101 protein-coding genes and 1 tRNA gene (2 of these 102 only partly in view) are annotated in these 113,171 nt (G+C 66.6%); 50 read left to right on the forward strand and 52 right to left on the reverse strand.

Going from position 1 to position 113,171, the window contains the following annotated elements; all coding sequences use genetic code 11:
- From AC1Q7Q_RS07300 to AC1Q7Q_RS07345, 10 genes are all read left to right on the forward strand, one after another.
- Window positions 1-140, forward strand: partial view of a UDP-N-acetylmuramate--alanine ligase gene (locus AC1Q7Q_RS07300; RefSeq protein WP_492387141.1) — the 3' end only. The gene continues 574 nt to the left of window position 1, outside the view; the window shows 140 of its 714 coding nt (coding positions 575-714); its start codon lies beyond the left edge, outside the window; it ends in the stop codon at window positions 138-140.
- 113 nt (window positions 141-253) lie between these two features.
- The gene (locus tag AC1Q7Q_RS07305) at window positions 254-802 is read left to right on the forward strand and encodes a TlpA family protein disulfide reductase (protein WP_441634026.1); all 549 of its coding nucleotides are present in this window, start codon (window positions 254-256) and stop codon (window positions 800-802) included.
- A 206-nt stretch (window positions 803-1,008) separates the two neighbouring features.
- Complete coding sequence (gene aroQ / locus AC1Q7Q_RS07310; RefSeq protein WP_458762140.1) at window positions 1,009-1,503, forward strand: type II 3-dehydroquinate dehydratase; 495 nt, start codon at window positions 1,009-1,011, stop codon at window positions 1,501-1,503.
- A gap of 158 nt (window positions 1,504-1,661) precedes the next feature.
- A complete protein-coding gene (gene accB, locus AC1Q7Q_RS07315) occupies window positions 1,662-2,120 on the forward strand; it encodes an acetyl-CoA carboxylase biotin carboxyl carrier protein (protein ID WP_492376604.1) in 459 nt (152 codons plus the stop codon).
- A 183-nt stretch (window positions 2,121-2,303) separates the two neighbouring features.
- Window positions 2,304-3,671 (forward strand): acetyl-CoA carboxylase biotin carboxylase subunit, encoded by a 1,368-nt coding sequence (gene accC / locus AC1Q7Q_RS07320; protein WP_043349611.1) that lies wholly within the window; start codon window positions 2,304-2,306, stop codon window positions 3,669-3,671.
- A 43-nt stretch (window positions 3,672-3,714) separates the two neighbouring features.
- On the forward strand, window positions 3,715-4,629 hold the full coding sequence (gene prmA / locus AC1Q7Q_RS07325) for a 50S ribosomal protein L11 methyltransferase (RefSeq protein ID WP_492376605.1): 915 nt from the start codon (window positions 3,715-3,717) through the stop codon (window positions 4,627-4,629).
- 9 nt (window positions 4,630-4,638) lie between these two features.
- The gene (locus AC1Q7Q_RS07330) at window positions 4,639-6,195 is read left to right on the forward strand and encodes a DUF3426 domain-containing protein (RefSeq protein WP_492376606.1); all 1,557 of its coding nucleotides are present in this window, start codon (window positions 4,639-4,641) and stop codon (window positions 6,193-6,195) included.
- A 71-nt stretch (window positions 6,196-6,266) separates the two neighbouring features.
- On the forward strand, window positions 6,267-6,767 hold the full coding sequence (tpx, locus tag AC1Q7Q_RS07335) for a thiol peroxidase (RefSeq protein ID WP_492376607.1): 501 nt from the start codon (window positions 6,267-6,269) through the stop codon (window positions 6,765-6,767).
- 121 nt (window positions 6,768-6,888) lie between these two features.
- Window positions 6,889-7,836: a carbohydrate kinase family protein gene (locus AC1Q7Q_RS07340; protein WP_492376608.1), complete on the forward strand. Its 948-nt coding sequence runs from the start codon at window positions 6,889-6,891 to the stop codon at window positions 7,834-7,836.
- A gap of 22 nt (window positions 7,837-7,858) precedes the next feature.
- The gene (locus AC1Q7Q_RS07345; protein ID WP_492376609.1) at window positions 7,859-8,326 is read left to right on the forward strand and encodes an outer membrane lipoprotein; all 468 of its coding nucleotides are present in this window, start codon (window positions 7,859-7,861) and stop codon (window positions 8,324-8,326) included.
- Window positions 8,327-8,718: 392 nt separating this feature from the next.
- On the opposite strand, the gene AC1Q7Q_RS07350 is transcribed toward AC1Q7Q_RS07345, so the two are convergent.
- Window positions 8,719-9,318: a histone H1-like DNA-binding protein gene (locus tag AC1Q7Q_RS07350; protein WP_183032596.1), complete on the reverse strand. Its 600-nt coding sequence runs from the start codon at window positions 9,316-9,318 to the stop codon at window positions 8,719-8,721.
- A 1,718-nt stretch (window positions 9,319-11,036) separates the two neighbouring features.
- Between AC1Q7Q_RS07350 and AC1Q7Q_RS07355 the strand changes: the two genes are divergently transcribed.
- From AC1Q7Q_RS07355 to AC1Q7Q_RS07385, 7 genes are all read left to right on the forward strand, one after another.
- Window positions 11,037-11,519: a DUF2147 domain-containing protein gene (locus AC1Q7Q_RS07355; RefSeq protein ID WP_492376610.1), complete on the forward strand. Its 483-nt coding sequence runs from the start codon at window positions 11,037-11,039 to the stop codon at window positions 11,517-11,519.
- 338 nt (window positions 11,520-11,857) lie between these two features.
- Window positions 11,858-13,192 carry an MFS transporter gene (locus AC1Q7Q_RS07360; protein WP_492374653.1) on the forward strand — a complete coding sequence of 445 codons (1,335 nt, stop codon included), beginning with the start codon at window positions 11,858-11,860 and terminating at the stop codon, window positions 13,190-13,192.
- 14 nt (window positions 13,193-13,206) lie between these two features.
- Window positions 13,207-14,439 (forward strand): metal-dependent hydrolase family protein, encoded by a 1,233-nt coding sequence (locus tag AC1Q7Q_RS07365; RefSeq protein WP_492374654.1) that lies wholly within the window; start codon window positions 13,207-13,209, stop codon window positions 14,437-14,439.
- A gap of 82 nt (window positions 14,440-14,521) precedes the next feature.
- On the forward strand, window positions 14,522-15,424 hold the full coding sequence (locus tag AC1Q7Q_RS07370) for a LysR substrate-binding domain-containing protein (protein ID WP_492374655.1): 903 nt from the start codon (window positions 14,522-14,524) through the stop codon (window positions 15,422-15,424).
- A gap of 132 nt (window positions 15,425-15,556) precedes the next feature.
- The gene (locus AC1Q7Q_RS07375) at window positions 15,557-16,540 is read left to right on the forward strand and encodes a Bug family tripartite tricarboxylate transporter substrate binding protein (RefSeq protein WP_492374656.1); all 984 of its coding nucleotides are present in this window, start codon (window positions 15,557-15,559) and stop codon (window positions 16,538-16,540) included.
- A 352-nt stretch (window positions 16,541-16,892) separates the two neighbouring features.
- Entirely contained in the window at window positions 16,893-19,130 is a 2,238-nt protein-coding gene (locus tag AC1Q7Q_RS07380; RefSeq protein WP_492374657.1) for a TonB-dependent receptor, read from the forward strand.
- Between the two features lie 90 nt (window positions 19,131-19,220).
- Window positions 19,221-19,907: a Fe2+-dependent dioxygenase gene (locus AC1Q7Q_RS07385; protein ID WP_150986891.1), complete on the forward strand. Its 687-nt coding sequence runs from the start codon at window positions 19,221-19,223 to the stop codon at window positions 19,905-19,907.
- A 27-nt stretch (window positions 19,908-19,934) separates the two neighbouring features.
- On the opposite strand, the gene AC1Q7Q_RS07390 is transcribed toward AC1Q7Q_RS07385, so the two are convergent.
- Window positions 19,935-20,825 (reverse strand): LysR family transcriptional regulator, encoded by an 891-nt coding sequence (locus AC1Q7Q_RS07390; protein WP_492387142.1) that lies wholly within the window; start codon window positions 20,823-20,825, stop codon window positions 19,935-19,937.
- Window positions 20,826-20,977: 152 nt separating this feature from the next.
- Between AC1Q7Q_RS07390 and AC1Q7Q_RS07395 the strand changes: the two genes are divergently transcribed.
- The 5 genes from AC1Q7Q_RS07395 (at window position 20,978) to AC1Q7Q_RS07415 (ending at window position 26,964) form a co-directional block, all read left to right on the forward strand.
- Window positions 20,978-21,370, forward strand: coding sequence for a tautomerase family protein (locus tag AC1Q7Q_RS07395; protein WP_492374659.1), 393 nt, complete (start codon window positions 20,978-20,980; stop codon window positions 21,368-21,370).
- A gap of 146 nt (window positions 21,371-21,516) precedes the next feature.
- Window positions 21,517-22,908, forward strand: a complete 1,392-nt coding sequence (locus AC1Q7Q_RS07400; RefSeq protein WP_492374660.1) for a GntP family permease — start codon at window positions 21,517-21,519, stop codon at window positions 22,906-22,908.
- 132 nt (window positions 22,909-23,040) lie between these two features.
- Entirely contained in the window at window positions 23,041-23,874 is an 834-nt protein-coding gene (locus tag AC1Q7Q_RS07405) for an aldo/keto reductase (RefSeq protein WP_492374661.1), read from the forward strand.
- Between the two features lie 23 nt (window positions 23,875-23,897).
- Complete coding sequence (locus tag AC1Q7Q_RS07410) at window positions 23,898-25,310, forward strand: FAD-containing oxidoreductase (RefSeq protein ID WP_492374662.1); 1,413 nt, start codon at window positions 23,898-23,900, stop codon at window positions 25,308-25,310.
- 25 nt (window positions 25,311-25,335) lie between these two features.
- Window positions 25,336-26,964 carry an MFS transporter gene (locus AC1Q7Q_RS07415; RefSeq protein WP_492374663.1) on the forward strand — a complete coding sequence of 543 codons (1,629 nt, stop codon included), beginning with the start codon at window positions 25,336-25,338 and terminating at the stop codon, window positions 26,962-26,964.
- A 5-nt stretch (window positions 26,965-26,969) separates the two neighbouring features.
- On the opposite strand, the gene AC1Q7Q_RS07420 is transcribed toward AC1Q7Q_RS07415, so the two are convergent.
- Both AC1Q7Q_RS07420 and AC1Q7Q_RS07425 read right to left on the reverse strand, forming a co-directional pair.
- On the reverse strand, window positions 26,970-27,218 hold the full coding sequence (locus tag AC1Q7Q_RS07420) for a DUF6388 family protein (protein ID WP_144409844.1): 249 nt from the start codon (window positions 27,216-27,218) through the stop codon (window positions 26,970-26,972).
- A gap of 169 nt (window positions 27,219-27,387) precedes the next feature.
- The gene (locus tag AC1Q7Q_RS07425; protein ID WP_492374664.1) at window positions 27,388-27,786 is read right to left on the reverse strand and encodes a hypothetical protein; all 399 of its coding nucleotides are present in this window, start codon (window positions 27,784-27,786) and stop codon (window positions 27,388-27,390) included.
- Window positions 27,787-28,096: 310 nt separating this feature from the next.
- Between AC1Q7Q_RS07425 and AC1Q7Q_RS07430 the strand changes: the two genes are divergently transcribed.
- Together AC1Q7Q_RS07430 and AC1Q7Q_RS07435 are read left to right on the forward strand one after the other, a co-directional pair.
- Window positions 28,097-28,675, forward strand: coding sequence for a BPSL1445 family SYLF domain-containing lipoprotein (locus AC1Q7Q_RS07430; RefSeq protein WP_441633879.1), 579 nt, complete (start codon window positions 28,097-28,099; stop codon window positions 28,673-28,675).
- A 185-nt stretch (window positions 28,676-28,860) separates the two neighbouring features.
- Complete coding sequence (locus AC1Q7Q_RS07435; RefSeq protein ID WP_043349676.1) at window positions 28,861-29,760, forward strand: recombination-associated protein RdgC; 900 nt, start codon at window positions 28,861-28,863, stop codon at window positions 29,758-29,760.
- Window positions 29,761-29,802: 42 nt separating this feature from the next.
- Here the strand turns inward: AC1Q7Q_RS07435 and AC1Q7Q_RS07440 are convergent, their stop codons facing one another.
- The gene (locus AC1Q7Q_RS07440) at window positions 29,803-30,558 is read right to left on the reverse strand and encodes an IclR family transcriptional regulator (RefSeq protein ID WP_492374686.1); all 756 of its coding nucleotides are present in this window, start codon (window positions 30,556-30,558) and stop codon (window positions 29,803-29,805) included.
- A 298-nt stretch (window positions 30,559-30,856) separates the two neighbouring features.
- Here AC1Q7Q_RS07440 and AC1Q7Q_RS07445 point away from each other — a divergent pair, with 298 nt between their 5' ends.
- Window positions 30,857-31,840, forward strand: coding sequence for a Bug family tripartite tricarboxylate transporter substrate binding protein (locus AC1Q7Q_RS07445; protein ID WP_174423017.1), 984 nt, complete (start codon window positions 30,857-30,859; stop codon window positions 31,838-31,840).
- A gap of 51 nt (window positions 31,841-31,891) precedes the next feature.
- A complete protein-coding gene (locus AC1Q7Q_RS07450) occupies window positions 31,892-34,240 on the forward strand; it encodes a cytochrome P450/oxidoreductase (protein ID WP_492374665.1) in 2,349 nt (782 codons plus the stop codon).
- Between the two features lie 13 nt (window positions 34,241-34,253).
- Here the strand turns inward: AC1Q7Q_RS07450 and AC1Q7Q_RS07455 are convergent, their stop codons facing one another.
- Together AC1Q7Q_RS07455 and AC1Q7Q_RS07460 are read right to left on the reverse strand one after the other, a co-directional pair.
- A complete protein-coding gene (locus AC1Q7Q_RS07455; RefSeq protein ID WP_492374666.1) occupies window positions 34,254-34,880 on the reverse strand; it encodes a glutathione S-transferase family protein in 627 nt (208 codons plus the stop codon).
- Window positions 34,881-34,948: 68 nt separating this feature from the next.
- A complete protein-coding gene (locus AC1Q7Q_RS07460; protein ID WP_492374667.1) occupies window positions 34,949-35,305 on the reverse strand; it encodes a GFA family protein in 357 nt (118 codons plus the stop codon).
- 79 nt (window positions 35,306-35,384) lie between these two features.
- On the opposite strand from AC1Q7Q_RS07460, the gene AC1Q7Q_RS07465 reads away from it, so the two are divergent.
- Window positions 35,385-36,230: a DUF6597 domain-containing transcriptional factor gene (locus tag AC1Q7Q_RS07465; RefSeq protein ID WP_492374668.1), complete on the forward strand. Its 846-nt coding sequence runs from the start codon at window positions 35,385-35,387 to the stop codon at window positions 36,228-36,230.
- An 8-nt stretch (window positions 36,231-36,238) separates the two neighbouring features.
- Here the strand turns inward: AC1Q7Q_RS07465 and AC1Q7Q_RS07470 are convergent, their stop codons facing one another.
- A complete protein-coding gene (locus AC1Q7Q_RS07470) occupies window positions 36,239-37,159 on the reverse strand; it encodes a LysR family transcriptional regulator (RefSeq protein ID WP_492374669.1) in 921 nt (306 codons plus the stop codon).
- 124 nt (window positions 37,160-37,283) lie between these two features.
- Between AC1Q7Q_RS07470 and AC1Q7Q_RS07475 the strand changes: the two genes are divergently transcribed.
- Window positions 37,284-38,207, forward strand: coding sequence for a DMT family transporter (locus tag AC1Q7Q_RS07475; RefSeq protein ID WP_492374670.1), 924 nt, complete (start codon window positions 37,284-37,286; stop codon window positions 38,205-38,207).
- Window positions 38,208-38,279: 72 nt separating this feature from the next.
- On the forward strand, window positions 38,280-38,606 hold the full coding sequence (locus AC1Q7Q_RS07480) for a thioredoxin family protein (protein WP_492374671.1): 327 nt from the start codon (window positions 38,280-38,282) through the stop codon (window positions 38,604-38,606).
- A gap of 115 nt (window positions 38,607-38,721) precedes the next feature.
- Here the strand turns inward: AC1Q7Q_RS07480 and AC1Q7Q_RS07485 are convergent, their stop codons facing one another.
- From AC1Q7Q_RS07485 to AC1Q7Q_RS07515, 7 genes are all read right to left on the reverse strand, one after another.
- A complete protein-coding gene (locus tag AC1Q7Q_RS07485) occupies window positions 38,722-39,924 on the reverse strand; it encodes a ribonucleotide-diphosphate reductase subunit beta (RefSeq protein ID WP_150986839.1) in 1,203 nt (400 codons plus the stop codon).
- Between the two features lie 98 nt (window positions 39,925-40,022).
- Complete coding sequence (locus AC1Q7Q_RS07490) at window positions 40,023-42,965, reverse strand: ribonucleoside-diphosphate reductase subunit alpha (RefSeq protein WP_492374672.1); 2,943 nt, start codon at window positions 42,963-42,965, stop codon at window positions 40,023-40,025.
- A gap of 502 nt (window positions 42,966-43,467) precedes the next feature.
- Window positions 43,468-44,088 (reverse strand): 1,6-anhydro-N-acetylmuramyl-L-alanine amidase AmpD, encoded by a 621-nt coding sequence (ampD, locus tag AC1Q7Q_RS07495; protein ID WP_492374673.1) that lies wholly within the window; start codon window positions 44,086-44,088, stop codon window positions 43,468-43,470.
- The gene (locus AC1Q7Q_RS07500) at window positions 44,081-45,763 is read right to left on the reverse strand and encodes a sigma-54-dependent transcriptional regulator (RefSeq protein WP_492374674.1); all 1,683 of its coding nucleotides are present in this window, start codon (window positions 45,761-45,763) and stop codon (window positions 44,081-44,083) included. The genes ampD and AC1Q7Q_RS07500 overlap by 8 nt, the downstream gene beginning before the upstream one ends.
- A gap of 84 nt (window positions 45,764-45,847) precedes the next feature.
- Window positions 45,848-47,941, reverse strand: a complete 2,094-nt coding sequence (locus AC1Q7Q_RS07505; RefSeq protein WP_492374675.1) for a sensor histidine kinase — start codon at window positions 47,939-47,941, stop codon at window positions 45,848-45,850.
- Window positions 47,938-48,219, reverse strand: coding sequence for a PP0621 family protein (locus tag AC1Q7Q_RS07510; RefSeq protein ID WP_492374676.1), 282 nt, complete (start codon window positions 48,217-48,219; stop codon window positions 47,938-47,940). Before AC1Q7Q_RS07510 ends, AC1Q7Q_RS07505 begins: the two co-directional genes overlap by 4 nt.
- A 7-nt stretch (window positions 48,220-48,226) precedes the next feature.
- Window positions 48,227-49,159 carry a cytochrome C assembly family protein gene (locus AC1Q7Q_RS07515; RefSeq protein WP_416049726.1) on the reverse strand — a complete coding sequence of 311 codons (933 nt, stop codon included), beginning with the start codon at window positions 49,157-49,159 and terminating at the stop codon, window positions 48,227-48,229.
- Window positions 49,160-49,262: 103 nt separating this feature from the next.
- Here AC1Q7Q_RS07515 and ffh point away from each other — a divergent pair, with 103 nt between their 5' ends.
- Entirely contained in the window at window positions 49,263-50,657 is a 1,395-nt protein-coding gene (ffh, locus tag AC1Q7Q_RS07520) for a signal recognition particle protein (RefSeq protein WP_492374677.1), read from the forward strand.
- A gap of 78 nt (window positions 50,658-50,735) precedes the next feature.
- A complete protein-coding gene (locus AC1Q7Q_RS07525) occupies window positions 50,736-51,278 on the forward strand; it encodes a hypoxanthine-guanine phosphoribosyltransferase (RefSeq protein ID WP_017224402.1) in 543 nt (180 codons plus the stop codon).
- A 48-nt stretch (window positions 51,279-51,326) separates the two neighbouring features.
- Here AC1Q7Q_RS07525 and AC1Q7Q_RS07530 read toward each other — a convergent pair whose 3' ends face one another.
- The 6 genes from AC1Q7Q_RS07530 to AC1Q7Q_RS07555 form a co-directional block, all read right to left on the reverse strand.
- Complete coding sequence (locus AC1Q7Q_RS07530) at window positions 51,327-51,947, reverse strand: LysE family translocator (protein WP_492374678.1); 621 nt, start codon at window positions 51,945-51,947, stop codon at window positions 51,327-51,329.
- A 125-nt stretch (window positions 51,948-52,072) separates the two neighbouring features.
- Window positions 52,073-52,750, reverse strand: a complete 678-nt coding sequence (locus AC1Q7Q_RS07535; protein WP_492374679.1) for a LysE family translocator — start codon at window positions 52,748-52,750, stop codon at window positions 52,073-52,075.
- A gap of 83 nt (window positions 52,751-52,833) precedes the next feature.
- On the reverse strand, window positions 52,834-53,673 hold the full coding sequence (locus AC1Q7Q_RS07540) for a helix-turn-helix domain-containing protein (protein WP_492374680.1): 840 nt from the start codon (window positions 53,671-53,673) through the stop codon (window positions 52,834-52,836).
- A complete protein-coding gene (locus AC1Q7Q_RS07545; RefSeq protein WP_492387143.1) occupies window positions 53,673-54,644 on the reverse strand; it encodes a 2OG-Fe(II) oxygenase in 972 nt (323 codons plus the stop codon). Before AC1Q7Q_RS07545 ends, AC1Q7Q_RS07540 begins: the two co-directional genes overlap by 1 nt.
- Window positions 54,641-55,405, reverse strand: a complete 765-nt coding sequence (locus tag AC1Q7Q_RS07550; protein WP_492374682.1) for a lytic transglycosylase domain-containing protein — start codon at window positions 55,403-55,405, stop codon at window positions 54,641-54,643. The genes AC1Q7Q_RS07545 and AC1Q7Q_RS07550 overlap by 4 nt, the downstream gene beginning before the upstream one ends.
- Before the next feature lie 5 nt (window positions 55,406-55,410).
- Window positions 55,411-57,132: a proline--tRNA ligase gene (locus tag AC1Q7Q_RS07555; RefSeq protein WP_492374683.1), complete on the reverse strand. Its 1,722-nt coding sequence runs from the start codon at window positions 57,130-57,132 to the stop codon at window positions 55,411-55,413.
- A 184-nt stretch (window positions 57,133-57,316) separates the two neighbouring features.
- Here AC1Q7Q_RS07555 and AC1Q7Q_RS07560 point away from each other — a divergent pair, with 184 nt between their 5' ends.
- Window positions 57,317-57,979: an RNA pyrophosphohydrolase gene (locus tag AC1Q7Q_RS07560; RefSeq protein WP_043349734.1), complete on the forward strand. Its 663-nt coding sequence runs from the start codon at window positions 57,317-57,319 to the stop codon at window positions 57,977-57,979.
- Window positions 57,972-58,601, forward strand: coding sequence for a CNP1-like family protein (locus AC1Q7Q_RS07565; protein ID WP_492374684.1), 630 nt, complete (start codon window positions 57,972-57,974; stop codon window positions 58,599-58,601). The genes AC1Q7Q_RS07560 and AC1Q7Q_RS07565 overlap by 8 nt, the downstream gene beginning before the upstream one ends.
- A gap of 98 nt (window positions 58,602-58,699) precedes the next feature.
- Here the strand turns inward: AC1Q7Q_RS07565 and proB are convergent, their stop codons facing one another.
- Complete coding sequence (gene proB, locus AC1Q7Q_RS07570; RefSeq protein ID WP_309403639.1) at window positions 58,700-59,818, reverse strand: glutamate 5-kinase; 1,119 nt, start codon at window positions 59,816-59,818, stop codon at window positions 58,700-58,702.
- A gap of 39 nt (window positions 59,819-59,857) precedes the next feature.
- Window positions 59,858-60,958, reverse strand: coding sequence for a GTPase ObgE (gene obgE, locus AC1Q7Q_RS07575; RefSeq protein WP_441633931.1), 1,101 nt, complete (start codon window positions 60,956-60,958; stop codon window positions 59,858-59,860).
- On the opposite strand from obgE, the gene AC1Q7Q_RS07580 reads away from it, so the two are divergent.
- Complete coding sequence (locus AC1Q7Q_RS07580; protein WP_492374685.1) at window positions 60,948-61,130, forward strand: hypothetical protein; 183 nt, start codon at window positions 60,948-60,950, stop codon at window positions 61,128-61,130. The two genes, obgE and AC1Q7Q_RS07580, sit on opposite strands and share 11 nt — an antisense overlap.
- Here AC1Q7Q_RS07580 and rpmA read toward each other — a convergent pair.
- Together rpmA and rplU are read right to left on the reverse strand one after the other, a co-directional pair.
- Window positions 61,108-61,368, reverse strand: coding sequence for a 50S ribosomal protein L27 (rpmA, locus tag AC1Q7Q_RS07585; RefSeq protein WP_006162509.1), 261 nt, complete (start codon window positions 61,366-61,368; stop codon window positions 61,108-61,110). The two genes, AC1Q7Q_RS07580 and rpmA, sit on opposite strands and share 23 nt — an antisense overlap.
- A gap of 70 nt (window positions 61,369-61,438) precedes the next feature.
- Window positions 61,439-61,750 (reverse strand): 50S ribosomal protein L21, encoded by a 312-nt coding sequence (gene rplU, locus AC1Q7Q_RS07590; protein ID WP_006162510.1) that lies wholly within the window; start codon window positions 61,748-61,750, stop codon window positions 61,439-61,441.
- A gap of 572 nt (window positions 61,751-62,322) precedes the next feature.
- On the opposite strand from rplU, the gene ispB reads away from it, so the two are divergent.
- The 8 genes from ispB (at window position 62,323) to AC1Q7Q_RS07630 (ending at window position 69,557) form a co-directional block, all read left to right on the forward strand.
- A complete protein-coding gene (gene ispB, locus AC1Q7Q_RS07595) occupies window positions 62,323-63,252 on the forward strand; it encodes an octaprenyl diphosphate synthase (protein ID WP_492374687.1) in 930 nt (309 codons plus the stop codon).
- A gap of 111 nt (window positions 63,253-63,363) precedes the next feature.
- Window positions 63,364-63,440: transfer RNA gene (locus AC1Q7Q_RS07600), tRNA-Pro, on the forward strand.
- Window positions 63,441-63,683: 243 nt separating this feature from the next.
- Window positions 63,684-65,438: a type IV-A pilus assembly ATPase PilB gene (gene pilB / locus AC1Q7Q_RS07605; RefSeq protein WP_492376806.1), complete on the forward strand. Its 1,755-nt coding sequence runs from the start codon at window positions 63,684-63,686 to the stop codon at window positions 65,436-65,438.
- Between the two features lie 30 nt (window positions 65,439-65,468).
- Window positions 65,469-66,734, forward strand: coding sequence for a type II secretion system F family protein (locus tag AC1Q7Q_RS07610; protein WP_492376805.1), 1,266 nt, complete (start codon window positions 65,469-65,471; stop codon window positions 66,732-66,734).
- 3 nt (window positions 66,735-66,737) lie between these two features.
- On the forward strand, window positions 66,738-67,655 hold the full coding sequence (locus AC1Q7Q_RS07615) for a prepilin peptidase (protein ID WP_492376804.1): 918 nt from the start codon (window positions 66,738-66,740) through the stop codon (window positions 67,653-67,655).
- Window positions 67,656-67,722: 67 nt separating this feature from the next.
- Window positions 67,723-68,349 carry a dephospho-CoA kinase gene (gene coaE, locus AC1Q7Q_RS07620; protein ID WP_492376803.1) on the forward strand — a complete coding sequence of 209 codons (627 nt, stop codon included), beginning with the start codon at window positions 67,723-67,725 and terminating at the stop codon, window positions 68,347-68,349.
- 259 nt (window positions 68,350-68,608) lie between these two features.
- A complete protein-coding gene (zapD, locus tag AC1Q7Q_RS07625) occupies window positions 68,609-69,367 on the forward strand; it encodes a cell division protein ZapD (protein WP_492374434.1) in 759 nt (252 codons plus the stop codon).
- Window positions 69,368-69,371: 4 nt separating this feature from the next.
- Window positions 69,372-69,557: a DNA gyrase inhibitor YacG gene (locus tag AC1Q7Q_RS07630; protein WP_043349767.1), complete on the forward strand. Its 186-nt coding sequence runs from the start codon at window positions 69,372-69,374 to the stop codon at window positions 69,555-69,557.
- Window positions 69,558-69,608: 51 nt separating this feature from the next.
- Here AC1Q7Q_RS07630 and AC1Q7Q_RS07635 read toward each other — a convergent pair whose 3' ends face one another.
- The 5 genes from AC1Q7Q_RS07635 to AC1Q7Q_RS07655 all read right to left on the reverse strand — a co-directional run bounded on the left by AC1Q7Q_RS07635 (window position 69,609) and on the right by AC1Q7Q_RS07655 (window position 76,404).
- Window positions 69,609-70,049: an NUDIX domain-containing protein gene (locus AC1Q7Q_RS07635; protein ID WP_492374435.1), complete on the reverse strand. Its 441-nt coding sequence runs from the start codon at window positions 70,047-70,049 to the stop codon at window positions 69,609-69,611.
- Complete coding sequence (locus AC1Q7Q_RS07640; protein WP_492374436.1) at window positions 70,046-70,948, reverse strand: ATP-binding protein; 903 nt, start codon at window positions 70,946-70,948, stop codon at window positions 70,046-70,048. Before AC1Q7Q_RS07640 ends, AC1Q7Q_RS07635 begins: the two co-directional genes overlap by 4 nt.
- 105 nt (window positions 70,949-71,053) lie before the next feature.
- Entirely contained in the window at window positions 71,054-72,283 is a 1,230-nt protein-coding gene (argJ, locus tag AC1Q7Q_RS07645) for a bifunctional glutamate N-acetyltransferase/amino-acid acetyltransferase ArgJ (protein WP_492374437.1), read from the reverse strand.
- Window positions 72,284-72,414: 131 nt separating this feature from the next.
- A complete protein-coding gene (secA, locus tag AC1Q7Q_RS07650) occupies window positions 72,415-75,198 on the reverse strand; it encodes a preprotein translocase subunit SecA (RefSeq protein WP_492374438.1) in 2,784 nt (927 codons plus the stop codon).
- 270 nt (window positions 75,199-75,468) lie between these two features.
- Window positions 75,469-76,404 (reverse strand): M23 family metallopeptidase, encoded by a 936-nt coding sequence (locus tag AC1Q7Q_RS07655; protein WP_492374439.1) that lies wholly within the window; start codon window positions 76,402-76,404, stop codon window positions 75,469-75,471.
- Between the two features lie 94 nt (window positions 76,405-76,498).
- Here AC1Q7Q_RS07655 and AC1Q7Q_RS07660 point away from each other — a divergent pair, with 94 nt between their 5' ends.
- The gene (locus AC1Q7Q_RS07660; protein WP_492374440.1) at window positions 76,499-77,011 is read left to right on the forward strand and encodes a hypothetical protein; all 513 of its coding nucleotides are present in this window, start codon (window positions 76,499-76,501) and stop codon (window positions 77,009-77,011) included.
- A gap of 128 nt (window positions 77,012-77,139) precedes the next feature.
- Here AC1Q7Q_RS07660 and lpxC read toward each other — a convergent pair whose 3' ends face one another.
- From lpxC to coq7, 18 genes are all read right to left on the reverse strand, one after another.
- A complete protein-coding gene (lpxC, locus tag AC1Q7Q_RS07665) occupies window positions 77,140-78,057 on the reverse strand; it encodes a UDP-3-O-acyl-N-acetylglucosamine deacetylase (RefSeq protein ID WP_150986813.1) in 918 nt (305 codons plus the stop codon).
- A gap of 173 nt (window positions 78,058-78,230) precedes the next feature.
- Entirely contained in the window at window positions 78,231-78,737 is a 507-nt protein-coding gene (locus AC1Q7Q_RS07670) for a peroxiredoxin (protein ID WP_492374441.1), read from the reverse strand.
- Between the two features lie 492 nt (window positions 78,738-79,229).
- Window positions 79,230-80,429: a cell division protein FtsZ gene (gene ftsZ / locus AC1Q7Q_RS07675; protein ID WP_006162527.1), complete on the reverse strand. Its 1,200-nt coding sequence runs from the start codon at window positions 80,427-80,429 to the stop codon at window positions 79,230-79,232.
- Between the two features lie 164 nt (window positions 80,430-80,593).
- A complete protein-coding gene (ftsA, locus tag AC1Q7Q_RS07680; RefSeq protein WP_035875601.1) occupies window positions 80,594-81,826 on the reverse strand; it encodes a cell division protein FtsA in 1,233 nt (410 codons plus the stop codon).
- A complete protein-coding gene (locus AC1Q7Q_RS07685) occupies window positions 81,823-82,725 on the reverse strand; it encodes a cell division protein FtsQ/DivIB (RefSeq protein ID WP_492374442.1) in 903 nt (300 codons plus the stop codon). Before AC1Q7Q_RS07685 ends, ftsA begins: the two co-directional genes overlap by 4 nt.
- A gap of 57 nt (window positions 82,726-82,782) precedes the next feature.
- Window positions 82,783-83,766 (reverse strand): D-alanine--D-alanine ligase, encoded by a 984-nt coding sequence (locus AC1Q7Q_RS07690; protein ID WP_492374443.1) that lies wholly within the window; start codon window positions 83,764-83,766, stop codon window positions 82,783-82,785.
- A complete protein-coding gene (gene murC, locus AC1Q7Q_RS07695) occupies window positions 83,763-85,202 on the reverse strand; it encodes a UDP-N-acetylmuramate--L-alanine ligase (protein ID WP_416049745.1) in 1,440 nt (479 codons plus the stop codon). Before murC ends, AC1Q7Q_RS07690 begins: the two co-directional genes overlap by 4 nt.
- A 12-nt stretch (window positions 85,203-85,214) precedes the next feature.
- Window positions 85,215-86,285, reverse strand: coding sequence for an undecaprenyldiphospho-muramoylpentapeptide beta-N-acetylglucosaminyltransferase (gene murG / locus AC1Q7Q_RS07700; protein ID WP_441633969.1), 1,071 nt, complete (start codon window positions 86,283-86,285; stop codon window positions 85,215-85,217).
- A gap of 109 nt (window positions 86,286-86,394) precedes the next feature.
- Window positions 86,395-87,636, reverse strand: a complete 1,242-nt coding sequence (gene ftsW, locus AC1Q7Q_RS07705) for a putative lipid II flippase FtsW (protein WP_006162532.1) — start codon at window positions 87,634-87,636, stop codon at window positions 86,395-86,397.
- Window positions 87,633-89,159: a UDP-N-acetylmuramoyl-L-alanine--D-glutamate ligase gene (gene murD / locus AC1Q7Q_RS07710; protein WP_492374444.1), complete on the reverse strand. Its 1,527-nt coding sequence runs from the start codon at window positions 89,157-89,159 to the stop codon at window positions 87,633-87,635. The genes ftsW and murD overlap by 4 nt, the downstream gene beginning before the upstream one ends.
- A 56-nt stretch (window positions 89,160-89,215) precedes the next feature.
- Complete coding sequence (gene mraY, locus AC1Q7Q_RS07715) at window positions 89,216-90,385, reverse strand: phospho-N-acetylmuramoyl-pentapeptide-transferase (protein ID WP_017227540.1); 1,170 nt, start codon at window positions 90,383-90,385, stop codon at window positions 89,216-89,218.
- Between the two features lie 80 nt (window positions 90,386-90,465).
- Window positions 90,466-91,881: a UDP-N-acetylmuramoyl-tripeptide--D-alanyl-D-alanine ligase gene (locus AC1Q7Q_RS07720; RefSeq protein ID WP_492374445.1), complete on the reverse strand. Its 1,416-nt coding sequence runs from the start codon at window positions 91,879-91,881 to the stop codon at window positions 90,466-90,468.
- The gene (locus tag AC1Q7Q_RS07725; protein ID WP_492374446.1) at window positions 91,878-93,425 is read right to left on the reverse strand and encodes a UDP-N-acetylmuramoyl-L-alanyl-D-glutamate--2,6-diaminopimelate ligase; all 1,548 of its coding nucleotides are present in this window, start codon (window positions 93,423-93,425) and stop codon (window positions 91,878-91,880) included. Before AC1Q7Q_RS07725 ends, AC1Q7Q_RS07720 begins: the two co-directional genes overlap by 4 nt.
- Complete coding sequence (locus AC1Q7Q_RS07730; protein WP_492374447.1) at window positions 93,422-95,221, reverse strand: peptidoglycan D,D-transpeptidase FtsI family protein; 1,800 nt, start codon at window positions 95,219-95,221, stop codon at window positions 93,422-93,424. Before AC1Q7Q_RS07730 ends, AC1Q7Q_RS07725 begins: the two co-directional genes overlap by 4 nt.
- On the reverse strand, window positions 95,218-95,541 hold the full coding sequence (gene ftsL, locus AC1Q7Q_RS07735) for a cell division protein FtsL (RefSeq protein ID WP_043349840.1): 324 nt from the start codon (window positions 95,539-95,541) through the stop codon (window positions 95,218-95,220). The genes AC1Q7Q_RS07730 and ftsL overlap by 4 nt, the downstream gene beginning before the upstream one ends.
- On the reverse strand, window positions 95,538-96,551 hold the full coding sequence (gene rsmH, locus AC1Q7Q_RS07740) for a 16S rRNA (cytosine(1402)-N(4))-methyltransferase RsmH (protein WP_492374448.1): 1,014 nt from the start codon (window positions 96,549-96,551) through the stop codon (window positions 95,538-95,540). The genes ftsL and rsmH overlap by 4 nt, the downstream gene beginning before the upstream one ends.
- Before the next feature lie 7 nt (window positions 96,552-96,558).
- On the reverse strand, window positions 96,559-96,987 hold the full coding sequence (gene mraZ / locus AC1Q7Q_RS07745; protein WP_150986800.1) for a division/cell wall cluster transcriptional repressor MraZ: 429 nt from the start codon (window positions 96,985-96,987) through the stop codon (window positions 96,559-96,561).
- 450 nt (window positions 96,988-97,437) lie between these two features.
- Window positions 97,438-98,061, reverse strand: a complete 624-nt coding sequence (gene coq7 / locus AC1Q7Q_RS07750; RefSeq protein WP_174423057.1) for a 2-polyprenyl-3-methyl-6-methoxy-1,4-benzoquinone monooxygenase — start codon at window positions 98,059-98,061, stop codon at window positions 97,438-97,440.
- A gap of 329 nt (window positions 98,062-98,390) precedes the next feature.
- Between coq7 and AC1Q7Q_RS07755 the strand changes: the two genes are divergently transcribed.
- The 4 genes from AC1Q7Q_RS07755 to AC1Q7Q_RS07770 all read left to right on the forward strand — a co-directional run bounded on the left by AC1Q7Q_RS07755 (window position 98,391) and on the right by AC1Q7Q_RS07770 (window position 101,760).
- A complete protein-coding gene (locus tag AC1Q7Q_RS07755) occupies window positions 98,391-99,503 on the forward strand; it encodes a porin (RefSeq protein WP_492374450.1) in 1,113 nt (370 codons plus the stop codon).
- 198 nt (window positions 99,504-99,701) lie between these two features.
- The gene (locus AC1Q7Q_RS07760; RefSeq protein WP_492374451.1) at window positions 99,702-100,718 is read left to right on the forward strand and encodes a Bug family tripartite tricarboxylate transporter substrate binding protein; all 1,017 of its coding nucleotides are present in this window, start codon (window positions 99,702-99,704) and stop codon (window positions 100,716-100,718) included.
- Window positions 100,719-100,786: 68 nt separating this feature from the next.
- Window positions 100,787-101,305 (forward strand): MarR family winged helix-turn-helix transcriptional regulator, encoded by a 519-nt coding sequence (locus tag AC1Q7Q_RS07765; RefSeq protein WP_492374452.1) that lies wholly within the window; start codon window positions 100,787-100,789, stop codon window positions 101,303-101,305.
- Window positions 101,302-101,760, forward strand: coding sequence for a hypothetical protein (locus AC1Q7Q_RS07770; RefSeq protein WP_492374453.1), 459 nt, complete (start codon window positions 101,302-101,304; stop codon window positions 101,758-101,760). The genes AC1Q7Q_RS07765 and AC1Q7Q_RS07770 overlap by 4 nt, the downstream gene beginning before the upstream one ends.
- 82 nt (window positions 101,761-101,842) lie before the next feature.
- On the opposite strand, the gene AC1Q7Q_RS07775 is transcribed toward AC1Q7Q_RS07770, so the two are convergent.
- Together AC1Q7Q_RS07775 and AC1Q7Q_RS07780 are read right to left on the reverse strand one after the other, a co-directional pair.
- Window positions 101,843-103,525 carry a long-chain fatty acid--CoA ligase gene (locus AC1Q7Q_RS07775; protein WP_492374454.1) on the reverse strand — a complete coding sequence of 561 codons (1,683 nt, stop codon included), beginning with the start codon at window positions 103,523-103,525 and terminating at the stop codon, window positions 101,843-101,845.
- A 198-nt stretch (window positions 103,526-103,723) separates the two neighbouring features.
- Window positions 103,724-104,389, reverse strand: coding sequence for a TetR/AcrR family transcriptional regulator (locus AC1Q7Q_RS07780; protein WP_492374455.1), 666 nt, complete (start codon window positions 104,387-104,389; stop codon window positions 103,724-103,726).
- 217 nt (window positions 104,390-104,606) lie between these two features.
- On the opposite strand from AC1Q7Q_RS07780, the gene AC1Q7Q_RS07785 reads away from it, so the two are divergent.
- Genes AC1Q7Q_RS07785 through AC1Q7Q_RS07795 form a run of 3 tightly spaced genes read left to right on the forward strand, consistent with a single transcriptional unit; the run spans window position 104,607 to window position 111,088 of the window.
- A complete protein-coding gene (locus tag AC1Q7Q_RS07785) occupies window positions 104,607-106,337 on the forward strand; it encodes an AMP-binding protein (protein WP_492374456.1) in 1,731 nt (576 codons plus the stop codon).
- Window positions 106,338-106,388: 51 nt separating this feature from the next.
- Complete coding sequence (locus tag AC1Q7Q_RS07790; protein ID WP_492374457.1) at window positions 106,389-109,727, forward strand: acetyl-CoA carboxylase family protein; 3,339 nt, start codon at window positions 106,389-106,391, stop codon at window positions 109,725-109,727.
- 20 nt (window positions 109,728-109,747) lie between these two features.
- Window positions 109,748-111,088, forward strand: coding sequence for a branched-chain amino acid ABC transporter substrate-binding protein (locus AC1Q7Q_RS07795; RefSeq protein ID WP_492374458.1), 1,341 nt, complete (start codon window positions 109,748-109,750; stop codon window positions 111,086-111,088).
- 8 nt (window positions 111,089-111,096) lie between these two features.
- Here AC1Q7Q_RS07795 and AC1Q7Q_RS07800 read toward each other — a convergent pair whose 3' ends face one another.
- Window positions 111,097-112,290, reverse strand: coding sequence for an aminopeptidase (locus AC1Q7Q_RS07800; protein ID WP_492374459.1), 1,194 nt, complete (start codon window positions 112,288-112,290; stop codon window positions 111,097-111,099).
- A 5-nt stretch (window positions 112,291-112,295) separates the two neighbouring features.
- On the reverse strand, window positions 112,296-113,171 hold the 3' portion of the coding sequence (locus AC1Q7Q_RS07805) for a molybdopterin-containing oxidoreductase family protein (RefSeq protein WP_492374460.1). It continues 1,245 nt past the right edge of the window; 876 of the gene's 2,121 nt are visible here — the last part of the coding sequence; its start codon lies beyond the right edge, outside the window — the gene reads right to left on this strand; the stop codon is at window positions 112,296-112,298.

Consider the following 113,171-nt stretch of genomic DNA (forward strand, 5'->3'; position numbering starts at 1 on the left):
ATGCGGATGACGAACGCGGCGCAGTCCGGGCCGCGGCTGGCGGCCGGGTTGCCCGTGCCGATGTGGATGCGGTACTGGCGCTGCTGGCGGCCGCCGAAGCGGCGGCACCCCAGGTGCCCGACGCGCCCGCAGCGGCCTGAGCGCCAGCCTTGACCCGGAGCGTGAGCGAGGCCAGCCACAGGCCATGTGCACCTTCCCTATCGAGCCATCCGGGTTCTTACCTCTTCCATCAGCCGCTATCTTTCTTGCTGCCATGACCTCTTCCACCAGCACTCCTGTCCGCCGCAGCCGCCTCTGGGCCTGGCTTGCCGTTGCCGTCGTGGCCGCCGCCGCGGGCGCGCTGGCCGGGCACTATGTGTTTTCGCCCAAGCCGGCATCCGACGAGGCAGTCGAGACGTTCCTGCGCACGCAACTGCCAGATCCGGACGGCGCCCAGATCAACTTCGCGCAACTTCGTGGAAAAACGGTGGTTGTGAACTTTTGGGCACCCTGGTGCGGCCCCTGCGTGGAAGAAATGCCCGACCTGAATGCGTTGCATAAGGAATACACGGGACGAAAAGTGGAATTTGTCGGCATCGGCATCGATTCCGCCAACAATATCCAGCAGTTCATCAAGAAGATCCCCGTCTCCTACCCGCTGGCCGTGGCCGGCTTTGCCGGCACGGAGCTCTCGCGCAACTTTGGCAACGCGGCCGGCGGCCTGCCCTATACAGTGATCATTGCGCCAGATGGCACGGTCAGCTACCGCAAAATGGGCAGGGTTTCCCCTGACGAGCTGCGCGCCGCGCTGCCTCGCAGCTAGCCATAAGATTCTTGATTTGGGGCGATTTTCTCCTAATCTTGTTCGATCATCACGCAATTTGATCGAAACGCGATTTCGCGACTCCAAAGTGCGGAATCGAGCCTGAAAACTCGCCTGCTTCGAAGCTGCCTATGTCTACGCTGCTAGACAAATCACTCTAAGCTACGGTAATCTCCGCGCAATTTCGTTGAAATGGTCGAGCCGCCGTGATCGATACACCTCCCGAACGCCGCTCTCCCCGCTACCGCAAGGTGCTGGTCCTGCACGGACCGAACCTGAATTTGCTGGGCACGCGGGAGCCGGAAACTTATGGGTACACGAAACTAGCCGATATCGACCTGGCCCTCGCGCAGCGAGCCCGCCAGACCGGCATCGCCCTGGCTACGTTTCAGTCCAACCATGAGGGCGCGCTGGTGGATCGTATCCATGCCGCGCGCGACGAGGGCGTGGATTTCATCATCATCAACCCGGCCGCCTATACGCATACCAGCGTAGCGCTGCGCGATGCGCTGGCCGGGGTGGCGATTCCGTTTGTGGAAGTCCACTTGTCGAACGTGCATCGGCGCGAGAACTTCCGTCATCACTCTTACTTCTCCGATGTGGCGATCGGAGTGATCTGCGGACTTGGCTGGCAGGGGTATCTGCTGGCGCTGGACTATGCCCTCGGGCAGGAGCTGGAACAGGCGCTGCCCGAGGCCTGATCCGCCCATTGATTTCTTAAACCGTTACCGCGCCCCCGGCGCCTGCCCCACCGCCATGTTCGCGGCGGACCAAGGCAGCCCGCCGGAGGCGTCAGTTTTTCCCGGACGCAGCCACCAGAGCGGTGGCCGCCGGACAACCCGATTCAGGAGGATAGAAGATGGACCTGCGCAAGCTGAAGACGCTGATCGACCTGGTGGCCGAGTCCGGCATCTCCGAGCTGGAAGTCACCGAAGGCGAAGGCAAGGTACGGATCGTCAAGGCGCCGCCGCAGGTCATCGCCGCGCCGATGGCCATGCAGCCGATGCAGGCACTGCCTCCGGCCGCCGCGCCGGCCGCGATGCCCGCCGTCGGCACCGAGCCGGCCGCGCCGCAACTGCCGGTGGGCCATGTCGTGACCTCGCCGATGGTCGGTACCTTCTATCGCGCACCGTCGCCGGGCGCGGCGTCGTTCGTCAATGTGGGCGATACCGTCAAGGAAGGCCAGACGGTCTGCATCATCGAAGCGATGAAGCTGCTCAACGAGATCGAGTCGGACAAGGCTGGCGTCATCAAGGAAATCCTGGTCGAGAATGGCCAGGCGGTGGAATACGGCCAGCCGCTGTTCATCATCGGCTGAAACTGACCGGCATGCCGCGCCGCCCGCAGCCTGCGCCGGAATTCTCCGGCCAGCCACGGCGGCGACGGCCACCGGGCGTTCCTCGTCCCGGTGCCAGCACCCCCGCCCGCACTCCGGCTGCCCTCGCCGGGGGCGCCACGATCCGCCGCGGTGGGACCGCCTTTCTCCTCGCAGAGAGTGACTATGTTTGAAAAAATTCTGATCGCGAATCGCGGTGAAATCGCCCTTCGCATCCAGCGCGCCTGCCGCGAGCTCGGCATCAAGACTGTGGTGGTGTATTCGGAAGCCGACAAGGAAGCCAAGTACGTCAAGCTGGCCGACGAAGCCGTCTGTATCGGCCCGGCACCCTCGCCGCTGTCGTACCTCAACATGCCGGCCATCATCTCGGCCGCCGAGGTGACCGACGCGCAAGCCATCCACCCGGGCTACGGCTTCTTGTCGGAAAACGCCGACTTCGCCGAGCGCGTGGAAAAGTCCGGTTTCGTCTTCATCGGCCCGACCTCCGAGAGCATTCGCCTGATGGGCGACAAGGTCTCGGCCAAGCAGGCCATGATCAAGTCCGGCGTGCCGTGCGTGCCGGGCTCCGAAGGCGCCCTGCCCGACGACCCCAAGGAAATCCTGGCCACGGCGCGTGCCGTGGGCTATCCGGTCATCATCAAGGCGGCTGGCGGCGGCGGTGGCCGCGGCATGCGCGTGGTGCACACCGAGGCAGCCCTGGTCAATGCGGTCAACATGACGCGCGAGGAAGCCGGCCGTGCCTTTGGCAACCCGGAGGTCTACATGGAGAAATTCCTGGAGAACCCCCGGCACGTCGAGATCCAGATCCTGGCCGACCAGCATCGCCAGGCCATCTGGCTGGGCGAGCGCGACTGCTCGATGCAGCGCCGCCACCAGAAGGTCATCGAAGAAGCACCTGCGCCGCACATCCCGCGCCGCCTGATCGAGCGCATCGGCGACCGCTGCGCCGAGGCCTGCAAGAAGATCGGCTACCGTGGCGCCGGCACCTTCGAATTCCTGTACGAGAACAACGAGTTCTACTTCATCGAGATGAACACGCGCGTGCAGGTTGAGCATCCGGTCACCGAGATGATCACCGGCATCGACATCGTGCAGGAGCAGATCCGCATCGCCTTTGGCGAGAAGCTGCGCTGGCGCCAGAAGGACGTGCAGCTGCGCGGCCACTCGATCGAATGCCGCATCAACGCCGAGGACCCGTTCAAGTTCACGCCGTCGCCCGGGCGCATCACCGCGTGGCACATGCCCGGCGGTCCCGGCGTGCGGGTCGACTCGCACGCGTATGATGGCTACTTCGTGCCGCCCAACTACGATTCGATGATCGGCAAGATCATCACCTATGGCGCCACCCGCGAGCAGGCCATCGCCCGCATGCGGATCGCGCTGTCGGAAATGGTGGTGGACGGCATCCAGACCAACGTACCGCTGCACCGTGAGCTGATGCTCGATGCCAACTTCGTCGAAGGCGGCACCAGCATTCACTATCTCGAGCACCGCCTGGCCCAGAAGAACGTGGCCAAGGGCGGCAAGATCTGAAGCCCCGGCGCGGCCAGTCATAACTGATCGACAAGGATCGCCTGTGGCATTTCAGGAATGTGTGATCGAAATCGCACAAGACCAGGCCGAAGCCTGGTCTGACGCGCTGTTCGACCTCGGCGCGCTGTCGGTCTCGGTGGAAGACGCCGATGCCGATACGCCCGACGAGCAGCCGCTGTTTGGCGAGCCCGGCATGGAGCCGACCCGCCTGGCATGGAACCGCTCACGCGTGGTGGCGCTGTTTGACGACAGCGCCGACCCCGTGCTGGTGGTGGCCGCTGCCGCCAATGCGCTGGGCATCGACCCGGTGCCGGCTTACCAGCTGCGCCCCGTCGAAGACCAGGACTGGGTGCGCCTGACGCAATCCCAGTTCGCGCCGATCCGCATCGGCGAGCGCATCTGGGTGGTGCCGTCGTGGCACGATGCGCCGGAGCCCGACGCGGTGGTGCTGGAGCTGGACCCGGGCCTAGCCTTCGGTACCGGCAGCCATCCCACCACGCGGCTGTGCATGCAGTGGCTGGAACAGAACATCAAGGCCGGCGAAACGGTGCTCGACTACGGCTGTGGCTCGGGCATCCTCGCCATCGTGGCGCGCAAGCTGGGCTCGGGCGACACGCTCGGCATCGATATCGACCCCAACGCGGTGGAAGCCTCGCGCTATAACGCCGAGCGCAATCGCGTGGAGGCCACCTTCGCGCTGCCCGAAACCGTCTCCGAGGCCAGCTACGACCTCGTCGTCGCCAATATCCTGTCCAACCCGCTGAAGCTGATGGCGGCCATGCTGAGCGCGCGGGTTCGCCCCGGCGGCCGGCTGGTGCTGTCGGGCGTGCTGGAGCGGCAGGCTGACGAAGTCGCCGCGGCCTACGCGCCCTGGCTGCCCATGTCGGTCTGGCGCAGCGAGGAAGGCTGGGTCTGCCTGCATGGCACCCGCGGTGAAGGCCCCGGCACCCAGAGCTGAGCCCAGCCCATGGCCGCAGCCAAGCTCGTCACGCGTTGCCCGGCCTGTCGCACTGCCTTTCGGCTGGTGGCGGACCAGCTGCGGCTGCGCCAGGGGTTGGTCCGCTGCGGCCAGTGCGACACCGTCTTCGATGCACGCGAGCACCTGATCGAGTTGCCGGCGCCCGAGCCGGCAGCCGGCCCTGAGACCGTCGCGCAGGCAGGAGAAGGCATTGCCGCCCCTGCCCCCGCCACGCCCCCGGCACAGGAGGCGCCCGCCGAGCACGCGCACGAAGAAACACATGAAGAAGTACACAAGGCTGCCCGCGCACCGCGCAAGCGGGCGCATGCCGTGGCGCACCCGGACACGGAAGCGCACCCAGCCGAAGCCACCGCCGTGCCGCACGAAGCAGCGCACGTCGACACGCCCCTCCAACACGACGCCGACGACAGCCGCCCCGCCGCGGCGCCCTTCGACCCCGGTTACGACCCTGGCTATGACGTGCCGGCGCTCGACGCGCCCACCGTCATGCTGTACCAGACGCAGGCGGAAGCAGACGAGGCAGTGCAGGCCGGCAACCATCGGACGGAGCCAGAAGCTGGCAACGCTGACGAGGACGAGGACGAGGACGAGCCTTCCGCGGTGTTCGTGCCCGGCATCGTCGAGAGCGAGGAAGCTAGCCTTACCGCCGCCGCCGAGGCAGAGGCACCGCAGGCAAGCGAAGCACCCGCCTCCGCGGCGGAAGCAGCACCCTGGCCGCAACTCGACCCCAGCACGCTAGGCGACGACGATGCCACGCACACCGCGGACATCGCCGATACGGAAAAGGAAAGTGCTGCCGACATGGCGAAAGCGGCGAACGCAGCATCCGCCGACAGCCATGCCGCCACGAGCGCCGCCGCCAGCACCGAGGCCGACGCAGCGGCCATCCCGAGCGCAAGCGGCTACCTGCGCGCCGAAGCGCAGGACGATCTCCCCGAGATTCCCGAAGCGATCTCACGCGAGCAGGCGGAGCGGCCGTGGATGCGCAGCGACACGCCCGCCACCCCGTCCTTCGCGCCCGACTTCCTGCGCCACGCGCGTGAGCGCGATCCTGGCCCGGCCAGGCGCAAGCGCATGCTGCAAAAGGTGGCGACCGGGTTCCTGGTGATCGCGGGACTGCTGCAAGGCACCTACCTGGCGCGCAGCCAGCTGTCCGGCCGCTTCCCCGTATTGCGGCCCGCCTTCGAGGCGGCCTGCGCGCCGCTGGGCTGCGAGGTGGCGCCGTGGCGCGACATCGACGCCTTGCGCATCGAGAGCTCGCTGCTGCAAAAGCAGGATGACGAATCCGACGCCTACCTGCTTGCCGTGACGCTGCGCAACCAGGGCCGCGCCACCGTGGCGCTGCCGGCTATCGAGCTGGTCATGACGGACCTCCAGGACCAGCTCCTGCTGCGCAAGGTGCTCCAACCCGCCGACTACCTCGAAACCGAGCAGCAGGCCTTTGCCACGCATGGCCTGCGGGCAGGCACGGAGCTGCCGGTTCGGGTACGATTCCGATCGCAGCAAGCGGCGGCAAACTACCGCGTGCTGATCTTCTATCCCTGAATTCCATCTGGGCTCGCCGCCAATCCCGAGCGCCCCCGATTTGCGAGCCCACATTTCACACAGGAGCACATATGAGCAACGTCACCCTCGGCGGCAACGCCATCGAAGTCGGCGGCAAGTTTCCGCAAGCCGGCGACAAGGCCCCCGCATTCACGCTGGTCGGCAAGGACCTGAAGGATGTCACGCTTGCCGACTTCGCCGGCAAGCGCAAGGTGCTCAATATCGTCCCCAGCCTGGACACCCCGGTGTGCCAGGCTTCGGCCCGCAAGTTCAACGAAGCCGCCAGCGGCCTGGCCAACACCGTTGTGCTGACCGTCTCGGCCGACCTGCCGTTCGCCATGGGCCGCTTCTGCACCGCTGAAGGCCTGGCCAACGTGGTGCCGCTGTCGCTGATGCGCGGCGCCGACTTCAAGGGCAATTACGGCGTGGACATCAAGACCGGCCCGCTGGCCGGCGTGACCGCGCGCGCCGTGGTGGTGCTCGATGAGAACGACACCGTGAAGTACAGCGAACTGGTCTCGGAAATCAAGAACGAGCCGAACTACGACGCCGCACTGGCCGCGCTGAAGTAAGCGCGCCACCTGCCAGGCGCGGCCACCCGGCAAAACGGGTGGCCGTTTTTGCATTCAGGGGCACCGGCATGACCCGGTGGCCCCGTCAGCCCGCATTACGAGTACGAGAATTGGAGAGAGCATGTCCAGCCTGATCTGTGGCTCCGTTGCCTACGACACCATCATGACGTTCGAGGGACATTTCCGCGAACATATCCTGCCCGACCAGATCCACATGCTGAACGTGTCCTTCCTGGTCCCGTCCATGCGCCGCGAGTTCGGCGGCTGCGCCGGCAATATCGCCTACACGCTGAAGCTGCTTGGCGGCGACCCGGTGATCATGGCCACCGTCGGCGTCGACGCCGAGCCCTACCTGCAACACCTGCGCGCGCTCGATATCAGCACCGAGCACATCCGCACCCTGCCTGACACATTCACGGCGCAAGCGATGATCACGACCGACCTGGAGAACAACCAGATCACGGCGTTCCACCCCGGCGCGATGAACCAGTCGCAGCTCTCGCAGGTGCAGGACGCGCTCGGCGGCAGCAACGCGCCCGGCCTGGGCATCGTCGCCCCCGACAGCCGCGAAGGCATGCTGCACCACGCGCGCCAGTTCGCCGACGCCGGCGTGCCGTTCATCTTCGACCTGGGCCAGGCCATGCCGCTGTTCAACGGCGACGATCTGCGCCAGTTCGTTGAACTCGCCAGCTACGTGACGGTCAATGACTACGAAGCCCAGGTTCTGCTGTCGCGTACCGGCTGGACCAGCGATGAAGTCGCCGCGCAGGTCAAGGCGTTCATCGTGACCCACGGCGAAAAGGGCGCCACCGTCTTCGCCGACAAGCAGAAGTACAATATCGCCTCCGTGAAAGCGGATCGCGTCGTCGATCCGACCGGCTGCGGCGATGCCTTCCGCGGCGGCCTGCTTTACGGCATCGAACGGGGCTTCGACTGGGAAACAACGGGCCGGCTTGCCAGCCTGATGGGCTCCATCAAGATCGCGCACCAGGGTCCGCAGAACCACAAACCGTCGCGCGACGAAATCGGTGAACGCTTCCAGTCCGCTTTTGGCTACCGCTACGAGTAACACCTTTTCCGGGATTGATCCTATGCACACCCTGATTCGCACCAGCGCCATCGCGCTCGCCGCCGCAGCCACCTTGGTGGCTGGCTGCGCCGCGCAGTCGAATTCCGCCAGCATCTATACGCCGGGCCAGGCGCAGCGCGAGCAGACCTTGCGCTACGGCGTGGTCGAGACGGTTCGCGAGGTGCTGATCCAGGGCGACCAGACCGGCGCCGGCACGATCGCCGGTGGCGCCATCGGCGGCATCGCCGCCGGCAGCACCATCGGCAACGGCGGCGGCTCGGTGGCGGCCGGCGTGCTGGGCGCCGTGCTCGGCGGCATCGCCGGCAGCATGGCGGAGAACAAGATCAGCCAGCGCCGCGGCCTGGAAATCACCGTGCGCCTGGACAACGGCGATATGCGCGCCATCGTCCAGGACGCCGACGAAGCCTTCCGTCCGGGCGAGCGCGTGCGCTTGCTGTCGTCGGGCGGCACGACCCGCGTCACGCACTAAGCGCGGTACGCGGGACGGCATAGGGCGGCCCTGGGTGGCCGCGCAGCGGGGGTGGCAGCCTAGGTTGCCCCCCCCGCTGCTTGATAGCTCCTGGCACGTCTGGATCGGTCTCCGGGGCCGCGCTCCACACACCGCAATACGATCCTGGCAAAGCGCTGCCTCCTTCACCGGAGCGGCGCTTTTTCTTTGCAGCGTTCCCGGCCCGGGTTCCCGTGTCCCGCGTTCCGTGCTCCGCTTGCCGTTCTTCGATCGCCCATGAAAAAACCCGCCGGGCTTGCACCATCGGCGGGTTGGCAAGACTAGCGTCTTGCGGACCGGATACGCAGTATCCGGTCAGTGCGGCACGCCCTGCGTGCCTTGGCAATTCCCAGCGGTAGCCGTTGCCGGCACGCTTACGGACGGGTGCCCGTGGGGAAAGGCCATGCCGCAGCCGGGTTCAGCGCGGTCTTGGCAGCTGCAGCGGGTGCAACAGCAGGTGCAGCGGCAGGCTTGGCAGGCGCGGCCTTCTTGGCAGCAGCCTTCTTGGCCGGTGCCTTCTTGGCAGCAGGCGCCTTCTTGGCCGGAGCAGCCTTCTTGGCAGCAGCCGCCTTCTTGGCGGGCGCGGCCTTCTTGGCTGCCGGTGCAGCCTTCTTGGCCGGTGCGGCCTTCTTGGCGGCGACCTTCTTGGCCGGTGCGGCCTTCTTCGCTACGACCTTCTTGGCGGCAGCTTTCTTGGCCGGTGCGGCCTTCTTGGCTACAACCTTCTTGGCGGCGGCCTTCTTTGCCGGTGCAGCTGCTTTCTTGGCCGGCGCTGCCTTCTTCGCTACGACCTTCTTGGCGGCGACCTTCTTCACTGCAGCCTTCTTGGCCGGTGCAGCTTTCTTGGCCGGTGCTGCCTTCTTGGCGGCGACCTTCTTCACAGCGGCTTTCTTGGCCGGGGCGGCTGCCTTCTTGGCGGCCGGCTTGGCGGCGACCTTCTTAGCCGCCGGTTTCTTCTTTGCAGTCGTTGCCATGGATAACTCCTTCACTAGAGAGTGAATATCGAATGACCTAAGTTGGCGACCCGACCGACCCGAGGCGCGATACTGCGGTGCGACCCCAATCGAGCGAGCGATTCATCGGCGCACGGCGCGCGTTGTGGCCGCACGCTAATGAATTCGGTGGCAGGGGCACCGCGGCGCGCGGTGCGAATGTGGCCAAGCGGAGCCCACAGCCGGGCTTCTGACGCTTGCCGCGCCCTGGAATATTCGATCTGCCCGCGCCATCCGCCGGATCGGCGCGCGACATGAAAAGAGAGATATCGGCCGGCATTTCCGTGATGCGGGCCAGGCCACGCACACCACGTACGGCATTTTTTCGGGGGTAGTTCGCCCATCCCGTTACTGGGCCAAAGGAGACTGCACGCGTTTTAGAAAACCAGTACGGCTTGGTCTGCGTCAAAGTTCTAGTGCTCCTGAGCTACCTGTTTCATTGCATCGAAGTGGGTGGCGCTCATCGTTGCGCATCACGTCCAACCTCATCGTTGCATCTTGCTGTCTTGCCTGCCACGCAGGCCATGCAATGAAGTGAGACTCTTGTCAAGGCGAATCATAATTCGTTTGTTGGGCGATGTTAAGAAAAAAGTGCAAAAAAACTTGCGCGCGAGCATGACAACTTCATCGTCTTCGTCGTTGCGCTGCGCTGACCTTGTCTTTGCTTGCGCGCGCCGCGCTCTCATCGCGTCTCTCGCACCCTCGCGACGCTGCTCGCGACCATGCTCGATGCAGCTTCGACACAGCATCGCGCGAGCGTGAAGACGTCGCTGGCATGCTCCGGATTTCCGGCGTGCGCATCGCAGCCGGCGCGTCTTCCATGCCCTTCAGCAATGCCGATTTCCGCTCATTGTGTAAAGCCGGAAACCCGCATGCACAAAGGCTTTTGGGGAAGCAGAAAAATTCTGCGCGACAACCGTCGGCACGCGTTGCGCGAGCGCCGGGACGCGTGATGCCCGGATGCGATCGAGCGCTGCGAGGACATCGGCAACGCTACCGCGAAGACGCGCATCCGCAACGCGGCGCGCAGCGCGGACAGTGCGCGTCGCCTCAACCCGGCACGCACGCTCACGCGCAGCGCGCGCAGTGATGCGCCGACGCAACGGTTTGAGAATCGTCACCGCGACACGCGCTCTCCAACGATGCTCGAACGATGTCGACCACCATCTCGCACTCGCATCGCGCAGGCGTCATCGACACGTGAGATGCCCTTCCGAATCTCGCTTCGCTGGTGGTCTCGCCGGTGGTCTCACGGCAGTGTCGGCATGCGTCCGACAGCGGATGACTTCGCGCGTCGACCAGGGCGGCAGATCGCGTGGCGAGGCATCGGCTCGCGCACCATCCGAATGGTCTACTGCCAAAGGAGCAGGTCGCCGGTGCACGCAAGGAACGAGAGCGTGGATGGCCGCACGCGCCGGCGCCCCTGAGGCAGCAAGCACGCCGTGGCGCCCCCACTTGAAACGCATCGCTAGAGGATTGCTTCGAGTGCCGGGCAGCGGACAATTTGCTGCATGACAGAATCCGCCTGCTTCCAGACGCCAGGCCGGTCTGCGGCAGTTGCCGGGGGGGCTTTGGTGCGTACGCAAAGGCGGGCTGGCGATTGCAGCGAGAGCGCATCGCCAGTAGATTGGCGTACGCGCGCCGCCGGGCTGGCCCTGTGCTGGCATCATGGCGCGCACCAACTCGAAGAGGAGATCACGATGCACTTTACTGCCCCCCGCTGCGTCGCACGCGCCGCCGCCATCGCGGCACGCACCGCCGTGCTCGCCGGCGCGCTGCTGGGTAGCGCCGCTGCGCTGGCCCAGGCCACCCCCGCCGGCTCATGGAAGACCATCGACGACGCCACCGGCAAGCCGCGCGGCCTGGTGGAAATCAGCGAACAGAACGGCGTCTACAGCGGCAAGCTGGTCAAGAGCTTCACCGAGAACGACGGCAAGGCCAAGGTGTGCGACAAGTGCACCGACGCGCGCCGCGACCAGCCCATCATGGGGATGACCATCATCACCGGCCTGCGCAAGACCGGCGACAACGAGTGGAGCGGCGGCGAGATCCTCGACCCCGAAAGCGGCAAGCTCTACAAGACCAAGATGTCGCTGGCGGATGATGGCAAGAAGCTCAACGTGCGCGGCTTCATCGGCATCAGCCTGCTGGGCCGCACCCAGACCTGGGAGCGCGAACGCTAGCCTGCCACGACCGGCAATGCCGGTGCCACCGACGGCACCGGCATCATCGCCAGCTTGCCTGCGCGCATCGCCGCCGCGCCACCTCCGCCACACCCTCCCCCGCCCGCCCCACCACCCATGCCGCCCGCGCTCCCTTGCGCGGCATGCGGCCCGTTGCCTGCCATGCGCTGCCCGCATGACGACATGCGCAGAATTCGTTTTCGGCCCGGCGGCGCTGCTCCTACCATCGGACTACCTGCCGTGCGCCGATTGATCCCCGACCGCACCGGGCGGCGCTGCCACGCCGACCCGGCATCGACGCGGTGCGCGCAACGGGCCCGCCAACCCAGGAGGATGTCATGCACGCAAGCGCCCACCCAGAAGCGCCATCGAAGCCACCAAGCGTCAGCGGCGCGCAACGCCGCCGCGCCATCGTCGCCACCGTGATCGGCAACGGTCTCGAGTGGTTCGACTTCACCGTCTACAGTTTCTTCGCCGTCATCATCGCGAAGCTCTTCTTTCCCACCGGCAATGACCTGTCTTCACTGCTGCTCGCGGTTGCCACGTTTGGCGTGGGATTCTTCATGCGGCCGGTCGGCGGCATCATCCTCGGGGTATACGCCGACCGCGTGGGCCGCAAAGCCGCGCTGTCGCTGACCATCCTGCTGATGGCGCTGGGCACCACCATGATCGGCCTGGCGCCCACCTATGATCAGATCGGTGTCTTCGCACCGCTGCTGATCGTGGTGGCACGGCTGCTGCAGGGCTTCTCCGCCGGCGGCGAGATGGGCGGCGCCACCGCCTTCCTGACCGAGTACGCCCCGGTGGAGCGCCGCGCCTACTACTCCAGCTGGATCCAGGCGAGCATCGGCGTGGCCGTGCTGCTGGGCGCTGCGGTCGGCACCTTCGTCACCTCCGCGCTGAGCACCGAGGCGCTCAATAGCTGGGGCTGGCGCCTGCCATTCCTGCTCGGCATCGTGATCGGGCCGGTTGGCTACTACATCCGCCATCACCTCGACGAGACGCCGACCTTCCGCGATGCCACCGACAAGTCGGACTCGCCGCTGACCGAAGTGCTGCGCGACTACCCGCGCCAGACCGCGGCCAGCTTCTCGATGGTGATCTTGTGGACGGTCTGCACCTATGTGCTGCTGTTCTATATGCCGACGTACTCGGTCAAAGTGCTCCATGTGCCGCAGTCGACTGGCTTCATCGCCGGCATGGTGGGCGGCCTGGCGATCATGGTGTGTTCGCCGCTGGTCGGGCTGCTGGCCGATCGCATCGGGCGCCGCGTGCTGCTATCGGGTTCCGCGCTGCTGATCCTGGTGCTGGCTTACCCGATGTTCGCCTACATCAACCAGGCCCCGGGGCTGGCTTCGCTGGTGGTCTTCCAGCTGGTGTTCGGTATCTTGATCGCCACCTACACCGGCCCGATCCTGGCGGCGTTCTCCGAGCTCTTCCCGGCCAAGGTGCTGTCGACCGGATTGTCGGTGGCCTACAACCTGGCGGTCACCATCTTCGGCGGCTTCGCGTCGTTCATCATCACCTGGCTGATCGCCAGCACGGGCAGCACCATGGCGCCTGCGTTCTACGTGATGTTCGCCGCCGCCATCAGCCTGGCCGGCACGCGCCTGGTGCGCGAGCCCGCCTACCTGTGCCCGGCGCAGGCTACCCGAGCCGCTCAACCCGTCTAATGACTGTCCCGCGCATGAAACAGATCCTACTCAAGGGCGGCAACGTCCTCGACCCTGCCCATGGCAGCCTCCTGCAACGCCACGATGTGCTGATCGAAGGCGAGCGCATCGCCGACGTTTCGGCCGCGCCGATCCACGCGCCCGGCGCGCAGGTGATCGACCTCTGCGGCAAGACCGTGATGCCCGGGCTGATCGACTGTCACGTGCACGTGCTGGCGTCGCTGGCCAACCTCGGCCTGAATGCGGTGCAGCCTAATGTACTGGTGGCGTTGCGCGCCGTGCCAATCATGAAAGCCATGCTCGAGCGCGGCTTCACCACCGTACGCGATGCGGGCGGCGCCGACTGGGGCCTGTCGCAGGCCATCGAGACCGGCCTGGTACCGGGCCCGCGCATCTTCCCGTCCGGCAAGGCACTGTCGCAAACCGGCGGGCACGGCGACTTCCGCCCGCGCGCCGATGTGCTGGAGCCATGCTCGTGCGCCTTCCGTGCCGGCGCCATCGCACGTGTGGCCGATGGCGTGGATGCGGTGCGTCTGGCGGTGCGCGAAGAGATCCAGAAGGGCGCCACGCAGATCAAGATCATGGCATCCGGCGGCGTGGCGTCGCCCACCGACCCGATCGGCAACACGCAATACAGTGAAGACGAGATCCGCGCCATCGTGGCCGAGGCCGAGGCGTCCCAGACGTATGTGATGGCGCACGCCTATACCGGCCGCGCCATCGCGCGCGCGGTGCGCTGCGGCGTGCGCACCATCGAGCACGGCAACCTGGTCGACCGCGCAGCCGCGCGCGTGATGCGCGAGCATGGCGCGTTCGTGGTGCCTACCCTGGTCACCTACGAAGCGCTCGCGCGCGACGGCGCGCGCCTGGGCTTGCCGGCGGAATCGGTGGCCAAGATCGAAACCGTGCGCCAGGCCGGCCGCGACTCCCTCGCCATCTACGCGGAAGCCGGCGTGCCGATGGGCTTTGGCTCCGACCTGCTGGGCGAGATGCACCAGGACCAGTCGGATGAGTTCCGCATCCGCGCGGAGCTGCTCGGCAACCTGGAGGCGATCCGCAGCGCCACCTCGATCGCCGCCGCGATCCTGCAGCGCGAAGGCGAGCTCGGCACCGTGCGCGCCGGCGCGCTGGCCGACCTGATCGCGGTCGATGGCAACCCGCTGGCGGACATCGGTGTGCTGTGCGGCCAGGGCGAGCACCTGGCGCTGGTGATGCAGGCAGGACGGCTGCATCGCCAGCCGGGCTGAAATCAAACGCGATAGATGCGGCAAACGCGGGCGGACAGTGCCCGCGGACTATCATGGCGGCTAAACCGTTCCACTCGCCACCATGCGTATCTCCCCCCTTCCGCCGCTGCCCTGCCTGGTCGCCTTCGAGTCGGCCATGCGGCATGGCAGCTTCACCCGCGCCGCCAGCGAACTGCACCTGACGCAGAGCGCCATCAGCCGCCAGGTGGCGCAGCTCGAACACTTCCTTGGCAAGAAACTCTTCATCCGCGAGCCGCGCGCACTGCGCCTGACCGTGAGCGGCCAGGCTTATGCCGAAGAGGTGCAGCGCCTGCTGTCGGCCTGCGCCGAAGCGACCGAGGATGTGATGAAGCGCAAGGGCCATGCCGAGCTGACGGTGGCCTGCTCCTGCGGCGTCGCGGTGCTCTGGCTCACGCCCAGGCTGGCAGCCTTTCGCACCGCGCACCCCGACATCCACCTGCGCCTGCTGGTCAACGACAGCCTGGCCTCGCTCTCGCCCGCCGAGTTCGACGTGGGCATGTATTACCTGCGCGAGGGGCCGCCCGCGGGACTGGCATCGCGCCGGCTTTACGACGAAGACGTGTTTCCCGTCTGCGCGCCGCACTACCTGGCCGGCCGCCGGCTGGAGCCTGCGGACCTCCCCGGCGAGACCTTGCTGATGCTCGAAGACGGACAGCGCCAATGGATGTCGTGGCAGACCTGGCTGGCGCACAACGGCCTTGCGGACGCGCGGCCACCGCACAAGCTGGTGGCCAACCAGTATCCGATCCTGCTGCAGCTCGCCATAGAAGGCCAGGGCATCGCCCTGGGGTGGCGCCACATGATCGACCGCTGCGTCCAGGAAGGGCTGCTGGTGCGCGCCTGCGAGGCGAGCGCGAGCCTGGGCGGTGGCTACTACGCGGTGTGGCCGCAAGACCGCGCGGAGGCCGCGGCAGCACGGACGTTCCGCAACTGGCTGGCACAGCAGAGCGCGGAAAGCCAGTAACGGGGGCGCATGCGGATTCAGCGAATTGACAGGTTCGCTGGTTATGATCCGTCGCAGCAGCACCTGAGGACCTAGCACTTAGCACCTAGCACCCGTGCAGCCGTGCACCCAAAACAGCCAATGGAGACAACCATGCGTATTCCCGCCACCAGCCGCGCGCTGGCCCTCGCCGTTCCCGCCCTGTTCGCCGCCGCCGGCTTCGCCACGCCCGCGCAGGCCACCGATGCCTGGCCGACTCACGTGATCAAGTTCGTCGTGCCGTTTACCGCCGGTGGCGCCAATGACCTGGTGGCGCGCGCTGCCGCCGACGCGGTTGGCAAGCGCCTGGGCCAGACCGTGATGATCGAGAACCGCCCGGGCGCTGGCGGCGTGGTGGGTGCGGACTACGTGGCCAAGGCCAAGCCGGATGGCTACACCTTCCTGATCGGCGCCGTAGGCACGGTCACCAACAGCCTGATCCGCACCAAGATGCCCTACGCGGCCGACGACCTGGTGCCGGTCTCGCTGGTCGCGGTGAGCCCATCCGTGATCGTGGTTTCGCCGTCCCTGCCGGTGAACAACCTGAAGGAACTGGTCGAGTATTCCAAGAAGCAGGCTTCGGGCGCCAACTTCGCCACCGCCGGCAGCGGCAGCACGCCGCACTTTGTCGAAGAGATGCTCAAGGAGAAAGGCGCGGTGCTGACCGTGGTGCCTTACAAGAGCGGCTCGGAGAGCATTACCGCAGTGATCGGCAACCAGGTCACGGCTACCTCCGAGGCCAGCGTGGTGGTGCTGCCCAACATCAAGGCCGGCAAGCTCAAGGCGCTGGGCGCGACCTGGGACAAGCGCATGAGCGCGGCGCCGAACATCGCAACCACCGCCGAGCAAGGCATGCCGGACGTGCGTATTGGCCACTGGGCCGGCGTGTTCGCGCCCAAGGGCACCGACCCCGCCATCCTCAAGAAGATGAACGCCGAAATGAGCGCCGCCATGCAAACGCAGGAAACGCGCGACCGACTGATTCCCAACGGCATCGAACCCGCCGGCGGCACGCAGGAGAGCTTCATTGCCTTCATCAAGTCGGAGCGCGAGCGCCTTGGCCGTCTCGCAAAAAACGCCAACATGACGGCGGAATAAGAAATATTTTCAGCCGCCCCGACGACAAGGGCGGTGAATGTCTGTATCGGGCTCGTTACGTACGGGCCCGTTTCATTTGATAAATGTGCTTGATACAAATCTTTAAACAGCCAACGCACGTAGCATGATCCACAAATGCCAATTAATGTTTCTACATTAGAACATTAGAAGTGCCATCACATTGTCTGTGATAAAAAGACAACGCGAATTGCAACGCAAATCATTCGCATTTATATTCCGGCTCGCCCAACCATGATTGCCTTCCGCCGTTGGCCGAACCGATCCAGGCGCGCACCTTCTTGCCGCTGCCGGCCGGCTCGTGCCCGCGGCCGCACCGGAACCGAGAAACGACATGAATCGCCGCACGCCGATCGCGACTGCCCTGCTCGCGCTGTTCGCCACGCCCGTTGCCACCCTGGCCCAGACGGCCGCCACGGCCCCCGCGACACAGCCCACGACGACGCTGCATGAGGTGGTGGTGCAAGGCAGCAGCGCCAATGACGACTACAGCGCGGTGAAGAGTTCAATCAGCAAGCTGCCCGCGGAACTGCGCGACATTCCGCAATCGGTCACGGTGGTCAACAAAGCGCTGATCGACGCGCAGGGCGGCACCTCGCTGGCCGATGCGCTGCGCAATGTCCCGGGCATCACCATCGGCGGCGCGGAGGGTGGCCAGATCGGCAACAACATCAACCTCAACGGTTTCTCCGCGCGCACCGACATCTACCTGGATGGCTTCCGAGACCGCGGCCAGTACTATCGCGACGTCTTCGCGCTGGATTCGGTGGAAGTGCTGATGGGTCCCTCGTCGATGCTGTTCGGGCGTGGATCAACCGGGGGCGTGATCAACCAGGTCACCAAGAAACCGTCGCTGAAGGCTGCCACCGAAGTCACCGGCTCGGTCACCACCAACGGCCTGGTGCGCGCCACCGCGGACTACAACACGCCCACGGGCGAGACCTCGGCCTTTCGCATCGCGGCGATGGCCCAGGACGGCTCGGCTAGCACGCGCGACCAGACCAAGGTGAAGGACTTCGGCCTGGCGCCGTCGTGGCGCCTGGGCATTGGCACCCCCACCGAGATCACGCTGTCGGCGCTGCTGCAGCATAACGAGGACCAGCCCGACTACGGCCTGCCGGCCATCAACGGGCACCCGGTCAACGTCGACCGAAAGACGGCCTATGGCTTCAACGACGACCGCACCATCCAGGACGTGGCCTCGCTGGGCGCCACCGTGGATCACAAGTTCTCGCCCAACCTGCGCCTGCGCAACCAGACCCAGTTCAACTACGTCAACACCAACGCGCGCGAAACCGCGCCGAACGCCGTCGGCACGGTCAGCGCCAAGGGCTTCACCCCGCTGACCACCACCACGCTGCCGCTGGATGCGCTGTTCGTGCGCCAGCAAAGCCATGACCGCCATATCCGCGATTACTCGATCTTCAACCAGACCGAGCTGACCGCCAAGTTCGACACCGGCCCGGTCAAGCACACCGTGCTGGTGGGTGCCGAGATCGGCCACGATGGCTATGACAACCAGAACTACTACCGCAACGGCACCTGCAACGGCGTGGCGCTGAACCCCGCCGCCACCGCCACCGCTGCGGCCGGCACCAGCGGCTACGCGGCGTGCGAGCCGGTCGTCAACCCGACCTACAGCAACTCGCCGGCCACCGCGCCGAGCGCGACCGGCAATCGCCAGGGCGCGGCGGCCAACACGCTGGCGGCCTACATCAACGACTCGGTGGAGTTCAGCAAGCAATGGAAGCTGGTGGGCGGCCTGCGCTACGACAAGTACATTGCCAGCATCACCAATTCAATCAACTCGTCCAACACGCTGGGCAGCACCGTGTTGCCCAGCGCCAGCCAGACCGTCAACTTCACCAGCGTGCGCGTGGGCGGCATCTGGCAGCCGACCGAGGCGCAGTCCTACTACCTGTCGTACGGCACGTCGTTCAACCCGTCGCTGGAGCAACTGGTGGGCACCGTGGGCCAGCAGAACCTGGACCCGGAAAAGAACAAGTCCTATGAAGTCGGCGGCAAGTGGGATCTGCTGGGCGGCGACCTGTCGCTGAATTCGGCGCTGTTCCAGATCACCAAGGACAACGCCCGCAGCCAGATCGACGCCACCACGTACTCGCTGGCCGGCAAGATCCGCGTGCGCGGCTTCCGCGCCGGCGCCACCGGCCGCATCACCAGCAAGTGGCAGGTCTTCGCGGGATACACCTATCTGGACGGCGAGATCGTCAACGGCATCGCCGCCGGCACCCAAGGCATGGTCCCGACCAATACGCCCAAGCACACCGCGACGGCGTGGACCAGCTACCGCGTGCTGCAGGACTGGGAAGTGGGCGGCGGCGCCTTCTATATGTCGCAGCGCTACGCCAACAACACCAACACCGTGCAGGTGGGTGGCTATGTGCGCTGGGACGGCATGATTGCCTACCATCAGCCGAAGTACGACGTGCGCCTGAACCTGTTCAACGTGTTCGACAAGAAGTACTACGATGCGCTGATCCAGTCGGACGGCGGACGCTCGGTGCCCGGCACCGGCCGCACCGCGATGCTGTCCTTCATCTACCGTATGTAAGCTGAGGTAAAGTGGCGCGATGCCATGTCACGCCACGCGGCAGGGCCGGAAACCTCCCGCGCGCTGCCGCCGAACCCTGTCGAGATCGTCATGCTTGTCTGCATTCCCAAGGTCCTCAACGCGGAGCAGCTTGCCGTGCTGCGCCAGCATCTCGACCAGGCCGGCACGGCCTGGGTGGATGGCCGCGTATCGGCCGGCTACTCCGGCGCGCCGGTCAAGTTCAACCAGCAGATCGACGAGCGCGCCGAAGTGGCGCAGCAGTGCCAGCACCTGATCCTTGGCATGCTCGAGCGCAATCCGCTGTTCATCAGCGCGGCGCTGCCCAATATCGTCTACCCGCCGATGTTCAACCGCTACAGCGAGGGCATGACCTTCGGCGCCCATGTGGACGGCGGCGTGCGCATTCATCCGCACAATGGCCGCAAGCTGCGCACCGATATCTCGGCCACGCTGTTCCTCAGCGACCCCGCCAGCTATGACGGCGGCGAGCTGCAGGTGGAAGACACCTACGGCACCCACAGCGTCAAGCTGGAAGCCGGCGACATGGTGATCTATCCCGCCACCAGCCTGCACCAGGTCACGCCGATCACGCGCGGCACGCGCGTGGCGAGCTTTTTCTGGATCCAGAGCCTGGTGCGCGACGACGCGCAGCGCGCGCTGCTGTTCGACCTCGACAACGCGATCCAGAAACTCAACCAGACGGGCGCCGACGATGGTGCGCGGCGCTCGCTGGTGGGTTGTTACCACAACCTGCTGCGGCAGTGGACCGAGACCTGAAAAGGGACGAGTCAATCCACTGCGCGGCTATGCAAACTGCTCCGCCAGCGCCGCCCTGACCTTCCCGACCAGCTCTGCCTCCCCGGCCCGTGCCGGCAGCAGGAAAAACTCCGCCGTGGGCAAGGCCGGCAGCTTGAGCCTGGCCAGCGTAGCCGCATCGATCCGCGCCACGCCCGGCCCGATCGCCGACTCGTTCAGGCACGAGACACCAAGCCCGGCAGCCAGCGCCAGATGCAGGCCAGCCACGCCCGAGGCGGAATGGGCAATCGCGTGGTCCAGGCGCCGTCGCCGCAGCGTCTGCACCACGTACTGATGCAGCGAGCAGGTATCGGGCAGCAGCACCAGCGGCAGCGGGCCGCTCACGCGCTCCGCCTCGCCTTGCGCCGCGACCCAGGCCAGCGCCTCGCGGCGCAGCACGGTGCCGCGCGCGCCCTTGGCGCCAGCCTGCTGGCCTCCCCCCTTGCCCGGCAACCGCATCGACAAGCCGATATCGAAATCATCGGTGTGCATTCCCGCATCGATGACGCTGCTTTTCGTCACCTGTACATGCAGCCGCAGGTAGGGATAGCGCTCGCGCAGCCCGCGCAGCATGCCGGCGATCTCGCCTGGCCGGAAGTAGTCCGTCACCGCGAGCCGCAACTCGCCATCCAGCGTGTGGCCGCGCAGGTCTTGCAGCGCCAGCTCGGACAGCGCGAGGATGCGCCGCGCATGCTCGAGCAAACGCGTGCCGGCGGGTGTCGGCGCCGCGCCCTGCTTGCCGCGCGTGAGCAGCGGCACGCCGGCGCGCTCCTCCAGCTTACGCAGTTGCTCGCTGACCGAGGACTGCGACAGGAACAGCCGAGGCGCCGCGGCGGACAGGCTGCCGGCGTCCGCCACGGTCACGAACGTGCGTAGCTGGTCGAGTTCAAGTGCGCGCATGGCGGGCCCCCAATCTTATTTCGGTATTGACGATGGATAGTATCGTAAATTCCCGTTTTTCCGATGGAAGGCAAACACCTAAACTGGCATCACTTACCCGCTGAGCCAAACCCAGCCAACCCAGTGAAACCGCAAGAACAAAGGAGTCCGTCATGCCCCACATCAACCTGCAGATCTCCGGCAAACCCAACGCATCGCTGACCCGCCGCAGCGCCGCCGCCGTGACCGAGCTGACCCAGCGCGTGCTCGGCAAGAAGCCGGAGGTCACCGTCGTTTCCGTGCAGTACATCGACCACGACGCCTGGATCATTGGCGGCGACCCGCTCTCGGAGCTTGGCCGCAACGCCTTTCACCTCGACATCAGCGTAACGGACGAAACCAACACCAAAGCGGAGAAAGCGCAGTACCTGAAGGCCGCGTTCGAGGCCCTCTCGGAGCTGATCGGCAACGTGCATCCGGTGTCATACATCCACGTAGTGGATGCGCGCGCCGCCACCTACGGCTACGGCGGCCTGTCGCAGGAATACCGCTACCACCACGGCTGAAGCCCTGGCCACGGACGAGGGCAAAGAGGCGAGCCTTTGAGGCAGGACATTGTCGCAGTGCAGCAAGCTGTGGCAAAGTCGGCACCTGATCTGCCGCGCACGGCGCCACGAGCGCCGCGCGCGCGGAAGAACCACAAGGAGAACCGATGTCCTTCCTGATAGTCCTGGCCGCCCTGGCCTTCCTGATGTTTGCGGCCTACCGTGGCTACAGCGTCATCCTGTTCGCCCCGGTGGCCGCGCTCGGCGCCGTCCTGCTGACCGAGCCTGCCGCCGTGGCGCCGGTCTTCTCCGGCATCTTCATGGAGAAAATGGTCGGCTTCGTCAAACTGTATTTCCCGGTCTTCCTGCTGGGCGCCGTGTTCGGCAAGGTGATCGAGCTGTCGGGCTTCTCGGAGTCCATCGTGGCCGCCGCCATCCGCTACATAGGCCGCTCGCGTGCCAATGCGGTGATCGTCGCCGTTTGCGCGCTGCTGACCTATGGCGGCGTCTCGCTGTTCGTGGTGGTGTTCGCCGTCTATCCGTTCGCGGCGGAGCTTTACCGGCAGAGCAATATCCCCAAGCGGCTGATGCCGGGCGCCATTGCGCTGGGCGCGTTCTCGTTCACCATGGATTCGCTGCCGGGCACGCCGCAGATCCAGAACATCATCCCCACCACCTTCTTCAAGACCACGACCTGGGCAGCGCCGGTGCTAGGCCTGCTCGGCTCGCTGTTCATCATCGGGGTGGGCCTGGGCTACCTGGAGTGGCGCCGCCGCGCGGCCATGGCACGCGGCGAGGGCTATGGGACAGCGTTGCGCAATGAGCCGGAGCGCAGCCAGACCGGCCACCTGCCGCATCCGGCACTGGCGCTGCTGCCGCTGGTGGTGGTGGGCGTGGCCAACTTCGTCTTCACGCGCATGATTCCGCAGTGGTACGGCAGCAGCTACAGCGTGTCGCTGCCCGGGCTGGCCAAGCCCGTGGAGACGCAGATCGCCACCGTGACCGCGATCTGGGCGGTGGAGGCGGCGCTGCTGCTGGGCATCGTGGTGGTGGTGGCGACGGCGTTCGGCGCGGTGCGCGAGCGCTTTGCCGAGGGCAGCAAGAGCGCCATCGGCGGCGCGCTGCTGGCCGCCATGAATACGGCCTCGGAGTATGGCTTCGGCGGCGTGATCGCCGCGCTGCCCGGCTTCCTGGTCGTCAGCGATGCGCTCAAGAGCATCCCCAACCCGCTGGTCAATGCCGCCGTGTCTGTCAGCACGCTGGCGGGCATCACCGGCTCGGCCTCGGGCGGCATGAGCATCGCGCTGGCCGCCATGTCGGACACCTTCATCCACGGCGCGCAGGCCGCTGGCATTCCGCTCGAGGTGCTGCACCGCGTGGTGTCCATGGCCAGCGGCGGCATGGATACGCTGCCGCACAACGGCGCCGTGATCACCCTGCTGGCGGTGACGGGCCTGACGCACCGGGAGTCCTACCGCGACATTTTCGCGGTGACCGTCATCAAGACGCTGGCCGTGTTCTTCGTGATCACGGTCTACTACGTGACCGGCCTGGCCTGAACGCGGCGGCGCGCGCCGCGCCTTGTGGATCGCGCCATCCTTACCTAGTGTGAGTGGGTAGCCGGCCGTGCGCGCGTGCTTTTCACGCCACATGTCGGCGGCTCCACCCTGCACTTCCCACCGGAACACCGCATGAAAACCGTGAGTCTGCCCGGCGGCGAAAGCGTTGCCGCGCTCGGCATGGGCACCTGGAACATGGGCGATCAGCCGGCTGCGCGCGCGGAAGAGCTTGCCACGCTGCGTCTCGGGCTGGACCTGGGCCTGACCCTGATCGACACCGCCGAGATGTACGGCGATGGCCGCTCCGAGGAACTGGTCGGCGAAGCCATCGCCGGCCGGCGCGACGAGGTCTTCCTGGTCAGCAAGGTGTACCCGCACAACGCCGGGCGCACCGGCGCGGTGGCCGCCTGCGAGCGCAGCCTGCGCCGCCTGGGCACCGACCGCCTCGACCTGTACCTGCTGCACTGGCGTGGCGGCGTGCCGCTGGCGGAGACCATGGAGGCCTTCATGGCGCTGCGCAAGGCGGGCAAGATCCGTCACTTCGGCGTCAGCAACCTCGACCTGGACGACATGCGCGCGCTGTGGCGCGTGCCCGGCGGCAAGGAGGTCGCGGCCAACCAGTTGCTCTACAACCTCACGCGGCGCGGCATCGAGTGGGACTTGCTGCCCTGGCTGCGCGAGCATGGCGTTGCCCTGATGGCTTACTCGCCGATCGAGCAAGCCACGCTGCTGCGCAACCCGCGGCTTGCGCGCTTTGCCCAGAAGCATGGCATCAGCCCGGTGCAGGCGGCGCTGGGCTGGCTGCTGGCGCAGCAGGGCGTCATCGCGATTCCCAAGACCAGCCATCGCGAGCGCCTGCGCGAGAACCATGGCGCGCTCGCGCTGACACTCTCCACGCAGCAACTGGCCGAGCTGGACGCGGCCTTCCAGCCACCGGACGGCCCTCACCCGCTGGCGATGCTGTGATGTGATGCCCAGGAGCCCCCGCCATGACACTCGACTACGACGCCATCATCATCGGCACCGGCCAGGCCGGCCCCCCGCTGGCGGCGCGCCTGAGCGCAGCCGGCCAGAGGGTGGCCGTGATCGAGCGCCAGTCGTTCGGCGGGACCTGCGTCAACACCGGCTGCATCCCCACCAAGACCATGGTGGCGAGCGCCTACGCGGCTAACCTGGCACGGCGCGGCGCCGAGTACGGCGTGGTGCCCACCGGGCCTGTGACGGTGGATATGGCTCGCGTCAAGGCGCGCAAGGACGGCGTCGTCGGCAAGTCCACGCACGGCGTGGAAACGTGGGTGCGCACGCTGGAGCACGGCACCGTCCATCTCGGCCACGCGCGCTTCGAGGGCCCGGACACCGTGCGCGTAAACGACACCCTGCTGCGGGCCGGCAAGATCTTCATCAACGTCGGTGGGCGCGCCGCCGCGCCGCCGATGCCTGGGCTGGAGCAGGTGGACTACCTGACCAACGCCGGAATGATGCGCGTGGACACCTTGCCGCGGCACCTGCTGGTGGTGGGCGGCAGCTACATCGGTCTGGAGTTCGGCCAGATGTTTCGCCGCTTCGGCAGCGAGGTCACCATCGTGCAGCGCGGCCCGCGCCTGATCGAGCGGGAGGATCCCGACGTATCCGACGCCGTGCGCGGCATCCTCGCCACCGAGGGCATCGGGCTGCGTCTCGACGCCGAGTGCATCGCGCTGGAGCAGCGCGGCGCCGAGGTCGTGGTGAAGATGGATTGCGCGCACGGCGCGCCCGAGATCGTCGGCTCGCACGTGCTGCTGGCGGTGGGGCGGCGGCCCAATACCGACGACCTTGGCCTGGACCGCGCCGGCGTTGCCGTGGATGCGCGCGGCTACATCCAGGTGGACGAACAGTTGCGCACCAATGTGCCCGGGATCTGGGCCATGGGCGACTGCAACGGGCGCGGCGCCTTTACCCATACCGCCTACAACGACTTCGAGATCGTCGCCGCCAACCTGCTGGACGCGGCATCCGGCGAGCCGCCCCGCACGCTCGGCGACCGCATCCCCGCCTATGCGCTCTACACCGACCCACCGCTGGGGCGCGTCGGCATGAACGAGGCCGAGGCGCGCCAGTCCGGGCGCAAGGTGCTGGTTGGCATGCGGCCGATGACGCGGGTTGGCCGCGCGGTGGAAAAAGGCGAAACGCAAGGCTTCATGAAGATCCTGGTGGATGCCGACAGCCGCGAGATCCTTGGCGCGGCGGTGCTGGGCGTGGGCGGCGACGAGGTGATCCATTGCATCCTCGACGCGATGTATGCGTGCGCGCCGTACACGGTGGTCCAGCGCGCCATGCATATCCACCCCACGGTGTCCGAGCTGATCCCGACCATGCTGGGCGAGCTGCATCCGCTGGAGCCGGCCGGCCCGGCGGCAGCATGACAGGCCCACACAGCAAGCGCTGAACATGCCCACCACGCCGCTGGCCCAGAGCCCGTGCGACGACGCAACGCTGCGGACCGCCCCTGGCGGGCCACCCTGCGCCAGGGCCGACGAACCTTGGGTGCTGGCCGCCACCATCCTGGCGTCCAGCATGGCCTTTATCGATGGCACCGTGGTCAACGTGGCCCTGCCCGCGTTGCAAAAGGATTTCGATGCGAGCCTGAGCGGCATGCAGTGGGCGGTGGAGGCCTATGCGTTGCTGCTGGCAGCCTTGCTGCTGGTGGGCGGCGCCTGCGGTGACCGCTTCGGGCGCCGTCGCGTGTTTGCGCTGGGCGTGGCGATCTTTGCAGCCAGCTCGGCCTGGTGCGGCCTGGCCGGCAACATTGGCCACCTGGTCGCCGCGCGGGCCGCGCAGGGCTTGGGCGCGGCGCTGCTGGTGCCGGGCAGCCTGGCGTTGCTGTCGGCCTCGTTCGACGCGAGCCGGCGCGGCAAGGCCATCGGCACCTGGTCCGGCGCCACCGCGATGACCACCGCGCTCGGGCCCGTGGTGGGCGGCTGGCTGATCGAGCATCTGTCGTGGCGCGCGGCCTTCCTGGTCAACCTGCCGCTGGCGGCGGCGGTGCTGGCCATCGTGTTCTGGCGCGTGCCGGAAAGCCGCGCACCGCAGCATCCCGGTGGACTCGACTGGCCCGGCAGCCTGCTTGCAGCGTTTGGGCTGGGGGGCGTGGTCTACGGCCTGATCGAGTCGCCGGCGCAGGGCTGGGGCCACCCAGCCGTGTGGATGCCGTTTGCGGCCGGCCTCGTTGCGCTCGGGCTGTTCGTGCTGGCGGAGACCCGCGTGGCCAACCCGGTGATGCCACCCGCGCTGTTCCGCTCGCGCGCTTTCCTGGGTGCCAACCTGCTCACCTTGCTGCTTTACGCGGCGCTGGGCGGCGGCCTGTTCTTCTTCCCGCTCAACCTGATCCAGGTACAGGGCTATTCGTCGACGCAGGCCGGTGCCGCCTTGCTGCCGTTCATCCTGCTGATGTTCCTGCTGTCCGGCTGGGCCGGCGGGCTGGTGGACCGGCATGGCGCGCGCAAGCCGCTGATCGTCGGCCCGCTGGTAGCGGCCGCGGGCTTCGCGCTGTTTGCATTGCCCGATGCCGCCGCCAGCGGCGGCAGCTACTGGCTGGCCTACTTTCCCGCGGTGCTGGTGCTCGGCGCGGGCATGACGATCAGCGTGGCGCCGCTGACCACCACCGTCATGAACGCGGTGCCGCTGGGCTCGGCCGGCACGGCGTCTGGCATCAACAATGCGGCGGCACGCGTGGCCACGCTGCTGGCGATTGCCATGCTGGGGATCGTGATGGTGCGCGTGTTCGACTACCGGCTGGACCGCTCGCTTGGCCAGTCGGTGGCCAGCGGCGCGGTGTCGGCGCAGGTGGCTCGGTCCGTGCAGGCGCAACGCGCGAAGCTCGCCGCCATCACGCTGCCGGCGGCCACGGCCCCGCAGGTAAAGGCGGCCGTTCGGCGTGCGGTGGACGGCGCCTTCGTGGCCGGCTTTCGCTGGGTCATGCTGCTGTCGGCGCTGCTGGCTGCCGGAGGGGCAGCATGCGCCTGGGCGTTCCTGAGCCCGGCGCGCGGCAAGACCGGCACCGGGAAGGCCGGCGGCTAGCGCATCTAACGCCGCGGCGCCGGCGCCGCGCGCTCGCCCAGGTACACCAGCAGCAGCTCCTCGACGGTGAGGCGCCGGAGCCTGGCTTCGCGGCCGATGGCGCGCTCCAGCTCCGAGAGCTGGAAGGCCTCCACGCTCATGCCGACAGCGCGCGCGTGGCGCGGGGTGATGACCTTGAGCAGCGCCACCACTTCGGGGTTGTCGGCGAGAAAACGCTCATGGGCAAGTTGCAAGCGTTCGGGGGAAAGAGTCATCGGGAAGGGACCGCAATAAGGTGGGTGCAAGGTGGGTGGGGCGCGACGGCCTGGCGCCTGGCGAGCAGGTACGAGGCAGGAATGCACGCCGGCGCCCGCGCATTACACCACAGCCGTGCCGGAGCCCCCAACCGCAGTGCAATCGGAACGCAAGCGCAGGCCTCGTGCGTTATTGCGCCTTGGCGGTATAGCGCTCCCGCTCGACGTAGCGGACCAGGTAGTTGCGGGTCTTGGCTTCGGTATCCTGGCTCACCCGCTCAGCGGCCTGGCGCGCGCCATCGCGCCCATGCGAGGACACCATCTGCGCATCCAGGTAATCGCGAAACGCCGTGTGCATGGCGTCGAGCCGAGGCCGGCAGGCCTTGAGCGCAGCACTGGCGAGATCCTGCGCGGAGGCGCCGCCGGCCATGCCGGCATCGGCCTGGCCCTTGGCGCACGTGGTGTAAGCGGCACGCAGCGATTGCCATTGCTCGTTGGCTTCGGATGAGGCTTGCGGATTGGCGGGCACTTGCGAAGCGCAAGCCGCTGCCAGCAAGGTGACGGGGATGAGGGCGAGAACGGATTTCATGTGTCATGGACTTATCCAGCCCGGCCGGGTTCCTGTCCAGATGAAACAGGTTGTTGCGAGGCGCCCGTGCTTGTAGGACGCCGCGCGCCAAAATGCAGCCTCCGTCCTACAGCCATTCGCAAGAATGCTTGGTATATTTCTACAGAAACGGTGAGAGTACGCCGGCTTTTCGTAAAAACCCGAGAATCAAGTTTGCGGCGAGATTTCAAGTTTCTACAAGTGCTGATTACGCCTATCCTTTATGTGGGGTGCGCAAAGTGGCTCCGGGGTATCCGGTGCCGTGAGAGGTAAAACAATCAGGAGAGTGAGCATGGAACGCAGATCGTTTCTGACGGTAGGGGCTGGACTAGTGGTGGCAAGTTCGGGCCTGCTGGGCGCGTGTACGACCACGCCCGATGCACCCACCGACAAGGCCGCCAAGCGCCGCGAGATCGATGGCGGCGTGGATGGTACGCTCAACAAGCTGTATGAGACGGCGAAAGGTTCACGCGAACTCGCCAACCGCGCGCGCGGCATCCTGGTCTTCCCCAATGTCCTCTCGGCCGGCTTCGTCGTGGGTGGCGAATATGGCGATGGCGCGCTGCGCGCGGGCGGCGCCAACCGTGGCTATTACCGCATCATCTCGGGCTCGGTCGGCTGGCAGATCGGTGCGCAATCCAAGGCCATCATCCTGATGTTCATGACCCAGGAAGCGCTCGACAAGTTCGTCGCCAGCAGCGGCTGGACTGCCGGCGTGGACGCTACCGTGGCGCTGGCCAAGATTGGCGCCAATGGCACCCTGGACACCAATACCGCCCAGCAGCCCGTCGTTGGCTTCGTGGTCACCAATGCGGGCCTGATGGCCGGCGTGAGCCTGGAAGGCTCGAAGATCAGCAAGCTCGACATCTGAGGCCACGCAGCGTGCCGGCCTGGCGCCGGCCTGTATGCGGGGGGCCGGGTTGCGAAGGCGACCCGGCCCCTGACTTTTTCCGGCCCTGCTGCCACGGCACCGCCACACCAGCCAGACTCCCTCACGCATTGTTACCGCATGCGCCACGCTAACCGGCTAGAATCCGTCCCTTTGGCCGAATTCACATGTGGTTCAAGAATCTCCAGCTGCACCGTCTGTCCGCACCGTGGTCCCTCGCCGCCGAAGAGGTCGAGGAATGCCTGGCGCGCCACGCATTTTTCCCTGGCACCAGCCTGGAGATGCAAACCCAGGGCTGGGCCTCGCCGCGTGACAACGGCGCGCTCGTCCACCAGGTCGGCAAGCAGTTGCTGCTGACCATGCGCACCGAAAAGAAGCTGCTGCCGTCCACCGTGGTCAACCAGGTCACCAAGGCCCGCGCTGTGGAGCTGGAAGAACAGCAAGGCTTCAAGCCGGGCCGCAAGCAGATGCGCGAGCTCAAGGAGCAGGTCACCGAAGAACTGCTGCCGCGCGCGTTCAGCATCCGGCGCGACACCCGCGTGTGGATCGACCCGGTCAACGGCTGGCTCGCCATCGACGCGGCCGCCCCGGCCAAGGCCGATGAAGTGCGCGGCCTGCTGTTCAAGGCCATCGACCCGCTGCCGCTGGACAACCTGCATGTGAACCAGTCGCCGGTCACCGCCATGACCGACTGGCTGGCCACCGACACGGCCCCGGCCGGCTTCACCCTCGACCAGGAAATGGAGCTGCAATCCAGCGCCGAGAGCAAGGCCACGGTGCGCTATGTGCGCCATCCGCTGGATGCCGAGGACCTGCGCCGCCACATTGCCGCCGGCAAGCGCTGCACGCGCCTGGCGATGACCTGGAATGACCGCGTGTCCTTCGTGCTCACCGAGTCGCTGACCATCAAGCGCGTGGCCCCGCTGGACGTGATCAAGGAGCAGGCAGACCCGAGCGCCCGCGACGACGAAGAACGCTTCGACGGCGACTTCACCATGATGGCCGGCGAACTGGCCAACCTGCTGTCGGACCTGACCGCCGCGCTCGGCGGCGAACGCAAGCTGTAAGCCAGCGCGTCAGCGGGCCGGCCAGGCCGGTTCAAGCTGGATTCAGGCGCCGCCGCCCGGCGGCGCCGCGCCGTAGCCCAGCAACCCGCTGGCGACCCGCGCCTCATGGCGCACGGCCACGGCGATGGGTCCGTCCATCGACGCATCGAAGCCGCCGGTGGCACCCAGCGCGGTGAGCACCGCGCAAATGCGGCCCGTGTAGTCGTACAGCGGCGCCGCCACGGCGCTGATGCCCTTCAGGTTGGTATCGCGCACTACCGCGCACCCGGCGGCCAGCACTTCGCGCCGCAGCACGCCGATGGGATCATCGCGATCCAGCTGCGCGCGCAGGTCCGCCGGCGCCGCCGCGAGCTCTTCTTCCGCCATCGCCCGCACACGCGGCTCGTCCAGCAAGCCCAGCAGCGCGCGGCCCGTGGCCGACCACAGCATCGGCATCACCGAGCCCACCCGCACATTGACCGTCACCGGCAGCCCCGGCTCCTCGAAGCGCACGATGGTCGGGCCCTTGTTGCCCATCACCGCCACAAAGCAGGTCACGTCCAGGCTCTCGCGCAGGCGGACCAGCGACGGCTCGGCGATCCGGATCGGATCAACCTGCCGCATCGCTGCCAGGCCGATCAGCATGGCCTCCACGCCCAGGAAATACTGCTGCGATGCCGACGCCTGCGCCACCAGCCCCTCGTCGATCAGGCTGGCCAGGTAGCGGTGCACCTTGGCCGGACTCTCGCCAATATGCGCGGCCAGCGCGGTCAGGCTGGCGCGCCCGCCGAGGTTGGCCAGGCCCTTGAGCACCGTCATGCCGGTCTGCGCCGATTGCACGCGCTGGCGGCGCTCGCGCGCCGGCGGCTCAGCGGGCATGGCGGCTTCGACCGGGTCAGCGGGATCGCCTGAGGTGCTCGATGCGCGTGAGGTGCGTGCGGCGCTTGGGTCGTTTCTTGTCTTCATGGGCGGAGATTCTAGTGCCGTGCATTGCGCTGCGGCATCAAACCCACGTTAACCCGCATCGCCATATTACGCAATGCGTATATCATTTACGCATAACAACGCCGGACCGCGCTACGCCTCAACCGGCACCCAAACGGGAACAGGAGACAAGATGATCACCATCCGCAAATGCATCGCCGCAGGCCTTGGCCTGGCCGCCATCCCCATGCTGGCGGCCACCGCTGCCGCCGAGCCGGCCTACCCCGCCAAGCCGGTGCGCTGGATCGTGCCGTACGCCGCCGGCGGCGGCTCGGACTTCCTGGCGCGCTCCATCGGCCAGGCCCTCTCGACCCGGCTTGGCCAGCCCGTGCTGGTGGACAACAAGCCGGGTGGCAATACCGCGATCGGCGCGGCGGAAACCGCGCGCGCGCCGGCGGACGGCTACACGGTGCTCTCGGCGGACAACGGCACGCTGGTGTTCAACCCGGCGCTGTACAAAACGCTTTCCTACAACCCGGTCAAGGACCTGGCGCCAGTCACCTTGCTGGGCCGCTTCCCGATGATCCTGGTGGTGGGCCCGGGCATGAACGTCAACACGGTGCAGGAGTTCGTCGCCCGCGCCAAATCCAAGCCGGGCGGCATCGACTACGCCTCTGCCGGCGCCGGCAGCCCGCACCATCTCGCCATGGAACTGCTCAAGGTGGAGGCCGGGCTGAACATGGTCCACGCGCCCTATCGCGGCGCCGCGCCCGCGCTGGCCGACGTGGCCGGCGGCCAGGTCCCGGCCATGATGGTCGACCTGGCCGCGGGCGCGGGGTTCATCAAGGGCGGCAAGGTCAAGGCGCTGGCCGTGGCCAACCCGACCCGCCTGCCCCAGTTGCCGGACGTGCCGACCTTTGCCGAGGCAGGTTACAAGAACGTGGAGGCCGCCGCTCTGGTGGGCATGGTGGTTCCCGCCGCCACGCCGCCGGAGATCGTCGCCACGCTGAACAAGCAGGTGGTGGCCGCGATCAAGGACCCGGCCGTCAACAAGCGACTGGTGGACTTCGGCGTGGAACCCGTCGGCAACACGCCGGCGCAGTACGCCGAACTGCTGCGCAGCGAGACCACGCGCTGGCACAAGCTGATCCGCGACCTGAAGATCACGCTGGAGTAACCGCGGCGCACCGCAGCCGCCCCCCGCAAACGAGAACACGGAGCAACAAGCATGGCCAACGCTACCCCCAATCCACACGCCTCGGGATGTCCCGTTGACCATCGCTTGCTGACAGCGCAGCGCTCGCCCACCGGCTGCCCGGTCAGCCCAGGCGCGGCCAGCTTCGATCCCTTCGAGGATGGCTACCAGCAGGACCCGCCCGAGTACGTGCGCTGGGCGCGCGAGCAGGAGCCGGTCTTCTACAGCCCCAAGCTGGGCTACTGGGTGGTGACGCGCTACGACGACATCAAGGCGATCTTCCGCGACAACCTCACCTTCAGCCCCTCCATTGCGCTGGAGAAGATCACGCCGACGGGGCCGCAAGCCAACGCCGTGCTGGCGTCCTACGGCTACGCCATGAACCGCACGCTGGTCAACGAAGACGAGCCAGCGCACATGCCGCGCCGCCGGGTGCTGATGGCGCCGTTTACGCCAGAGGAACTCAAGCATCACGAGCCCATGGTGCGCAAGCTCGCGCGCGAGTATGTCGACCGCTTTGTCAACGACGGCCGCGCCGACCTGGTCGACCAGATGCTGTGGGAAGTGCCGCTGACGGTGGCGCTGCATTTTCTCGGCGTGCCCGAGGAAGACATGGACCTGCTGCGCAAATACTCCATCGCGCATACCGTCAATACCTGGGGCCGGCCCAGGCCGGAGGAACAGGTCGAAGTCGCGCATGCCGTGGGCAACTTCTGGCAGCTGGCAGGCAAGATCCTCGACAAGATGCGGCAGGACCCGTCCGGCCCGGGCTGGATGCGCTATGGCATCCGCAAGCAGGTGGAGTATCCGGAGATCGTCACCGACTCCTACCTGCACTCGATGATGATGGCCGGCATTGTCGCCGCGCATGAAACCACCGCCAACGCCACGGCCAATGCCATGAAGCTGCTGCTGCAGCATCCGCGCGCCTGGCAGGAGATCTGCGAAGACCCGGGCCTGATCCCGAACGCGGTAGAGGAATGCCTGCGGCACAACGGCTCGGTGGCGGCCTGGCGGCGCCTGGCCACGCGCGACGTGCAGGTAGGCGGCGTCGACATTCCCGCCGGCGCCAAGCTGCTGATCGTGACGTCCTCGGCCAACCACGACGAGCGGCACTTCGCCGATGCGGATCTCTTCGACATCCGCCGCGAGAACGCCAGCGACCAGCTCACCTTCGGCTACGGCTCGCACCAGTGCATGGGCAAGAACCTGGCGCGCATGGAGATGCAGGTCTTCCTGGAGGAACTCACGCGGCGCCTGCCCCATATGCGCCTGGCAGAGCAGCGATTCAGCTACGTGCCGAACACCTCGTTCCGCGGGCCCGAGCACGTGTGGGTGGAATGGGACCCGACGCAAAACCCCGAGCGCGCCAACCCCGCGTTGCTGCAGGTACAAGTGCCGGTGCGCATTGGCGAGCCGTTGGGGCATGCAATCAGCCGGCCGGTGGTGGTGGCCAGCGCGACCCGGGCGGCCGAGGGCATTGTGCGGCTGCGGCTGGTATCGCCCGATGGCAAGCCGATGCCGCGCTGGGCGCCGGGCTCGCACATCGACGTGGAATGCGGCGGCACCGGTCTGTCGCGGCAATACTCTCTATGCGGCGACCCGGACGACAGCGGTGCGCTGGAGATCGCCGTGCTGCGCGAAGCGCAAGGCCGTGGCGGATCCGCTTGGGTGCATGACAGCGTCAAGGCCGGCGACCGGCTGAAGATCCGCGGCCCGCGCAACCACTTCCGGCTGGATGAGGCCGCGGACAAGCTGATCCTGATCGCCGGGGGCATCGGCATCACGCCCGTCAGCGCCATGGCGCGGCGCGCGAAGGCGCTCGGCATGGACTACGCTTTGCACTACAGCGGGCGCTCGCGTGCGTCCATGGCGCTGCTCGACGAGCTCATCGCGCTGCACGGCGATCGCCTGCATGTCTACGCCAAGGATGAAGGCCAGCGCAACGATCTCACCAGCCTGCTCGGGCAGCCCCAGGCGGATACGCAGATCTACGCCTGCGGCCCCGCGCGCATGCTTGCAGCGTTGCAGGAACAGTGCGCCGGCTGGCCCGGCGATGCGCTGCGCATCGAGCATTTCGAGTCGGCGCTCGCCACGCTGGATCCCGGCCAGGAGCAAGCGTTCGAAGCCGAGCTGAAGGACTCCGGCATCGTCGTCGCGGTCGCCCCGGGCCAGACGCTGCTGGCCGCGCTGCGCGCCGCCAACATCGACATGCAGAGCGATTGCGAGGAAGGCCTGTGCGGCTCCTGCGAGGTGCGCGTGCTGGCCGGCGAAATCGACCACCGCGACGTGGTGCTCACGCGCGCGGAGCGCGAAGCCAACACCAAGATGATGGCCTGCTGCTCGCGCGCGAAATGCCAGCGCATCGTGCTGGAGCTATAAGCGCGGCGCTCGCTCAGCCGCCCTGCTCTGTTGCCAGCTTCGCATCGATGCCACGCGCCCGCGCCACCGCCGGGCGCGCGTTGATGCGGTCGATATAGGCCTGCACCACCGGCGTCGCTTCGACCAGCTTGAACATCGTGGTCCAGGTCAGCGCGGTGCCCCACAGCACGTCGGCCGCGGTGAAGGTGTCGCCCAGCAGGTAGGGGCCCTTTTCCAGCTGGCCCAGCAGCGTGCTGATGGTGGTGTCGTAATCCCCGTAGGGGCACATCGCGCGCGGCGTCTCGCGCTGTTGCGAGCGGTCCACCAGCGCCGGCTCGAAGCAGGAACCGTAGAACGCCATCCAGCGCAGGTAAGGCCCGCGCAGCGGATCGGTCAGCGCGGGCGCCAGCCTGGCCTGCGGGAACAGGTCGGCCAGGAAGATGAACACGGCCACCTGCTCCGTCACCAGCGCATCGCCATAGCGGATGGCCGGCACCTTGCCCATCGGATTGATGGCCAGGTAAGCCGGCTCGCGCTGCTCGCCGGCCTTCATATTGAGCGGGTGGAGACGATACGGCACGCCGAGTTCCTCAAGCAGGGTCAGCGCGCCGGTGGAACGTGTGTTGGGCGAATGGAACAGGGTCAGTTCGGGCTGGAACATGGCATTGGCTCCGGGGGAAAAATCATGCAACTCGGGGCGAGGGGCGCTGTGAAGCGCGCCATCGCGGATCAAGCGCTGGCGCCGTCGACCTTCTTAGGTTGGAGCTGCGCCAGGTCGACGCCATCGAGGCACCGCACATTGATCGCCGCCACGGCCGAGCCATCCGGCATGCTGCCCAGCGCGTAGGCCTCCACGCCGCAGGTTTCGCAAAAGCGATGGTCGATCACATGCTTGTTGAACTTGTAGGTGCGCGTGGCCTGCGCACCTTCGGTCAGCGTGAATCTGTCTGCCGGTGTGAACGACCAGATGAAGCCGCGCTTGCTGCACAGCGAGCAATTGCACTCGATGGCGCCGACCAGGTCGACATCCACTGCGTAGCGCACGGCGCCGCAATGGCAGCCGCCGGTGTAATGGGTTACGGTCATGGTGGTCTCCGATAGAATTTCGTTCATCTTGCGCATCTTGCGTGCCTGCCGCAGCCCGTAGTTTTACACCGCTATCCCCATGCCCCGATTGGAAAAACGCGACACGCACGCGCCCGTCACCGCTGCGCCCAAAGGCATTGTCGACCCGCTCGGCACGCAACAGCGCATCCGCCTCGGCCGTTATCTGCCGTCGGCGGCGCTGGCACCCTTTGTCGAACATTACTGGATCGTCGAATGGGACCTGGCGGGACACCCACCGCAGGTGCAGCGCGTGCTGCCCTATCCGAACGCCAACCTGGTATTCGACCGCGGCCAGACAGCGCTCTTCGGCGTGGTGCGCGGCGTGTTCGACCGCACGCTGGAAGGCGCCGGCCACGTGCTCGGCGTGCGCTTTCGCGTAGGTGGCCTGCGCCCCTTGCTGGACGAGCCCGTCTGCGCGCTGACCGACACCACGCGTGCGGCGCGCGCGCTGCTGTCATGCGACGCACACCGGGCCGAAATGCTGGTGCTGGATGCCGGCGGCGACGAAGCCATGGTGCGCGCCGCCGAAGCGCTGTTGGGCGGCGCCCTGCCGCCGCCTGACCCCGTCGTGGATCAACTGCAGGCCATCGTCGCGCATGCCGCCAGCGCCGAAGGCCCCGCCAGCGTGGAGTCGCTGGCGCAGCATGCCGGCATGGGCGTGCGCGCTTTGCAACGGCTGTTCCAGGACTACGTGGGCGTATCGCCCAAGTGGGTGCTGCGCCGCTACCGCCTGCAAGAGGCCGCATGGCGGCTCGCGCGCGGCGAGCCGGTCGGGCTGGCGCAGCTCGCCGCCGAGCTCGGCTACTTCGACCAGGCCCACCTGACGCGAGATTTCACCAGGCTGGTGGGCGTATCCCCGGGCGACTACCAGCGCTCGCAGCAGGGGCCGGCCGGCGCACGCTGAGCGGCAAGTCAGCCCGCGCTGCCGATGTGCGCGGCCAGGTAATCGATCAACGCCCGCACCTTGGGCGGCAGGAAGCGGTTGGGCGGATAGAGCAGCCACACCGTCCCCACGTAGGCGCGTGCCTGCAATTCCCAGTCTGGCAACACCCGCACCAGTTCGCCGGCCTGCAAGGCAAGGGCCGCGGTGAACTCGGGCAGGCTGGCGATGCCAAGATCCTGCTGCGCCGCCTCCAGCCGCGCGCCGGCGTGGTTGGCGACATAGCGCCCGCTCACCGTCACGGTCTGCGTCTCGCTGTCGCGACGCAAGCGCCAGCGGTTGTCGTCGGCGGTTTCCCCCAGGTACAGGCAATCGTGCTGCGCGAGATCACGCGGCTGCGCCGGCGTGCCGCGCGCGCGCAGATAGGCGGGCGAGGCGCACAGCACCCAGCGCACCGCGCCCAGGCGGCGCCCGGCCAGGCCGGGCGGCGGGTGCTCGGTCAGCCGGATCACCAGGTCGAGGTCGTCGGCAAGGGGATCGGCCTCGTGGTCGGTAAACAGCAACTGCAGGTCCACTTCCGGATAAGCCTGCAGGAAAGCCGGTACCAGCGGATGGATCACCGTCTTGGCAAATGCGGTCGGCGCGCTGACGCTGACCCTGCCCTGCGGCCGGCCCACCACATGGCCGGCGGCGTCCATCGCCCCCGCCGCGGCGCTCACCACGTCGCGGCAATAGCGGTACACCTCGGCGCCCGATTCCGTCATGCGCACCTTGCGGGTCGAGCGCTCCAGCAAGCGCGTGGCCAATGCCTCCTCCAGACGCTTGATCTGGCGGCTGACAGTGGACGGTGTGCTGCCAAGCTGGCGCGCGGCAACAGAAAAATTGCCCGCGTCGACCACGCGCGCGAACACCGCCATGTCGGGCAGCAAGGCAAAGAGATCAGCTTGGTTCATGAGGCGGCTCGCGGCGGGCAGAGGCGGATTAATGCATATGCGGCATAAAGGCTTTGCATTCCGACCCGATTATCGCCGTGGATGCAAAGCGGCACAATGCAGGACCGAATGCACAAGGTCCACCATGCCCGCGCCAAAAAAACTGTTACTGCTGTCCGACCTGATGCTGCTCGCGGTCGCCGTGGTCTGGGGCAGCAGCTACGGCATCGTCAAGAGCGCACTGGTCTTCTACCCGGTACTCGGCCTGCTGACGCTACGCTTTGGCATCACCTTCGTGGTGCTCTCTCCCACGCTGGCCGGGTTGCGCCGCACCGACGCCGCCACCCTGCGCGGGGTGCTGGGCACCGGTGTGCTGCTGCTCGGCATCTTCCTGTGCGAAACCTTCGGCGTGCTGCTAACGCGCGCCTCCAACGCCGCCTTCCTGATCAGCCTGTGCGTGGTGCTGACGCCGCTGGCGGAGTGGCTGCTGCTCAAGCGCCGTCCAAGCCGCATCGAATGGGTGGCGGTGGCGCTCTCCCTGCTAGGCGCGTGGCTGCTGGCGGGCCACGGCGAACTGGGGTTCAACCTTGGCGACGGGCTGATCCTGGCCGCCGCCGTACTGCGCGCGCTGATGGTCTGCGCGACCAAGCGGCTGGTGCGGGGCCAGTCCATGCCGGCGCTGACGATGACGGCGGTGCAATCCGGCGTGGTCGCCGTCGGCAGCGCGGCCGTGGCACTGGCGCTGGTGCCCGCGCAGTGGCAGCCCCTGCCGTCGTTCTCTGGCCACGCTGCGTTCTGGGGCTGCGTGCTGTGGCTGGTGGCCGCCTGCACGCTGTTCGCCTTCTTCGCCCAGAACTACGCCATCCGGCGCAGCAGCCCCACGCGGGTGGCGCTGCTGATGGGCAGCGAGCCCGCCTTCGGCGCGTTGTTCGCCAGCCTGTGGCTGGCAGAGAGCATCTCCACCACGGCGTGGATCGGCGGCGGGCTGATCGTGGCGGCATCGCTGTTGGCCACAGTGCGCTGGGGCAAGCCTGCAGCCCCCGAGATAGCGCAGGGCTCGCAGGCCTGAAACAGGATCCGTTGCAGCCAGCCGCGGTCATACAATCCGTGCATGCCCATTTGGACAGGCGAGAGGATTCCCATGACGATGACCGATGTGTATGGCCTGCGCGAGCCGGCCCGGGCCGAAATCGACGCCATCAAAGGCCCGGCCGTGATCGAGTTCGGCGCGCCCTGGTGCGGCTACTGCATGCGGGCGCAGCCCCACCTGGCCGGCGCCATGGCCAGCCATCCGGAGGTTGCCCACATCAAGGTCGAGGACGGCAGCGGCAAGCCGCTCGGCCGCTCGTTCCGGGTCAAGCTATGGCCCACGCTGGTGTTCATGCGCGACGGCGTGGAGGTGGCGCGGTTGGTGCGGCCGAGCGAGACACGGGCGATCGAGGAAGCGTTAAGACGGATTGCGGGCTGATGCTGGCCCGCACTGCTGATCGCTGATCGCTGATCGCTTATGCAAGTGCAAAGAAAAAAGCTCCCGAGGGAGCTTTTTTCTTTCTGCGTGGCGGCATTCACCGCTCGGCGGAAACTCAATCCCAGGACAACGCCCCACCGGTCTGATACTCGATGACGCGCGTCTCGAAGAAGTTGCGTTCCTTCTTCAGGTCGATCATCTCGCTCATCCACGGGAACGGGTTTTCCTCGTTCGGGAACAGCTGCTCCAGGCCGATCTGCTGGCAGCGGCGGTTGCAGATAAAGCGCAGGTAGCCCTTGAACATTGGTGCGTTCAGGCCCAGCACGCCGCGCGGCATGGTGTCCTCGGCATAGCGGTATTCGAGGTCCACGGCCTTCTTGAACAGAGCGGTGATCTCTTCCTTGAACTCGGCGGTCCACAGGTGCGGATTCTCGAGCTTGATCTGGTTGATCAGGTCGATGCCGAAATTGCAGTGCAGGGACTCGTCGCGCAGGATGTACTGGTACTGCTCGGCGGCGCCGGTCATCTTGTTCTGGCGGCCCATGGCCAGGATCTGCGTGAAGCCCACGTAGAAGAACAGGCCTTCCATGATGCAGGCGAACACGATCAGCGACTTGAGCAGCTTCTGGTCGTTCTCCGGCGTGCCGGTCTTGAAGGCCGGGTCGGTCAGCGTGTCGATGAACGGGATCAGGAACTCATCCTTGTCGCGGATCGACTGCACTTCGTGGTACGCATTGAAGATCTCGGCTTCATTGAGGCCGAGCGACTCCACGATGTACTGGTAGGCGTGCGTGTGGATCGCTTCTTCGAAAGCCTGGCGCAGCAGGTACTGGCGGCATTCCGGCGCGGTGATCTGGCGGTAGGTGCCCAGCACGATGTTGTTGGCGGCCAGCGAGTCGGCGGTCACGAAGAAGCCGAGGTTGCGCTTGATCACGCGGCGCTCGTCTTCGGTCAGGCCGTTCGGGTCCTTCCACAGCGCGATGTCGCGCGACATGTTGATTTCCTGCGGCATCCAGTGGTTGGCGCAGCCGGCCAGGTATTTTTCCCAGGCCCACTTGTACTTGAACGGCACCAGCTGGTTGACGTCGGTCGAGCCATTGATGACGCGCTTGTCGGCGGCGTTCACGCGGCGGTCCGTCGGCGCGTCGGACGCCGGCAGGTTGCCGAGGATACCCGTGCCTGCCGGCTGCGTGGCGGCCGGCGGCAGCACGCCGTGCTGGTCGACAGAGCGTGCGGCAGCAGGCGTGGCGGTGGGATTCGGCGCGGGCTGCGGGGCAGCCTGCGGGGTGGCTTGAACGTCGTCGTCCCAGCTCAGCATGGTGTGGTTCTCCGTGGAATGCTTTGGTTTGCCGCCGTCCTCGCCGCGCAAGCGGCGCGGCGAGGATCAGGGCAGGTAATGACTTACTGGCAGGCGACTTACTGGCAGGCTTCGCACTCGTCGAAACCGGCGTCGCCCGGGCGCATCGTGCAGACCGCGCCTTCGGCTTCCGGCATGGCCGGCGCGGAGGCGGCGGCCTGGTCGATGCCGGCGGCGCTGATGCCGCCGTCGCTACCCGACGACACGGCGTTGAGCGAGCCGCGCGACACGGTGGACTTCTCCACGTGGGTGGCTGCCATCGTGCGCAGGTAGTACGTGGTCTTCAGGCCGCGCAGCCAGGCCAGCTTGTAGGTGTCGTCCAGCTTCTTGCCCGAGGCGCCGGCCATGTAGATGTTGAGCGACTGGGCCTGGTCGATCCACTTCTGGCGGCGGCTGGCGGCTTCCACCAGCCAGCTCGGCTCGACTTCGAAGGCCGTCGCGTAGATGTCGCGCAGGTCTTGCGGAATGCGGTCGATGCGCGCCAGCTTGCCGTCGAAGTACTTCAGGTCGGCGACCATCACTTCATCCCACAGGCCGCGTGCCTTCAGGTCGCGCACCAGGTAGTCGTTGACCACCGTGAATTCGCCCGACAGGTTGGACTTGACGTACAGGTTCTGGAAGGTCGGTTCGATGCAGGCCGACACGCCGATGATGTTCGAGATCGTTGCCGTCGGCGCGATCGCGATGCAGTTCGAGTTGCGCATGCCGTGCTGCTTGATGCGCGCGCGCAGGCTGTCCCAGTCCATGGTCGAGGAGTGATCCACTTCCAGGTAGCCGCCGCGTTCTTCGGCCAGCAGCTTGAGCGAGTCCTGCGGCAGGATGCCACGATCCCACAGCGAGCCTTCATAGGTGCTGTAGCGCCCGCGTTCTTCCGCCAGCTCGCTCGAGGCGCGGTAGGCGTAGTAGCACACCGCTTCCATCGAGGTATCGGCGAACTGCACCGCGGCGTCGCTGGCGTACGGCAGGCGCAGCATGTGCAGGCAGTCCTGGAAGCCCATGATGCCCATGCCGACCGGGCGATGGCGCAGGTTGGAGTTGCGTGCCTTCTCGACCGCGTAGTAGTTGATGTCGATCACGTTGTCGAGCATGCGCATCGCGGTGCGGATGGTCTTCTCGAGCTTGGCGTGATCGAGCACCTGGGTGCCGTCGGCCTGTTGCTTCAGGTGGGCGACCAGGTTCACCGAACCCAGGTTGCAAACGGCGATCTCGCTGTCGTTGGTGTTGAGCGTGATTTCCGTGCACAGGTTGGAGCTGTGCACCACGCCCACGTGCTGCTGCGGGCTGCGGATGTTGCACGGATCCTTGAAGGTGATCCAGGGATGGCCGGTCTCGAACAGCATGCCCAGCATCTTGCGCCACAGCTGCATGGCGGGGATCTTCTTGAACAGCTTGAGCTCGCCGCGGGCGGCCTTGGCTTCGTAGCCCAGGTAGGCTTCTTCGAATGCCTTGCCGACCAGGTCATGCAGGTCCGGGCAGGTGGCGGGCGAGAACAGGGTCCATTCGCCGGCTTCCATCACGCGCTTCATGAACAGGTCGGGAATCCAGTTCGCCGTGTTCATGTCGTGGGTGCGGCGGCGATCGTCGCCGGTATTCTTGCGCAGCTCGAGGAATTCCTCGATGTCCAGGTGCCAGGTTTCCAGGTAGGCGCAGACCGCGCCCTTGCGCTTGCCGCCCTGGTTGACCGCCACGGCGGTGTCGTTCACCACCTTCAGGAACGGCACCACGCCTTGCGACTTGCCGTTGGTGCCCTTGATGTGCGAGCCGAGGGCGCGCACATTGGTCCAGTCGTTGCCGAGACCGCCGGCGAACTTCGACAGCAGCGCGTTTTCCTTCAGCGCCTCGTAGATGCCTTCCAGGTCGTCCGACACGGTGGTCAGGTAGCACGACGACAGCTGCGAGCGGCGGGTGCCCGAGTTGAACAGGGTCGGCGTGGACGACATGAAGTCGAACGACGACAGCAGCTGGTAGAACTCGATGGCACGGGCTTCGCGGTCCTTCTCGCCCAGCGCCAGGCCCATCGCCACGCGCATGAAGAATGCCTGCGGCATTTCGATGCGGGTCTCGTCGATGTGCAGGAAGTAGCGGTCGTACAGGGTCTGCAGGCCCAGGTAGTTGAACTGGAAGTCGCGCTGGGCGTCCAGCGCCGCGCCCAGGCGGGCCAGGTCATAGGTGGCCAGCTTCTCGTCCAGCAGCTCGGCTTCGATGCCGCGCGCGATGAACTTGGGGAAGTAGTCGGCGTAGCGCGACACCATCTCGGTCTGGGTCACTTCGGCGCCCAGGATTTCCTTGCGGATGGTGTGCAGCAGGATACGTGCGGTGACCTGGCTGTAGGCCGGGTCCTTCTCGATCAGGGTACGCGCGGCCAGGATGGCGGAGTCGTAGACCTGGGTCATCGGCACGCCGTCGTACAGGTTCTTCAGCGTTTCCTTGAGGATCGGCTCGGCGCTGACGGCATCGCCAAGGCCCGAGCAGGCGTTGTCGATCAGGCCATGCAGCGCGCCCAGGTCCAGCACGCGGGCCACGCCCGCATCGGTCACGTTGAACGTGGCGCCGCCTTCCTGCACGCGGGCCACCGCCTGGGCGTTTGCCTGGGCGCGTTCCTGGGTGCGCTTTTCGCGGTACAGCACGTAGGCGCGGGCCACTTCATGCTCGCCCGAGCGCATCAGCGCAAGCTCGACGTGATCCTGCACGTCTTCGATATGGAAGGTGCCGCCGTTAGGGCGGCTGCGCAGCAGCGCGCGGACCACGTTCTGGGTCACTTGCTCGACCACTTCGCGCACGCGCGCCGAAGCGGCGCCCTGCCCGCCGTTGACGGCGAGAAAGGCCTTGGTCACCGCTACCGAGATCTTGCTCGGCTCGAACGCCACGACGGCGCCGTTACGTCGGATGATCTTGTAGTCCTGGTAGCTGCCAGCGGCGGCAGTAGCGGGGCTCGACTGCGCGTTCGCTGCTGCACCGGCGGCGGCGGCGCCGGTGGAAAGTTCGTTCTGGGCTGTCTGCATGAGGAACTCCTGTTCTGACCCGTGTTTTATGAGTGACAAAGAGTCCCGGGCAAAATGCGCAAAAAGGCTCTGACACGCCGGCCGGTCTTACCCGGGAGGGCGCGCTGCTATTGCTGGATTCTGCTGGAACTCTTGTGATGCGCCGGCCCTTCGGTGGACCGCAGTCATTGCTGCGGCGGTAACTGCACACCTAGGCCGGCTCCCCGAAAGCACCACTAGATCTAGTGGTCGATGCGAAAAACTGGACTAAGTATAGTGAAACGGGGCGGATTCACCAGTCTTGACAAGCGCCTTTTTGGCGCGAATTCCAGTGCCGGCATGGCATGCGGCGCTGCGCCATACCCGCTAGCCCAAGAGACGCAAGGGAATCCGCCCGACGGTTCGTTACCGCACCGTGACGCGAAATTTTTTTGATTGACCTGACCTCTTCGATAGGCGCGGACTTTATCAGGGTTTTCCCCAGATTGCGGCTATCCCCTAGACCTCGCTTGCAGCCCTTGCCTCAGGGCTGTTCTTTGCGGTAAGGCAGTTGTGCGGGCGCCACGCCGGCTGCGGCGGCAAAACCCGCCCAGTCGAAATGTGGTCCCGGATCCGTCTTGCGCCCTGGCGCGATATCGCTATGCCCCGCCACGGCCCGCACCGGATAAGCGCCTAGCAGGGCACGCACCAGCGCTGCGGTGGTGTGGTATTGGGCCAACGTGAACGGCTGGTCGTCGCTGCCTTCGACCTCGATGCCGATGGAGAAGTCGTTGCAACGGGGCCGGCCGAAGAATTCGGACTGGCCTGCGTGCCAGGCGCGGTCCAGGCAAGACACGAACTGGACCAACTCGCCCCCTCGCGTCACCAAAAAATGCGCCGACACCCGCACTTGATGGATCGTCTCGAAAAACGGATGGCGGGACGGGTCGAGACGGTTCAGGAAAAAGGCTTCGATATCGCCGCTGCCGAACTGCCCGGGCGGCAGGCTGATGTTGTGGATCACCACCAGGTCCACCGGCGTGTGCGCGGGCCGGGCGTCGAAATTGGGGGACGGCACGTGGCGCGCGGCGGGCACCCAGCCCGCCGGGTCGGGGACGAATGGCGAGTTGGGCGCGAACTTGGCGGCCGGGTCGTGGTCAGGCATCGCGATCTCCATCCGCCGCCAACAGCCCGTCGCGCAGCGCTTCTCTGGTTTCGGCGGCACCGTCGGCCGGGTCGTCGCGGCCCTCGCGGATGCCAAGCTGCTGGATGCGGTAGCGCAGCTGGCGAAAGCTCAGGCCCAGCAGCGGCGCGGCGGCTGTCCGGTTGAAGCCGGTCTGCTGCAGCGCCTGTAGGATCAGGTCGCGCTCGAGCGCTTCGAGCCGGCCGGGCAGGTCGATCGGGAAGGTGGCACGGCAAGCGTCTGCGGCCGCCTCCGCGGCGCGAGACGCCGCAGGTTGCGCAAACAGATCGGGCTGCGCGCCGCCCCGGGAGTCGGCCCGCGCATCGTACGCAAGCTCCTGCATGGTGTCGGGCCGCAAGCCGGACGCCGCCGGCGCGCCAGCCGGCGCAGCCGCCGAAGCCAGGTAGGCGTGCGGCGCGGGCGGGCGTGGCATGGCCGTATGGCCCATGCCCGCGTCCAACTGGCCCAGGTCGTCCACCTCGATGGTATTGCCCTCGGCGAAGGCATAGGCGCGCTCGAGCAGGTTCTCCAGCTCGCGCACATTGCCCGGGAACGCATAGTCGGACAGCCGCTGCAGCGCGGCCACCGCCAGCCGCTTGGGATGGGGATCGCCATAGCGCACCGCCAGGTGTTCCAGGATGGCGCTGGCCAGCACCGGGATATCCTCGCGCCGCTCGCGCAGCGTGGGCATGCGCAGCGCCAGCACGTTGAGGCGGTAGAACAGGTCCTGGCGGAACTGGCCGGAGGCGACCATCGCGGAAAGATCCTTGTGGCTGGCACACAGCACCCGCACGTCCACGCTCTCCTCGCGGCTCGCGCCGATCTTGCGCACGCGCCGTTCCTGCAGCACGCGTAGCAGCTTGACCTGCATCGCCAGCGGCAGGTCCGCCACCTCGTCGAGCAGCAGCGTGCCGCCATTGGCAGCCTGGAAAAAGCCGCCGCGCTCGGCGTCGGCCCCGGTGAAGGCGCCTTTCACATGGCCAAAGAACTCCGACTCCATCAGGGTCTCGGGGATGGCGCCGCAATTGACCGCGATAAAGGGATGCGCCGCGCGCGCGCTGACTGCGTGGATGGCACGCGCCGCGCGCTCCTTGCCACTGCCGGACTCGCCGCTGATGACGATCGGCGCCATGCTGCGCGCCAGCCGCGAGAGCGAGCGCCGCACCTCATGCATGGCCGGAGAATGGCCGGGCAGCAGGTTGACGGCGCGGTCCACGGTTTCGTGCGCCCCGCTGCCGCCGTCACCGCCCTCCACACCCTCGGCGCCATCACGCTGCTGGCGCCCCAGCGCATTCAGGATCAAGCTGCGCAGCTGGTCCAGCGAGACCGGCTTGGCGATGTAGTCGAAGGCGCCCGCCTTGAGCGCCTCCACGGCGTTATCCGCGCTGCCGTAGGCGGTGATCACGGCCACCGGCACCCGCTCCGGCGCGCTCGATAGCTGGCGCACGATATCGATGCCCAGCCCGTCGCCCAGCCGCATGTCGGTCAGCACCAGGCTATAGCGGCGCGCGGCGAGCTGCTGGCGCGCCTCGGCCAGCGAGCCGGCCAGCACGACATCGTGGCCCATGCGGCGGATCGAGATATCGAGCAGTTCTCGCAGGTCGGCCTCGTCGTCGATGACGAGAATCGGGTCGGGGCCTGGCGTCTTGATTGGCATGGGTCTGCGTCTGGCGATCTGGCGAAGTGAAATCGGGGCGGCTAAACGAGAGACTGGCCGCGTGGCCGGTCAAACCAGCGCGACTCAGCCACCCGCGCTGTCCGGCGCTTCGATGCGCAAGGTCAGGACAAAAGCCTTGGCCGGCAGTGTATCGCGTGCGGCGGGCGCCAGCATGCCGGTCTGCGCCAGCAGCGCATCGATCGAAATCGTGCCATAGCGCACCTGGGCGTCGTTGGCGCCGCAAAGCTCGCGTGCCATGAACAATCCGAGGCCGGTGCCCTGGGCGTTGCTGGTAAAGAAGGGCTCGAACAAGGTGCGCTGGTGCTCGCGCGACACCTCGACGCCATCGTTCCAGACGATCAGCTCGGCATGGTGCTGGTCCAGCGCATGGGCCAGCAGGCGGATCGCCCCGGGCAGGCGGCTGCAATAGCGCCAGGCATTGTCGAGCAGGTTGCCAAGCACCTGTTGCAACTGGGAGGCATCGAAGATGACCGGGCGCGCCACGTCCACCGTGAGCCGGATGGCATTGGCGTTGATCTCGGCCGGACGCGGCACGCGCCGCGCGCCGACCGGGTCGTGGTCGGCGGAGCGGGCGCGCATCTCCAGCCGCCAGCGGCCGACGATCTCCGGCAGCGCCTGGTTCAGGTCCACCGTGGTGCGCTCGGTGCGCGGGCGGCGCGACATCTGCAGCACGTCCGACACCACCTGGTCGAGCCGGCGCACATTATCGTGAATGATGCGCAGCAGCCGCGCATCCACGTCGCCCTCCGCGCGGCCCGCCTCGCCCGGGCGCGCGGCCCGGCGACTGGTTTCGGCCAGCAGCTCGCTGGCCTGGCTGATGGCCGCCAGCGGATTGCGGATCTGGTGTGCCACGCTGGCCACCAGGCGCCCCATGGCTGCCAGCTTCTCCTGTTGTACCTGCTCGGCGATGCGCTCCCAGCTTTCGATATGGACCAGCACCGTGTCGCGCATCTCGCTGCGCAGCAACGCCTCGTCCTCCGGGCGCCACGCCATGGCCTCGCTCTGGGCGATGGCCAGGCGCAGCCGCGCCGCAGCCTCGGGCGACAGCTCGTTCCAGGTGCCGGTGTTCATGGCGTTCTGCGCACTGAGCGAGACCGACATCGAGGACGCGAAGGTGGAGCGCAGGCTGGCCAGCCCCGGCAGCAAGAAACGCAGCCGCAGCCGCGTATGCAGGATGGGGCCGCGCCCCGAGGATGGCCGCGACGGCAGCGGCAGCAATTGCAGGATGCGGGGCGCATCGTCCTTGCTGCGCACCCAGTCGCGCAGCATTTCCATCAACGGCTGCAGGCGGGGGATCTGGCGCAGGTCGAACAGCGCATCGCGCCCATTGGCGGGCGTGTCCGTGGGCTTGCCCCGTTCGGCAGGCTGCACGCCCAGCAGCACCACCGCGGCCGGGTTGGCCGCCACCACCGCGCCGTTGGCGCGCAGCAGCATCACGCCGTCCTGCATGTCGTTGACCATCAGGCGGTTGACCAGTTGCTGCAGGCGCAGCTCCTGCTCGCGCGCCAGCGCCAGCCGCTCCTGTGCAAGCTGGCGGTTGGCCAGCAGGTACATCAGCGAGGCCGCGATCATGAAGACCAGCCCGTACAGCCCCGAGCCCAGCAAACCCGTGTCGGCCTGGCGCAACAGCAAGGTCTGCGCGAAGGGGGTACTCATCACCAGCAGCGCCGAAGCTGCCGCGGTGAACAGCGCGAACAGCAGGCTGGTAAGCGCGCCGGCCTGCAGCGCGGGCAACAGGAAGATCATGGCGAGCCCCTCGCCGCGATGGCCCTGCGCGTGAAAGATCAGGCCCAGCAGGGCGAGGTCGGCCAGCACCTGGAAGCGCACCCGCAGGTGAAAGCCGCGGCGCCACCAGAGCGTGGCGACCACCATCCCCAGCGCCACCACGGCATAGGGCACGGCCAGCGGCAGCGCGGCCAGGCCGCTGCCGAACCCGCCGCCCAGTCCGCTGCCCAGCGCCTGCGCGGCCCGCTCGGCCTCGGCGCGCTGGGCCGGCAGCCAGGCGTAGCCCAGCAGCAGCGCGGCTACGGCAAGCCGGGTCCAGCAGAAATAGCGCAGCAAGCGCCAGTGGAATTCAGGAGGTTCGGGCTGGCGCCACATCGCCGCGAGGGCGCGCCAGGCATTCAGGCGGGACCAGAACGAGGCCGGCCCGTTCATGCGGCAGGGCTGTCCGGATCGCTATCGGCCGGCAGGTGGGCGCGCCGGCAGTAGTGCAAGCCACGGTAGACGATAGCTTCGCCCTGCGGCAGATGCACCCCGCAGCGCGCGCATTGCACCATGGCTTCCTGCGGGGGGGCAGGCTGGTTGCGCACCGGCGAGCCTTGCGCGGGACCGTGCCGGGTGGCGCGGTCCTCCCGAAAGCGCGCCTGGGCGCGCTGGCGAAGCCACCAGAAACAACCCAGCACGACAGCCAGGACAAGGAAGATGCGTGCCATGCCGGCCTCAGATTCGGTGCAGTATGACTTCGATGACGAAGCGGCTGCCGACATAAGCCAGCAGCAGGATGCCGAAGGACGCAATCACCCAGCGCAGCGCGGTGCGCCCGCGCCAGCCGTAGAAGGTGCGCCCGGCCAGGATGCCCGCGAACATCGCCCACGACAGCAGCGCGAACACGGTCTTGTGGTCGAGCCGGAAGGCCCGGCCGAACAGTTGCTCGGAGAACAGCAGGCCCGACAGGATCGTCAGCGTCAGCAGCACGAAGCCGGCGCCGATCAGGCGGAACAGCAGCTTCTCCAGTGTCAGCAGCGGCGGCAGCAGGTCGAGCCAGCGGCCCACCCACTGGGCCGGCTCGCTCGCCTTGCCCACCTGGGGCGAACGGTTGAAGCCATGCAGGCGGCGCTCGGCCAGCAGCATCAGAAAGGCATGGAAGGCTGCTAGCGTGAACAGGCCATAGGCCACGTTGGCAATGATGAAGTGCAGCTTGAACAACGGCCGCGCCGCGTAGCCCAGGATCTGCGCGCCGGGAAACGCCAGCGGCATCAGGCTCGCGAGCATCGCCACCGGGACCACGATCAGCCCAAGGCCGGCCAGCGAGAAGAAGAAGCTCTCGATCCAGTAGATGCCCACGCCCAGCCAAAGCATGGCCGACAGCGCAAAGGCAAAGCCGAACACCATGCGGTCGGCCGGGAAGATGGTCTCGTGCAGCAGCAGGCCGTGGCTGGCCACCGCTGCCAGCATCAGCGCGTGCCACCAGGCCGGGCGGCCCTCGCCGCGCCCGCCGGCCCCGCCGCCGCCGTGCAGCAGCGCGGTCGCCGCCGCGCCCCCAATGGCACCGCCGTTGCCGGCAGCCGATAGCTGCGGGTTGCGCGTCGCCCAGCCGTGATAGGCCAGGCCGCAATAGAGAAGTGCCGTCAAGGCATACAGTACAATGGCCATTTGCACAGTTTACCTTAGCGCCCCGTCCCGGTGGCGCCCCGCTTGAGCCGGGCCAAGAGCCAGCCTCAAGCCTCGATCAAGCTCTATCCCCCGGACTTCTGCCATGCTGGACAATCTCACTCAACGCCTGGCGCGGGTCGTCAAGACCATGCGCGGCGAGGCTCGCCTGACCGAAGCCAATACCGCCGAAATGCTGCGCGAAGTGCGCCTGGCCATGCTGGAGGCCGATGTCGCCTTGCCGGTGGTGCGGGAATTCATCGCCCGCGTGAAGGAAAAGGCACTGGGCGAGGACGTGGTGTCCAGCCTGACGCCGGGCCAGGCGCTGGTGGGCGTGGTGCAGCGCGAGCTGACCGCCGTCATCGGCGGCGAGGAAAGCCTGTCCGCCGACAACAAGAGCGGCGAGCTGAACCTGGCGGTGCAGCCGCCCGCGATCATCCTGATGGCCGGCCTGCAGGGCGCCGGCAAGACCACCACCGTCGGCAAGCTGGCCAAGTGGCTGAAAGAAAACAAGAAGAAGAAGGTGCTGACGGTCTCGTGCGACGTCTACCGCCCCGCCGCGATCGCCCAGCTCAGGACCGTATCCGAGCAGGTCGGCGCCGATTTCTTCCCCTCCGAGCCCAACCAGAAGCCGGTGGACATCGCGCGCGCGGCAGTGGACTGGGCCCGCAAGCACTATCACGACGTGCTGATCGTCGATACGGCAGGCCGCCTGGGTATCGACGAAGCCATGATGCAGGAAATCAAAGCGCTGCACGCCGAGATCAAGCCGGTCGAAACCCTGTTCGTAGTCGACGCCATGCTGGGCCAGGACGCGGTCAACACCGCGCGCGCCTTCAATGACGCCCTGCCCCTGACCGGCGTGGTGCTGACCAAGCTGGACGGCGATGCGCGCGGCGGTGCCGCGCTGTCGGTGCGCCACATCACCGGCCGCCCGATCAAGTTCGTCGGCGTTGGCGAAAAGCTGGACGGCCTTGAGCCCTTCTACCCCGATCGCATGGCCCAGCGGATCCTGGGCATGGGCGACATCCTCGCGCTGGTCGAGGAAGCCCAGCGCGGCGTGGACATGGAAGCGGCCGAGAAGCTGGCCAAGAAGATCAAGAAGACGGGCGACTTCGACCTGGAAGACTTCAAGGCGCAGATCGGCCAGATGAAGAAGATGGGCGGCCTGGGCAGCCTGGTCGACAAGCTGCCGGCGCAGTTCGCCCAGCAGGCGCAGGGCGCCAATATGGACGTGGCCGAGAAGCAGGTGCGCCGCATGGAGGGCATCATCAACAGCATGACGGCCGCCGAGCGCGCCAAGCCCGACCTGATCAAGGCCAGCCGCAAGCGCCGCATCGCCACCGGCGCCGGCGTGCCGGTGCAGGAAGTCAACCGCCTGCTCAACCAGTTCGACCAGATGCAGAGCATGATGAAGAAGCTCAAGGGCGGCGGCATGATGAAGATGATGCGCTCGATGGGCGCGATGAAGGGCGGCATGAAGGGACTCTTCAACCGCTAAGCCGTCTGGCACGGCGGCGCCCGCTCCCCGGGCGCCGCGTCACCCGCAAAAGACAAAGACTGAGACAGGATCCACATCATGATGACCGCCGAACAGGCCCGCGAACTGTGGGCCAACTCCGAGGAAATCGTCAGCGCCGAGGCCGTCCAGGCTTCGCTGGACCGCATGGCTGGCGAGATCACGGAAAAGATGGGCGATACCTTCCCGCTGGTGCTGTCGGTGATGGGCGGCGCAGTCGTCTTCACCGGCATGCTGCTGCCCAAGCTGGCGTTCCCGCTGGAGTTCGACTACATCCACCTCTCGCGCTACAACAACAAGACGGTGGGCGGCGAGATGCAATGGCGCGTGGCGCCGCGCGAATCGGTCAAGGGCCGCACGGTGCTGGTGCTGGACGACATCCTGGACGAAGGCGAGACCATGGCGGCCATCCGCCAGCGCATCATGGACATGGGCGCGACCAATGTCTACGCCGCCGTGCTGTGCGAAAAAGTGCTGCAAAAGGCAAAGCCCATGCACCCGGACTTCTGTGGCTTCACCGTGCCTGAGCGCTATGTCTTCGGCTGCGGCATGGACGCCCACGGCTACTGGCGCAACCTGCCCGCCATCCGGGCCTTGCGCTGAGGCCTTGCGCTGAGTCCTTGCGCCCAGGCCTCGCGCTCAGTCTGCGCGTTACGGCCTGGCGCTGACGATCGGCCACAGCGAGACCAGCAGCAACAGCGCCATCGCCACGTTGAACAGGCGCAGCGCCCGGGGCTGCGCCAGCCAGCGCCGCATGGCCGAGCCGAACACGGCCCACATTGCCACGCTGGGCAGGTTGATCACGGCGAACAGGCCGGACAGCAGCAACACATTGAGCCAGACATTGCCGTGCAGCACGTAGGTACTGCACGCGCCCACCGCCATCACCCAAGCCTTGGGATTGACCCACTGGAACGCGGCCGCCGCAAGGAAGCCCATGGGCTTGCCCACCTCCTGGTCCTGGACGCCGCCCGCGGTCGCCAGCTTCCACGCCAGCCAGGTGAGATAGACCACCGCCACCACGCGCAGCACCTGCCAGGTCCACGGAAACGCGGCGAACAGCGATCCGAGCCCGAGGCCGACCACCGCCACCATCAGGCCGAAGCCGATACTGATACCCAGCACATGGGGCACTGTGCGGGCAAAGCCGAAATTCACGCCCGAAGCCAGCACCATGGTGTTGTTGGGGCCCGGGGTAATCGACGACACGAGGGCAAACGCGCAGAACGCGGCGAACACGCCGGATCCGGCAACAAGCTGGGGCACTGCCATGACTGGCTCCATCGAATACGAAAAGGAATGGAGCTAGTCTAGCCATGCAAAACTGTACAGTACCGGTACAGTTAACCAGAAAACTGGCGATACGGCTTGGCGCGTAGCCACCGCATCATGCCGCGTCATGTCGCGTTGAGCGCGTTCGCCGCCACCACCAGCGCAATCCCCCACAGCACCACGCCGGTCGCCCGCTCCACGCCCCGAACCGAGCGGGCAAAACGCGTGCGCACCAGCGGATGGCGCACGCCCCAGGCCACCAGCATGTCCCAGGCGAAGACCATGGCGAACATCCAGGCGCCGTAGCCCAGCTGTGCTGCCAGCGGCGTGCGGGTGCCGGCCAGCACCGAGAACAGGCTGGCGTAGAACAACGCATTCTTGGGATTGAGCACGGCGGACAGGAAGCCCGTCACGAGTTGCGCCGCGTACGCCGCGGGGCCAGTGCCCTGCGCTTGCTGGCTATCTTTGCCATTTTCGCCATCTGCGCCGGGCAGCGTCGTCTCGCCGCTGGCACGCAGCAGCCGCCAGCCCAGCCAGGCCAGGTACAGGCAACCCGCCCACTGCAGCAGCATGAACACGCCTTGGCTGGCGCGGGTAGCGGCCAGCCCGGTGATGGCCAGCCCGATAAACACGCCGTTTCCCAGCGCGATGCCCAGGCAGACGGCGCTGGCGCGGCCCACGCCATGCACCAGCGCGCTGCGCACTACCAGGAAAAAGTCGGGGCCCGGGCTGAGCAGTGCAAGAAAATGCGCGCCCGCCACCATGGCAAATTGGCCGAGGCCGGAATCAACAGGGAAATCCACGCCAGTCCTTTCGTGTCTTCGAATGAGCACGAAGTCTGGGCCGCGAGGGGCGGCAAGTATTGGAGAAAATTGCGCGCGGCGGCTCAGCCGCTGCGGCGCTGATAGCTGCGCGGCGTCAGCGCCACGCGCTGCTTGAAGGCGCGCTGGAAGTGGCTTTGGTCGGAAAAGCCCAGCGCCTGGGCGATCTCCGCCGGCGCCCCACCCGCGCGCAGCAGCTGGCGCGCGTGGTTGATGCGCAGATCCAGCTGGTAGGCATGCGGGGTCATGCCGAGGTCGGCCCGGAAGGCGCGGATCAACTGATAGCGGCTCATGCCGGCGCCGCGCGCCAGTTCCGCCAGCGGCAGCGGCTCCGCGTGATGCGCATGCAGGAGCGCGACCAGGCCGGCTAGCCGGGCCTCTGGCGTGACTGGCTGGCGCGGCGCGCGCACCGCCTGGCGCTGGTCGGCACCGCCGAGCAGTGCGGCCACGAAGCCGCCTAGCGCCGCTTCCTTGGTGGCCTGCGGGGCTGCGGAGAACAGCACATCGTTAAGCCGGCACAGGCCGGCATAGGTATCTGGCGCGCTGGTGACACGCACCCGCGCCAGCGCCGCGGGCAACACCGCCACGCCGCGCGCCTCCAGCACCGTGCCCACCCATGCCGGGTCCAGGTGCAGCATCTGGTAGCTCCAGCGCGCGTCGGGCTCCGGATTACAGGAATGCACCTGCCCGGCCGGGATCACGACCACGTCGCCGGGCGCCAGCCGTACCGACTCGGTCCCGGTGCCAAACAGGCTATGGCCGCCATCGACGGCGCCAATCGACAAGGTGGGATGGGTATGCGGCAGGTATGCCGCGCCGCTGTCGCTGGCGCAGCGGCTCTCGACGTACGGCATGGCGGGATCGAACCAGTAGCGCGCCTGCCCTGCGGTGCTGCCGGCGCGCATCAGTCGGTCCGGTACGGGCGTTCGCGCAGCCACTTGGTGGCGATCCATTTCTCGCCCGCTTCAACGGGCAAGCCGGCATGCAGGGTACGCTCGTCCAGCGCGCCGTCGGACTTGCGATAGCTGAAATAGACCGCATTGCCCTTGACCGGCGCCACCTCCAGGCCAAGCTTGGGGAAGGCCGTGGCGCCACCCGCCGGCGGGCTGTTCAGGTAGATCACCAGGGTGGCGACGCGTTGCCCGCCGACCTTGAGCTGGCGCGCCTCGCCGGGGCGCTGCGGGTTAAAGAAATCGTAGTGCGGCTGGTACTCGCCGCCGGGCTTGTAGTTGAGGATCTGCAAGCCTTCGCCGCGGTCCGCGGCAATCCCGGTCACGGCGGCGATGCAGTCCTCGATGCGCTCGATCAGCGCATGCTCGCCGACCTGGAACATCGCGCCCAGGCTGGTGCGCGCCTCGATCAGGTTCTCGTCGCCGGTGTCGGGGTTGATCACGGGTGAGCGCGTCAGGCGGCCGCGCGCCAGCGCCACCAGGGCGTCGCATTCGGCATCGGTCAGGAGTTGCTGGTACAGGGTCACGCGCGGTGCCGCGAGCGTGAACAAGATGGGAATCTCGCGGCCGGCGAAATGCGCCGCGTTGCGGCTGCCTTGCGCGCCAGTTTGGTCACGGCCACCACCCTGGCCCCCTGCGCGCTCGGCCGGCTTGCCGATGCCCAGCTCCGCGGCCATCTCCGCGGCGTTGTCCGGCGGCGTCCCCCGCACCTCTGCCCGTGCCGCGGCGGACAGCGCCGCGGCCACCGTGGCTTGCGCGAAGGCCTGCTCGTAGCCGGACTGGCACATCGACTGCACCAGCGCTTCGGCGCCAAAGCCCTGCCCGATATGGCGCCGCAGCCAGCGCTGCAGGTCCGCCGAGGAACTGGTGTAGCCCGCCTTGCCGGCGGTGTCGCCAGTGGCACCGGTGGCGCGAGTGTTGCTCATGAGGGATTGGCCAGCCGCTGCGGCGAAAACGGGTTGCGCGCCGGCGCTTCGGGCGGCACCACGCGGCTGCGGGTGCCCGTGCCGGTTTCGGGGTCGCCGGCGACGGTGACCGTGGCTTCGGAATACTGCCAGCGCTTCCACGCTGCCAGCACCGCATTGGGATAGTCGGGGCGGCCGCGGCTGCCGTTGTACCGGCCCAGCGCCAGGAACAGGTCGCCCTGCTCGCGGTCCAGGTAGTAGCGCAGGATGGTGCAGCCGTAGCGCAGGTTGCTCTGCAGGTGGAACAGCTTGCGGCTGTCGCTGTCGCCGATGCTGCGCACCCAGAAGGGCATCACCTGCATCAGCCCGCGGGCACCGGCCGAGCTGATCGCGTATTTGCGGAAATTGCTCTCGACCTGCACCAGCCCTAGCACCAGCGCCGGTTCCAGCCCGGCGCGCTTGGCCTCGTAGTAAGCGGTCTCGATCAGTTCGATGCGCACCTGCGGCTCGGGGATGCGCCCCGCGAGCCGGTGCGACATTTCTTCCAGCCACTTTAGGTAGGCCAGTTGCTCACCGCCGGTGGCAAAGGCCGGGCGCAGCGGGCGGCTGTCGGCAATGGCCGCGGCCAGCGCGCCGCGCACCGAGTCGGCCAGGTCCTCTTCCTTCTGGGCCCCGGCGTGGGCGGCGGCGCTGAGCACCAGCAGCAAGCCGGCACTGACCCGTGCCACGCCCAGGCGGCCCGGGATCAGGCCCGGCAGACGCAGCGGGTCCAGGAGGCGCATGGGGCTCAGGCGGACAACAGCCCGCGCACGTGAGCAACCACGTCCGCGACCGGCAACTGGGTGGCCTCGGCGTCGCGCCGCCCCTGGTACTCCACGCGGCCTTCCTTCAGGCCACGGTCGCCCACCACTACGCGGTGCGGCACGCCAATCAGTTCCCAGTCGGCAAACATGGCGCCGGGGCGCTCGCCGCGGTTGTCCAGGATCACATCGACGCCGGCTGCCAGCAGCTCAGCATGGATACGGTCGGCCTCGGCCTTGACGGCCTCGGAACGATCGTAGCCAACCGGGCAGACCACCACCGCGAACGGGGCGATCGAAGCGGGCCAGATGATGCCGCGCTCGTCGAAGTTCTGCTCGATGGCGGCCCCCAGGATACGGGTCACGCCAATGCCGTAGCAGCCCATCTGCATGGGCTGGGTTTTGCCGTTCTCGTCCAGGAAGGTGGCGCCCATCGATTCCGAATAGCGCGTGCCGAGCATGAACACGTGGCCGACTTCGATGCCGCGGCAGATGGCGAGCGTGCCCTTGCCGTCCGGCGAAACGTCGCCTTCCACCACATTGCGCAGGTCAGCCACCACAGGCTCGGGCAGGTCGCGGCCCCAGTTCACGCCGGTCAGGTGGTAGTCGCGCTCGTTGGCCCCGCAGACGAAGTCGCTCATATTGGCGACCGTGCGGTCCGCCACCACGTTGACAGGCTTCTTGGCGCCGATGGGGCCCAGGTAGCCCGGGGGCGTGCCGAACGTCTCGACGATCTCGGACTCGGTCGCGAAGCGGAACTCGGCCAGGCCGGCCACCTTGGACGCCTTGATCTCGTTGAGCTCATGGTCGCCACGCAGCAGCAGCAGCCAGATCTGCACGCCGGCCTCGCCCTCGGTGGCCAGCACGATCGACTTGACCGTGCGCGCCAGCGGGATGCCAAGCAGCTCAGCCACGTGCTCGCACTTGGCCTTGCCCGGGGTGGGCGTGTTGACCATGGCTTGCGCCGGCGCGGCGCGCTGGGCCAGCAGCGGCAGGGCCTCGGCCGCTTCCATGTTGGCGGCGTAGTCCGAGTCGGGGCAGTAGACGATGGCGTCTTCGCCGGTCTCGGCGATCACGTGGAACTCGTGCGAGCCGGAGCCGCCGATGGCGCCGTTGTCGGCCGCGACGGCACGGAATTCCAGGCCGAAACGCTGGAAGATGCGCACGTAGGCGTCGAACATCTTGTCGTAGGACACCTTCAGGCCTGCGGCGTCACGATCGAAGGAGTAAGCGTCCTTCATGGTGAACTCGCGCCCGCGCATGATGCCAAAGCGCGGCCGGCGCTCGTCGCGGAACTTGGTCTGGATCTGGTAGAAATTGATCGGCAGTTGCTTGTAGCTGCGGATTTCGCTGCGGGCGATGTCCGTCACCACCTCTTCGGAGGTGGGCTGCACGGCAAAGTCGCGCTCGTGGCGGTCCTTCAGGCGCAGCAGCTCGGGACCCATCTTGTCCCAGCGGCCGGTTTCCTGCCACAGCTCGGCAGGCTGAATCACCGGCATCGACAGCTCGACCGCGCCGGCGCGGTTCATTTCCTCGCGCACGATGGCTTCCACCTTGCGGATCACCCGCAGGCCGACCGGCATGTAGTTATAGATGCCGGCGCCAAGCTTCTTGATCATGCCGGCTCGCATCATCAACTTGTGCGACACGATTTCCGCGTCGGAAGGGGCTTCCTTTTGGGTGGAAATGAAGAATTGCGAGGCTTTCATCCGTTGCTTTCTCGTGAGGCCATGCACGCCCTGGCAGGTGCCGGGGGCGAGATGGCGCGAATCCGTGGCGCGCGTGCATTATGCGGCGCTTTTTGCTCGGGGAAAACCAGCACCCCGTTGCACAAAGCCCCATTACGCGCTTCCTTTATAATCAACCTAATTCTAAAGGATTCGAGGTGCAGTCATGCTCGATCGTGAAGGCTTTCGCCCGAACGTCGGCATCATCCTCATCAACGCACGGAACGAGGTGTTCTGGGGCAAGCGCATCGGCGAACATTCGTGGCAGTTTCCTCAAGGCGGCATCAAATACGGCGAGACGCCGGAACAGGCGATGTACCGCGAGCTACATGAAGAAGTCGGTCTGCTGCCCGAGCATGTCAGGATTGTCGGTCGCACGCGCGACTGGCTGCGTTATGAGGTGCCGGACAAGTTCATCCGCCGCGAAATCCGCGGCCATTACAGGGGACAGAAGCAGATTTGGTTCCTGTTGCGCATGGCGGGCCGCGATTGCGACATCCGCCTGCGCGCCACCGACCATCCGGAGTTCGATGCCTGGCGCTGGAGCCATTACTGGGTCCCGCTAGACGCTGTCATCGAGTTCAAGCGCGATGTCTACCAACTCGCGCTGACCGAGTTGTCTCGCTTCCTGCAGCGCAATACCCGCGCGCCGCTGAGCCCCTACGGCACCCATGGCCGGCACGGTTCGGTGCGCGCAGGTTATGCTCGCGCGGGGCTGGACGAGCATCCCGACAGCGTTCCGGACCTGGTGCATCAGGACCTGGCCCACGATCCGGGCCCAATTTCGCCGGCCCAGCCGGCGTCCACAGAACGGAGTACCGATGATTGATTTTGCCGGCCGCGGCTTGCGCCCGAGCCTGCCCGCCGCCTGCTTGCTGGCTGCAACCCTTTGCCTTGGCCTGGCCGGCTGCGGCAGCACGTCCAAGCCGCAGCATGTGCCCATGCCGGACGAGTCCGAGGATTACACGCCGAAGAAGGAGTTCAGCATCCTCGACCCGTTCGCCGCGAAGGAATTCAGGGAAGTGGAGACGGCGCTGCCTGCGCCGCCGCAGGATGCGGACCTGATCCCGTTCGAAGTCAGCCCCGCCGGCAACTTTACCTTCGCCGTCGATGGCAAGTCCGTGGTCGTGGGCGCGGATGGCGCCGTGCGTTATACGGTGGTCATCACCGGTGCCAGCGGCATGCGCAATGTGAGCTTCGAGGCCGTGCGCTGCGACACCTTCGAGCGCAAGATGTACGCCACCTTGCCCAGGGGCGCGACCGAGTGGGTCCGCAACCGCTCCGACGACCGCGATGGCTGGGTCCAGCTGGCAGGCATCGCGCGCAATAACTATGGTGCGGCGCTGGCCAAGGATTTCCTGTGCGAGGGCCGCTCAGCGGCAGGCAGGGCGCAGGACATCGTCAAGGAATTGCGTGGCGAAGCGCCGCGCAAGAGCGCGATCACACGTTGATGGCGGCAACGGCGCGGTAGTACGGCGCCTGACGATGCAAAAAAGCCCGCGATCGCTCGCGGGCTTTTTTGCATCGTACCTCGGAACAATCTGTCCGTTCAGACCAGTACCAGGTTGTCCCGGTGGATCAGCTCGTGCTCGTTCTGGTGGCCAAGCACCCGCTCGATCTCGGACGAGGGCTTGCGTGCGATCAGCTTGGCTTCCGAGCTGGCGTAGTTGGTGATGCCGCGCGCCACCTCATGGCCCGCCGCGTCGATGCAGGCAATGACCTCGCCACGCGCGAACTCACCCTGCACTTCCACCACGCCGATCGGCAGCAGCGACTTGCCGCCGCTGGTGAGCTTGTCCACCGCGCCGGCATCGATCATCACCCGCCCGCGCAGCTGCAGGTGGTCGGCCATCCATTGCTTGCGCGCCGTCAGGCGCCCAGTGGGGGCCAGCAGTTGCGTGCCGATGCCTTCGCCCCCGGCCAGCCGCTCCAGCACATTGGCTTCGCGCCCGGAAGCGATCACGGTATGCGCGCCCGACTTGGCGGCGCGCTTGGCGGCCAGGATCTTGGTCAGCATGCCGCCGCGGCCAATCGACGTGCCGGCGCCGCCGGCCATGGCTTCGAGCTCCACTGCACCAGCCAGCGCCTCGTCGACGAACTCGGCCTGCGGGTTGCTGCGGGGGTCGGCGGTATAGAGGCCCCGCTGGTCGGTCAGGATCACCAGCGCGTCGCCTTCAATCAGGTTGGTGACAAGCGCACCCAGGGTATCGTTGTCGCCGAACTTGATTTCGTCGGTGACCACGGTGTCGTTCTCGTTGATGATGGGCACGACACCCAGCGACAGCAGCGTCAGCAGGGTCGAGCGCGCATTGAGGTAGCGCTCGCGGTCAGCCAGGTCGGCGTGGGTCAGCAACACCTGGGCGGTGCGGATGCCGTAGCGGCCGAACTGGCTTTCGTAGACCTGGGCCAGGCCCATCTGGCCCACTGCCGCGGCGGCCTGCAGTTCGTGGATTTCCTTTGGGCGGCGCACCCAGCCGAGGCGCTGCATGCCTTCGGCGATGGCGCCGGAGCTGACCAGCACGACTTCCTTGCCGGCCATGCGCAGCTTGGCGATCTGTGCTGCCCAACGGGCGATTGCCTCGTGATCGAGGCCCTTGCCGTCGTTGGTCACCAGGCTGGACCCAACCTTCACGACGATACGTTTTGCCTGGGCGATGACCGATTGCATGGCGGGAATCCTGTCTGCTGGGTGCTGCTGTTTTTGTCGTTAGTTCTGCTCGCCGCCGGACTGGTCGACGTTGTGCAGGCGGTCATCCAGGCGGATGTCCGGCTCTGCCAGCGCGGCGACTTCCTCGGCCTTGATCGCGGCCAGGTGATCCTTGATCGCGTAGATCAGTTCACGGCAGCCTTCGCCGGTCAGGGCGGAGATGCGGAACACCGGGCCCTTCCACTTGTAGCGCTTGACGAAGTCCTTGACGCGCGCATCGCGCTCTTCCTCGGGCACCACGTCCAACTTGTTCAGTACCAGCCAGCGCGGCTTTTCGTACAGGCTTTCGTCGTACTTCTTCAGCTCGTTGACGATGGCGCGGGCTTCGGCCACCGGGTCCACGGCTTCATCGAACGGCGCCAGGTCGACGATATGCAGCAACAGCCCTGTGCGCTGCAAGTGGCGCAGGAACTGATGGCCCAGCCCGGCGCCTTCCGCAGCGCCTTCAATCAGGCCGGGGATGTCGGCCACCACGAAGGACTGCTCGTGATCGACCCGCACCACGCCCAGGTTGGGATGCAGGGTGGTGAAGGGGTAATCGGCCACCTTCGGGCGCGCATTGGAAATGTGCGAGATAAAGGTCGACTTGCCGGCATTCGGCATGCCCAGCAGGCCCACGTCGGCCAGCACCTTGAGCTCCAGCTTGATCATGCGGCGCTCGCCCGGCTTGCCGTCCACCTGCTGGCGGGGCGCGCGGTTGGTACTGGACTTGAAGTGCAGGTTACCCCAGCCGCCCAGGCCACCCTCGGCCAGGCAAACGGTCTGGCCATGCTCGGTCAGGTCGGCGATCAGCTCGCCGGAATCCATGTCGAGGATCTGCGTGCCGACCGGCATGCGCAGGTTCACATCTTCGCCGCCCGCGCCATAGCAATCGGCGCCCCGGCCATTCTCGCCGTTGCGCGCCACGTGCTTCTTGGCGTAGCGGAAGTCGATGAGCGTGTTGATGTTGCGGTCGGCCACCGCGTAGACGCTGCCGCCGCTGCCGCCGTCGCCACCGTCGGGGCCACCGAAGGGCACAAATTTCTCGCGCCGCATCGATGCGCTGCCATTGCCGCCGTTGCCGGCGATGACTTCAATTCTGGCTTCGTCGATGAACTTCATGATGACCTTCCGTGGTGTAGCGACCGCAAAGCGCGCGCCCGGCCGGGATGGCAAGGCCGCGGGCGCGGCGAATGGCAACAATGACATTGTCGCCAGAAAAGAAAAAGCCCCGCAAGTACTGCGGGGCCTTCATGCTGCAAAGGCTGTGATCAGACTGCCGGAACGACGCTGACCTGCTGCTTCTTGGCAGCGCCCTTGACGGCGAACTGCACGTGGCCGTCGACGAGAGCAAAGAGGGTGTGATCCTTGCCAATGCCAACGTTATCGCCCGGGTGCACGCGGGTACCGCGCTGACGCACGATGATGCTGCCGGCGTTGATGGCCTGACCACCAAACACCTTGACGCCCAGACGCTTCGATTCGGAATCGCGGCCGTTCCGTGTGGAACCGCCGCCCTTTTTCTGTGCCATGACTAACTCCTGTCGCTTTACTTTACCTAGTTACGCTTGAATTCGATTTCGATAAGGACTGAGCGCTGGCTCAGCCAATGATCTCTTCGATGCGCAGCTCGGTGTAATTTTGACGATGGCCTTGACGCTTTTGATAGTGCTTGCGACGGCGCATCTTGAAGATCTTCACCTTATCGTGACGACCTTGGGAGATAACGGTAGCCTTGACGGAAGCCCCGCTAACCAGCGGCGTACCAAACTTGAGTTGGTCGCCTGCGCCCACTGCGAGCACCTGGTCGAGCGTGATTTCTGCGCCAATGTCTGCCGGTATCTGTTCTACTTTAAGTTTTTCGCCAGCAGCAACCTTATATTGCTTGCCGCCGGTTTTTACGACCGCGTACATTGTCGAACCTCTCGATGTGAAATAAAACGCCGAAAGCCAACGCCGGCGCGCCCTTGCGTCCGTTTCATCCCGATCCAAGCAACTACCAGGACAGGGAAAACAGACAAGCCGGACGGCCCAATTGGCCCGGTTATCTCCCACCAGCGCATCTGCAGACAACACAAAGCGGCCGGAGGAAACCCACGATTCTATACCAAAGCCGGGAAAAGTACAAAAAAAACAGACACATAGCCTGCCCGGCGCCGCGTGGCGCCGCCTGAAGCACTTCTCCGCCCACCCAGGTCAGATCAGATCCGCGAGCAGGAAACCCGCCAGGGCGGCGAAAGCTGCCCACAGTGCGGTGCGCCGGAGCTGGCGGCGCGAGGAGGAAGGTGGCTGGGTCATGGCGGCATTATAGGTGCACGGGACTGCCACGCCCGCTTTGCGCGCGCAGCGCCCGCGCGCCTTGTCGCACCCCCCGTTCAGGGGACATACATACACCCGCATCGCTTATAATCGGCGGGTTTTGCGTAACGGTGAACATCTTGTCCCAGTCTTCCGCCACTGCCTTGCTTGCCCCGGTCGCTGCCGACATGCGCGCCGTTGATTCGGTTATCCGCCAGCGCCTCGCTTCGGAAGTGCCCCTGATCGAACAGATCGGCGAGTACATCATCAGTGCGGGCGGCAAGCGCCTGCGCCCGGTGATCCTGCTGCTGTCCGCACGGGCCTTCGGTTACGACGGCAACCGGCACCACGAACTGGCCGCGGTGGTCGAGTTCATCCATACCGCCACGCTGCTGCACGACGACGTCGTCGACGAGTCGGAGCTGCGCCGCGGCCGCCAGACCGCCAACGCGGTCTTCGGCAACGCCGCGAGCGTGCTGGTAGGCGACTTCCTCTATTCCCGCGCCTTCCAGATGATGGTGGACGCCGGCAGCATGCGCATTATGGAGATCCTCTCCAATGCCACCAATGTGATCGCCGAAGGCGAAGTGCTGCAGTTGCTGAACATGCACGATCCCGAGGTCACGGTGGAGCGCTACCTGCAAGTGATCCGCTACAAGACCGCCAAGCTGTTCGAAGCCTCGGCCCAGCTCGGCGCTGTGCTGGCCGGTGCGGACGCGGCCACCGAAGAAGCTGCCGCGGAATACGGACGGCGCATCGGCACCGCGTTCCAGTTGATCGACGACATGCTGGACTACACCGCCAGCGCCGAGCAGATGGGCAAGAATGCCGGCGACGACCTGCGTGAAGGCAAGCCCACCCTGCCGCTGCTGCACCTGCTCGAGCACGGCACCGCGGAGCAACGCACGCTGGCTCGCGAAGCCATCGTGCAAGGCGGCACCGAGCATTTCGATGCGGTGTTCACCGCGATCCACGCCAGCGGCGCGCTCGATGTCACCTTCCAGGCAGCCCAGCGCGAAGCCGAAGCTGCGGAGAAGGCCGCCCAGCAGTTCCCCGACTCGCCACTGAAGCAAACGCTGATCGACCTGTGCGCATTCTCGCTGCAACGGCAGTCCTGATGCCAAGGCGCCCCGCGCCGGCGCCCTCTTCCATTCCGGAAAAAAGGCTGCTACACTTGTGTGCTTTCGCGCTGCAGCAGTAATTAGGCAGGCAACGCAGAGAAAAACAAACGGGGTGTAGCTTAGCCTGGTAGAGCGCTACGTTCGGGACGTAGAGGCCGGAGGTTCGAATCCTCTCACCCCGACCAGTTTCACGGTCCCCGAGACCGTACAAGAAAGGCCGCACAGCAATGTGCGGCCTTTTTTCATTGGTGCGCCCGGCTCGCCAATCCTGATTCCCGTCCCTTCCCCACCCCCCCGCGCAAGTAGGGTTGCGCCCGTGTCGTGCAAACGGCAACACCCTGTCCGGTGCGCCTTTACAAAAAGTGACCCCGGCGGCAAACTGCCCCGATTCGGGGTCCTAGGCCGCTTGCGGCCAATCGTTTTTTGCCATGACACTTGGTCTAGCTCTTGCACAGAGCCGGCGTATCGCGCCGGCCCTGCTCGCCCAGCTTGAACAGTCGGCACGAGAAAAAAAGTCGCAGCTGATCGACGAGATCATCGCCAGCGGCACCATGACTGCACATGATGTGGCGATCTTCGCGGCTGATAAGTATCAGCTGCCGCTGATCGATCTGAATCAGTACAACCTCAACAAGGTGCCGCCGGCGCTGGCGGGCAATCGCGAGTTCCACGCGCACCGCCTGCTGCCACTGGGCCGGCGCGAGAACCGCCTGGTGCTGGCGTTGTCCGACCCGGGCAACCAGGCCGGGCTGGACGCCATCAAGCAGAAATACAACCTGCCGGTGGAACCCGTCGTGGTCGAGCACGACAAGCTGATGCAATACGTGCGCTCGGCTGCCGACGACAGCGGCGGCACGATCAAGTCGATCGGCCCGGGCCATGTCGAGCGCAAGATGATCGACTATGACCCGGTGGCGTCCGCTGGAGCGCTGCGCAACAAGACCGCGGCCGACATCGACGACGCGCCCGTGGTTCGCTTCCTGCACAAGCTGCTGACCGAAGCCTTCCATCGCGGCGCCTCCGATCTTCACTTCGAGCCGTTCGAGACCTTCTATCGCATCCGCTTCCGGGTGGATGGCGTGCTGCAGGAAGTGGCACGGCCGCCGGTGGACATCCGCGACAAGATCTCCACCCGGATCAAGGTGCTGTCGCGCCTGGACATCTCGGAAAAGCGCGTGCCGCAAGACGGCCGCATGAAGCTGCTGATCGCGCTGCCCAAGGAAAAGGGCGGCGACAAGGACGGCAAGGACAGCAAGGAGCCCAAGGAAACCGTGGAGAAGGCGATCGACTTTCGCGTCTCCACGCTGCCGACGCTGTTCGGCGAGAAGATCGTGATCCGGATCCTGGAGTCGTCGTCCGACAAGCTCGACATCGACCAGCTCGGCTACGAGCCGGCGCAAAAGGCGCTGTTGCTGGACGTGATCAAGCGCCCCTACGGCATGGTGCTGGTGACCGGCCCCACCGGCAGCGGCAAGACGGTGTCGCTGTACACCTTCCTGAACCGGCTGAACCAGGGCGACATCAATATTTCGACCGCCGAGGATCCGGCGGAAATCCAATTGCCGGGCATCAACCAGGTCAACGTCAACGAAAAAGCCGGTCTGACCTTCTCCGCCGCGCTGCGCTCCTTCCTGCGCCAGGATCCCGACATCATCATGGTCGGCGAAATCCGCGACCTGGAAACCGCCGACATCTCGATCAAGGCGGCACAGACTGGCCACCTGGTGTTCTCGACGCTGCATACCAACGACGCGCCGACCACGCTCACGCGCCTGATGAACATGGGTGTCGCGCCCTTCAATATCGCGTCGAGCGTGCTGATGATCACCGCGCAGCGGCTTGCGCGGCGGCTGTGCACCTGCAAGCGCCCCGGAGAGCTGGCGCGCGAGGTGCTGGCCGACGCCGGCTTCCAGGACGAGGACCTCGACGGCAGCTGGCAGCCTTACCACCCGGTCGGGTGCGAGCGCTGCAACGGCAGCGGCTACAAGGGCCGCTGCGGCATCTACCAGGTGATGCCGATCACCGAGCCGATGCAGCAGATCATCCTCGCGCATGGCACGGCACTGGAGATCGCCGAACAAGCGCGTAAAGATGGCGTGCTATCGTTGCGCGAAGCTGGCCTGGCCAAGGTGAAGCAGGGTCTCACCTCGCTCGAAGAAGTGCTGGCCACAACAAATATGTAAAACAACAAAAGATGTCATTAGGGGTCAATCATGGCGACACGCGCACCAGCCGCAGCCGCTCGCAAGGCGGCCGCGCCCAAGGGGAAACCAGGGCGTAAAGCGCCCACGCAGTACCTGTTCGAGTGGGAAGGCAAGGACCGCAAGGGCAAGGCGTTCTCGGGAGAGCTGCGCGCGCAGAGCCAGGCCGAGGTCAATGCCACGCTGCGAAAGCAGGGGCTGACGGTCGTCAAGCTGAAAAAGCGGCGGGCCGCGCGCGGGAAGAAGATTACCCAGAAGGACATCGCATACTTCACGCGCCAGCTCTCCACCATGCTCAAGGCGGGCATCCCGCTGCTGCAATCGATCGACATCATTGCGCGCGGGCATGCCAACCCCAACTTCACCCAGTTGCTGTCCGAGATCCGCTTTGACATCGAATCCGGCAGCAGCATGGCGCAGGCCTTCCGCCGCCATCCGCGCTACTTCGACACGCTCTACTGCAACCTGATCGATGCCGGCGAGCAGGGCGGTATCCTGGATGCCCTGCTGGAGCGCTTGTCGCTCTATATGGAAAAGACCATCGCGCTGAAGAGCCAGATCAAGTCGGCCATGATCTACCCGATCGCCGTGCTGACCGTGGCCTTCGCGGTGACGGTCATCCTGATGATCTTCGTGATCCCGGCGTTCAAGGGCGTGTTCTCCAGCTTCGGCGCCAACCTGCCGGCGCCGACCCTGGTCGTGATCGCCATGTCGGACTTCTTCGTCGACAATTGGTACCTGATCATCGGCGCGCCGATCATCGGCATCACGATGTATATACGCGGGCTAAAACGCTCGGAGAAGGTCCAGCGCGCCAGCGACCGCCTGCTGCTCAAGCTGCCGATCTTCGGCTCGCTGTTCCGCAAGGCGGTGATCGCCCGCTGGACCCGCACGCTTGCCACCATGTTCGCCGCCGGCACGCCGCTGGTAGAGTCGATGGAATCGGTCGCCGGCGCCGCCGGCAACTGGGTCTACTACGACGCCACCAAGGAAATCGAGCAATCGGTGCGCATCGGTACCAGCCTCACCAACGCCATGCAAGCCACCCATGTCTTCGACAGCATGGTGCTGCAGATGACGCAGATCGGCGAGGAGTCCGGCGCGCTGGACAATATGCTGCTGAAGGTGGCGGAGTTCTACGAGCGCGAGGTCGATGACGCTGTGGCCGCCATCTCCAGCCTGATCGAGCCGCTGATCATCGTGATCCTGGGCGTGCTGATCGGCGGCATGGTGGTGGCAATGTATCTTCCGATCTTCAAACTGGGACAGGTGGTGTAAGGCATGTGGCTGTTTTCCGCGGATGGCGCCAGTGGCGCGATTTCTTCACTGGCTGCCCCCGCGCAGACCATTGCAGAGCTGGCGGCGCTGCCGCCCTGGTTCCTGGTCGCCGCCGCCGCGCTGATCGGCTTGCTGGTCGGCAGCTTCCTCAACGTGGTGGTGCACCGCCTGCCGCGCATGATGGAGCATGACGAAGCCAATTACATCGCGTCGCTGCGCGACGACCCGATCCCCCACCCCGAGCCCTACAACCTGATGGTGCCGCGCTCGGCGTGCCCGCACTGCGGACACGCCATCGGCGCGCTAGAGAACATCCCGGTACTGAGCTACTTGTTCCTGCGCGGGCGCTGCTCATCGTGCGCCGCGCCCATCGGTGCGCGCTATCCGCTGGTGGAAGCGGGCACCGCGCTGCTCACCGCGCTGGCCGCCGCGCACTTTGGCCCGACCTGGCAGGCTCTCGCGGCCATCGCCCTGATCTGGGCCCTGATCGCCCTCACCCTGATCGACGCCGACACGCAGCTACTGCCCGACCAGATCACGCTGCCGCTGGTATGGCTGGGCCTGCTGCTCAATCTCGGCGGGCTGTTCGCGCCGCTGGCGGATGCCGTGATCGGCGCGGCCGCCGGCTACCTGCTGCTGTGGACGGTGTACTGGATCTTCAAGCTGGTGCGGGGCAAGGAAGGCATGGGCTATGGCGACTTCAAGCTGATGGGCGCGCTGGGCGCCTGGTTCGGCTGGCAGGCCCTGCCGGCGCTGGTGCTGCTCTCCTCCGTGGTGGGGCTGGTTTTCGCGCTTGCCAATATCGCGCTGCGCCGTCAGGATCGCGATACGCACTTCGCCTTCGGCCCTTATATCGCCGGAGCCGGGCTGCTTGTGCTGTTCTTTGGGCCCAATGTGCTGCCGCTGGGCATTGCGGGCTGAACGGGCGCCGGCCGCCGGTCGCCCTAAGGCTGCCTTTATCACACCCACAGCAAGCTTCGAGACCTACATGCTGCAAATCGGACTGACCGGAGGCATCGGTTCTGGCAAGACCCGCGTGGCGGACCTGTTCGCCGCGCGCGGTGCCGCTTTGATCGACACCGACCTGCTCGCGCACGAGATCACCGCGCCGGGCGGGCTGGCCATCCCTGCCCTGCTGGAAGCCTTTGGCCCCGCCTGCCTGCGCGCCGACGGCGCCATGGACCGCAATGCCATGCGCGAGCTGGTGTTCTCGGACCCCGCGGCCAAGGCCCGGCTGGAGGGCATCACCCACCCCCTGATCCGCCAGTTGACCGAGGCGCGCGCCGCCGCGATCCGCGCCTCCGGACTGCATCCCTACCTGATCTACGTGGTCCCGCTGCTGGTCGAGTCGGGCTCATGGCGCGCGCGGGTGGACCGGGTGCTGGTGGTGGATTGCAGCGAGGCCACGCAGGTTGCGCGGGTCATGGCACGCAACGGCTTTTCCCAGGGCCAGGTCGAGGCCATCATGGCCAGGCAGGCCAGGCGCAGCGAACGCCTGGCCGCCGCCGATGATGTGGTCGACAACGAGGGTCCGCCGCAAGCCCTGCCCGCCCAGGTGGATCGCCTGGACCAGTTGTACCGCACCCTGGCTGGCGCCTGGGCAGCCACGGGCTGAATGACTGGCCGCATCCGGCACCATCTTTGTGCAGTGCTGCATGCGGCACCCTAAGTCGGCTGTTTCATTGTCCTGTTTGGCGGTCTCGCATAGAATGCGCTGGAATCACGCGGGAAATGGCCGCATACTGCCAATATTGCGGGCCCAGGCCGATTCAAATCGCGCAGGCCCGGATACACCGGAAGCCTCGCCGCTCCGGCAATGCCGCCCGGGTCAGATTGCCCACCCGCCAACCCGCCCTGTTGCACGGATACACCCATTGATTCTGTACGAATATCCTTTTAACGAACGCATCAGGACTCTCCTGCGCCTGGAAGACCTGTTCGATCGGCTGGATTATTTTCTCGGTCAGGATCACGCCCTGCAGCATCACGTGGCGTTGACGACGCTGTTCGAGATTATCGACGTCGCCGGCCGCGCAGACCTGAAGACCGACCTGCTCAAGGAACTGGAACGCCAGCGCCAGGCGCTTGCCGCGCTGCGCGCCAATCCGCAGATCGACCAGGGCGCGCTGGATGGCGTCATCAGCGAGATCGAGCAGGCGATGACCCAGCTCAACCAGACGGTTGGCAAGGCCGGCCAGTTGCTGACCGATAACGAGTGGCTGACCAGCATCCGCAGCCGCGCCATCATCCCTGGCGGCACCTGCGAGTTCGACCTGCCGGCGTATTACGCCTGGCAGCACCGTCCGGCCGAAGAACGCCGCTCGGACATCCTCAAGTGGGCGCGCCCGCTGGTGGCGCTGCGCTTAGGCACCAACACCGTGTTGCGCCTGCTGCGCGAGTCCGGCCAGAGCGGCAAGGTCATCGCCACCGGCGGCAGCTACCAGCAGATGCTGTCCGGTCGCAGCTACCAGCTGATGCAGGTGCTGCTGGATGAATCGCTGCTGGCCTTCATCCCCGAGATGAGCGCCAACAAGTACATGCTGTGGGTCCGTTTCACGCAGCAGGATGGCGACTTGCGTCCCCGTTCGGTCGACGCCGACATCCCCTTCCTGCTCAAGCTCTGCAATTTCTGAAGCAATGACAACCGTAGTCAAATGCCCCACCTGCGGCACGGACGTGGCCTGGGTACCCGAGAGTAAATTCCGTCCCTTCTGCTCGAACCGCTGCAAGCAGATCGACCTGGGCGCGTGGGCGTCCGAGAAATACGTGATTGGCGGCAAACCCGGCGAGGAGCCCTCGCCGGACGAGCAAGACGAGGACTAAGCACCGCGCCACCGTTGCGGCCTCGACGGCCCTGACGACGGCCCCGACGGTTCAGGCGGTGCCGCTCTCGGCAGCCAGCCAGTCCACCACGGGGATCGTAGCGGGCAGCAAGGGGCCCACGTCCACCGGCGCCGATTGCCACGAGAAGGCCTGGCCCTCGCGGCCGACCAGTTCGCCCGTCCACACAGTGACCTTGCAGAAATGCAGGCGCACATAGGCATGCGGGTAATCATGCTCCAGCACGTGCCAGCGCACGCTGGCGCCGACCTCGATGCCGAGCTCCTCATGCAGCTCGCGCGCCAGTGCCTCTTCGACTGATTCGCCCGGTTCCAGCTTGCCGCCCGGGAACTCCCAGTAGCCTTCATAGGGCTTGCCCGCCGGCCGCTGGGCCAGCAGGAAGCGCCCGTCGGGCTGCACCAGCACGCCAACGGCAACCTCGGTCACCTTGCGCGCCGGCGCCGCTGCATCGGTCACCTGCGATGCCTCGCTCATGCCTTGCCGTCCTGCGCCGAGGCCATATAAGGCTTGCCATGCTTGCCGCCCCAGTCGCGGGCGAACTGCCAGGCCACCCGGCCCGAGCGCGAGCCGCGTTCCAGCGCCCACACCAGCGCATCGCCACGTGCAGCGGAGATGTCTTCGGCACTGCAGCCAAAGTGCCCGAGCCAGTGGCCGACGATGGCCAGGTACTCGTCCTGCTTGGGCGGGTAGAACGACAGCCACAGCCCGAAGCGCTCGGACAGCGAGATCTTTTCCTCCACCACCTCGCCGGGATGGATCTCGCCATCGTCGGTGTGCCGGTAGGTCTCGTTGTCCTTCATGTACTCGGGCAGCAGATGGCGGCGGTTGGAGGTGGCGTAGATCAGCACATTGTCCGACTGCGCGGCCACCGAGCCGTCCAGCGCCGACTTCAGCGACTTGTAGCCCGACTCGCCCTCTTCGAATGACAGGTCGTCGCAAAAGATGGCAAAACGCTCGGGACGCCCCGACAACTGCTCGACGATATCGCCGAGGTCGCCCAGGTCATCCTTGTCCACTTCCACCAGGCGCAGGCCATCCTTGACGAAGGCATTGAGGCAGGCCTTGATCAGCGAGGACTTGCCGGTGCCGCGCGCGCCCGTCAGCAACACGTTGTTGGCCGGCAGGCGCTGCACGAACTGGCGCGTATTGGCCACGATGGCATCCTTCTGCCGCTCGATGTTCTTCAGGTCGTCGAGATGGATCGGCGGCAGCTGGCGGATCGCCTGCAGGTAGCCGATGTTGCCGAACAGGCTCTGCCGCTTGCGCCAGCGGAAGGCGACGGCCTGCTCCCAGTCAGCGTCGGTCAGCTGAGGCGGCAGCCATTGTTCAAGGCGGGCGAGGAAACTATCGAGGCGGGCAGCAAGGTCTGACATGGCGGCTTGGTGGAAATGCGGATCGTTGGCAGGAGGGCGAGCGGCTGGCGTGCCGTGCCCGCGCTGGCGGGAGCGGCACGCACGCAACGCGTGCCTGGCTGGTGCTTACGAACGATAGTCCGCGTTGATCGAAACGTAGTCGTGCGACAGGTCGCAGGTCCAGACCGTGGCGGAGGCGTCGCCTCGGCCCAGCGCGATGCGCACGGTGATTTCGGCCTGCTTCATCACACGCTGGCCGTCTTCCTCACGATACTCGGGGTTGCGGCCACCGTCGCGCGCGACCAGGACGTCGTCCAGCCACAGATTGACGCGCTCCACGTCGAGATCGTCCACGCCGGCATAGCCCACCGCGGCCAGGATGCGGCCCAGGTTGGGGTCCGAGGCGTAGAAGGCGGTCTTGACCAGCGGCGAATGCGCCACCGCGTAGGCGATCAGGCGGCATTCGGCCACGTCCTTGCCGCCCTCGACCTGGATGGTCATCAGCTTGGTGGCGCCTTCGCCATCGCGCACGATCATCTGCGCCAGTTCCTGCGACAGGTCGGTCAGCGCGGCACGCAGCGCCTCGAAGTCCGCACCCTCGGCACGCTCGATGGCCGGCGCGCCGGCCTTGCCGCTGGCGATCAGCACGAAGGAGTCATTGGTCGACGTGTCGCCGTCGATGGTGATGCTGTTGAAGGAGTGATCCGCCGCGTACGACACCAGCGCCTGCAGCACATCCTGCGACACGGTGGCATCGGTGGCGACGAAGCCGAGCATGGTGGCCATATTGGGGCGGATCATGCCCGCGCCCTTGCTGATGCCGGACAGCGTCACAGTCTTGCCGCCGATCTGCACGGTGCGCGAGGCGGCCTTGGGCTGGGTGTCGGTGGTCATGATCGATTCCGCCGCGGCCAGCCAGTTGTCGGGCTTGGCATTGGCGATGGCAGCGGGCAGCGCGGCGGTGATGCGGTCCACCGGCAGCGGCTCGAGAATCACGCCGGTCGAGAACGGCAGCACTTGCTCGGGTGCAATGCCGAGCTGCGCGGCCAGCGCGTCACAGGTGGCGCGCGCATTGGCCAGGCCCGGCTCGCCCGTGCCGGCATTGGCGTTGCCGGTGTTGACCACGATCGCGCGGATGCCCTTGCCGGCGGCCAGGTGCTCGCGGCAGACCTGCACCGGCGCGGCGCAGAAGCGGTTGCGGGTGAACACGCCCGCCACGGTGCTGCCTTGGGCAACGCGCACCACCAGCACGTCCTTGCGGTTGGCCTTGCGGACACCCGCTTCGGCCCAGCCGAGCTCGACGCCGGCGACAGGTTTCAGGTTTTCTGCCAGCGGCAGGGGCAGGTTGACGGCCATGTGCGTTCCTCTATGCGTTCGACGTTGCTGGTTTTGCTCGTGCCAGGCGGCGGCGCTTTCTACTGAATGCACCGCCCCTGACGAACATGCCCGCTTGCGCGGGCATGTTTGCTGACTTCACGGTGCGCGGCTTAGCTGAGCTTGCCGTGGCACTGCTTGAACTTCTTGCCGGAGCCGCATGGGCAGGGATCGTTGCGCCCCACCTTGGCCATGCCCGCGGCTTCCGCCGCGGCGGCGTAGGCAATGCCAGCACGCTCGGGCGCGCTGCTGCCCACGCTCTCCGCGCCCTGCGTGGCCTCGTCGAACTCCTCGTGCTTGTACTGCACGTTGGCGAGGTGCGACAGGCCTTCTTCGATCTGCTCCGAGGCTTGCTCGAGCTCTTCCGGCGACTGGATCTGCACGTTGAAGATCACGCGGGTGACTTCCACCTTGATCACGTCCAGCAGGCGGGCGAACAGCTCGAACGACTCGCGCTTGTACTCCTGCTTGGGATCCTTCTGCGCATAGCCGCGCAGGTGGATGCCCTGGCGCAGGTGATCCAGCGCGGCCAGGTGCTCACGCCAGTGCGTGTCGATGCTTTGCAGCATCACCGAGCGCTCGAAGCCAGCAAACGATTCGCGGCCAACCTGCTTGACCTTGGCGTCGTAGCGCTCGTCGGCCGCGTGCATGATCTTGTCCAGCAGCACTTCGTCCTCGATGCTCTGGGCGGCCTCGATGGTCGCGGCCAGCGGCACGTCCAGGGACCATTCCTCGCGCAGCTTGGTCTCCAGGCCCTTGATGTCCCACTGCTCTTCCATGGTGTCGGCCGGCACGTGGTCGCGGAACATCTCGACCAGCACGCTCTGGCGCAGGTTCTTCACCATCTCGCCCACGTCTTGCGACTCGAGCACTTCGTTGCGCAGCTTGTAGATTTCCTTGCGCTGGTCGTTGGCCACGTCGTCGTACTGCAGCAGTTGCTTGCGGATATCGAAGTTGCGGCCTTCCACCTTGCGCTGGGCGGATTCGATCGAGCGCGTGACGATGCCCGCTTCGATCGGCTCGCCTTCCGGCATCTTCAGGCGTTCCATGATGGCGCGCACGCGGTCGCCGGCGAAGATGCGCAGCAACTGGTCGTCCAGCGACAGGTAAAAGCGGGACGAGCCCGGATCGCCCTGGCGGCCGGCACGGCCGCGCAGCTGGTTGTCGATACGGCGCGACTCATGGCGCTCGGTGCCCACGATATGCAGGCCGCCAGCGGCCTTGACCTGCTCGTGCAGCGACTGCCACTCGCCTTCCAGATGGGCGATGCGCGCGGCCTTGTCGGCGTCGGCGAGGCTTTCGTCGGCTTCGATGAAGCCAGCCTGCTTCTCCACGTTGCCGCCCAGCACGATGTCGGTACCACGGCCCGCCATGTTGGTGGCGATGGTGATCATCTTGGGGCGGCCCGCCTGCGCCACGATCTCGGCCTCGCGCTCGTGCTGCTTGGCGTTAAGCACCTGGTGCGGCAGCTTGGCCTTGTCGAGCAGGCCAGACAGGTATTCCGAGGTCTCGATCGAGGTGGTGCCCACCAGCACGGGCTGGCCGCGCTCGTAGCAGTCGCGGATATCGCGCACCACGGCGTCGTAGCGTTCGTTCGAGGTCTTGTAGATCTGGTCCTGGAAGTCCTTGCGCTGGGCGCCACGGTTGGTGGGGATGACCACCACTTCCAGGCCGTAGATCTCCTGGAATTCGTAGGCTTCCGTATCGGCCGTGCCGGTCATGCCGGACAGCTTCTCGTACATGCGGAAGTAGTTCTGGAAGGTGATCGTCGCCAGCGTCTGGTTTTCCTGCTGGATCGTCACGCCTTCCTTGGCTTCCACAGCCTGGTGCAGGCCGTCGGACCAGCGTCGCCCGGTCATCAGGCGGCCGGTGAACTCGTCGACGATGACGACTTCGTCGTTCTGCACCACATAGTGCTGGTCGCGATGGAACAAGCTCTGCGCGCGCAGCGCGGCGTAGAGGTGATGCATCAGCGTGATGTTCTGCGGCGCGTAGAGCGATTCGCCCTCGCCGATCAGGCCTTGCTGCATCAGTATCTCTTCGGCCTTCTCGTGGCCCGCCTCGGTCAGGTAGACCTGGTGGCCCTTTTCGTCGACGAAGTAGTCGCCCGGCTTCTCGACGCCGGTGCCGTCGGCCTTTTCCTCGCCGATCTGGCGCACCAGCAGCTTGGGCACGCCGTTCATGCGCTGGTACAGGTCGGTCTGGTTCTCCGCCTGGCCCGAGATGATCAGCGGCGTGCGCGCTTCGTCGATCAGGATCGAGTCCACCTCGTCGACGATGGCGTAGTTCAGCGGACGTTGCACGCGCTGGCCAGGGTCGTAGACCATGTTGTCGCGCAGGTAGTCGAAGCCGAACTCGTTGTTGGTGCCGTACGTGATGTCGGACGCATAGGCAGCGGCCTTCTGGTCGTGCGGCATCTGCGACAGGTTCACGCCGACCGACAGGCCGAGGAAGTTGTACAGGCGCCCCATCCACTCGGCGTCACGCTGGGCCAGGTAGTCGTTGACCGTGACAACGTGCACACCGCGGCCGGTAATGGCATTGAGATACACCGGCAGCGTCGCGGTAAGGGTCTTGCCCTCGCCGGTGCGCATTTCAGCGATCTTGTTGTCATTGAGCACCATGCCGCCGATCAGCTGGACGTCAAAGTGGCGCATCTTCATGATCCGCTTGCTGGCCTCGCGGCACACCGCGAAGGCCTCGGGCAGCAACGCCTCGAGCGACTCTCCGGCGGCGTGGCGCTGCCGGAAAATCTCGGTCATGCCACGCAGGTCGTCATCCGAAAGTGCCTCGAACTTCGGTTCCAGCGCATTGATCTGCGCGACGGTCCTGCCATATTGTTTGATCAGCCGTTCATTACGGCTGCCGAAGACTTTCTTGAGAAGGCCCGTGATCATCGATTGCTTTCACCTACGCGAGTGGTACGCCGCCGTGGTACGCACTAGGGCGGCCTAGCCGCCGGCTTGGCCGGCTGCCCAGGGCGGACCGCGCGAGGAAATAGGAAGATTGGCGCAAAACGCCGAGTTTATCATGCGCGCGGGTCACGACCGGAACCAAGCGGCAGGTGAAACGCTGTGCAAACCACACCGCGCGTCCCCCGCCACTTGACGGCCCGGACACAACCCGCGCATCCAATCCTTCCGACATCGGGGCGACGCCCCGGTTCTTCAACGGATGAGATTGCGATCGGTGGGGTCCGGCGCCTGGGCGACCTGGGCTGGCGCAGGCTTGGCGACGGCCAGGAAGCGATTCGGGTTTTGCGGCACACCGTCCACGTGCACCTCGAAATGCAGGTGCGCGCCGGTGGAGCGCCCGGTGGAGCCCACCAGGGCGATCTGCTGGCCAGGCTTGACGAGGTCGCCGGCCTTCACCTGCAGCCTGGACGCGTGCGCATAGCGGGTCTTGAGGCCGTTGCCGTGGTCGATGTCGATCAGGTTGCCATATTCTGGATGCCATTCCGCCGCGACCACCACGCCGCCGGCCGCCGCCACGATCGGGGTACCCGTGGGTGCCGAAAAATCCACGCCATCGTGTGGGGTGCGGCGCCCGGTGAAGGGGTCGAAGCGCCAGCCAAAGCCGGATGCATCGTAGCCGCTCGCCACCGGCAGCACGCGCGGGACACGGCGGCTCTCGCTCTGGCGGTCCAGCAGGGTGCTCGCCACCGCGTCAAAATAGTCCGCGTGCTGCTCAGCCTGGTCCGACAGGCGTGCCAGCGCAAGCTGCAGCTCCGGCAGGCTCGAGGTGCGCGACTGCGCGGATGCGGCCAGGCCGCCACGCCCGGGCGGCCGCTGGAAGTTGAATTCCTTGGGTGCGATGCCGGCAAGCCCCGAGACCCGCTCGCCAAGCGCGTCCAGCCGCACCATCCGGGCCTGGATCTCGCCCACGCGGGTCGCGAGCACATTGAGGTTGGCCCGCAGGTAAGCGTCGTCGCCCGGTGCCCGGGCCGGCGCCGCGATGCCCGAGCGGGCCACAACCCAGGTCAGGGCCGACGACACCAGCGCAACGACGAGGCACAGCAACGCGATGCCGGCAAAGACCTTGCCCCGCGACAGGGTGAAATGGCGAACACGCGGTAGGCGTGGGTGAAGCACGATGATCTGCATGGCGCAACTCCTTCTCATGCCTGGCCGGCGCAGCCCGGGCAGCCGCGACGCATAAGCCGCCGCACTGACGCGAACGGCACGCTAGAATGCGCGCATGCGCATGTTTACCCATTACGCCCTCCAGACGCCCGCCGCCAAGCCGCTTAACGACTGGCTGGACAAGGCTGGCCCGGTCTCGGCCCTGATGCAGACGGCACGGGAACTGGCGGTACTGGAGGCTGAGGTGCTATCGCTCCTGCCACGCGGACTGCAGGATGGCATCGCTGTAGCCGGCGTCAAGCAAGACGCCCGCGGCGTCGGGCAAGGCCAGTCGGAGCGAACTTTGCTGTTGCTTGCCGCCCATGGGGCCGCAGCGGCACGAGTCCGACAAGTGGTTCCTACACTACTTTCCAGGCTGCAACAGCGGGGATCGCAGATTACCGCAATCCGGGTGAGGGTACAACCGGAGGTCGGGCGGCAGAGCGATTGGGACACCGGGCCGGTGGTGAAGCCCAAGGTGGCGCGGATGTCGGCGACCGGCTTGTCCAGCCTGACCCAGCTGGCCCAGGAACTGCCCGAGTCGCCGTTGCGCGACGCGCTGAATACGCTGTTGTCCCACCATCGGTGAAGGTGAAGGCGTCGGCAGGCGCTGATACCGGAAGCGCAAGCCTGTTCGACGCCCAAATGTAAAAAAAGCCGGCCTGGTGGCCGGCTTTCACATAGGACCGTGCAGCGGCCCTGGATTCCCTTCCCGCGCTACGCGAACGCCGGCGCCAACTGCGGCAGGAAAGCTGGCGGCGCATCCTCGACGCGCTCGAACGTCACCATCTCGTAGGCTTCCTGATCGGCCAGCAACGCGCGCAACAGCTGGTTGTTCAGGCCGTGCCCGGACTTGTTGGCGATATACGCGCCAATCAGCGGATGTCCGACCACGTACAGGTCGCCAATCGCATCCAGGATCTTGTGGCGCACGAACTCGTCGCCGTAGCGCAGCTCTTCGTTGTTCAGCATGCGGTGCTCGTCGAGCACGATCGCGTTGTCCAGGCTGCCGCCGCGCGCCAGGCCCATCTCGCGCAGGGCTTCCACTTCATGGGCAAAGCCGAAGGTGCGGGCGCGGGCGATTTCGCGCACATAGCTGGTGTCGGCGAAATCGATGGCGAAGGTCTGGCCGGTCTTGTCCACCGCGGGATGGCGGAAATCGATGGTGAACGCCAGCTTGAAGCCAAAGAAGGGCTCCAGCCGCGCCAGCTTGTCGCCTTCACGCACTTCCACGGCTTTCTTCACGCGGATGAAACGCTTGGGCGCCGATTGCTGCTCGATCTCGGCCGACTGCAGCAGGAAGACGAACGACGCAGCACTGCCGTCCATGATGGGGATTTCTTCGGCGTCGACATCCACATACAGGTTGTCGATGCCAAGGCCCGCGCAGGCGGACATCAAATGCTCCACGGTCGACACGCGCGCGCCGTCCTTCTGCAGGACCGACGCCAGGCGCGTGTCGCCAATGGCTGACGCGCTCGCGACGATTTCGACCGCTTCGGGCAGGTCGACGCGGGTGAATACGATGCCGGTATCCACCGGGGCCGGGCGCAGCGTCAGCGTCACTTTACGGCCCGAGTGCAAGCCAATGCCAACGGTCTTGACCAGGGATTTGATGGTGCGCTGTTTTAGCATGACAGTCTCAGCTATTATTAAAATCTATCAAGTACACTTTCCAATATAGCGATTTTACCATTGCTTCGTTTGCTGCGCTGCGTCACTTTGTTTCGGTGTGTTAGCAAGAGGAAATAAATCACCATAAGTGCGCAAAACGTCATTTTAATGACGTGTGCTGACACACTCTCGTATTACGCGCGCAACGCAGCCAGCACGGCTTCGGCGCTGCTGACCTTGAACTCGCCGGGCGCTTCAAGCCACAGATGGGACACCACGCCATCGTCAAGCACCATGGCATAGCGCTTGGAGCGCACGCCCATGCCGCGCGCGGTCAGGTCTTGCTCCAAGCCCAGCCGGCGGGTCCATTCGGCACTGCCGTCGGCCATCATGCGCACGCGCCCGCCGGTCTGCTGCTCGCGGCCCCAGGCGCCCATGACAAAGGCGTCGTTGACCGATACACACCAGATCTCGTCCACGCCGGCTGCGCGCAGCGCGTCTGCCTGCGCGACAAAGCCCGGCACATGCTTGGCGGAGCAGGTCGGCGTAAAGGCACCGGGCAGGCCGAACACCACGATCTTGCGGCCACGCGCGAGTTCCAACGCCGAGAAGGAATTGGGCCCAAGGGCGCAGCCGCCGGTTTCGACCTCGAAGAACTCATTCAGCGTGGCGTCTGGCACACGCGCTCCAATAGCGATCATGTTGTGTCTTCCTGTCTCGGTAAAAACCCTGTTTAGCATCATAGTGCGCCCGCCGCGGGCGCCCAAGGCGGTTCACCGCCCGTTACTTCGTCGGAATCATCCGACAAGGCGGTACCCAGGCTCTTGCACAGGGAGCATCGGGCGGCTCGTGCCATGCGGCGCACGATGCTTACATCACTTCAAGGCGGCTTTTCATGCTGCGGGCCACACTGTTCTTGAAATAAATCCGCGCGCCGATCTTGCGATCGACGCGCGGACGACGGCACATCCCGGCCGGGAGGGGCGGGAGACCAGTCCGGGGAGGCGGCCGGAGGCACGCCTGTCCCGGCGACGGGATGCAGCCTGAGCGTCAGCGAAAGGGCAGCCGGGCTGGTTGCCGCTCAGTCCGAAACCACCGGGCGGAACACGAGCGTAGGGAGCGCTTGCGTGCTTCGCTGGTCCGGGGTCGCGGCCTGATGGCAACCGGCCCTGCCGGCACCTTGCCGAGCCAACTCAGTCCGCCTGCTTGCGCAGGAAGGCCGGGATGTCGTACGTATCCACACCCTTTTCCTGCAGCGCAGCCACGTGGGCGGACGCAGACTCGCGCGAGCTGCGCCATACCGCCGGCGTGTCCAGATTGCTGTAGTCCGGCGCGCTGCTGTGGCTTACGCCCACATTGCTGGTCATGTTGCCCATCATCTGCACCGGCATGTTGTCGGTACCGGTCTTGAGCAGGGTCATCGGCTGTTGCTTCTTGGCCGAACGGCCCAGGCCTGTCGCCACCACCGTCACGCGCAGTGCATCGCCCATGGCGTCGTCGTACACCGTGCCGAAGATCACGGTGGCATCTTCCGCGGCGTAGCTGCGGATGGTGTTCATGACTTCCTTGGTTTCCGACAGCTTGAGCGAGCGGCTGGCCGTGATGTTGACCAGCACGCCGCGTGCGCCCGACAGGTCGACGCCTTCCAGCAGCGGGCTGGCGACAGCCTGCTCGGCAGCCAGGCGGGCGCGGTCAACGCCCGACACGGTGGCCGTGCCCATCATGGCCTTGCCCTGCTCGCCCATGACCGTCTTCACGTCTTCGAAGTCGACGTTCACCAGGCCATCGACATTGATGATCTCGGCAATGCCGGCAACCGCGTTGTGCAGCACGTCGTCGGCGCACTGGAAGCACTTGTCCATCTCGGCGTCATCGCCCATCACTTCGAACAGCTTTTCGTTGAGCACAACGATCAGCGAATCGACGCAGGACTCCAGCTCGCCCGAGCCAGCTTCCGCCACCTTGGCGCGGCGCGCGCCTTCGAACTCGAAGGGCTTGCTGACCACGCCCACGGTCAGGATGCCCATTTCCTTTGCAACCTGGGCCACGACCGGGGCAGCGCCGGTACCGGTCCCGCCGCCCATGCCGGCAGTGATGAAGACCATGTGCGCACCACGCAGCGAGTCGGCAATCTGCTCGCGCGCCTGATCTGCGCAGTTGCGGCCGACCTCCGGCTTGGCGCCGGCCCCCAGGCCGGTGTTGCCGAGCTGCAGCACGCGCGACGCGCTGGAGCGCTTGAGCGCCTGCGCATCGGTGTTCATGCAGATAAATTCGACGCCTTGCACGCCACGGCTGATCATGTGCTGCACAGCGTTACCGCCCGCGCCGCCCACGCCGATCACCTTGATGATGGTGCCGTCCTGCAATTCCGTTTCGATCATGTCAAAGTCCATCACTGCCTCCAAGAAGAATCAGCCGCCAAACGCTGCAGCCTCCCCGCCGCAACCCTTGGTTACTGAACAAGAAACCATCAAAAAACTGCGTGTTCAACGGCCTGCCCGCCATTCGGTGGACAGGCCAGCCATTCAAACCAGTGCAATCCAGTCGCCTGCAACGTTCAGAAGTTGCCGACGAACCATTCCTTCATGCGGGTCCACACCTGCTTGACCGAGCCGCTCTGCACCGCTACCTTGCGCCCGCGCATGCGCTGCACGCGGCCTTCGAGCAGTAGTCCCATTACGGTCGAATAGCGCGGACTCTTTACTACTTCGTGCAAATTTCCGCGATATTCCGGCACGCCGACCCGAACCGGCTTGAGGAAGATGTCCTCGCCCAGTTCCACCATGCCCGGCATCATCGCGGTGCCGCCGGTGATCACGACCCCCGACGACAGCAATTCCTCATAGCCCGACTCGCGCACCACCTGGTGCACCAGCGAGTACAACTCCTCGATACGCGGCTCGATCACGGCCGCCAGCGCCTGGCGCGAAAGCGAACGCGTGCCACGGTCGCCAACGCCAGGGACCTCGATCATGTCTTCCGGGTCGGCGATGGCCTGCTTGGCGATGCCGTACTGGATCTTGACGTCCTCGGCATCGGGCGTGGGCGTGCGCAGCGCCATGGCGATGTCGTTGGTGATCTGGTCGCCGGCGATGGGGATCACGGCCGTATGCCGGATCGCGCCTTCGCTGAAGATGGCGATATCGGTGGTGCCGCCACCGATGTCGACCAGCACCACGCCGAGTTCCTTCTCGTCCTCGGTCAGCACCGCCAGGCTGGAAGCCAGCGGCTGCAGGATCAGGTCGTGCACCTCCAGGCCGCAGCGGCGCACGCACTTGACGATGTTCTGCGCCGCGCTGACCGCGCCGGTGACGATATGCACCTTCACTTCCAGGCGGATGCCGCTCATGCCAATCGGCTCGCGCACGTCTTCCTGGCCGTCGATGATGAATTCCTGCGTGAGGATGTGCAGGATCTGCTGGTCGGTCGGGATATTGACCGCCTTGGCGGTCTCGATCACCCGGGCCACATCGGTCTGGGTGACCTCCTTGTCCTTGATCGCCACCATGCCGCTGGAATTGAAGCTGCGGATATGGCTGCCGGCGATGCCGGTAAACACCTCGGAGATCTTGCAGTCGGCCATCAGCTCAGCCTCCTCCAGCGCACGCTGGATAGACTGCACGGTGGCCTCGATATTGACCACGACCCCTTTCTTCAGACCCTTGGACTCTGACTGGCCCATCCCGATCACTTCGTAGCTGCCGTCGGGGCGCAACTCCGCCACCACCGCGGCCACTTTGGAAGTGCCGATATCGAGACCGACCAGTAGGTCCTTGTATTCCTTGCTCATCGGTTTTTCTCCGCGTTCTTACTCTTGAGTCGCGTCGGATTGTTGTTCGGATTGGTGCTTGCGTTCGTGTTCGCGCTGGTGCTCGTGCTGGAACCGGCTGCTCTCGCCTTGGCCGCCGCCGCTGCCTGGGCATCGGTCAGGAAGCGCACGTTAGCCGCGCGAATCGCGAACCCGTTGGGGTATCGCAGGTCCGCATACTCGATCTGCTTGCCCCACTGCTCCGTGACCTGGGGCCAGGCCACCACGAAGCGCTTGACGCGCTGGTCCATGGCGTCGCGCTCCTCGTCGTTCTGTTCACGGCCAAGCTCCACCACCATGCCGTTGGAGAGCTTGGCGCGCCAGGCGTAGCGGGACGACAGCGTGACCGCCAGCGGCTCCACCTTCAGCGGCTTGAACCACTCGCGCATGACTTCGAGCTTGTCCACCACGTCGCCCTCGCTGTCCGGCGGGCCATCGAGTGCGAGCAACTGGGCATCTTCCTCGGCTTCGGCCGGATTGGCGACGAAAACTTCACCATAAGTGTTGATCAGGCGGCCACTGTCGGCATTGCCCCACGTACCGAGCGCTTCGTGCTCCTCGACCTCGACCGCCAGCCCGTTGGGCCATTCGCGCCGCACGCTGGCACGGCGCACCCAGGGCACCGACTCGAAGATCTGGCGCGCCTCGTTCAGGTCGAGCGTGAAAAAGCTCCCCGACAGCTTGCCCAGCGCGTTGGCGCGCACGCTCGGCGCATTGACATGGCGCAGGGTGCCGCCTTCCATCGACAGCAGCTCGACGTGGGTAATGGCAAACACCGGCCGCTGCGCCAGCCATAGCAAGCCGGCCGCGAACGCCATCATCGCCACCAGCGCGTAGAGCGTGGAGGCGATCAGGTTAAGCAGGCGAGTGTTGTGCCACATGGCGTTGGGTTGTCCCGGTTCCGGTCAGTCAGGGTTCAGTGTTGGCTCGGTCTATGCTCAATCGGGCTTCCAGGCCGCGCTGGGATGCAGGTCCAGCGTGGCCGCGGCAATCACCTGCATGACGAAGTCCTCGTAGCTGATGCCCACCGCGCGCGCGGCCATCGGCACCAGCGAATGGCCGGTCATGCCGGGCGAGGTATTCATCTCGAGCAGGTAAGGCTTGTCGTCGGCGCTGAGCATCACGTCGGCGCGCGCCCAGCCGCGGCAACCCAGCACGCGGAAGGATTGCACCGCCAGGCGCCGGACTTCGGCTTCCACGTCGGCCGGCAGGCCCGACGGGCACAGATACTGGGTATCGTCAGTAAAGTACTTGTTTTGATAGTCGTAGTTCGCGCCGGGGGCAACGATGCGGATCACCGGCAGCGCTTCGGCGGTGGCGCCCTCCCCCACGATCGGGCAGGTCAGCTCCGCGCCATCGATAAAGGTTTCGGCGATCACGTCGTTGTCCAGCGCCGCGGCCTTCTCGAAGGCGGCGCGCATCTGGCCGGCTTCGGTCACCTTGCTCAGGCCGATGGACGAGCCCTCGCGCGCCGGCTTGACGATCAGGGGCAGGCCCAGGTCGGCCACCACGGCATCGAAATCGGTATCGGCGTGCAGCATGGCGAAGCGCGGCGTGGGCAGGCCGTGCGTGGTCCACAAGCGCTTGGTGGCCTGCTTGTCCATGGCCAGCGCCGAGGCCAGCACGCCGCTGCCGGTATAGGGCACGCCGAGTTGCTCGAGCAGGCCCTGGATGGTGCCGTCCTCGCCATAGCGGCCATGCAGGGCAATAAAGACGCGGTCAAAGCCAGCCGTGGCCAGCTCAGCCACCGACTGCAGGCCGGGATCGAAGGCATGGGCATCGACGCCGCGCGAGCGCAGCGCGGCCAGCACGCCGTTGCCCGACAGCAGCGAGATCTCGCGCTCGGCCGAGCGGCCGCCAAGCAGCACGCCGACCTTGCCCAGCGCCTTGGGATCGATATTGGGATGGGCGACGAAGCTCATGCCTGCCCCCCGGCTTGCTGAGAAACCAGTTGTCCAGGCACGGTACCGATCGTGCCCGCACCCATCGTCACCACCACATCGCCGGGACGCACGGCGTTCAGGATAGCCTGCGGCATTTCGTCGATCTGCTCCACAAAAACGGGTTCAACCTTGCCTGCCACGCGCAGCGCGCGCGTCAGCGCGCGGCCATCGGCGGCCACAATCGGGGCTTCGCCGGCGGCATAGACCTCGGCCAGCAGCAGCGCGTCCACGGTGCCCAACACCTTGACGAAATCCTCGAAGCAGTCGCGCGTGCGGGTATAGCGGTGCGGCTGGAACGCCAGCACCAGCCGGCGCCCCGGGAACGCACCGCGCGCGGCGGCCAGCGTCGCGGCCATCTCGACCGGATGGTGGCCGTAGTCGTCCACCAGCGTGAAGGTGCCCGCGCTCTTGGCCTCGCCCGGCTCGATAGTGCCGACGCAGGCCACTTCGCCATAGCGCTGGAAGCGGCGTCCCACCCCGTGGAACTCGCGCAGCGCCTTGACGATGGCGGCGTCCGGCACCTCCAGCTCGGTCGCGATGGCAATCGCCGCCAGCGCGTTCTGGATGTTGTGCATGCCCGGCAGGTTCAGCACCACCTCCAGCGGCGCCTCGGCGTGTCCGTTCAACTGGCGCAGCACGGTGAAATGCATCTGGCCGTCGACGGCGCGGGCATTGACCGCACGCACCTGCGCATCTTCGGCAAAGCCGTAGCGCACGATTGGCTTGGACACGAACGGCATGATCTCGCGCACGTTGGGGTCGTCCACGCACAGTACGGCGATGCCATAGAACGGCAGGCGCTGGGTGAACTCCACGAACGCCTGCTTGAGCCGGGCAAAGTCATGCCCGTAGGTGTCCATGTGGTCGGCGTCGATGTTGGTGATGACCTCGATCACCGGGAACAGGTTCAGGAACGAGGCATCCGACTCGTCGGCCTCGGCCACGATGAAGTCGCCCGTGCCCAGGCGCGCGTTGGCGCCCGCCGAGTTGAGCCGGCCGCCGATCACGAAGGTGGGATCGAGTCCGCCTTCAGCCAGCACCGACGCCACCAGGCTGGTGGTGGTGGTCTTGCCATGCGTGCCGGCGATGGCCACGCCCTGCTTCAGCCGCATCAACTCGGCCAGCATCACCGCGCGCGGCACCACCGGGATGCGCTTGGCGCGCGCGGCCAGCACCTCGGGGTTGTCGTTGGTCACGGCGGTGGACACCACCACCGCATTGGCGCCGTTGACGTTGGCGGCGTCATGCCCGTGCATCACGGTCGCGCCGAGCGACGCGAGGCGCCGCGTGGCGGCATTGCTGCCCACGTCGGACCCTGAGACCTTGTAGCCCAGGTTCAATAGGACCTCGGCGATGCCGCTCATGCCGGCGCCGCCGATGCCTACGAAATGGATGTTCTTGACGATGTGCTTCATGAATCCGTTGGTTCAATCCCTGGCCATCTGGCTGCAGATCTCCGCCACGCGCCGGGTCGCTTCGGGCTTGGCAAGACCGCGCGCCTGATGCGCCATCTCTCTGAGTCGGGGCCGCGACAGCGAGGCCAGCGTCTGCGCCAGCCCGCTCGCGGTCAGTTCGTTCTGTTGGACCAGCAAGGCGGCATCCTGGGTCGAGAGGAACTCCGCATTGGTGGTCTGGTGGTCATCGACCGCATGCGGGAACGGCACGAACAGTGCCGCCACGCCTGCCGCCGCCACCTCCGACACGGTCATTGCGCCCGCGCGGCAGATCACCAGATCCGCCTCTGCGTATGCCGCCGCCATGTCGTCGATAAAGGGCAACGCTTCCGCCGCCACGCCGGCGGCCTGGTAGTTGGCGCGCAGCGTGTCGATCTGCTTCGCGCCGGCCTGGTGCTTGACCAGCGGGCGCTCGCCTTGCGGCAGCAGCGCCAGCGCCTTGGGCACGACCTCGTTGAGCGCCGCCGCGCCCAGGCTGCCGCCCACCACCAGCAGCCGCAGCGGGCCGGTGCGGCCGTCGTAGCGCGCCTCGGGCGCCGGCATGTGCGCCACTTCGTCGCGCACCGGGTTGCCGGTCCACTCGCTGTCCGGCAGGGCATTCGGGAAGGCGCACAGCACCCGGTCCGCGACCTTGGCCAGCACCTTGTTGGCCAGCCCGGCAATCGAGTTCTGCTCGTGCAGCACCAGCGGCCGCCCCAGCAGCGAGGCCATCATGCCGGCGGGGAACGTAATATAGCCGCCCATGCCCAGCACCACGTTGGGCCGCACCCGGCGCAGCGCCTGCAGGCTTTGCCAGAAGGCGCGCAACAGGTTCAGCGGCAGCATCAGCTTGGTCAGCGGGCCCTTGCCGCGCAGGCCACCAAACTGGATGAACTCCATCGGGATGTCGTACTTGGGCACCAGCGTGGCTTCCATGCCGGTGCGGTTGCCCAGCCATACCACCCGCCAGCCCTGCTCACGCAGCGCGCGCGCGACCGCCAGCCCGGGGAAGACGTGCCCCCCGGTGCCACCAGCCATCACGAGCAAGGTGCGCGGTGCGCTCATACCTTCCCTCCGCGCATCATTGAATGGTTCTGGCTACGGCCGCTGCGCTTAACTTCCTGCTTACGCAGGAAGTTAGCCTCCGCCGGAACCAAGTGATGCTGCGCTACGGTCATACCTTCCCTCCGCGCATCATCACCCGGTTCTCATAGTCGATACGCAGCAGGATCGCCAGCGCCACGCAGTTCATCAGGATGCCCGAGCCGCCGTAGCTCACCAGCGGCAAGGTCAGCCCCTTGGTGGGCAGCAGGCCCAGGTTCACGCCCATATTGATAAAGGTCTGCCAGCCAACCCAGATGCCGATGCCCTTGGCCACCAGGCCGGCAAAGGTGCGGTCGAGCTGCAGGGCGGTGCGGCCGATCTCGAAGGCGCGGCGCACCATCCAGTAGAACAGCACGATCACCACCAGCACACCCACAAAGCCGAATTCCTCGCCAATCACGGCGAGGATGAAGTCGGTATGCGCCTCGGGCAGGTAGTGCAGCTTCTCGATGCTGCCGCCCAGCCCCACCCCGGTCCACTCGCCGCGGCCGAAGGCGATCAGCGAATGGGTGAGCTGGTAAGCCTTGCCCAGCGCGTTGGCTTCTTCCCACGGGTTCAGATAGGCGAAGATCCGCTCGCGCCGCCAGGGCGACGCCGTGATCAGCAGCGCGAACGCGCCCACCGCCACGCCAACCAGGCCGGCGAACAGCTTGCCGTTGATGCCACCGAGGAAGAGGATGCCCATGGCGACGGTGGCCACCACCAGGAAGGCGCCCATGTCGGGCTCCAGCAGCAGCAGCATGCCGACCACCACCACGGCCACGCCCATCGGCAGGAAGCCCTTGCCCACGTTCTGCATCCACTCCTGCTTGCGCACGGTGTAGTTGGCGGTGTACAGCACCACCGCCAGTTTCATGAACTCGGAGGGCTGGAAGTTCATGATGCCCAGCGGAATCCAGCGCCGCGCGCCATTCACGCCCTTGCCCACGAACGGCACCAGCACGACGATCAGCATCACCAGCGCAATCACGAACAGCTTGGGCGCGTACTTATCCCAGAACTTGACCGGGATCTGGAAGGCCAGCAGGCCCATGGACAGCCCGATGAACAGCGCAAACGCGTGGCGCGCGAGGAAGTGGCTCTCGCGGTAGTTTGCATAGCGCGGCGAGTCAGGCAGCGCGATCGAGGCCGAATAGACCATCACCAGGCCAAGCGCGAGCAGCACGATCGCCACCCACAGCAGTGGCTGGTCGTATTCCATCATGCGCGAGCGCGTCGGCTTGACGCCGGACACCGCATCGCGCAAGCCGCCCCAGGCGTTGCCGATGGTGGCCCCGATAAAGCCGCTACGCTTGACCTGTGCGTCGCTCATGGCACGATCCCCCTGGACATCGCCAGTTCTTCCACCGCGGCGCGAAAGACTTCGGCACGGTGCACATAATTACGGAACATGTCGAGGCTGGCGCACGCCGGCGACAGCAGCACGGCGTCACCGCCCTGCGCCGCACTGGCGGCCAGCGTGACCGCCTGCTCCAGCGTGGCGGCATCGGCCAGCGTGACGCCAGTGTCCTGGAGCGCGCGGCGCAGATCGCCGGCATCCTTGCCGATCAGCACCACGGCGCGCGCGTACTGCGCCACCGGCGCGGCCAGCGGCGAGAAATCCTGCCCCTTGCCTTCCCCGCCGGCAATCAGCACCACCCGCTTGTCCAGGCCGGACAACGCGGCGACGGTGGCGCCCACATTGGTGCCCTTGCTGTCATCGAAGAACTCGACATCATCCACCGTGGCGACCCACTCCACGCGGTGCGGCTCGCCGCGGTACTCGCGCAGGCCATGCAGCAACGCGTTCATCGGCAGGTCGATGGCGCGGCACAGCGCCAGCGCGGCCATGGCGTTGGTAGCGTTGTGCATGCCACGGATATGCAGCGCGTCGGCAGGCATCAGGCGCTTGTGGCGCACCGGCACGGCTTGCTCGCTCTCGGCGGCCGCGGCCTTGCGGCGGCGCGGCTTGTTCTCGCCTTCGGCTTCGCTATCGGGCTCGGCCACCACCAGCCAGGGCATGCCGCCCTCGCGCTGGACGCCGAAGCAACCCGGGAATTCGGGCAGATCAGTGCCGAAGGTCACCAGTGCGCTGGCCGGGCGGGCCATATCCAGGCTGAGCCGGTCATTGCGGTTCAGGATCTGCAGGCAGCCGGCTTCGCCGGGCGCCGGCACCGGGCCGAAGATCCGGGCCTTGGCGGCGGCATAGGCTTCCATGCTGCCGTGCCAGTCAAGATGGTCCTGGGTGATGTTGAGCACCGTGGCCGCGTGCGGCGCCAGCGTATGCGTGGTCTCCAGCTGGAAGCTCGACAGTTCCAGCACCCAGACCTCGGGCAGCGTGGCCGAGGCGATACAGGCGGCCAGCTTGTCCAGCGCCGACGGACTGATATTTCCCGCCACCGCCACGCTCTTGCCAGCGCGCTCCACCAGGCGGCCGGTCAGCGCGGTAGTGGTGGTCTTGCCGTTGGTGCCGGTGATGGCCAGCAGCTTCGGCGCGTAGCCCGACTCTGCCCGCAGATGCGCGAGCGCGCGCGCGAACAGCTCGATTTCGCCCCATACTGGAATGCCACGCTCGCGCGCCACTGCCAGCAGCGCGGCGGTATCGCTCTCCAGCGGCGACAGGCCAGGGCTGATCGTCACCAGTTCGATGCCGTCGAGCAGCGCTTCGGCCAGGGCGCCGCCATGAAACTCGGCCGAGGGCAGCTCGGCCTGCAGGAAGACCAGGTTGGCGGGAGCCTCGCGCGTGTCGGCAACGCGCACGGGGGCACCATACAGGCCGCACCAGCGCGCCATCGCCAGCCCCGATTCGCCGAGGCCCAGCACCAGCACATGAGGTTTTTGCAACTCGCCAAACACTTCGATTCCCGCCTTTCTTGCGTTACTGCGTTAATAGATACGGATACGCGCTGGTTTCAGCGCAACTTGAGCGACGACAGCCCGATCAGCACCAGCAACATGGTGATGATCCAGAAGCGCACCGTCACCTGCGTTTCCTTCCAGCCCGACAATTCAAAGTGGTGGTGCAGCGGCGCCATCTTGAACAACCGCCTGCCCTCGCCGTAGCGCCGCTTGGTGATCTTGAACCAGCCCACCTGCAGCATCACCGACAACGTTTCCACCACGAAGATGCCGCCCATCACGAACAGCACAATCTCCTGGCGCACGATCACTGCCACCGTGCCCAGCGCGCCGCCCAGTGCCAGCGCGCCAACGTCGCCCATGAAGACCTGGGCCGGGTGCGCGTTGAACCAGAGGAAGGCCAGCCCCGCCCCCGCCAGCGCCGAGCAAAAGATCAGCAATTCGCCGGCCCCAGGAATATGGGGGAACAGCAAGTACTTGCTGTAGACCGAACTGCCCATCACGTAAGCAAACACGCCCAGCCCGCTGCCGACCAGCACCACCGGCATGATCACCAGGCCGTCCAGCCCATCGGTCAGGTTCACCGCATTGCTCGAACCCACGATCACCAGATAGGTCAGCACGATGAAGCCGGCCACGCCCAGCGGATAGCTCACTTCCTTGAAGAAAGGCACGATCAGGTTGGACTTGTAAGGCATGTCGAGCGACAAACCGCCTTCGACCCAGCCCAGGAACAGGTCCCACACCCGCACATTGCTGCTTTCCGATACCGAGAACGCCAGGTAGACCGCGGCCACCAGGCCGATCAGGGTCTGCCAGAAAAACTTCTCGCGGCTCGACATGCCGCGCGGATCGCGATAAACCACCTTGCGGTAGTCATCCACCCAGCCGATCGCGCCGTAGCCCAGGGTCACCAGCATCACGACCCAGATAAAGCGGTTGCCCCAGTCGCACCACAGCAACGTGGAGATAGCGATCGACACCAGCACCAGCACGCCGCCCATGGTGGGCGTGCCGGCCTTGACCAGGTGCGACTGCGGGCCGATGGTGCGCACCGCCTGGCCGATCTTGAGTTCGGTCAGCTTGCGGATCACCCACGGCCCTAGGCCGAGCCCGATCAAAAGCGCGGTGAGGTTAGCCATCACCGCGCGGAAGGTCAGGTAGTTGAAGACCCGCAGGAAGCTGTAGTCGTTTTGCAGCCACTGGGCCAGAGCCAATAACATCGTGTGTCCGTATTCCTTTCGACAACCACCCAGCGGCGCCGGGCTATCTGACTGATTGCGTAAATAACTATTGATGACGATTAATGCGCGGGAGTGTTTGCGACCAGCGCATCGACCATCCGTTCCATCCGCATGAACCGAGATCCCTTCACCAGTACCGCGCTTGCTGCCGCCACGGCACCGTCCTTGTCTTGCGCCAACGCCTGGGCGAGGTCCTCGGCCCGCTCGAAATACCGGGCTGTGGCGCCGAATGCCTGCACGGCGTGCACCATGGCCTCGCCGGTTGCCCACAGCGCCTCGATGCCGCGCGCGTTCGCGTAGGCGCCGATCTCCGTGTGAAAGGCCGGCCCCTGGTCACCCACTTCACCCATGTCGCCCAGCACCAGCAAACGCGGCGCGGCAAACCCGGCCAGCACGTCGATAGCCGCTCGTACCGAATCGGGATTGGCGTTGTAGCTGTCATCGATCACCAGCGTGCCGCCGGTGGCATGCTTGACCTGCAGCCGGCCCTTGACCGCGGCAAACCCGGCCAGCCCTGCCTGGATCGCCTCGATGCCGACGCCCGCGCCCAGCGCGCAGGCGATCGCCGCCAGCGCGTTGCGCACGTTGTGGGTGCCAAGCACCGACAGGCGGACCTCGAACGCAGCACCAGGCGCGCTGACCTGCATCACTTGCACGCCGTCGTCCAGAGCCACATCGGCGCGGACATCGGCGCTGGCATCCAGACCAAACGACAGCACGCGGCGCGCACCGGCTGCCTGGCGCCAGATGCCGGCATGCGCGCCGCCGCCTTCGGCGTCGAGCGGGAACACCGCCACGCCGTCTGCGGGCAACGCCGCAATCGCCGCGGCGTGTTCATGCGCCACGGCCTCCACGTTCACCATGAACTCCTGGTGCTCGCGCTGCGCGTTGGTCACCACCGCCACGGTAGGCTGTGCGATGCTGGCCAGGTAGACGGTCTCACCCGGGTGGTTCATGCCGAGCTCGAGCACGGCGAGCCGGTGCACGGCGGACAGCCGCAGCACGGTCAGCGGCAGGCCGATATCGTTGTTCAGGTTGCCGCCCGTTGCCAGGCGGGCGCCCTCCCCTACCGCCGCCGCGAAGATCGCGGCGATCATCTCCTTGACGGTGGTCTTGCCGTTGCTGCCCGTCACCGCGACCGCGGGCAGGCTGAAACGGCGGCGCCAGCCGGCGGCCAGCTGGCCCAGCGCCAGGCGGGTATCGGGCACCACGATGGCGGAAATGCCAAGCGCGGCGTCGGGCTCATGGTCCACCAGCACCGCGGCGGCGCCACGCGCCACCACGTCGGCCAGGAAATCGTGCGCATCGAAGCGCTCGCCCTTGAGCGCGACAAACAGGTCGCCGGGCTGGACCGTGCGGCTGTCAGTCAGCACGCGCGAGAACGCCCGGCTGGCTGCGCCATCGGGCCCGGAAAGACGCGCGCCGGCGATCCAGCCGGCGGCTTGCTGCAAATCGGTCATGGTGTATTGCGTCATGCTGACACCCCACGCGTGCCCAGCGTCAGCCGGACATGCTCGCGGTCGGAGAAAGGCCGCTTGCGGCCCTGCACCTCCTGGGTGGCTTCGTGCCCCTTGCCGGCCACCAGCACCACATCGGCTACGGTGGCGTGCTTGATGGCATACAGGATGGCAGCTGCGCGGTCCTCGATCAGGTGCGCGCGGCTGCGGTCGGCCATGCCGTCGGCAATGGCGTTCAGGATGTCTTGCGGGTCTTCGCTGCGCGGGTTGTCGCTGGTCAGCACCACCTCGTCGGCGAGCCGCTCGGCCACTTCGCCCATCAGCGGGCGCTTGATCGGGTCGCGGTCGCCGCCACAGCCGAACACGCACCACAGCCGGCCCTTGCGGGCCTGGGCCACGGGGCGCAGCGCATCCAGCGTCTTTTCCAGTGCATCCGGGGTGTGGGCGTAATCGACCACTGCCAGCGGCCCGTCCTGGCCGCCATGGCTGCCGCCGAACAACTCCATGCGGCCGTCGACCGGCTTGAGGGTGCGCAGCGCGTCGATGGCAGCAGCCCAGGCAATGCCGTTGGCCAGCGTGGCGCCCAGCACGGCGAGCAGGTTGCTGACATTGAAAGCGCCGATCATCGGCGTGCTGACATCGGCGCTGCCGAAGCTGCCATCCACATGGAAGGCCGTGCCGGCAGCGGTGGCGCGCACGTTGGTCGCGCGCAGCCACTGGCCTGTCTTGCGGGTAGGGGCGGCCGCGCCATCGATGCCGTATTCGATCACCTGCGCGGCGAGCGCGGGGTTGGCCAGCAGGCGACCACCCATGGCATCGTCGCGGTTGATCACGGCGGCACGCAGGCCGGGCCATTGGAACAGCAGGGCCTTGGCCGCCTCGTACTCGGCCATGGTGCCGTGGTAGTCGAGATGGTCCTGGGTCAGGTTGGTCAGCACCGCCACCGCAAAGTGCGTGCCGGCCACGCGGCCTTGCTCCAGGCCGTGCGAGGACACTTCCATGGCGACCGCGCGCGCGCCGGCGCCATGCAGCGCGGCCAGGCTGTCCTGCAGCTGGACGGCGTCGGGCGTGGTGAAGCCGGTCGCCGTGAGCGCATCAGGAAAACCGGTGCCAAGCGTGCCGATGGTGGCGCAGCGCTTGCCCGCGGCCTGCAGCACGCGCGCCAGCCACTGGCAGCACGACGTCTTGCCATTGGTGCCGGTGATGCCGGTCACGGCGAGATCGCGCGCGGCGTTGTCATACCAGCTGGCCGCAATCGGGCCGGCGAACTGGTGCAGGCCCGACACGCCAAGATGCGGCACGCCTTCGCCATGCGGCCAGGCGAAACCATCGGCCTCAAAGACCACGGCGCTGGCGCCGCGGGCGATCGCCTGGGCGATATGGGGGCGCCCATCGGTCGACAGGCGCGCATTGCCCAGCACATAGGCAAAGAACACGTCGCCCTGGGCCAGACGGCGCGTGTCGCCCGTCAGCTTGGCGCCGGCGGGCGCGTGCTGGCGCAGCCAGGCCAAGGCATCGCCAGCCTGCGCGGCCACTTCGAGGGGGAGCAGCGTACGGGTCATTGCGTCGCGCTCCACGGTTCGCTTTCCTGCACCTTGTCGCTCACGACCAACTGGCGGATCGGCGAATCCGGTTGCACATTGAGCGCGCGTAGCGCGCCGCCGGTAATCGCGGAGAAGGCCGGGCCCGCAGCGGCGCCACCATAGTGGCTGCCGGAGGTAGGCTCATCCACGCTCACGGCCACGATCACGCGCGGGTTGGACATCGGCGCCAGGCCGATGAAGGAAGCCCGGTACTTGCTGCGGTCGTAGCCGCGGCCCACGTGCTTGTACGCCGTGCCCGTCTTGCCGCCAACCCGGTAGCCCATCACCTGGGCTTCAGGCGCAGTGCCGCCAGGCGCCGTCACCGTCTCCAGCATGGCCCGCACCTGGCGCGCCACCTCGGGCGACAGCACGCGCTCGCCAGTGACCGGGCCCTGGTTCCGGAACATGGTGACCGGGATCAGTTCGCCATCATGGGCGAAGATGGTGTAAGCGTGGGCGATCTGGAACAGCGACACCGACAGGCCGTACCCATAGGACATGGTCGCCTGCTCGATGGGCCGCCAGCTCTTGTACGGGCGCACCCGTCCGGCCACGGCGCCGGGGAAGCCGATCTTGGGCGCCTGGCCCAGGCCCACGCTCATATACATATCCCACATTTCCTGTGGCTTGAGCAGCATCGAAATCTTGGTCGTGCCGATGTTGCTGGACTTCTGGATGATGCCGGCCACGGTCAGCGCCCCGTAGTTGTGGGTGTCGCTGATGGTGGCGCCTTCGTAGTTGAACTTGCCGGTCGTGGCAAATACCGTCGACGGCGTGACGCGCTTGAGCTGCAGCGCCAGGCCGATCGTGATCGGCTTCATCATCGAGCCCGGCTCGAAGGTGTCGGTCAGGACCCGGTTGCGCAGCTGCTCGCCCGACAGGCGGGTGCGGTCGTTGGGGTTGTAGGTCGGCCAGTTGGCCAGCGCCAGCACCTCGCCGGTCTGCGCGTCGAGCACCACGGCGCTGGCCGCCTTGGCCTTGCTGCGCTCGACGATGGCCTTTACCTCGTTGTAGGCCAGGTACTGGATCTTGGCGTCGATGGAGAGCTGCTGGTCCTCGCCGTCGCGCGGCGTCTTGAGGATGCCCACATCCTCCACCACGCGGCCAAGGCGGTCCTTGATCACCTGGCGCGCGCCGGACTTGCCGGCCAGCACGCCCTCGCGCGCCAGCTCCACGCCTTCCTGGCCGCGGTCTTCGACATTGGTAAAGCCGACGATGTGCGCCATCGCCTCGCCTTCCGGATAGAAGCGCTTGTATTCGCGGGTCTGGTGAATGCCTTCGATCTTGAGCGCGGCGATCTTGTCCGCGACATCCTGCAGCACCTGGCGCTTCAGGTAGACGAAGCTCTTGTCTTCCGTGAATTTGCGGCGCAGTTCCTTGTCGCTCATGTCGAGCAGCTTGCTCAACTGGCGGATCTTGTCAGCCTCGATCTCGTCGGGCACATCCTCCGGGACCGCCCAGATGGCCTTCACGGGCAAGCTGGTCGCCAGCACCAGCCCATTGCGGTCGAGGATCTTGCCGCGCGTTGCGGGCAGCTCGAGCGTGCGCTGGAAGCGCTTCTTGCCTTCGGCCTCGTAGAACTGGTTGCCCGGGCCCTGGATCCAGAGCGCGCGCCCAGCCAGGGCGACGAAGGCGGCGAACATCATGAACACCACCAGCTTCGAGCGCCACATCGGCAGGCGCAAGCCAAGCACGGGGCTAGCGGCGAACTGGCCGGTGCGCGGGCGCGAAGGGTTGCCGCGCTGGGCGTTTTGCGAGGGCCGGGCGATGGTCATGGCTTACTCCCCTCGGGTGCTGCAGCCGCGGGCGCGCTGGCGGGCGGCGCGTCCAGCACCACGCCGGCCAGGTATTGGGTCCTGCCGGGAAGCACCGGCGTCATCTTCAACTGTGTCCGGGCTGCGTCCGCGATGCGCGCGCTCTTGCCGAGCGAGCTCTGCTGGTACTGCAAGCGGGACCAGTCGATGTCGAGCTGCTTTTCTTCCGCTTGCGCGCGCTCGTGGGCGACGAACAGGGTGCGGGCTTGGTGCTGCGCGCTCACCAGCGAGAGCGCGCACAGCATCAGGGCAGCCAGCAGGAAGAAAGTCAGGCGGTTCATGGGCGGCCCGCCTTCTGGGTGGAAGCGGACGAAGGGGACGCCGGGGACGGCAGCTTCTCGGCCACGCGCATCACCGCGGAGCGGGCACGCGGATTGGCGGCAACCTCTTCGGCGCCCGGCTTGACCCGGCCGAGCAGCTTCAGCGTGGGCTGCGGCAGCTGGTCCGCGCGCAGGGGCGCGCGGCGCATGGCGGGATCGGCATTCTGCTGCGGACGGGCGTGCGCCTGCATGAACCGCTTGACGATGCGGTCCTCAAGCGAATGAAAACTGATGACCACCAGCCGTCCGCCTTCCTGCAACAAGTCGTAAGCGGCGCTCAGGCCGCTTTCGAGGTCCGCAAGCTCTTGATTGACGTGAATCCGTAGAGCCTGAAAGGTGCGGGTCGCAGGGTCCTGACCCTTCTCGCGTGTTTTGACGGCTTTCGCCACGAGCGCGGCAAGCTCGGCAGTAGTGGCAAGCGGTCCGCCATGGCCGGGTTCGCTCCGGCGAGCAACAACCGCCTTTGCAATCTGTACAGCAAACCGTTCTTCCCCATAGTCCCGTATCACCCTTGCGATGTCTTGCTCATCCGCTTGCGCCAGCCACTGCGCGGCGGTCATGCCGCGCGTGGTGTCCATGCGCATGTCCAGCGGTCCCTCGAAGCGAAAGGAAAACCCCCGCTCCGCGTCGTCGATCTGGGGTGAGCTGATGCCCAGGTCGAGCAATATCCCGGCGACCTTTCCCCGGCCCGCCAGCGCCGCCGGCATCTCGGCGAAGCTGGTGTGCTCAATGGAGAAGCGGGCATCCTTGATGGTGCCCGCCTCTGCGATTGCTGCCGGATCCTTGTCGAAGGCCACCAGTGCCCCGGCCGGGCCCAGCCGGGCCAGAATTGCCCGGCTGTGCCCCCCTCTGCCGAAGGTGCCGTCCACATAGACGCCATCGGGCCGCCAGACCAGGGCTTCGACAGCCTCGTCCAGCAACACGGTGCGATGGCGCAGGGCGGTGGTCCCCGGCGTTTGGGTTGAGCTCATGACCTCGTCAGAAAGAGAAATTCTTTAATGCTTCCGGCATGCCCTGCGCCATCGCCTGCTGTTCCTTGGCGGCGTAGGTTGCGGCATCCCAGACTTCGAAATGGCTGCCCATACCGAGCAGCATGACTTCCTTGTCGAGCAAAGCGGCGCTACGCAGCTCGGGGGCGATCAGCACCCGGCCCGCGCCGTCCATGTCGACATCAGCGGCATTGCCCAGGAAGATGCGCTTCCACCAGTGCGCGTCCATCGGCAAAGCCGCTATGCGACCACGGAAGTTTTCCCATTCAGGGCGCGGAAACAGCAGCAGGCAGCCGTCCGGGTGCTTGGTCAGCGTTACCCGGCCCTCGGCCTGCTGTTGTAGCGCTTCACGGTGCCGCGCCGGAATCGACATCCGGCCCTTGGCATCCAGTGACAGCGCCGATGCGCCCTGAAACAAGCTAGCTCCCCGGTCCGCGCCGGCATGCTTGCCACCGGCTGGCGCGTGAATCCTTTAAATCCGACGTTGGGCGATGATCCCATAGCCAGACTGCGTTTTCACACAAAAACACACTTCCTCACACTATTTCCCACTTTAGAGGAAGCGATTTCACGGGTCAAGGCTCGTTGTGGGGCAACAATCCGGGTTTTTTTAATTAGAACAATGACTTAGCGCGCACACCTCGCGCACCGAAAAAGTGAATTCCCAATGAAATGAAGATCTTATGGAAGAAAGCAGAGAAACCACCTGAGAACAACTGAGGAAGGAACTGCCTGCAGCAGGAAAAACGGCCGAGCCGGACCGATGGAAGGATACAACGTTTTCGCGTCTACCCCGCGTGCGGGGGGGTACCTGGCTTACCGGCGCGCGAGGCGCCGGGGCGGGGCTTCCCGCCTCCGTCGCCGTCCCTCAGATCCGATACGCGGCGGTGGTCATCACCTTGGAGGCCGCCCGCATCATCGCGCGCACCGGCGAGGGCAGCGGCATGCCGCCCGCCTCGCGGGCGGCGGCGCCGTGCCTCACCTCGTCATCGCGCATCTGCTCCAGGATCGCGCGCGACCGGTCGTCGGCAACGGGGATCTGCTCGAGATGGCCATTCAGGTGCTGCTCGACCTGGTACTCGGTCTCGGAGACGAATCCCAGGCTGACGCGGTCGCCCGCTCGCCCCGCCGCCCAGCCGATGGCAAACGCGCCCGCGTACCAGAGCGGGTTGAGCAGGCTGGGACGCGAGCCGAGCTCGCGCAGGCGTTCGGCGCACCAGCCGAGATGGTCTTCTTCCTCGCGCGCGGCTTCATCCATCTGCGCGCGAACCTGCGGCGTGCGCGCGGTCAGCTTCTGGGCCTGGTAAAGGGCCTGCGCGCAGACCTCACCCACGTGATTGATGCGCATGAGCCCGGCCACGTGGCGGCGTTGCGTCTCGTCGAGGCTCTGCGCATCGGGCGCAAGCGCCTCGGCAGGATTGGCGCGGCTGGCGCGGGTGACGCCTGCGATCGCGCGCAAGGCCACATCGAATTCGCGAATCAAGGTATCCATGGATGCATGGCTGGTGGTTGCTCGGAGCGGTTCCGCGTCCCACGCCCTGGCGAAGGGGGAAATGGACCGATGAATACGCCCTCGGGATTTCCCGCATTGTACCGTGGCGGACTTGCCGGGCCTCTCCCGCGTGGCCCGTGCCGGCAAGGGCCAGATACTCCAAAACCCTGAGTTGTGAAAAGCTGACAAGGGCAGTGAACCCGATTGTGAATCGAAGGCGGTTTGTTACAGTAGTTGGCAGCTTCTGACGAAGTTGGGTAAGCGGAAAATGGAGACTCAGGAGGTTTCTCCGCTGGCCACCAATAATTCTTACACGGAGATCATCGAGCATGAAAAAATCGCTTCTCGCGCTGGCTGCGTTGGGTGCATTCGCGGGTGCCGCACAGGCCCAGTCCAGCGTGACGCTGTACGGCGTTGCGGATATGAACCTCGAATACGTCAATCATCTCGGCGTTGCGCCGTCGGCCGCCAACGGGCTCAATCCCGGTCGCGGCAACTCTGTCTTTCGCATGTCCTCCGGTGGCCTGTCCGGCTCGCGCTGGGGCCTGCGCGGCGTGGAAGACCTGGGCGGCGGCTTGAAGGCGCTGTTCGTGCTCGAAAACGGCTTCGCCCTCGACACCGGCTCGCTGCAGCAAGGCGGCCGGCTGTTCGGTCGTCAAGCGTACGTGGGTATCGAAAGCGCCCAGGCTGGCCGCTTCACCTTTGGTCGCCAGTACACCACGCTGTTCGACCTGCTCGCCAACTTCTCGCCCAGCGGCTACGCCACCCAGTATGAGCCGGTGGTCGCCCAGCTCGGCCTGAACTTCCGCTCCGACAACACGGCCAAGTACACGGGCGTATTCGGTCCGGTGACCGCGATCGCGCACTGGTCCTTCGGCAACGGCGTGGCAGGCAACGGCGAAGTCCCGGGCCAGTTCCGCCGCGACACCGGCTACGGCGCCGGCGTGGGCTATGCTGCCGGTCCGTTCGGCGCAACCATCGCCTACGACCAGTACAACCCGACCCTGAGCGCGACCGGCGACACCGGCACGTTCAAGAAGGCGGCAGTGGCAGGCAGCTATGCCTTCGGCCCGGCCAAGATCATGGGCGGCTATCGCTGGGGCCAGGCCAAGGCACAGAACGGCGCGCCCATTCTGCGCGACAACTACTACTGGATCGGTGCCAACTACCAGGTCACCGCACCGCTGGGCCTGACGCTGCAGTACAACTATGACGACGTCAAGAACCTCGGCGGCGTCAACGTCAAGAACCCGTGGCAGGTTTCGTTCATCGCCGACTACAACCTGTCCAAGCGCACCGACGTCTACCTGACGGCCGCGTACGCGAAGAACGCCGGCCTGAATTTCGACACCTCGGCAATCAGCTTCGCCAACGGCTACTTCCTCGGCTCCAACAACGACAACATGCTGGGCGTCGGCGTGGGTATCCGCCACAAGTTCTAAGCGCATCCGCGCGGCACTGCAAAGGCACCTTCGGGTGCCTTTTTTCATGGCGCTGCCTCGCCTTCCTGTCCTAGGGCATCACCTTATCGGCACATTGTTATGCCGACACTACAATGCAGCAGCCTTCGGGATGTATCGGCGATGCGTACCACGCCATCGCGCCGTCCGGCAAAACGCAGGCACCCATAAGGAGACCCCATGCACCGCACCCGCCGCCGCGCGACCCACAGGCTGCTTGCCACCCTCGCCGGTGCCTGCCTTGGCCCCCTTGCCTGGCAAGCGCCCGCGCAAGCCGCGGATCCCTATCCCAGCAAGCCGATCCGCCTGGTGGTGCCGTTCCCCGCCGGCGGCACGACCGACATCCTGGCGCGTGCAGTGGCCGCCGAGCTGTCGAAGCTCCAGGGCTGGAACGTAGTCGTCGACAACCGGCCGGGCGCGGGCGGCAACATCGGCACCGACATGGTCGCCAAGGCCGCGCCGGACGGCTACACGCTGCTGATGGGCACGGTGGGCACGCATGGCATCAACCAGTCTCTGTACGGCAAGCTGCCGTTCGACCCGGTCAAGGACTTCACCCCCATCACCGAGGTGGCCTCGGTGCCCAATGTACTGGTGGTCAACCCCGCCTTCGCGCAGCAAAACCGCATCAACAGCGTCACGGACCTGATCGCCTATGCGCGCGCCAACCCCGGCAAGCTCAATATGGCGTCGAGTGGCAACGGTACCTCGATCCACCTGGCAGGCGAGCTGTTCAAGACCCAGACCCGTACCTTCATGGTGCACTTCCCTTACAAGGGCAGCGGCCCGGCCCTGACCGACCTGGCCGGCGGCACCATGCAGCTCATGTTCGACAACCTGCCCTCGTCGATGGCGCTGATCAAGAGCGGCAAGCTCAAGGCGCTGGCGGTCACCAGCGCCAAACCCTCGCCGGCGCTGCCGGGTGTGCCAACGGTGGCAGAGGCGGCCCGCCTGCCGGGCTTCGAGGCCAGTTCCTGGTTCGGCTTGCTGGCGCCTGCCGGCACGCCGCATGAGGTCGTCGCGCGCGTCCAGCAGGAAGTCACGCGCGCGCTGGCCACGCCGGCCATGCGGGAAAAGATGCTGGCCCAGGGCGCCGACCCGGTCGGCAACACGCCGGAGCAGTTCGCCGCCTTTATCCGCGCCGAGCTCACCAAGTGGGCCAAGGTGGTCAAGGACTCGGGCGCCAAGGTGGATTGAGGCGCGCGCCGGCCCGTGGCGACGTGCAAGCGCATATACTTGAGGCATCAAACAACCAGCGTGCCGCGATGCCCACCCCACCTGCCGCCGAGGCCCCGCCCAAGGCCGGCGCCGAAGAAGCGCCGGTCGATCTCGAAACCAGCGCCGACGATAACGCCCACGACGCCCTGCGCCTGTGGCTGCGCCTGCTGACCTGCACCAATCTGGTCGAGGCCGACATCCGCTCCCGGCTGCGCCAGGATTTCGCCTGCACCCTGCCGCGCTTTGACCTGATGTCCCAGCTCGACCGCCATCCGGAGGGCCTGAAGATGGGCGAGCTGTCGCGCCGCATGATGGTCACCGGCGGCAACATCACCGGCATCACGGACCAGCTCCAGCAAGAAGGCCTGGTCTCGCGCGAGGCTTTGCCAAGCGATCGCCGCGCTTACCTGATCCGGCTCACGCCGGCCGGACGCACCGCGTTTTCCAAGATGGCGCGCGCGCATGAAGACTGGATCGAGCAATTGTTCGGCGGCCTGCCCCAGACCGACCGGCGCGCCCTGTTCCGCTTGCTGGGCCGGCTCAAGACCGGGCTGGTGAGCGCATGAACGCAGCCCGCTCGGGACCGGGCACGCTTTGCGCCGCGCTGCTGACGCTGCTCCTCGCGGCTTGCCAGAGTACGCCGCCAGGACCCGAGGTGTCACCGCTCAACGTCACCATCAAACTAGGGCGCATCGGCGCAAAGACGTTGGTGGGCCAGGTCGACATGCCGGACAACGGTGCGGTGAGCACCGCCGTGGGCGTTGGCGGCGGCGCATGGAACGGCGGTGGCTGGAGCGGCGCAGGCGTTGGCTTTTCCGTCGACCTGAACTCGTTGTTACGCCCGCAGCCGCGGCCGCGCATGGACCTGTTCCAGTACACGGTGGCGCCACTGGATGGCAGCGGCGGCAACGTCATCGTCAATGGCCCTGCGGCACCTGGTCTGGAGCCCGGCGCCTGCGTGCGGATGGTCTATCCCGACGGCGCCCCCGAGCCGCTGCTCGTGCCCTCGCGGGAATGCTGACGCGCCCCGCTGAATGAAAAACGGCCTCCCTTGCGGGAGGCCGTTCTTGCTGCGGCGTGCGTGGCTGGCTTGCGCTCTTCGCTCAGGCCGCCTTGCGGCTGTCGCGCAGCTCGCGGCGCAGGATCTTGCCCACATTGGTCTTGGGCAACTCGCTGCGGAACTCCACGAACTTGGGCCGCTTGTAGCCGGTCAGGCGCTCCTTGCAGAAGGCGATCAGCTCGGCTTCCGTCAGCGCGGGATCCTTGCGGACCACGTACAGCTTGACCACTTCGCCCGAATGCTCGTCCGGCACGCCCACCGCTGCCACCTCCAGCACGCCCGGGCACTCTGCGGCCACGCCTTCGACCTCGTTCGGGTACACGTTGAAGCCGGACACCAGGATCATGTCCTTCTTGCGGTCGACGATCTTGGTGTAGCCGCGCGCGTCCATCACACCGATGTCGCCGGACTTGAAAAAGCCGTCGGCCGTCATGACCTTGGCGGTCTCGTCCGGGCGGTTCCAGTAGCCGGCCATCACCTGCGGGCCGCGGATGCAGATCTCGCCAGCCTGGCCGAGCGGCACGTCCGCGCCGTCGTCGTCGCGAATGGCGATGTCGGTCGACGGCAGCGGCAGGCCGATGGTGCCGGAGAACGCGTCGGAATCAGTCGGGTTGCAGGTCGCCGAAGGCGAGGTCTCCGACAGGCCGTAGCCCTCGATGATCGGGCAGCCCGTCCTGGCCAGCCACTTCTTGGCCACCGCTTCCTGCACCGCCATGCCCCCGCCGTTGGCCACGCGCAAGCCAGAAAAATCGACCTTGTCGATATCCGGGCTGTTGATCAGCGCGTTGTACAGCGTATTGACCGCGGGGAACATATTGAACTTGTACTTCTGCAGCTCCTTGATGAAGCCGGGGATATCGCGCGGATTGGGAATCAGCACGCTCAGGCCGCCGCTGCGCATGCCCAGCAGGCAGCAGACCGTCAGTGCGAAGATGTGGTACAGCGGCAGCGCCGTGATGGTGATCACCTGGTCGATCGGTGCGCCCTTGGCCAGCGCCGGCTGCATCCAGGCTTCGGACTGCAGCACGTTGGAGACGATGTTCCGGTGCAGCAGCACGGCGCCCTTGGACACGCCAGTGGTGCCACCGGTGTATTGCAGGAAGGCAACGTCGTCCGGGCCCGTGGTGGCAGGCTGCAACTGCATGCTGCGCCCCTCTGCCAGCACTGCGTTGAAGCGCACGCAGTTGGGCAGCTCCCAGGCCGGCACCATCTTCTTGACGTTGCGCACCACGAAATTGACGATCGCGCCCTTGAGGCCGCCCAGCAGGTCGCCCATGCTGGCCACCACCACATGCTTGACCGGCGTGGCGGACAGCACTTGCTGCAGCGTGGTGGCGAAGTTCTCGAGGATGACGATGGCCTCGGCGCCGCTGTCCTTGAGTTGATGCTCGAGTTCGCGCGGAGTGTAGAGCGGATTGACGTTGACCACGACAAAGCCGGCACGCAGCACCGCGGCCAGCACCACCGGATACTGCAGCACGTTGGGCATCATGATGGCCACGCGCGCGCCCGGCTTGAGCCCGCGCGACTGCAGCCACGCTGCGAATTGCCGCGACATGCGGTCGAGTTCGCCGTAGGTGATCGACTTGTCCATGCACACAAAGGCACGGCGATCAGCATAGGTGCGGAAGGACGCCTCGAGCAATTCGGCCAGCGAGCGGAACTGACTGCTATCGATCTCGGCAGGCACGCCGGCCGGGTAATGCTTCAGCCACAGTCTTTCCATGCACCGTCTCCTGATTTTCTGAATGGTCGTTCGATTTTCGACAGATGCTAAACGCGCGACCCGGTTAAGACAACACGTTAGATGAAGTCCTCTGGACTCACCCCACCGTCTGACGTGGAGTTTAGCGCACAGTTCAACCTGGACTGGGGAATTCCCCTAGCGGCTTGCGCGAGGCCGCAACGAAATGCCTTGTCGAAGTCAGGCGTTCACCGGCAACACCATCTTCATCATGCTCATGGCCAGCTCTTCCGCCAGCGCCTGCGCCTCCATGCGCTCGGGCTGGTGCCAGGTGTACATGAAGCCAACCACGCTGCCGATCGCATGGGCGGTCACGCGCGCGTCGCCATAGCTGAACACGCCCGTGCGCTTGCCTTCCTCCAGCAGCGCATAGAGGTCGCGGTAGAAGGCGCGCGCCATATTGCGCAGCCACGTCACCGTTTCCGGCCGCAGGTACTGGTTGTCGCGAAAGCTGAGCGTGGCGGGCACGTAGCAGGCAATGCAACGCCGCGCCATTTCCAGCAGGCAGGTATGCAGGCGCTCGCGCACCGGCAGCGCCGGGTCGGCGGTCTCGCGGATGACCGGCAGGCAGGTCTGCGCGGACTCGCGGCACAAGATGTCGAAGATCTCGTACTTGTCGGTGAAGTAGTAGTACACCGCCGGCTTGGTCACGCCCAGCGCGCGGCACAGGTCGTTCATCGTCATGCCGGGATAGCCCTTGGTATAGAACAGCTGGGCAGCGGCATCGAGGATCTGGCGGCGGCGCGCTTCCTGCCGCTCGGCGATATGCGAGCGGGCAGGTACGGCGTCCGGAGCGATCTCCGGAGCGGCCTCGGCGGCGGGAGCGGTTTTCTGTGCAGTCGGCATGACGCGATTCTCGCATGGCGCCGCGGCTGGAAGGCCCGGCAGTCCGTTTTGGCGTTGACCCTCTCCCCCTGAAACCTGGATTCACGCGGGCGGCACCTGGCTTGACGCATGACGGCAATGCCAATACGATCATACCCAAGGGTAAACAAATATACCAAAGAGTAAATTTCGCCAACCCAAGCCGGCTTGGCGGCCCATCAGCAAGGAGACACCGCCAATGGACGAAACGACCTACCTGGCCGACATGCATGCGCGCTGGCAGCGCGCATGGCCCGAGCGCACCCCGCGCACGCCGCAATATCCGCTGGGGCGCCAGCCGCTCACGGACATGCTGCGCCACTGGGGCCGCACCCGGCCAGACCGCCCCGCGGTGATCTTCTACGGCCACGAAACCACCTACGCGGAGCTGGACGCGCAGAGCGAGCGCTGCGCCGCGCTGCTGGCAGCACACGGCGTCGGCGCCGGTGACCGCGTGGCGGTGCTGATGCCGAACTGCCCGCAGTTCCACATCGTGTTCTTCGGCATCCTCAAGCTGGGCGCCGTGTACGTGCCGATCAGCCCGCTCTCGCAGCGCGCCGAGTTGCAGCACGCGCTCACCGACAGCACGCCGCGCGCGCTGATCGCGCTGGACCGGCTGGTGCCGCTGGTGCGCGAAACGCGCGCCGCGCTGGGCGCGCAGGATCCGCTCGCCCTGCTGTTTTCGACCAGCTTTGCCGACGTGATTCCCACCGAGCCCACATTGCCGCTGCCGCCCATGGTGCAGGCCCCGCGCCATGACTGCGAAGCGGACGGCCACGCCATCGACCTGCTGTCCGCGATGGCGGCGTGCACGCACGCAGCCCCTGCCACACCGGCCTCGCTCGATGCCGTGGCCGCGCTCAACTACACTGGCGGCACCACCGGCCTGCCCAAGGGCTGCATCCACACCCAGGGCGATATGGTGGACATGGCGGCCGCGTTCGGCGCGGTCTCGCTCGACATCGCCGACGACAGCGTCATGCTGGGCTTCTTCCCCGAGTTCTGGATCGCGGGCGAAAACCTCTGCCTGATCTTCCCCGCCTTCTTTGGCATCCCGCTGGTGCTGCTGGCGCGCTGGGATCCCGAGACCTTCATGGCGGCGGTGCAGCGCTACCAAGTCACCAACGCGTCGATGCTGGTGGACAACGCGGTGGAGGTAATGGAGCACCCGCGCGCGGCGCAGTACGCATTGCGCTCGCTGCGCTACGTGGGCGTATCGTCCTTCGTCAAGAAGCTCAACCTGCCTTATCGCCGCGCGTGGCAGGCGCTGACCGGCTCGGTCATCGCCGAGACCGCCTGGGGCATGACCGAGACGCAAACCTGCAACACCTTTGCCTACGGCATGCAGGACGATGACCTGGACCTGCGCGCCCAGCCGATCTTTGTCGGCCTGCCCGTGCCCGGCACCGAGTTCAAGATCTGCGACTTCGCCAGCGGCGAGCTGCTGCCGCCGGGCGCCGAGGGCGAGCTGTGCGTGCGCACGCCAACCCTGCTCAAAGGCTACTGGAACAAGCCCGACGCCACGCGCGAAGCGCTGCGCGACGGCTGGTTCCACACAGGCGACATCGGCCTGATCGACGAGCACGGCTATCTGCACTACCTGGGGCGGCGCAAGGAGATGCTCAAGGTCAACGGCATGAGCGTGTTCCCGGCCGAGATCGAGGCGCTGCTGGGCCAGCATCCGGCCATTCTCGGCTCGGCGGTGCTGGGCCGCGCGGATGAGGACCGAGGCCAGTTGCCGGTGGCCTTTGTCATGCTCAAGCCCGAAGCCATCGGCACGGTGGACAACGCGGCGCTGGTGCAATGGTGCCGCGCCAACATGGCCGTCTACAAGGTGCCGCTGGTGCATATTGTCGACGCCCTGCCGCTGACCGCCACGGGCAAGGTGCGCAAGCAGGACCTGGCGCCGCTGGCCGAGCAGCTTGGCTGATCCCGCGATGCCCTTGCCTATGAACTCCGCCACACTCACCTTCTTCGCATCATGACGTTCTGCAAGCTACTGATCGCCAATCGCGGTGAAATCGCCATCCGCATCGCCCGCGCCGCCGCGGCAATGGGCCTGGAAAGCGTGGCGCTTTATAGCGAGGACGATCGCGACGCCCTCCACGTACGCAAGGCCGATGGCGCGGTGGCGCTGCCCGGCACCGGCCCGCGCGCCTACCTCGACATCGCGCAGGTAGTGGACGCCGCGCGCCGCAGTGGCTGCGACGTGGTCCACCCGGGTTACGGCCTGTTGTCCGAGAACGCGGAGTTTGCCCAGGCCTGCCTGGATGCCGGCCAGGCCTTCGTCGGCCCCGCACCCGACGTGCTGCGCCTGTTCGGCGACAAGGCGCGCGCGCGCGCGCTGGCGCACGAGTGCGACGTGCCGGTGGTGCCGGGCTCCACCGGGCCGACGACACTGGAAGCGACGCATGCGTTCTTTGCCTCGCTGCAAGCGCCAGGCAAGGCGGCGGGCATGATGATCAAGGCGCTGGCCGGCGGCGGCGGGCGCGGCATGCGCGCGGTGCACGCGGCAGCGGACATCGACGAGGCTTATGCCCGCTGCGTCTCCGAGGCCACGGCTGCGTTCGGCAACGGCGCCGTCTACGTGGAGCGCATCGTGCATGCGCCGCGCCATATCGAGATCCAGGTAGTGGCAGATGCGGCCGGCGGCGTGATCGCCCTGGGCGAGCGCGAATGCAGCCTGCAGCGCAGGCACCAGAAGCTGGTTGAAGTGGCGCCCAGCCCTTCGCTCGATGCAGGCATGCGTGCGCGCCTGGCCCAGGCCGCGATCACGCTGGCGCGCGCCAGCGCCTATCGCGGCATCGGCACCTTTGAGTTCCTGCTGGGTGCGGATGCTGCGAATGGTGCGGATGGCGAGTTCTGGTTCATGGAGGCCAATCCGCGCCTACAGGTGGAGCACACCGTCACGGAAATGGTGACCGGCGTGGACCTGGTCCAGCTGCAGCTGGCCATTGCCGCCGGACAGGATCTCGGCCACCTCGGGCTGGCGCAAGCGCCCGCGCCGCGCGGCATCGCGGTGCAGTTGCGCATCAACGCCGAGCACCTCGACGCGCAGGGGCAGCTGCGCCCCGCCAGCGGCCGCATCGATGCCTACGAGCCGCCCAGCGGCCCCGGCGTGCGCGTCGATGGCGCGGGCCATGCCGGCATGACGCTCAATCCGCGTTTCGACTCGCTGCTGGCCAAGCTGATCGTGCATGAGCCAGGCGGCAACTACGCGCGCGCGCTGGCCCAGGCCTATCGGGCGCTGTGCGAGTTCCGCATCGAAGGCATCGACACCAACCGCAGGCTGCTGCAGGACCTGCTGCTGCGCGACGATGTGCGGCGCAACGCAGTCCACACGCAGTACCTGGACGCGGCGCTACCGGCCCTCGTTGCGCAGTCGCAGGGCAGCGATCCCGGCCATCCGGCGCTGCATGCGGTGGCCGCGGCCAGCGGCCCGCAAGCGCTCGCATCCACGCCGCCGGACGACCTGCCCGAGGATGCCGAGCTGCTCAGCGCACCCATGGACGGCGCGCTGGCAGCGGTGCAGGTGCGCCCCGGCGACCGCGTGCGGCGCGGCCAATCGCTGGCCATCATCGAAGCCATGAAGATGGAGCACCCGCTGGAAGCGCCGGGCGCGGGCGAAGTGCTACGCGTGCTGGCCACGCCCGGCGACGTGCTGCGCGCGGGCGCACCGGTGATCGTGCTGTCGCTGGATGACGGTGGCCATCATGGAGCGCAGGCCGGCGCCGCCGTGGATCCCGCCCATATCCGCGCGGACCTGCGCGACGCCCTGGCCCGCCACGCGCTCACGCAGGATGCGGCCCGCCCGCAGGCGGTGGACAAGCACCATGCCCGCGGCGGGCGCACCGCGCGCGAGAACATCGCCCAGCTGTGCGATGCAGGCTCGTTCATCGAGTACGGCGCGCTCGCCATCGCCGCGCAACGCCAGCGCCGCAGCGTGGAAGACCTGGAGCGCGCGACGCCGGCCGACGGCATCGTCACCGGCATTGGCACCGTCAACGCCGAACGCTTCCCGGCCACGGATGCGCGCTGCATGGTGCTGGCGTACGACTACACGGTGCTGGCCGGCACCCAGGGCTTCTACGGCCACAAGAAACTGGACCGCATGCTGGCGCTGGCGCGCCAGTGGCGCCTGCCGGTGGTGCTGTTCGCCGAAGGCGGCGGCGGGCGGCCCGGAGACACTGACACCCCGGTGGTGGCCGGGCTGGATTGCACGTCCTTCATCCAGTTCGCGCGGCTGTCCGGCCAGGTGCCGCTGGTGGGCATCGTCTCCGGGCGCTGCTTTGCCGGCAATGCCGCGCTGCTAGGCTGCGCCGACGTGATCATCGCCACGCGCAACGCCACCATCGGCATGGGCGGCCCGGCCATGATCGAAGGCGGCGGGCTCGGCGTGTTCGCTCCGGAGGAAGTCGGCCCGGTGAGCGTGCAAGCACCCAATGGCGTGATCGACGTGCTGGTCGACGACGAGATAGCGGCGGTGGAGACGGCGCGCCGCTACCTGTCCTATTTCCAGGGCGACCTGCCCAACTGGGAAGCCGGCGATGCGCGCGCGCTGCGCCACCTGATCCCTGAGAACCGGCTGCGCAGCTACGACATGCGTGGCGTGCTCGCAGCGCTCGCCGATCACGACTCCGTGCTGGAGCTGCGCGCCGCCTTTGGCGCGGGCATCATCACCGCGCTGATCCGCATCGAGGGCCGCGCCTTTGGCTGCATCGCCAACAACCCGCGGCACCTGGGCGGCGCCATCGATGCCGCGGCCGCCGACAAGGCCGCGCGCTTCATGCAGTTGTGCGATGCGCACGGCTTGCCCATCGTCTCGCTGTGCGACACGCCTGGCTTCATGGTGGGACCGGAGGCGGAAAAGACCGCCACGGTGCGCCACGTCTCGCGCTTGTTCGTCACCGCCGGCGCGCTGCGCGTACCCTTCTTCACCGTGGTGCTGCGCAAGGGCTATGGGCTCGGCGCGCAAGCCATGGCTGGCGGCAGCTTCAGCGCGCCGTTCTTTACCGCAGCCTGGCCCAGCGGCGAGTTCGGCGCGATGGGCATTGAGGGCTCGATCCGGCTGGGTTTTCGCAAGGAACTGGAAGCGGTGGCCGACCCGGACGAGCGCGAAGCCTTGTTTGCGCGCATGATCGAGGGCGCCTACCAGCGTGGCCGAGCGCTTAATATGGCTAGCCACCTGGAAATCGACGCCGTCATCGACCCGGCCGACACACGCCACTGGCTGCTGCGCGGCCTGGCCTCCGCGCTCCCGGCATCGGCCGCGCGCGATACGCCGGCGGCCGGATCGCGCCGTTTCATCGACACGTGGTGACAAGCAGAAGGAGAGGATCGATGTCCCATGACTTGAGGCACGCGCCACGCGCCGCCGCCAGGATCGCCGCGCTGGCGTGTGGCGTGTTCATGCGCAGCGTCGCCGTTGCCGCGCTCGCGCTGGCCGGCGCGCTGCCGCTACAGGCCCAGGAAAAGGCGCAGGAAAAAACGCAGGACGCCGCCGCACCCATCAAGGTGGCGTTCATCGACCAGTTGTCCGGGCCGCTGGCCAACGTGGGCCAGATCTTCCAGGCCAACCTGAAGTTCGCGCTCGACGACGCCAACGCCCAAGGCGGCGTGCTCGGGCGCAACTACGCGCTGGTGAGCTACGACAACAAGCTCTCTGCGCAGGAAAGCCTCATCGCGCTGCAAAGCGCGATCGACGCCGGCGTGCAAGTGGTGTTCACCGGCGCATCTGGCTCGCCGGTGGTCACGGCGCTGGTGGAGGCCGTCAACCGGCACAACGAGCGCAACCCCGGGCAGCGCGTGCTGATCATGAACTACGCCTCGCTCGACCCCGACCTGACGGGCGCGCGCTGCAGCTTCTGGCACTTCGCCACCGAGGCGAACACGGCAATGAAAATGCGCGCGCTGGCCAATTTCGCGCGCGAGCAAAAGGGCATGCGCAAGGTCTACCTGCTCAACCAGGATTACACCCAGGGCCGCATCTGGGCAGCACTGGGCCGGCAGATGATCGCGGGAGCGCGGCCCGACGTGCAGTTCGTCGGCGAGGCGCTGCACCCGCTGGCGCGAGTCAAGGACTTCGCGCCGTACATGAGCCGGATCAAGGAAAGCGGCGCCGATACCGTGGTCACGGGCAACTGGGGCCAGGACCTCAGCCTGCTGATCAAGGCCGGCGGCGAGGCCGGCTACGAACTGAACTACCTGAACCATAGCGGCGGCGGCGCGCCCGGCACAGTGCTGGCCGTGTCGCAGGCAAAGAACGCGCACCTGACCTGGGTGGCCGAGTACCTGCCCAACGGCGACGATCCGGTGCTGGCTGCGCTGGCGGCGCGGGTCAGGCAAACCCCGGCGGGCGAGTACTTCGCCCCGCGCGTGCTGATCGCCGTGCAAATGCTCAGCGAGGCGATTCGCCGCGCCAGATCCGACGACCCGACCAGCATCGCGTTTGCGCTCGAGGGCATGCAGTACCGCTCGCCCGTTGGCGACGTGCTGATGCGCAAGAGCGATCACCAGTTGCTGTTGCCGCAGGTGGTCTCGACCATTGCGCCGGTGGACGGCAAGACCGTCAAGGTTGGCGTGGAAGGCACGCAGTACGGCTTCCGCCTCGACAGCACGACGGCAGGGGGAGACCTGAACCTGCCCTCTGTCTGCCGGATGAAGCGCCCAACGGGCACCTAGTCAGTCCATCAAGGCTTGGCACCCGCCGCGGGCGCGGATGGCATGTCGGGCGCGCCGCTGGCGCGTGCCGCGCCGATCGCGGCCCCTACCGCGGTCCCGCTCTCGCCGGCGGTCAGCGCGTCACCGCCGCTGGCCGGGGGCGCCAGCTCACGCAGGCGGGCATCGCGTTCGGCGCGCGGCAGATCGCCGATGCGCCTGACCTCGGCATAGAACGCCGTCCAGTCGCCACCGTTTTGCGCCAGGAGCACCGTGAAAGCCGGCACCCATTGCTGGTAGGTCGCCACCGCGGCAAGCTGCGCATTGGTCAGCGGCCGCTCGAACCAGCGATCGTAGCCGCTGTAGCCGCCCCACTCTTCCTTGAGCTTCGCATAGCGCGCACGCAGGCCGGCGAAGATTTCCGTCTTGCCCGCGCGCTTGGCATCGTCTGACAGGGGCGAGTGATAGAGCGCATCGAGGCGATCGCGCGCGTCCAGCAGCATCGCGCGAAATTGCTGGCGGCGCAGGTCGTACTGGCGGTAGCTGGCGCGGGCATCGGGCGACGCCGCGAGCGCCAGCCAGCGCTCCACCCCGGCCGTTTCCACCGCGGTGGCAAAAGACTCGTTGAAGGTGGTGTCATTGCGCACATAGACCACCTGGTGCGCCAGTTCGTGGAAGATCAGCCGTGCCAGCTCGCCTTCGGGCTGATAGACGAAGGTATTGAGCAGCGGGTCGTCGAAATAGCCCAGCGTGGAATACGCCGGGATGCCGGCGACATACGGCTCCAGGCCCTCCTTGCGCAGGCCCTGCGCATAGCCGTCGGCATCTTCCTGCGCGTAATAGCCGCGGTAACTGATGCAGCCCACCACCAGGAAGCACCACTTGTGCAGTTCCATCGACAGCTCGGGGGTGGCGAACACGCTCCACACCACATACGACCGGTGCAGGTTGGCGTAGCGCCGGTAGCTGCCGTTGTCCGGCAGCTTCAGCTCATGCGAAGCAAAGTCGCGGATGGTGCCGGCGAGGGCCAGGCGCTGAGCCAGCCGCGTGTCCTTGGCTTGCTGGGCCGCGGCAATGGCGTCGGGCAATGGCCGGGAATCCGCCATCACCCCAAGGTGGCCGCCGATTGACTGCGCGTAGTAGCCGACCGTGTCGCAGCCGGACAGCAGCGCGGCAAGCCCCAGTGCAGCCAGGGCTTGAAGCGTGCGTGCCGGGCGCAGGTTCATGGTGGCTAGGCGGTGGCGGCGGCCGTGGCCGTGGCCGTGGCCGGTGCAGCTTCCACTTGCACCAGGCAATCGTAGAACACCGGCGCACGGCCCAGGTCGGTCAGCCGCTGGCTGGTGAGCTCGTTGGCGTTCTTGCCATCCGGCGCCAGCTTCTTCCACCAGATCGACAGCCCCACCACCAGCCCGCGCCGGGCCCGGTCGGTCACGCGCGCCCGCGCCAGCATGCTGCCGCGGTCGTTGAAGGCGCGCACCATGCTGCCACTGGCGATACCGCGCGGGGCGGCGTCATCAGGATGGATGTCCAGGTGCGGCTCGCCTTCGGTGGCGCGCAGGCTGTCGACGTTGACGAACGAGCTGTTGAGGAAATTGCGCGCCGGCGGCGAGATCATCGCCAGCGGATAGCGCGCAGCCAGTTCCGGCGCGGTCGCGGGGGTCTCGTACGGGGGCACGTAGTCGGGCAAGGGATCGAGGCCGTCGCGGCGCATGATCTCCGAGTAGAACTCGCACTTGCCGGACGCCGTGGCAAAGCCGCCTTCGGCGAGCGGCGCCGCCGGCAGGTTGAGCTTTTGCCAGCCCTGTGCCTTGAGGGACTCCCAACTGATGCCTGCCGCGCGCGGGTCCGTGGCCACGATGGCCTGGGCGGCGATATCTTCGTCGCTATCGGCAAAGCACGGCTCGGCAAAGCCCATGCGCTGGGCCAGGCGGCGGAAGATCTCGGTGTTGGGCACGGCCTCGCCCAGCGGCGCGATGGCCTGGTTGTTGGCCAGGAAGTACGTATGGCCGTAGGCCTTGTGCACATCCACGTGCTCGAGCTGGGTGGTGGCCGGCAGCAGGATGTCGGCGTAGTCAGCCGTATCGGTGCGGAACTGCTCCAGCACCAC

The organism is Cupriavidus sp. GW823-FHT07A04 (assembly GCF_058794615.1).

Coding starts and splice junctions, on each gene's coding strand:
- AC1Q7Q_RS07305 (WP_441634026.1), top strand. CDS start 254: ATGACCTCTTCCACCAGCACTCCTGTCCGCCGCAGCCGCCTCTGGGCC.
- accB (WP_492376604.1), top strand. CDS start 1,662: ATGGACCTGCGCAAGCTGAAGACGCTGATCGACCTGGTGGCCGAGTCC.
- accC (WP_043349611.1), top strand. CDS start 2,304: ATGTTTGAAAAAATTCTGATCGCGAATCGCGGTGAAATCGCCCTTCGC.
- AC1Q7Q_RS07330 (WP_492376606.1), top strand. CDS start 4,639: ATGGCCGCAGCCAAGCTCGTCACGCGTTGCCCGGCCTGTCGCACTGCC.
- tpx (WP_492376607.1), top strand. CDS start 6,267: ATGAGCAACGTCACCCTCGGCGGCAACGCCATCGAAGTCGGCGGCAAG.
- AC1Q7Q_RS07340 (WP_492376608.1), top strand. CDS start 6,889: ATGTCCAGCCTGATCTGTGGCTCCGTTGCCTACGACACCATCATGACG.
- AC1Q7Q_RS07345 (WP_492376609.1), top strand. CDS start 7,859: ATGCACACCCTGATTCGCACCAGCGCCATCGCGCTCGCCGCCGCAGCC.
- AC1Q7Q_RS07350 (WP_183032596.1), bottom strand. CDS start 9,318: ATGGCAACGACTGCAAAGAAGAAACCGGCGGCTAAGAAGGTCGCCGCC.
- AC1Q7Q_RS07355 (WP_492376610.1), top strand. CDS start 11,037: ATGCACTTTACTGCCCCCCGCTGCGTCGCACGCGCCGCCGCCATCGCG.
- AC1Q7Q_RS07360 (WP_492374653.1), top strand. CDS start 11,858: ATGCACGCAAGCGCCCACCCAGAAGCGCCATCGAAGCCACCAAGCGTC.
- AC1Q7Q_RS07365 (WP_492374654.1), top strand. CDS start 13,207: ATGAAACAGATCCTACTCAAGGGCGGCAACGTCCTCGACCCTGCCCAT.
- AC1Q7Q_RS07370 (WP_492374655.1), top strand. CDS start 14,522: ATGCGTATCTCCCCCCTTCCGCCGCTGCCCTGCCTGGTCGCCTTCGAG.
- AC1Q7Q_RS07375 (WP_492374656.1), top strand. CDS start 15,557: ATGCGTATTCCCGCCACCAGCCGCGCGCTGGCCCTCGCCGTTCCCGCC.
- AC1Q7Q_RS07380 (WP_492374657.1), top strand. CDS start 16,893: ATGAATCGCCGCACGCCGATCGCGACTGCCCTGCTCGCGCTGTTCGCC.
- AC1Q7Q_RS07385 (WP_150986891.1), top strand. CDS start 19,221: ATGCTTGTCTGCATTCCCAAGGTCCTCAACGCGGAGCAGCTTGCCGTG.
- AC1Q7Q_RS07390 (WP_492387142.1), bottom strand. CDS start 20,825: ATGCGCGCACTTGAACTCGACCAGCTACGCACGTTCGTGACCGTGGCG.
- AC1Q7Q_RS07395 (WP_492374659.1), top strand. CDS start 20,978: ATGCCCCACATCAACCTGCAGATCTCCGGCAAACCCAACGCATCGCTG.
- AC1Q7Q_RS07400 (WP_492374660.1), top strand. CDS start 21,517: ATGTCCTTCCTGATAGTCCTGGCCGCCCTGGCCTTCCTGATGTTTGCG.
- AC1Q7Q_RS07405 (WP_492374661.1), top strand. CDS start 23,041: ATGAAAACCGTGAGTCTGCCCGGCGGCGAAAGCGTTGCCGCGCTCGGC.
- AC1Q7Q_RS07410 (WP_492374662.1), top strand. CDS start 23,898: ATGACACTCGACTACGACGCCATCATCATCGGCACCGGCCAGGCCGGC.
- AC1Q7Q_RS07415 (WP_492374663.1), top strand. CDS start 25,336: ATGCCCACCACGCCGCTGGCCCAGAGCCCGTGCGACGACGCAACGCTG.
- AC1Q7Q_RS07420 (WP_144409844.1), bottom strand. CDS start 27,218: ATGACTCTTTCCCCCGAACGCTTGCAACTTGCCCATGAGCGTTTTCTC.
- AC1Q7Q_RS07425 (WP_492374664.1), bottom strand. CDS start 27,786: ATGAAATCCGTTCTCGCCCTCATCCCCGTCACCTTGCTGGCAGCGGCT.
- AC1Q7Q_RS07430 (WP_441633879.1), top strand. CDS start 28,097: ATGGAACGCAGATCGTTTCTGACGGTAGGGGCTGGACTAGTGGTGGCA.
- AC1Q7Q_RS07435 (WP_043349676.1), top strand. CDS start 28,861: ATGTGGTTCAAGAATCTCCAGCTGCACCGTCTGTCCGCACCGTGGTCC.
- AC1Q7Q_RS07440 (WP_492374686.1), bottom strand. CDS start 30,558: ATGACGGTGCTCAAGGGCCTGGCCAACCTCGGCGGGCGCGCCAGCCTG.
- AC1Q7Q_RS07445 (WP_174423017.1), top strand. CDS start 30,857: ATGATCACCATCCGCAAATGCATCGCCGCAGGCCTTGGCCTGGCCGCC.
- AC1Q7Q_RS07450 (WP_492374665.1), top strand. CDS start 31,892: ATGGCCAACGCTACCCCCAATCCACACGCCTCGGGATGTCCCGTTGAC.
- AC1Q7Q_RS07455 (WP_492374666.1), bottom strand. CDS start 34,880: ATGTTCCAGCCCGAACTGACCCTGTTCCATTCGCCCAACACACGTTCC.
- AC1Q7Q_RS07460 (WP_492374667.1), bottom strand. CDS start 35,305: ATGACCGTAACCCATTACACCGGCGGCTGCCATTGCGGCGCCGTGCGC.
- AC1Q7Q_RS07465 (WP_492374668.1), top strand. CDS start 35,385: ATGCCCCGATTGGAAAAACGCGACACGCACGCGCCCGTCACCGCTGCG.
- AC1Q7Q_RS07470 (WP_492374669.1), bottom strand. CDS start 37,159: ATGAACCAAGCTGATCTCTTTGCCTTGCTGCCCGACATGGCGGTGTTC.
- AC1Q7Q_RS07475 (WP_492374670.1), top strand. CDS start 37,284: ATGCCCGCGCCAAAAAAACTGTTACTGCTGTCCGACCTGATGCTGCTC.
- AC1Q7Q_RS07480 (WP_492374671.1), top strand. CDS start 38,280: ATGACGATGACCGATGTGTATGGCCTGCGCGAGCCGGCCCGGGCCGAA.
- AC1Q7Q_RS07485 (WP_150986839.1), bottom strand. CDS start 39,924: ATGCTGAGCTGGGACGACGACGTTCAAGCCACCCCGCAGGCTGCCCCG.
- AC1Q7Q_RS07490 (WP_492374672.1), bottom strand. CDS start 42,965: ATGCAGACAGCCCAGAACGAACTTTCCACCGGCGCCGCCGCCGCCGGT.
- ampD (WP_492374673.1), bottom strand. CDS start 44,088: ATGCCTGACCACGACCCGGCCGCCAAGTTCGCGCCCAACTCGCCATTC.
- AC1Q7Q_RS07500 (WP_492374674.1), bottom strand. CDS start 45,763: ATGCCAATCAAGACGCCAGGCCCCGACCCGATTCTCGTCATCGACGAC.
- AC1Q7Q_RS07505 (WP_492374675.1), bottom strand. CDS start 47,941: ATGAACGGGCCGGCCTCGTTCTGGTCCCGCCTGAATGCCTGGCGCGCC.
- AC1Q7Q_RS07510 (WP_492374676.1), bottom strand. CDS start 48,219: ATGGCACGCATCTTCCTTGTCCTGGCTGTCGTGCTGGGTTGTTTCTGG.
- AC1Q7Q_RS07515 (WP_416049726.1), bottom strand. CDS start 49,159: ATGGCCATTGTACTGTATGCCTTGACGGCACTTCTCTATTGCGGCCTG.
- ffh (WP_492374677.1), top strand. CDS start 49,263: ATGCTGGACAATCTCACTCAACGCCTGGCGCGGGTCGTCAAGACCATG.
- AC1Q7Q_RS07525 (WP_017224402.1), top strand. CDS start 50,736: ATGATGACCGCCGAACAGGCCCGCGAACTGTGGGCCAACTCCGAGGAA.
- AC1Q7Q_RS07530 (WP_492374678.1), bottom strand. CDS start 51,947: ATGGCAGTGCCCCAGCTTGTTGCCGGATCCGGCGTGTTCGCCGCGTTC.
- AC1Q7Q_RS07540 (WP_492374680.1), bottom strand. CDS start 53,673: ATGCGCGCCGGCAGCACCGCAGGGCAGGCGCGCTACTGGTTCGATCCC.
- AC1Q7Q_RS07545 (WP_492387143.1), bottom strand. CDS start 54,644: ATGAGCAACACTCGCGCCACCGGTGCCACTGGCGACACCGCCGGCAAG.
- AC1Q7Q_RS07550 (WP_492374682.1), bottom strand. CDS start 55,405: ATGCGCCTCCTGGACCCGCTGCGTCTGCCGGGCCTGATCCCGGGCCGC.
- AC1Q7Q_RS07555 (WP_492374683.1), bottom strand. CDS start 57,132: ATGAAAGCCTCGCAATTCTTCATTTCCACCCAAAAGGAAGCCCCTTCC.
- AC1Q7Q_RS07560 (WP_043349734.1), top strand. CDS start 57,317: ATGCTCGATCGTGAAGGCTTTCGCCCGAACGTCGGCATCATCCTCATC.
- AC1Q7Q_RS07565 (WP_492374684.1), top strand. CDS start 57,972: ATGATTGATTTTGCCGGCCGCGGCTTGCGCCCGAGCCTGCCCGCCGCC.
- proB (WP_309403639.1), bottom strand. CDS start 59,818: ATGCAATCGGTCATCGCCCAGGCAAAACGTATCGTCGTGAAGGTTGGG.
- AC1Q7Q_RS07580 (WP_492374685.1), top strand. CDS start 60,948: ATGAACTTCATGATGACCTTCCGTGGTGTAGCGACCGCAAAGCGCGCG.
- obgE (WP_441633931.1), bottom strand. CDS start 60,958: ATGAAGTTCATCGACGAAGCCAGAATTGAAGTCATCGCCGGCAACGGC.
- rpmA (WP_006162509.1), bottom strand. CDS start 61,368: ATGGCACAGAAAAAGGGCGGCGGTTCCACACGGAACGGCCGCGATTCC.
- rplU (WP_006162510.1), bottom strand. CDS start 61,750: ATGTACGCGGTCGTAAAAACCGGCGGCAAGCAATATAAGGTTGCTGCT.
- ispB (WP_492374687.1), top strand. CDS start 62,323: ATGCGCGCCGTTGATTCGGTTATCCGCCAGCGCCTCGCTTCGGAAGTG.
- pilB (WP_492376806.1), top strand. CDS start 63,684: ATGACACTTGGTCTAGCTCTTGCACAGAGCCGGCGTATCGCGCCGGCC.
- AC1Q7Q_RS07610 (WP_492376805.1), top strand. CDS start 65,469: ATGGCGACACGCGCACCAGCCGCAGCCGCTCGCAAGGCGGCCGCGCCC.
- AC1Q7Q_RS07615 (WP_492376804.1), top strand. CDS start 66,738: ATGTGGCTGTTTTCCGCGGATGGCGCCAGTGGCGCGATTTCTTCACTG.
- coaE (WP_492376803.1), top strand. CDS start 67,723: ATGCTGCAAATCGGACTGACCGGAGGCATCGGTTCTGGCAAGACCCGC.
- AC1Q7Q_RS07630 (WP_043349767.1), top strand. CDS start 69,372: ATGACAACCGTAGTCAAATGCCCCACCTGCGGCACGGACGTGGCCTGG.
- AC1Q7Q_RS07635 (WP_492374435.1), bottom strand. CDS start 70,049: ATGAGCGAGGCATCGCAGGTGACCGATGCAGCGGCGCCGGCGCGCAAG.
- AC1Q7Q_RS07640 (WP_492374436.1), bottom strand. CDS start 70,948: ATGTCAGACCTTGCTGCCCGCCTCGATAGTTTCCTCGCCCGCCTTGAA.
- argJ (WP_492374437.1), bottom strand. CDS start 72,283: ATGGCCGTCAACCTGCCCCTGCCGCTGGCAGAAAACCTGAAACCTGTC.
- secA (WP_492374438.1), bottom strand. CDS start 75,198: ATGATCACGGGCCTTCTCAAGAAAGTCTTCGGCAGCCGTAATGAACGG.
- AC1Q7Q_RS07655 (WP_492374439.1), bottom strand. CDS start 76,404: ATGCAGATCATCGTGCTTCACCCACGCCTACCGCGTGTTCGCCATTTC.
- AC1Q7Q_RS07660 (WP_492374440.1), top strand. CDS start 76,499: ATGCGCATGTTTACCCATTACGCCCTCCAGACGCCCGCCGCCAAGCCG.
- lpxC (WP_150986813.1), bottom strand. CDS start 78,057: ATGCTAAAACAGCGCACCATCAAATCCCTGGTCAAGACCGTTGGCATT.
- AC1Q7Q_RS07670 (WP_492374441.1), bottom strand. CDS start 78,737: ATGATCGCTATTGGAGCGCGTGTGCCAGACGCCACGCTGAATGAGTTC.
- ftsZ (WP_006162527.1), bottom strand. CDS start 80,429: ATGGACTTTGACATGATCGAAACGGAATTGCAGGACGGCACCATCATC.
- ftsA (WP_035875601.1), bottom strand. CDS start 81,826: ATGAGCAAGGAATACAAGGACCTACTGGTCGGTCTCGATATCGGCACT.
- AC1Q7Q_RS07685 (WP_492374442.1), bottom strand. CDS start 82,725: ATGTGGCACAACACTCGCCTGCTTAACCTGATCGCCTCCACGCTCTAC.
- AC1Q7Q_RS07690 (WP_492374443.1), bottom strand. CDS start 83,766: ATGAGCTTCGTCGCCCATCCCAATATCGATCCCAAGGCGCTGGGCAAG.
- murC (WP_416049745.1), bottom strand. CDS start 85,202: ATGAAGCACATCGTCAAGAACATCCATTTCGTAGGCATCGGCGGCGCC.
- murG (WP_441633969.1), bottom strand. CDS start 86,285: ATGAGCGCACCGCGCACCTTGCTCGTGATGGCTGGTGGCACCGGGGGG.
- ftsW (WP_006162532.1), bottom strand. CDS start 87,636: ATGAGCGACGCACAGGTCAAGCGTAGCGGCTTTATCGGGGCCACCATC.
- mraY (WP_017227540.1), bottom strand. CDS start 90,385: ATGTTATTGGCTCTGGCCCAGTGGCTGCAAAACGACTACAGCTTCCTG.
- AC1Q7Q_RS07720 (WP_492374445.1), bottom strand. CDS start 91,881: ATGACGCAATACACCATGACCGATTTGCAGCAAGCCGCCGGCTGGATC.
- AC1Q7Q_RS07725 (WP_492374446.1), bottom strand. CDS start 93,425: ATGACCCGTACGCTGCTCCCCCTCGAAGTGGCCGCGCAGGCTGGCGAT.
- AC1Q7Q_RS07730 (WP_492374447.1), bottom strand. CDS start 95,221: ATGACCATCGCCCGGCCCTCGCAAAACGCCCAGCGCGGCAACCCTTCG.
- ftsL (WP_043349840.1), bottom strand. CDS start 95,541: ATGAACCGCCTGACTTTCTTCCTGCTGGCTGCCCTGATGCTGTGCGCG.
- rsmH (WP_492374448.1), bottom strand. CDS start 96,551: ATGAGCTCAACCCAAACGCCGGGGACCACCGCCCTGCGCCATCGCACC.
- coq7 (WP_174423057.1), bottom strand. CDS start 98,061: ATGGATACCTTGATTCGCGAATTCGATGTGGCCTTGCGCGCGATCGCA.
- AC1Q7Q_RS07755 (WP_492374450.1), top strand. CDS start 98,391: ATGAAAAAATCGCTTCTCGCGCTGGCTGCGTTGGGTGCATTCGCGGGT.
- AC1Q7Q_RS07760 (WP_492374451.1), top strand. CDS start 99,702: ATGCACCGCACCCGCCGCCGCGCGACCCACAGGCTGCTTGCCACCCTC.
- AC1Q7Q_RS07765 (WP_492374452.1), top strand. CDS start 100,787: ATGCCCACCCCACCTGCCGCCGAGGCCCCGCCCAAGGCCGGCGCCGAA.
- AC1Q7Q_RS07770 (WP_492374453.1), top strand. CDS start 101,302: ATGAACGCAGCCCGCTCGGGACCGGGCACGCTTTGCGCCGCGCTGCTG.
- AC1Q7Q_RS07775 (WP_492374454.1), bottom strand. CDS start 103,525: ATGGAAAGACTGTGGCTGAAGCATTACCCGGCCGGCGTGCCTGCCGAG.
- AC1Q7Q_RS07780 (WP_492374455.1), bottom strand. CDS start 104,389: ATGCCGACTGCACAGAAAACCGCTCCCGCCGCCGAGGCCGCTCCGGAG.
- AC1Q7Q_RS07785 (WP_492374456.1), top strand. CDS start 104,607: ATGGACGAAACGACCTACCTGGCCGACATGCATGCGCGCTGGCAGCGC.
- AC1Q7Q_RS07790 (WP_492374457.1), top strand. CDS start 106,389: ATGACGTTCTGCAAGCTACTGATCGCCAATCGCGGTGAAATCGCCATC.
- AC1Q7Q_RS07795 (WP_492374458.1), top strand. CDS start 109,748: ATGTCCCATGACTTGAGGCACGCGCCACGCGCCGCCGCCAGGATCGCC.
- AC1Q7Q_RS07800 (WP_492374459.1), bottom strand. CDS start 112,290: ATGAACCTGCGCCCGGCACGCACGCTTCAAGCCCTGGCTGCACTGGGG.